General features: G+C 65.1%; 111 protein-coding genes (2 of these 111 running past the window's edge). 56 read left to right on the top strand and 55 right to left on the bottom strand.

The window, feature by feature from the left end; all coding sequences use genetic code 11:
• Positions 1-283, bottom strand: partial view of a DUF5666 domain-containing protein gene (locus ACVWYP_RS23840; protein ID WP_304500089.1) — the beginning only. 956 nt of this gene lie to the left of the window's left edge; the window shows 283 of its 1239 coding nt (coding positions 1-283); it begins with the start codon at positions 281-283; its stop codon lies beyond the left edge, outside the window.
• Positions 280-1155 (bottom strand): DUF6502 family protein, encoded by an 876-nt coding sequence (locus ACVWYP_RS23835; protein WP_304500088.1) that lies wholly within the window; start codon positions 1153-1155, stop codon positions 280-282. The genes ACVWYP_RS23840 and ACVWYP_RS23835 overlap by 4 nt, the downstream gene beginning before the upstream one ends.
• A gap of 162 nt (positions 1156-1317) precedes the next feature.
• Between ACVWYP_RS23835 and ACVWYP_RS23830 the strand changes: the two genes are divergently transcribed.
• From ACVWYP_RS23830 to ACVWYP_RS23805, 6 genes are all read left to right on the top strand, one after another.
• On the top strand, positions 1318-1752 hold the full coding sequence (locus ACVWYP_RS23830; RefSeq protein ID WP_304500087.1) for a hypothetical protein: 435 nt from the start codon (positions 1318-1320) through the stop codon (positions 1750-1752).
• 445 nt (positions 1753-2197) lie between these two features.
• A complete protein-coding gene (locus tag ACVWYP_RS23825) occupies positions 2198-2404 on the top strand; it encodes a hypothetical protein (protein WP_304500086.1) in 207 nt (68 codons plus the stop codon).
• Positions 2405-2421: 17 nt separating this feature from the next.
• Positions 2422-4362 carry a glycosyltransferase gene (locus tag ACVWYP_RS23820; RefSeq protein ID WP_304500085.1) on the top strand — a complete coding sequence of 647 codons (1941 nt, stop codon included), beginning with the start codon at positions 2422-2424 and terminating at the stop codon, positions 4360-4362.
• A gap of 3 nt (positions 4363-4365) precedes the next feature.
• On the top strand, positions 4366-5106 hold the full coding sequence (locus ACVWYP_RS23815) for an ABC transporter ATP-binding protein (protein WP_304500084.1): 741 nt from the start codon (positions 4366-4368) through the stop codon (positions 5104-5106).
• Positions 5103-6530: a glycosyltransferase family 4 protein gene (locus ACVWYP_RS23810; protein ID WP_304500083.1), complete on the top strand. Its 1428-nt coding sequence runs from the start codon at positions 5103-5105 to the stop codon at positions 6528-6530. The genes ACVWYP_RS23815 and ACVWYP_RS23810 overlap by 4 nt, the downstream gene beginning before the upstream one ends.
• Before the next feature lie 6 nt (positions 6531-6536).
• Positions 6537-7856 (top strand): O-antigen ligase family protein, encoded by a 1320-nt coding sequence (locus tag ACVWYP_RS23805; protein WP_304500082.1) that lies wholly within the window; start codon positions 6537-6539, stop codon positions 7854-7856.
• A 221-nt stretch (positions 7857-8077) separates the two neighbouring features.
• Here ACVWYP_RS23805 and ACVWYP_RS23800 read toward each other — a convergent pair whose 3' ends face one another.
• On the bottom strand, positions 8078-9313 hold the full coding sequence (locus tag ACVWYP_RS23800; protein ID WP_304500081.1) for an ABC transporter substrate-binding protein: 1236 nt from the start codon (positions 9311-9313) through the stop codon (positions 8078-8080).
• A 160-nt stretch (positions 9314-9473) separates the two neighbouring features.
• Here ACVWYP_RS23800 and ACVWYP_RS23795 point away from each other — a divergent pair, with 160 nt between their 5' ends.
• Positions 9474-11627, top strand: a complete 2154-nt coding sequence (locus ACVWYP_RS23795) for a carbamoyltransferase C-terminal domain-containing protein (RefSeq protein WP_304500080.1) — start codon at positions 9474-9476, stop codon at positions 11625-11627.
• On the opposite strand, the gene ACVWYP_RS23790 is transcribed toward ACVWYP_RS23795, so the two are convergent.
• From ACVWYP_RS23790 to ACVWYP_RS23765, 6 genes are all read right to left on the bottom strand, one after another.
• Entirely contained in the window at positions 11587-12522 is a 936-nt protein-coding gene (locus ACVWYP_RS23790; protein ID WP_028344947.1) for a DMT family transporter, read from the bottom strand. The genes ACVWYP_RS23795 and ACVWYP_RS23790 overlap by 41 nt on opposite strands.
• 84 nt (positions 12523-12606) lie before the next feature.
• Positions 12607-13476, bottom strand: coding sequence for an NAD(P)-dependent oxidoreductase (locus tag ACVWYP_RS23785; RefSeq protein ID WP_304500079.1), 870 nt, complete (start codon positions 13474-13476; stop codon positions 12607-12609).
• A 3-nt stretch (positions 13477-13479) separates the two neighbouring features.
• Positions 13480-14611 (bottom strand): peptide chain release factor 2 gene (prfB, locus tag ACVWYP_RS23780; protein ID WP_100213632.1). Its coding sequence is split into 2 segments (ribosomal slippage): positions 13480-14541 and positions 14543-14611, totalling 1131 coding nucleotides; the frame shifts between segments, so codons are not numbered across the junction.
• Between the two features lie 106 nt (positions 14612-14717).
• On the bottom strand, positions 14718-17219 hold the full coding sequence (locus tag ACVWYP_RS23775) for a penicillin-binding protein 1A (RefSeq protein ID WP_304500078.1): 2502 nt from the start codon (positions 17217-17219) through the stop codon (positions 14718-14720).
• 236 nt (positions 17220-17455) lie between these two features.
• The gene (locus ACVWYP_RS23770; protein ID WP_304500077.1) at positions 17456-18766 is read right to left on the bottom strand and encodes an N-acetylmuramoyl-L-alanine amidase; all 1311 of its coding nucleotides are present in this window, start codon (positions 18764-18766) and stop codon (positions 17456-17458) included.
• A gap of 615 nt (positions 18767-19381) precedes the next feature.
• On the bottom strand, positions 19382-20101 hold the full coding sequence (locus tag ACVWYP_RS23765; protein ID WP_304500076.1) for a hypothetical protein: 720 nt from the start codon (positions 20099-20101) through the stop codon (positions 19382-19384).
• Positions 20102-20122: 21 nt separating this feature from the next.
• On the opposite strand from ACVWYP_RS23765, the gene ACVWYP_RS23760 reads away from it, so the two are divergent.
• Together ACVWYP_RS23760 and ACVWYP_RS23755 are read left to right on the top strand one after the other, a co-directional pair.
• Complete coding sequence (locus ACVWYP_RS23760; RefSeq protein ID WP_439711180.1) at positions 20123-22663, top strand: Rne/Rng family ribonuclease; 2541 nt, start codon at positions 20123-20125, stop codon at positions 22661-22663.
• Positions 22664-22769: 106 nt separating this feature from the next.
• Positions 22770-24002 (top strand): NAD(P)/FAD-dependent oxidoreductase, encoded by a 1233-nt coding sequence (locus ACVWYP_RS23755; protein ID WP_304500075.1) that lies wholly within the window; start codon positions 22770-22772, stop codon positions 24000-24002.
• 10 nt (positions 24003-24012) lie between these two features.
• Here ACVWYP_RS23755 and ACVWYP_RS23750 read toward each other — a convergent pair whose 3' ends face one another.
• Positions 24013-25347, bottom strand: coding sequence for a dicarboxylate/amino acid:cation symporter (locus ACVWYP_RS23750; protein ID WP_304500074.1), 1335 nt, complete (start codon positions 25345-25347; stop codon positions 24013-24015).
• Positions 25348-25558: 211 nt separating this feature from the next.
• On the bottom strand, positions 25559-26746 hold the full coding sequence (locus ACVWYP_RS23745) for a pyridoxal phosphate-dependent aminotransferase (protein WP_453946025.1): 1188 nt from the start codon (positions 26744-26746) through the stop codon (positions 25559-25561).
• Positions 26747-26973: 227 nt separating this feature from the next.
• Between ACVWYP_RS23745 and ACVWYP_RS23740 the strand changes: the two genes are divergently transcribed.
• The 11 genes from ACVWYP_RS23740 (at position 26974) to ACVWYP_RS23690 (ending at position 37177) form a co-directional block, all read left to right on the top strand.
• Entirely contained in the window at positions 26974-28380 is a 1407-nt protein-coding gene (locus ACVWYP_RS23740; protein ID WP_304500073.1) for a M48 family metalloprotease, read from the top strand.
• A gap of 87 nt (positions 28381-28467) precedes the next feature.
• Entirely contained in the window at positions 28468-29235 is a 768-nt protein-coding gene (locus tag ACVWYP_RS23735) for a DsbA family protein (RefSeq protein WP_304500072.1), read from the top strand.
• Between the two features lie 40 nt (positions 29236-29275).
• Complete coding sequence (locus ACVWYP_RS23730; RefSeq protein ID WP_304500071.1) at positions 29276-29482, top strand: hypothetical protein; 207 nt, start codon at positions 29276-29278, stop codon at positions 29480-29482.
• A gap of 127 nt (positions 29483-29609) precedes the next feature.
• Positions 29610-30431 carry a DUF1236 domain-containing protein gene (locus tag ACVWYP_RS23725; RefSeq protein WP_453946027.1) on the top strand — a complete coding sequence of 274 codons (822 nt, stop codon included), beginning with the start codon at positions 29610-29612 and terminating at the stop codon, positions 30429-30431.
• A 352-nt stretch (positions 30432-30783) separates the two neighbouring features.
• On the top strand, positions 30784-31257 hold the full coding sequence (aroQ, locus tag ACVWYP_RS23720; protein WP_304500069.1) for a type II 3-dehydroquinate dehydratase: 474 nt from the start codon (positions 30784-30786) through the stop codon (positions 31255-31257).
• 52 nt (positions 31258-31309) lie between these two features.
• Positions 31310-31801, top strand: coding sequence for an acetyl-CoA carboxylase biotin carboxyl carrier protein (accB, locus tag ACVWYP_RS23715; RefSeq protein WP_304500068.1), 492 nt, complete (start codon positions 31310-31312; stop codon positions 31799-31801).
• Positions 31802-31825: 24 nt separating this feature from the next.
• Entirely contained in the window at positions 31826-33184 is a 1359-nt protein-coding gene (gene accC / locus ACVWYP_RS23710) for an acetyl-CoA carboxylase biotin carboxylase subunit (RefSeq protein WP_028344933.1), read from the top strand.
• Between the two features lie 99 nt (positions 33185-33283).
• Positions 33284-34813, top strand: coding sequence for a sensor histidine kinase (locus ACVWYP_RS23705; RefSeq protein ID WP_453946029.1), 1530 nt, complete (start codon positions 33284-33286; stop codon positions 34811-34813).
• The gene (locus ACVWYP_RS23700; protein WP_076860123.1) at positions 34810-35250 is read left to right on the top strand and encodes a response regulator; all 441 of its coding nucleotides are present in this window, start codon (positions 34810-34812) and stop codon (positions 35248-35250) included. The genes ACVWYP_RS23705 and ACVWYP_RS23700 overlap by 4 nt, the downstream gene beginning before the upstream one ends.
• Positions 35247-36338 (top strand): sensor histidine kinase, encoded by a 1092-nt coding sequence (locus ACVWYP_RS23695; protein ID WP_304500066.1) that lies wholly within the window; start codon positions 35247-35249, stop codon positions 36336-36338. Before ACVWYP_RS23700 ends, ACVWYP_RS23695 begins: the two co-directional genes overlap by 4 nt.
• 203 nt (positions 36339-36541) lie before the next feature.
• Positions 36542-37177 carry a hypothetical protein gene (locus ACVWYP_RS23690; RefSeq protein WP_259243730.1) on the top strand — a complete coding sequence of 212 codons (636 nt, stop codon included), beginning with the start codon at positions 36542-36544 and terminating at the stop codon, positions 37175-37177.
• A gap of 241 nt (positions 37178-37418) precedes the next feature.
• On the opposite strand, the gene ACVWYP_RS23685 is transcribed toward ACVWYP_RS23690, so the two are convergent.
• The 7 genes from ACVWYP_RS23685 to ACVWYP_RS23655 form a co-directional block, all read right to left on the bottom strand.
• On the bottom strand, positions 37419-37745 hold the full coding sequence (locus tag ACVWYP_RS23685) for a BA14K family protein (RefSeq protein ID WP_304500065.1): 327 nt from the start codon (positions 37743-37745) through the stop codon (positions 37419-37421).
• A gap of 11 nt (positions 37746-37756) precedes the next feature.
• On the bottom strand, positions 37757-38065 hold the full coding sequence (locus tag ACVWYP_RS23680; RefSeq protein WP_304500064.1) for a hypothetical protein: 309 nt from the start codon (positions 38063-38065) through the stop codon (positions 37757-37759).
• Between the two features lie 8 nt (positions 38066-38073).
• Positions 38074-39510, bottom strand: coding sequence for an efflux transporter outer membrane subunit (locus ACVWYP_RS23675; protein ID WP_304500063.1), 1437 nt, complete (start codon positions 39508-39510; stop codon positions 38074-38076).
• 36 nt (positions 39511-39546) lie between these two features.
• Entirely contained in the window at positions 39547-42828 is a 3282-nt protein-coding gene (locus tag ACVWYP_RS23670; protein ID WP_304500062.1) for an efflux RND transporter permease subunit, read from the bottom strand.
• A gap of 3 nt (positions 42829-42831) precedes the next feature.
• Positions 42832-45939: an MdtB/MuxB family multidrug efflux RND transporter permease subunit gene (locus ACVWYP_RS23665; protein WP_304500061.1), complete on the bottom strand. Its 3108-nt coding sequence runs from the start codon at positions 45937-45939 to the stop codon at positions 42832-42834.
• Positions 45936-47177 carry an MdtA/MuxA family multidrug efflux RND transporter periplasmic adaptor subunit gene (locus ACVWYP_RS23660; protein WP_304500060.1) on the bottom strand — a complete coding sequence of 414 codons (1242 nt, stop codon included), beginning with the start codon at positions 47175-47177 and terminating at the stop codon, positions 45936-45938. Before ACVWYP_RS23660 ends, ACVWYP_RS23665 begins: the two co-directional genes overlap by 4 nt.
• A 268-nt stretch (positions 47178-47445) precedes the next feature.
• Entirely contained in the window at positions 47446-48891 is a 1446-nt protein-coding gene (locus ACVWYP_RS23655; RefSeq protein WP_018271403.1) for a DASS family sodium-coupled anion symporter, read from the bottom strand.
• Between the two features lie 223 nt (positions 48892-49114).
• Here ACVWYP_RS23655 and aat point away from each other — a divergent pair, with 223 nt between their 5' ends.
• Positions 49115-49795, top strand: coding sequence for a leucyl/phenylalanyl-tRNA--protein transferase (aat, locus tag ACVWYP_RS23650; protein WP_304500059.1), 681 nt, complete (start codon positions 49115-49117; stop codon positions 49793-49795).
• A gap of 104 nt (positions 49796-49899) precedes the next feature.
• On the opposite strand, the gene ACVWYP_RS23645 is transcribed toward aat, so the two are convergent.
• Complete coding sequence (locus ACVWYP_RS23645) at positions 49900-50916, bottom strand: DUF2155 domain-containing protein (protein ID WP_304500058.1); 1017 nt, start codon at positions 50914-50916, stop codon at positions 49900-49902.
• Positions 50917-51173: 257 nt separating this feature from the next.
• Here ACVWYP_RS23645 and ACVWYP_RS23640 point away from each other — a divergent pair, with 257 nt between their 5' ends.
• The 4 genes from ACVWYP_RS23640 (at position 51174) to ACVWYP_RS23625 (ending at position 54990) form a co-directional block, all read left to right on the top strand.
• Positions 51174-51953, top strand: coding sequence for an SDR family NAD(P)-dependent oxidoreductase (locus tag ACVWYP_RS23640; RefSeq protein ID WP_304500057.1), 780 nt, complete (start codon positions 51174-51176; stop codon positions 51951-51953).
• 145 nt (positions 51954-52098) lie between these two features.
• Positions 52099-53040, top strand: coding sequence for an alpha/beta hydrolase (locus tag ACVWYP_RS23635; protein WP_304500056.1), 942 nt, complete (start codon positions 52099-52101; stop codon positions 53038-53040).
• Positions 53041-53217: 177 nt separating this feature from the next.
• Positions 53218-54441 carry an SLC13 family permease gene (locus tag ACVWYP_RS23630; RefSeq protein WP_304500055.1) on the top strand — a complete coding sequence of 408 codons (1224 nt, stop codon included), beginning with the start codon at positions 53218-53220 and terminating at the stop codon, positions 54439-54441.
• 9 nt (positions 54442-54450) lie between these two features.
• Positions 54451-54990 (top strand): hypothetical protein, encoded by a 540-nt coding sequence (locus tag ACVWYP_RS23625; protein ID WP_304500054.1) that lies wholly within the window; start codon positions 54451-54453, stop codon positions 54988-54990.
• Positions 54991-55265: 275 nt separating this feature from the next.
• Here the strand turns inward: ACVWYP_RS23625 and ACVWYP_RS23620 are convergent, their stop codons facing one another.
• Together ACVWYP_RS23620 and ACVWYP_RS23615 are read right to left on the bottom strand one after the other, a co-directional pair.
• Positions 55266-55484: a hypothetical protein gene (locus ACVWYP_RS23620; protein ID WP_304500053.1), complete on the bottom strand. Its 219-nt coding sequence runs from the start codon at positions 55482-55484 to the stop codon at positions 55266-55268.
• Positions 55485-55606: 122 nt separating this feature from the next.
• Positions 55607-56545, bottom strand: coding sequence for a GlxA family transcriptional regulator (locus ACVWYP_RS23615; RefSeq protein WP_304500052.1), 939 nt, complete (start codon positions 56543-56545; stop codon positions 55607-55609).
• 192 nt (positions 56546-56737) lie between these two features.
• Between ACVWYP_RS23615 and ACVWYP_RS23610 the strand changes: the two genes are divergently transcribed.
• Positions 56738-57424 carry a DJ-1/PfpI family protein gene (locus tag ACVWYP_RS23610; protein ID WP_304500051.1) on the top strand — a complete coding sequence of 229 codons (687 nt, stop codon included), beginning with the start codon at positions 56738-56740 and terminating at the stop codon, positions 57422-57424.
• A gap of 368 nt (positions 57425-57792) precedes the next feature.
• Here ACVWYP_RS23610 and ACVWYP_RS23605 read toward each other — a convergent pair whose 3' ends face one another.
• Complete coding sequence (locus ACVWYP_RS23605; RefSeq protein ID WP_028344916.1) at positions 57793-58203, bottom strand: NADH:ubiquinone oxidoreductase subunit NDUFA12; 411 nt, start codon at positions 58201-58203, stop codon at positions 57793-57795.
• Positions 58204-58472: 269 nt separating this feature from the next.
• Here ACVWYP_RS23605 and ACVWYP_RS23600 point away from each other — a divergent pair, with 269 nt between their 5' ends.
• Complete coding sequence (locus ACVWYP_RS23600; RefSeq protein ID WP_304500050.1) at positions 58473-59033, top strand: BA14K family protein; 561 nt, start codon at positions 58473-58475, stop codon at positions 59031-59033.
• A gap of 67 nt (positions 59034-59100) precedes the next feature.
• Here ACVWYP_RS23600 and ACVWYP_RS23595 read toward each other — a convergent pair whose 3' ends face one another.
• On the bottom strand, positions 59101-59997 hold the full coding sequence (locus ACVWYP_RS23595) for a DMT family transporter (protein ID WP_304500049.1): 897 nt from the start codon (positions 59995-59997) through the stop codon (positions 59101-59103).
• Positions 59998-60179: 182 nt separating this feature from the next.
• Between ACVWYP_RS23595 and ACVWYP_RS23590 the strand changes: the two genes are divergently transcribed.
• Complete coding sequence (locus ACVWYP_RS23590; RefSeq protein WP_304500048.1) at positions 60180-60584, top strand: response regulator; 405 nt, start codon at positions 60180-60182, stop codon at positions 60582-60584.
• 19 nt (positions 60585-60603) lie between these two features.
• Positions 60604-62841 (top strand): CHASE3 domain-containing protein, encoded by a 2238-nt coding sequence (locus ACVWYP_RS23585; protein ID WP_304500047.1) that lies wholly within the window; start codon positions 60604-60606, stop codon positions 62839-62841.
• A 6-nt stretch (positions 62842-62847) separates the two neighbouring features.
• Here ACVWYP_RS23585 and ACVWYP_RS23580 read toward each other — a convergent pair whose 3' ends face one another.
• Entirely contained in the window at positions 62848-63741 is an 894-nt protein-coding gene (locus tag ACVWYP_RS23580; RefSeq protein ID WP_304500046.1) for a DMT family transporter, read from the bottom strand.
• Between the two features lie 804 nt (positions 63742-64545).
• On the opposite strand from ACVWYP_RS23580, the gene ACVWYP_RS23575 reads away from it, so the two are divergent.
• Positions 64546-68319, top strand: a complete 3774-nt coding sequence (locus ACVWYP_RS23575; RefSeq protein ID WP_304500045.1) for a vitamin B12-dependent ribonucleotide reductase — start codon at positions 64546-64548, stop codon at positions 68317-68319.
• A gap of 86 nt (positions 68320-68405) precedes the next feature.
• On the opposite strand, the gene ACVWYP_RS23570 is transcribed toward ACVWYP_RS23575, so the two are convergent.
• From ACVWYP_RS23570 to ACVWYP_RS23560, 3 genes are all read right to left on the bottom strand, one after another.
• Positions 68406-69095: a hypothetical protein gene (locus ACVWYP_RS23570; RefSeq protein ID WP_304500044.1), complete on the bottom strand. Its 690-nt coding sequence runs from the start codon at positions 69093-69095 to the stop codon at positions 68406-68408.
• Positions 69085-69474, bottom strand: a complete 390-nt coding sequence (locus tag ACVWYP_RS23565; RefSeq protein ID WP_304500043.1) for a hypothetical protein — start codon at positions 69472-69474, stop codon at positions 69085-69087. Before ACVWYP_RS23565 ends, ACVWYP_RS23570 begins: the two co-directional genes overlap by 11 nt.
• 80 nt (positions 69475-69554) lie before the next feature.
• A complete protein-coding gene (locus tag ACVWYP_RS23560; RefSeq protein WP_304500042.1) occupies positions 69555-70181 on the bottom strand; it encodes a ClpX C4-type zinc finger protein in 627 nt (208 codons plus the stop codon).
• A 210-nt stretch (positions 70182-70391) separates the two neighbouring features.
• Between ACVWYP_RS23560 and ACVWYP_RS23555 the strand changes: the two genes are divergently transcribed.
• Positions 70392-70733 carry a DUF952 domain-containing protein gene (locus ACVWYP_RS23555; protein ID WP_304500041.1) on the top strand — a complete coding sequence of 114 codons (342 nt, stop codon included), beginning with the start codon at positions 70392-70394 and terminating at the stop codon, positions 70731-70733.
• On the opposite strand, the gene ACVWYP_RS23550 is transcribed toward ACVWYP_RS23555, so the two are convergent.
• The 3 genes from ACVWYP_RS23550 to ACVWYP_RS23540 form a co-directional block, all read right to left on the bottom strand.
• Entirely contained in the window at positions 70730-70951 is a 222-nt protein-coding gene (locus tag ACVWYP_RS23550) for a hypothetical protein (protein WP_304500040.1), read from the bottom strand. The genes ACVWYP_RS23555 and ACVWYP_RS23550 overlap by 4 nt on opposite strands.
• Before the next feature lie 210 nt (positions 70952-71161).
• Positions 71162-71551, bottom strand: a complete 390-nt coding sequence (locus ACVWYP_RS23545; protein WP_304500039.1) for a lysozyme inhibitor LprI family protein — start codon at positions 71549-71551, stop codon at positions 71162-71164.
• 342 nt (positions 71552-71893) lie between these two features.
• The gene (locus ACVWYP_RS23540) at positions 71894-73018 is read right to left on the bottom strand and encodes a metallophosphoesterase (protein WP_304500292.1); all 1125 of its coding nucleotides are present in this window, start codon (positions 73016-73018) and stop codon (positions 71894-71896) included.
• A 412-nt stretch (positions 73019-73430) separates the two neighbouring features.
• Here ACVWYP_RS23540 and ACVWYP_RS23535 point away from each other — a divergent pair, with 412 nt between their 5' ends.
• Together ACVWYP_RS23535 and ACVWYP_RS23530 are read left to right on the top strand one after the other, a co-directional pair.
• Positions 73431-73745, top strand: a complete 315-nt coding sequence (locus tag ACVWYP_RS23535) for a hypothetical protein (protein ID WP_304500038.1) — start codon at positions 73431-73433, stop codon at positions 73743-73745.
• Positions 73746-73819: 74 nt separating this feature from the next.
• Entirely contained in the window at positions 73820-74251 is a 432-nt protein-coding gene (locus ACVWYP_RS23530; protein ID WP_304500037.1) for a hypothetical protein, read from the top strand.
• 90 nt (positions 74252-74341) lie between these two features.
• On the opposite strand, the gene ACVWYP_RS23525 is transcribed toward ACVWYP_RS23530, so the two are convergent.
• From ACVWYP_RS23525 to ACVWYP_RS23510, 4 genes are all read right to left on the bottom strand, one after another.
• The gene (locus tag ACVWYP_RS23525; RefSeq protein WP_453946031.1) at positions 74342-76021 is read right to left on the bottom strand and encodes a hypothetical protein; all 1680 of its coding nucleotides are present in this window, start codon (positions 76019-76021) and stop codon (positions 74342-74344) included.
• A 61-nt stretch (positions 76022-76082) separates the two neighbouring features.
• Entirely contained in the window at positions 76083-76553 is a 471-nt protein-coding gene (locus ACVWYP_RS23520) for a hypothetical protein (protein WP_304500035.1), read from the bottom strand.
• A 47-nt stretch (positions 76554-76600) separates the two neighbouring features.
• Positions 76601-76891: a hypothetical protein gene (locus ACVWYP_RS23515; RefSeq protein WP_304500034.1), complete on the bottom strand. Its 291-nt coding sequence runs from the start codon at positions 76889-76891 to the stop codon at positions 76601-76603.
• A gap of 323 nt (positions 76892-77214) precedes the next feature.
• Positions 77215-77397, bottom strand: coding sequence for a hypothetical protein (locus tag ACVWYP_RS23510; RefSeq protein WP_304500033.1), 183 nt, complete (start codon positions 77395-77397; stop codon positions 77215-77217).
• 84 nt (positions 77398-77481) lie between these two features.
• Here ACVWYP_RS23510 and ACVWYP_RS23505 point away from each other — a divergent pair, with 84 nt between their 5' ends.
• Entirely contained in the window at positions 77482-78483 is a 1002-nt protein-coding gene (locus tag ACVWYP_RS23505; protein WP_304500032.1) for an LLM class flavin-dependent oxidoreductase, read from the top strand.
• Here the strand turns inward: ACVWYP_RS23505 and ACVWYP_RS23500 are convergent.
• Positions 78476-79573: a S1C family serine protease gene (locus tag ACVWYP_RS23500; protein WP_304500031.1), complete on the bottom strand. Its 1098-nt coding sequence runs from the start codon at positions 79571-79573 to the stop codon at positions 78476-78478. The two genes, ACVWYP_RS23505 and ACVWYP_RS23500, sit on opposite strands and share 8 nt — an antisense overlap.
• Before the next feature lie 424 nt (positions 79574-79997).
• Between ACVWYP_RS23500 and ACVWYP_RS23495 the strand changes: the two genes are divergently transcribed.
• Positions 79998-80348, top strand: coding sequence for a zinc ribbon domain-containing protein YjdM (locus ACVWYP_RS23495; RefSeq protein WP_304500030.1), 351 nt, complete (start codon positions 79998-80000; stop codon positions 80346-80348).
• 11 nt (positions 80349-80359) lie between these two features.
• Here the strand turns inward: ACVWYP_RS23495 and panD are convergent, their stop codons facing one another.
• From panD to ACVWYP_RS23465, 6 genes are all read right to left on the bottom strand, one after another.
• Positions 80360-80749 carry an aspartate 1-decarboxylase gene (gene panD, locus ACVWYP_RS23490; RefSeq protein WP_304500029.1) on the bottom strand — a complete coding sequence of 130 codons (390 nt, stop codon included), beginning with the start codon at positions 80747-80749 and terminating at the stop codon, positions 80360-80362.
• A gap of 242 nt (positions 80750-80991) precedes the next feature.
• Positions 80992-81294, bottom strand: a complete 303-nt coding sequence (locus tag ACVWYP_RS23485) for a putative quinol monooxygenase (protein WP_304500028.1) — start codon at positions 81292-81294, stop codon at positions 80992-80994.
• A 60-nt stretch (positions 81295-81354) separates the two neighbouring features.
• Positions 81355-82638, bottom strand: coding sequence for a cystathionine gamma-synthase family protein (locus tag ACVWYP_RS23480; protein ID WP_028344889.1), 1284 nt, complete (start codon positions 82636-82638; stop codon positions 81355-81357).
• A 182-nt stretch (positions 82639-82820) separates the two neighbouring features.
• Positions 82821-83081: a PepSY domain-containing protein gene (locus ACVWYP_RS23475; RefSeq protein ID WP_016842771.1), complete on the bottom strand. Its 261-nt coding sequence runs from the start codon at positions 83079-83081 to the stop codon at positions 82821-82823.
• A 130-nt stretch (positions 83082-83211) separates the two neighbouring features.
• The gene (locus ACVWYP_RS23470; RefSeq protein WP_028344887.1) at positions 83212-83913 is read right to left on the bottom strand and encodes an ROK family protein; all 702 of its coding nucleotides are present in this window, start codon (positions 83911-83913) and stop codon (positions 83212-83214) included.
• 495 nt (positions 83914-84408) lie between these two features.
• Positions 84409-85347 (bottom strand): LysR family transcriptional regulator, encoded by a 939-nt coding sequence (locus tag ACVWYP_RS23465; protein WP_304500027.1) that lies wholly within the window; start codon positions 85345-85347, stop codon positions 84409-84411.
• Between the two features lie 116 nt (positions 85348-85463).
• Here ACVWYP_RS23465 and ACVWYP_RS23460 point away from each other — a divergent pair, with 116 nt between their 5' ends.
• Positions 85464-86267, top strand: a complete 804-nt coding sequence (locus tag ACVWYP_RS23460) for an alpha/beta fold hydrolase (protein ID WP_304500026.1) — start codon at positions 85464-85466, stop codon at positions 86265-86267.
• Positions 86268-86548: 281 nt separating this feature from the next.
• Here the strand turns inward: ACVWYP_RS23460 and ACVWYP_RS23455 are convergent, their stop codons facing one another.
• Both ACVWYP_RS23455 and ACVWYP_RS23450 read right to left on the bottom strand, forming a co-directional pair.
• On the bottom strand, positions 86549-87202 hold the full coding sequence (locus ACVWYP_RS23455) for an FMN-binding negative transcriptional regulator (protein WP_304500291.1): 654 nt from the start codon (positions 87200-87202) through the stop codon (positions 86549-86551).
• 85 nt (positions 87203-87287) lie between these two features.
• On the bottom strand, positions 87288-87530 hold the full coding sequence (locus ACVWYP_RS23450) for a hypothetical protein (RefSeq protein ID WP_304500025.1): 243 nt from the start codon (positions 87528-87530) through the stop codon (positions 87288-87290).
• Positions 87531-88241: 711 nt separating this feature from the next.
• Between ACVWYP_RS23450 and ACVWYP_RS23445 the strand changes: the two genes are divergently transcribed.
• The 7 genes from ACVWYP_RS23445 to ACVWYP_RS23415 all read left to right on the top strand — a co-directional run bounded on the left by ACVWYP_RS23445 (position 88242) and on the right by ACVWYP_RS23415 (position 91397).
• Complete coding sequence (locus ACVWYP_RS23445; protein WP_016840760.1) at positions 88242-88415, top strand: hypothetical protein; 174 nt, start codon at positions 88242-88244, stop codon at positions 88413-88415.
• Between the two features lie 10 nt (positions 88416-88425).
• The gene (pdxY, locus tag ACVWYP_RS23440) at positions 88426-89298 is read left to right on the top strand and encodes a pyridoxal kinase PdxY (protein WP_304500024.1); all 873 of its coding nucleotides are present in this window, start codon (positions 88426-88428) and stop codon (positions 89296-89298) included.
• A 15-nt stretch (positions 89299-89313) separates the two neighbouring features.
• A complete protein-coding gene (locus tag ACVWYP_RS23435; RefSeq protein WP_304500023.1) occupies positions 89314-89940 on the top strand; it encodes a LysE family translocator in 627 nt (208 codons plus the stop codon).
• Positions 89940-90284: a tRNA-binding protein gene (locus tag ACVWYP_RS23430; protein WP_038383785.1), complete on the top strand. Its 345-nt coding sequence runs from the start codon at positions 89940-89942 to the stop codon at positions 90282-90284. The genes ACVWYP_RS23435 and ACVWYP_RS23430 overlap by 1 nt, the downstream gene beginning before the upstream one ends.
• A 139-nt stretch (positions 90285-90423) precedes the next feature.
• Positions 90424-90654 carry a DUF6894 family protein gene (locus tag ACVWYP_RS23425; protein WP_016840757.1) on the top strand — a complete coding sequence of 77 codons (231 nt, stop codon included), beginning with the start codon at positions 90424-90426 and terminating at the stop codon, positions 90652-90654.
• A 9-nt stretch (positions 90655-90663) separates the two neighbouring features.
• The gene (locus ACVWYP_RS23420) at positions 90664-90837 is read left to right on the top strand and encodes a hypothetical protein (protein ID WP_304500022.1); all 174 of its coding nucleotides are present in this window, start codon (positions 90664-90666) and stop codon (positions 90835-90837) included.
• Positions 90838-91160: 323 nt separating this feature from the next.
• Entirely contained in the window at positions 91161-91397 is a 237-nt protein-coding gene (locus ACVWYP_RS23415) for a hypothetical protein (RefSeq protein WP_016840755.1), read from the top strand.
• A gap of 86 nt (positions 91398-91483) precedes the next feature.
• Here the strand turns inward: ACVWYP_RS23415 and ACVWYP_RS23410 are convergent, their stop codons facing one another.
• Positions 91484-91669 (bottom strand): hypothetical protein, encoded by a 186-nt coding sequence (locus ACVWYP_RS23410; RefSeq protein WP_016840754.1) that lies wholly within the window; start codon positions 91667-91669, stop codon positions 91484-91486.
• A gap of 157 nt (positions 91670-91826) precedes the next feature.
• On the opposite strand from ACVWYP_RS23410, the gene ACVWYP_RS23405 reads away from it, so the two are divergent.
• Complete coding sequence (locus tag ACVWYP_RS23405; RefSeq protein WP_304500021.1) at positions 91827-92555, top strand: class I SAM-dependent methyltransferase; 729 nt, start codon at positions 91827-91829, stop codon at positions 92553-92555.
• Here the strand turns inward: ACVWYP_RS23405 and ACVWYP_RS23400 are convergent.
• From ACVWYP_RS23400 to ACVWYP_RS23390, 3 genes are all read right to left on the bottom strand, one after another.
• Positions 92552-92758, bottom strand: coding sequence for a hypothetical protein (locus tag ACVWYP_RS23400; RefSeq protein WP_304500020.1), 207 nt, complete (start codon positions 92756-92758; stop codon positions 92552-92554). The two genes, ACVWYP_RS23405 and ACVWYP_RS23400, sit on opposite strands and share 4 nt — an antisense overlap.
• Before the next feature lie 105 nt (positions 92759-92863).
• Complete coding sequence (locus ACVWYP_RS23395; RefSeq protein ID WP_304500019.1) at positions 92864-94429, bottom strand: serine hydrolase domain-containing protein; 1566 nt, start codon at positions 94427-94429, stop codon at positions 92864-92866.
• A gap of 286 nt (positions 94430-94715) precedes the next feature.
• Positions 94716-95297 (bottom strand): septal ring lytic transglycosylase RlpA family protein, encoded by a 582-nt coding sequence (locus ACVWYP_RS23390; protein WP_304500018.1) that lies wholly within the window; start codon positions 95295-95297, stop codon positions 94716-94718.
• Between the two features lie 380 nt (positions 95298-95677).
• On the opposite strand from ACVWYP_RS23390, the gene ACVWYP_RS23385 reads away from it, so the two are divergent.
• The gene (locus tag ACVWYP_RS23385; protein WP_304500017.1) at positions 95678-96772 is read left to right on the top strand and encodes a hypothetical protein; all 1095 of its coding nucleotides are present in this window, start codon (positions 95678-95680) and stop codon (positions 96770-96772) included.
• Positions 96773-96845: 73 nt separating this feature from the next.
• Here ACVWYP_RS23385 and ACVWYP_RS23380 read toward each other — a convergent pair whose 3' ends face one another.
• The gene (locus ACVWYP_RS23380; RefSeq protein WP_196238256.1) at positions 96846-97475 is read right to left on the bottom strand and encodes a L,D-transpeptidase; all 630 of its coding nucleotides are present in this window, start codon (positions 97473-97475) and stop codon (positions 96846-96848) included.
• Between the two features lie 175 nt (positions 97476-97650).
• Here ACVWYP_RS23380 and ACVWYP_RS23375 point away from each other — a divergent pair, with 175 nt between their 5' ends.
• Positions 97651-98034 carry a hypothetical protein gene (locus ACVWYP_RS23375; RefSeq protein ID WP_016843931.1) on the top strand — a complete coding sequence of 128 codons (384 nt, stop codon included), beginning with the start codon at positions 97651-97653 and terminating at the stop codon, positions 98032-98034.
• Positions 98035-98110: 76 nt separating this feature from the next.
• Here the strand turns inward: ACVWYP_RS23375 and ACVWYP_RS23370 are convergent, their stop codons facing one another.
• Positions 98111-98893, bottom strand: coding sequence for an SDR family NAD(P)-dependent oxidoreductase (locus tag ACVWYP_RS23370; protein ID WP_304500016.1), 783 nt, complete (start codon positions 98891-98893; stop codon positions 98111-98113).
• Positions 98894-98927: 34 nt separating this feature from the next.
• On the bottom strand, positions 98928-99518 hold the full coding sequence (locus ACVWYP_RS23365) for an NADPH-dependent FMN reductase (protein ID WP_304500015.1): 591 nt from the start codon (positions 99516-99518) through the stop codon (positions 98928-98930).
• Positions 99519-99651: 133 nt separating this feature from the next.
• On the opposite strand from ACVWYP_RS23365, the gene ACVWYP_RS23360 reads away from it, so the two are divergent.
• Entirely contained in the window at positions 99652-99966 is a 315-nt protein-coding gene (locus ACVWYP_RS23360; protein WP_244435747.1) for a hypothetical protein, read from the top strand.
• 166 nt (positions 99967-100132) lie between these two features.
• Positions 100133-102214, top strand: a complete 2082-nt coding sequence (locus ACVWYP_RS23355; protein WP_304500014.1) for a methyl-accepting chemotaxis protein — start codon at positions 100133-100135, stop codon at positions 102212-102214.
• 153 nt (positions 102215-102367) lie between these two features.
• On the opposite strand, the gene ACVWYP_RS23350 is transcribed toward ACVWYP_RS23355, so the two are convergent.
• Positions 102368-103531: an acyl-CoA dehydrogenase family protein gene (locus ACVWYP_RS23350; protein ID WP_304500013.1), complete on the bottom strand. Its 1164-nt coding sequence runs from the start codon at positions 103529-103531 to the stop codon at positions 102368-102370.
• Positions 103532-103766: 235 nt separating this feature from the next.
• Positions 103767-104444 carry a nitroreductase gene (locus tag ACVWYP_RS23345; protein WP_304500012.1) on the bottom strand — a complete coding sequence of 226 codons (678 nt, stop codon included), beginning with the start codon at positions 104442-104444 and terminating at the stop codon, positions 103767-103769.
• Positions 104445-104594: 150 nt separating this feature from the next.
• On the opposite strand from ACVWYP_RS23345, the gene ACVWYP_RS23340 reads away from it, so the two are divergent.
• A complete protein-coding gene (locus ACVWYP_RS23340) occupies positions 104595-104843 on the top strand; it encodes a hypothetical protein (protein WP_028344869.1) in 249 nt (82 codons plus the stop codon).
• Between the two features lie 126 nt (positions 104844-104969).
• On the opposite strand, the gene ACVWYP_RS23335 is transcribed toward ACVWYP_RS23340, so the two are convergent.
• The gene (locus ACVWYP_RS23335; RefSeq protein WP_028344868.1) at positions 104970-105215 is read right to left on the bottom strand and encodes a PilZ domain-containing protein; all 246 of its coding nucleotides are present in this window, start codon (positions 105213-105215) and stop codon (positions 104970-104972) included.
• 70 nt (positions 105216-105285) lie between these two features.
• Positions 105286-105903: a helix-turn-helix domain-containing protein gene (locus tag ACVWYP_RS23330; protein WP_369525576.1), complete on the bottom strand. Its 618-nt coding sequence runs from the start codon at positions 105901-105903 to the stop codon at positions 105286-105288.
• A gap of 12 nt (positions 105904-105915) precedes the next feature.
• Here ACVWYP_RS23330 and ACVWYP_RS23325 point away from each other — a divergent pair, with 12 nt between their 5' ends.
• The 4 genes from ACVWYP_RS23325 to ACVWYP_RS23310 all read left to right on the top strand — a co-directional run bounded on the left by ACVWYP_RS23325 (position 105916) and on the right by ACVWYP_RS23310 (position 108243).
• Positions 105916-106278, top strand: a complete 363-nt coding sequence (locus tag ACVWYP_RS23325) for a hypothetical protein (RefSeq protein WP_369525575.1) — start codon at positions 105916-105918, stop codon at positions 106276-106278.
• 285 nt (positions 106279-106563) lie between these two features.
• Positions 106564-107673: a DUF2336 domain-containing protein gene (locus tag ACVWYP_RS23320; RefSeq protein ID WP_304500011.1), complete on the top strand. Its 1110-nt coding sequence runs from the start codon at positions 106564-106566 to the stop codon at positions 107671-107673.
• Between the two features lie 8 nt (positions 107674-107681).
• Positions 107682-107984 carry a PilZ domain-containing protein gene (locus ACVWYP_RS23315; protein WP_038383769.1) on the top strand — a complete coding sequence of 101 codons (303 nt, stop codon included), beginning with the start codon at positions 107682-107684 and terminating at the stop codon, positions 107982-107984.
• A 67-nt stretch (positions 107985-108051) separates the two neighbouring features.
• Positions 108052-108243 carry a hypothetical protein gene (locus ACVWYP_RS23310; RefSeq protein WP_304500010.1) on the top strand — a complete coding sequence of 64 codons (192 nt, stop codon included), beginning with the start codon at positions 108052-108054 and terminating at the stop codon, positions 108241-108243.
• Positions 108244-108271: 28 nt separating this feature from the next.
• On the opposite strand, the gene ACVWYP_RS23305 is transcribed toward ACVWYP_RS23310, so the two are convergent.
• Complete coding sequence (locus ACVWYP_RS23305) at positions 108272-109147, bottom strand: MBL fold metallo-hydrolase (protein WP_304500009.1); 876 nt, start codon at positions 109145-109147, stop codon at positions 108272-108274.
• A gap of 310 nt (positions 109148-109457) precedes the next feature.
• Between ACVWYP_RS23305 and ACVWYP_RS23300 the strand changes: the two genes are divergently transcribed.
• The 3 genes from ACVWYP_RS23300 to ACVWYP_RS23290 form a co-directional block, all read left to right on the top strand.
• Entirely contained in the window at positions 109458-110168 is a 711-nt protein-coding gene (locus ACVWYP_RS23300) for a dienelactone hydrolase family protein (protein WP_304500008.1), read from the top strand.
• Positions 110169-110233: 65 nt separating this feature from the next.
• Positions 110234-111208 carry a glycerophosphodiester phosphodiesterase family protein gene (locus ACVWYP_RS23295; RefSeq protein ID WP_304500007.1) on the top strand — a complete coding sequence of 325 codons (975 nt, stop codon included), beginning with the start codon at positions 110234-110236 and terminating at the stop codon, positions 111206-111208.
• Positions 111209-111284: 76 nt separating this feature from the next.
• Positions 111285-111745, top strand: the 5' portion of a protein-coding gene (locus tag ACVWYP_RS23290) for a DapH/DapD/GlmU-related protein (RefSeq protein WP_304500006.1). 172 nt of this gene lie beyond the right edge of the window; 461 of the gene's 633 nt are visible here — the first part of the coding sequence; its start codon is at positions 111285-111287; its stop codon lies beyond the right edge, outside the window.

The raw sequence follows: 111745 nt of genomic DNA, 5'->3' as shown, positions 1-111745 counted from the left end.
GTCCGATCCGCAGCGCCTTGGCGCTCGCCGTCTCGCCGTCGATTCTAACCGGCACGTCGGGTGCATAGGCGACGCGCTCGCCATTGACATAGATCGAGCCGAACCGCTGGATCACGCCGACGATGCCGGTGCCACCGATGCCCTGATCGGAACCGGTGATACCGGTGCCGCCGATGCCCTGATCGTTGCCGCGCTTCTTGACCTGCGCGCCCGCGAGCGACGTTCCGGCAAGCCAGAAGCCGACAAGCAGCGCACGGCGCGAGATAACGGGCGGACCGTTCACGACGCACCGCCTTCGTCGGCATCGTCATCGACCGAGCCGTCCGGACCCTCGCGATAGATGTAGATGCCGAAATTCCAGCGATAGTCGCCGCCCTTGTCTTTTGCCAGCGCGCGATTGGCCTCGCGGTTGGCGACCTTGAGCGCCTCCATCGCGAGCTCGCGCGAACGGCCCTCGAGCCGTTTTGCCAGCTTCGCCGACAGGCCGTCGTAATGCACCGCGCGCTCGAGGAAGCGCGGCGCGGCCGAGGATACGTTGAGCTCGGCGGCCGCGACATGGTCGTGCAGGTTGCGGCCGAGATAGTGCCATTTGCGGTCGTCGTCGCCATGCGGCACGAAGGCCTCCTCGACCAGCACGATCTCGTCGTCGTCATTGATGTTGACGAGCTTGCGGTCGAGCCATTCGTCCAGCACCGCGCGCGGCCGCACATCCTTGGTGATCGATTCGACCAGCGTCTCGAACGACGGCGCGCCGCCTTCGGCGGTGCGCGGCAGTGGCAGCGGATCGCCCTTGGCATCGGTGAACTCGGGCGCGGCCAGCCAGCGCGCGATGATCGCGCTGGTGCGCGACAGCGTCGCCGGCACCGCATTGACCGGCGCGCCGGCGCCGCGCAGCCGCGCCACCTCCTTGCGGTGAATGCCGGTCAGCAGGCTGACGCGGCTGTCGGTCTGCTCCTTGCCCTCGAGCGCGAAGTCGTGCTCGGCGACGTTGACATAGAGCTCGCGCAGCAGCTGGGTCAGCGCCGGAAACGTCATGCCGCCGCGGATGCAGAGCCGCACCAGCGGGCGCAGCATCCGCGCCAGCGGCGCATGCAGCTTCGCTGCGGCGATCGGCGCGGACGATCCCACCTTCGACTTCGGGGCCTTGGCATTCATGCCCAACTTTTAGCCGTCCGCGCCGTGGGACACAATCCCACCTCACTTGACGTGTGACATTTTCCCACTTATGGGAAACAAAATCACCTCCGGACACAGTCCGCGCGCTCGCTAGCGGGTGCCACGGTGTCCGGCATTGCCGCCATCGCCACGGACCGCTCCATGACGTCTGCCCGATTCGACCTTGCGATCGCGGAAGCCTGCCGGATCGCCCAGGTTCCCTTTGAGGAGTTCGTGTCGACGGTGATGGCGGGCGGCTATCCCTGCCTGCCGGGCGTTGCGCCCGGATCGCCGCGCCGCTTCGACGAAACCGACCTGCTCGCGCTCTACATCTACGGCCGCCTGCTCGCCTTCGGTTTCGGCGGTCTGCGCGCCGGCGAATATGCCTGCCGCGCGCATGCGGGCCTCCGCGCCGAGCCTCGCGCGCAATCGATCTCGATTGCGCTGACGTCCGACGGCGGCAAGCGCGTCGTGATCGAGCAGGATCTGCAGCGCCCGGCAGCGGCGATGCCGCCCGAGCGGATTCACTTCGACATCGCAGCGATCAGGCGCCAGCTCCAGCGACCGGCCGAACGCAGCACCGCCGAGCCGGCCTGACGCTCCGCTAGAGCAAGATGAGATTCGGTCGAATGGCGAGCGCAATGGTGCTGCGCTCCCTCTCCCCGTTCTTACGGGGAGAGGGTTGGGGTGAGGGGCTGTCTCTGCATCTGCGGTGATAGCTGAGTTCGCGGAGACTCCCCCTCACCCGGAACGCATCTGACGATGCGTTCCGACCTCTCCCCGCGCGCGGGGAGAGGTGAAGCGGAGGCCGCCGCTCGATCCACAAGTAGGCTGATGGCGCTTTAGAACCTCCCGCCCTTGCTCGCCCGCCCCGCCATCGCGGCGCGATCGCACCGTCATGCGTTCCGATCCTTCCTCCCAGAAAAGTTGTCCACCGCCATACGTGGGACATAATCCCACATTTTAGTCCGACGCCATTGACGTGTGAAATTTATTTTATTTCCCACGTATCCAGAATCCGTTCAGCAGGGAATCCGACGCAATGTCTCTTCGTTCGGCCCGCGAATCCGGTTCGTTTCACGAATCCGATTCGTTTCACGAATCCGGTCGGTTCGCCGCCACCACATTCCGCTTCACGCCGCAGGACCCCTGCGGCCCGATCGAGCCGGTGTTTCCGGCGCTGCTGCGCTCGCTGGTGTTCGCCGCCGCGCTGGCGCTGCCGTTCATCGTCGCCCTGTTCGTCGCATGATCCGGATCGAGCCGCCCATGATCGTCGTCAACGAGCCGGCCCGGCGTCCGTCGGTGCTCCACATCTTCAAGGTCTACTATCCCGACCTGTTCGGCGGCACGCTGACGGTGATCCGCGATATCTGCGCCGGACTGAAGGACACCTTCAACGCCGCCGTGCTGGTCTGCTCGCGCTCCGGCGGCGAGCGGCAGATCGTGGTCAACGACGTTGCGGTCGAGCGCGTGCACTCGTTCGGCGACGTGCTGTCGCTGCCGGCGGCGCCGACCTATCCGTGGCGGCTGTGGCGCCGCATCGCCGAGCACGATCTGCTGGCGCTGCACGCCCCCTTCCCGCTCGCCGACCTCGTCTTCGCATTCGGGCTCGGCCGCACCCGCCCGCTGGTCGTGCACTGGCACGCCGACATCGTCTCGCACGCGGCCTTGCGCTTCCTCGTCGAGCCGATGATGCGGCGAACGCTGCGCCGGGCCGCCGCGATCATCGTCTCCGATCCGGTGCTAATCGAAACCACGCCGCTGCTGCAGGAATTTTCCGACAAGTGCCACGCCGTTCCGTTCGGCGTCGATGTCGCCAAATATGACCGGCCGGCCGCACAGGCCGACGACGTCAACGCCCGCGGCCGTCTCGTGCTCGCCTGCGGACGGCTGGTGCCCTACAAGGGTTTTGACGTGCTGGTGCGCGCCGCGCATGCCCGCAATTTCGAGGTCTGGATCGTCGGCGAGGGCCGCGAGCGCGACAACCTTGAGCAGCTGATCCGCGACTATGGCTTGCAGGACCGTGTCCGCCTGCTCGGCTCGGTGTCCGAGAGCGAACGCGTCAAGCTGATGCGCATCGCCGACGTCTTCGTGATGCCGTCGGTGACCAATGCAGAGACCTTCGGGCTGGCGCAGCTCGAGGCGATGGCCGCAAGCCGGCCCGTCGTCAACACCGCGCTCGACACCGGCGTTCCGCATGTCGCCCGCGACGGCCTCGAGGCCATCACGGTACCGCCCGGCGATCCCACCGCGCTTGCCGACGCCATCGAGACGCTGATCAACGATCCCGAGCGGCGCCGCCGCATGGGGCAGGCCGCGCGCCATCGCGCGATGACGAAATACTCAACCGCAGCCTTCAAGGAGGGAGTCGAGACGGTGTATCGCAAGGTCGTTACCGAGGAGGCCGCCGCAAGGGACGCGGGGTCGTCAGCCCCAGCCCCGCGTCCCCGAACGGCAGGGTTCGTCGGCGCGATCCAGATCGCGGCAACACTGGCCTGGTCCGACGTGCGTCATCGCTACGTCCGCTCCCTCCTTGGACCCTTCTGGATGTCGATCCAGACGGCGATCATGGTGGCCGTGCTCGGCTCGGTCATCGGCCATCTCTCCAACGCCAGCGCGGTGGCGCGGCTGCCGATGCTGGCGGCGAGCCTCACCGCTTGGACCTTTCTCAACAGCGTGGTGCTCGACGCCACCACTGCGCTGCAGGGCTCGGCCAGCCTGATCAAGGATCGCGCGCTGCCGCCGGTGATCTTCCTGCTGCAATGTACCTTCCGGCAGGCGCTGTTCGCCGCCCATAACGCGATCGTGCCGCTGCTGCTCTGGCTCGTGCTGACGCCGCGCGATGTCGGCGGCGCCATCGCCGCTCTTCCCGGCCTCGCTCTGTTCGTGGTCTGCACGCTGGGTCTGAGCCTCGTGCTCGGCGCGCTGGCGACGCGTTACCGCGACATCAAGCCGATCATCGAGTCCTCGCTGACGCTGGCCTTCCTGGCCTCGCCGATCATCTGGACATCCGAAATGATCGATCGCGGCTCGACCGTGATGCGGCTCAATCCGCTGACGCATCTGTTCGCGATCTGGCGCGACCCGCTGGCGACCGGTCATGTCGCAACGGCAAGCGTGATCTACGTGCTGGCCTGCCTCGCCGCGCTCGCGGTCGCCGCGATCGTCACCATCACCCACCTGCGCAAAGCAGCATTCTGGATCTAGGGCATGGCAAGCATCCACCTCCGCGACGTCTGCCTCGATTATCCGCTGTACGGCGCCTACGACTTCTCGCTGAAGCGCCGCCTGCTCGGCCGCCTGTTCCGCCAGGCCAGCGAGATGCGTACCATCCGCGCGGTCGACAACATCTCGATCGAGGCGAAGGCCGGCGCGCGCATCGGCCTCGCCGGTCCGAACGGCTCCGGCAAGTCTACGCTGCTGCGGCTCATTGCCGGCGTATTCCCGGCGAGCAGCGGCCGCGTCGAGATTTCCGGCAACATCGTGCCGCTGCTCGGCCTCGGTGCCGGCGTCAATCTCGATTTCGTCGCCGCCGACAATATCAGCCTGCTGCTGCGGATCTCGGGACGCAAGCCGACGCCGGCGGTCCTGGACGAGATCTGGGCGTTCACGGAACTGGAGGAGCGCATGCGGCGGCTGCCGCTACGCATGTTCTCGTCGGGCATGCTGATGCGCGTGCTGTTCGCGACCGCGACCGCGTTTCCCGCCGACATCCTGCTGCTCGACGAATGGCTCAGCGTGGTCGACGAGAATTTCTCGGCCAAGGCCGAGCAGCGGCTGCGCAAGATGGTCGAGACCGCGGCGATCGTGATCATCGCCTCGCACGACCATGCCCTGCTGCGCCGGACCTGCAACAGCATCATCAATCTCGATCACGGCCGCATCGCCAGCACCGCCCCGCTGGATGCGCCCGTCCCGCATCACCTCGAGCTCAGAGAAATCAGCGCATGACAAAGATCCTGGTCGTCAGCGAGGCGCTTGGCGAGCCCAACCACAAGCGCGGCATCTTCCATTTCACCCGTGAATTGATCCGCTCGCTGGCCGGCGACGGACATGCCCTGACCCTCGTCGTGGAGACCACGCGCCGCTACCGGAAGCTGCGCCGCAGGCAGCAGCGGACGCGCCTGCTGCCCGAGGACTCACGGCTGATCGAACTGCTCGCGCTCTATCGTTACCTCGATGAAACCGACATGAACTCGCCGATCATGCGCGGCGGCCTGCGCCGCACCGTCGACTGGTTCAAGCACAAGCTCAACGCGGCGACCTCGCTCGAATTCATCATCGCCTTCCTGCGTTCGATTCATCTGCTGCCGACCAGCGTCAAGCTGATCGAGAACCGGACCGAGGGCCTCGAATACATTCCGACCGATTTGCGCCATCTCGAGTTGTTCGGCGATTTCCTGCTCGAGCCCGGCTTCTACAGCTATCAGGACACGTCGGCGCTGACCCGGTTGCCGCCGCCGCGGGTCGATGCGCGCGACTACGACGTCATTCTCGTCGACACCCCGACCCGGGTTGCGATCCAGCGCCGCCCGGGCGCAAAGGTGATTTGCGTCGTGCATGACCTGCTGCCGATCACCGATCTCAAGCTGGATGACATTGCAACACGCCTGTTCCTGTCGCGCCTTTTCACCAGCGTGAACCAGGCTGACGAGCTCGCCTTCGTCTCGAACTACAGCATGAACCGCTTCCGCGCCCTGCTCCCGCAATATGCGCACATTCCGGCGCGAGTGGTCTATCCGCGGACCCGTTTCGACGTCGCGGAAGCGCCGCTTGCGCCGGTGCCAACCGCGGTCCCGGCACGGCCGGACTTCGTCGTCATCGTCTCGAACGAGCCCCGCAAGAACCTCGCGGCCGTCATCCGCGCCTTCCGCAAGCTGCCGGAGGCCGATCTCGTCGTGATCGGCTATGCCGGCGGCGCCAACCAGGCGCGCAATTTGCCGAAAAACGTCCGCTTCTCCGGCTATGTCGACGAGCACGAGAAGGCGGCACTGATCGCGGGCGCGCACGGCCTGATCATGCCGAGCCTCGCCGAAGGCTTTGGCGTCCCGATCATCGAGGCATTCGCGGCCAATACTCCCGTGCTGTGCTCCGATATTGCCGTGTTCCGCGAGGTCGCCGGCAAGCTTGCCGACTATTTCGATCCGTTCTCGACCGACTCGATCTGCGCCTCGGTGCGGCGCGTGCTGGCGCAGCAGGAGCAATGGCGCGACCGGATCCGCGAGCGGCGGGCCGAGCTCGCCGAGCGCTTCGGCCACCACACCCAGGCGCGCGACCTGCTGTCCCATCGGGCTGCCCCGGACGTCGCGGCCGCCGCCGCGGCGCTCAGCGCCGCGATGGCGACCTTCAACGGTGCAACCGCGCACGGCGTGTGACCGGTCATGAGCACCGATTTCGACGCCATTGGTCTCGCAACCGAACCGCCAGCACGATGGCGCGATCGCGTCCGCGCCTGGTCCGGCTCGGTCGCCTATCTCCGCGCCACCGATACCCTGATCGCCCTGGCCGCGGCGTCGCTACCCTGGTCGACCACGGCACTCGCCGTCTTCATGCTGCTGTGGCTTGTCGCCGTGATCCCGACCATCGACGGGGAGCAGTTCATGCTCGACCTCGCGCAACCGGCCTTTGCATTGCCGATCGCGCTGGTCGCACTTGCCGTGATCGGCGTGGCGTGGTCGGAGACAAGCTGGCCCGAACGGCTGCAGGGCATCAAGCCGCTCAGCAAGCTGCTGCTGCTGCCGTTCCTGCTCGGCTACTTCCAGCGCTCGCAGCGCGGGCTCTCCGTGTTCCTGGCCTTCCTGGTATCGTGCACGGTGCTGATGATCCTGTCCTGGATCGTGCTGGCGCTGCCGCAGCTCAAGCTCGCGCACACCGCCTCCGACGGCGTGCCGGTCAAGAACTACCTCGACCAGAGCCAGGAGTTCGCGCTCTGCGCGTTCGCGCTGGCGCTGCCGGCATTGACGGCGCTGCGGGCCCGGCAATGGCGCATCGCAGCCGGCGCCATCGCGCTGATGCTGCTGTTCGTCGCCAACATGCTCTACGTCGTCTCGGCGCGGACCGCGCTGGTCTACATGCCGGTGCTGTTGATCCTGTTCGCCTCGCTGCATCTGTCGCGGCGCGCCACGCGGCTGCTGTTCGCCGGCGTCGCTGTCACCAGCCTCGTGGTCTGGACCACGTCCCCCTACCTCCGCCAACGCATCGCCGATGTCGGCATCGAGTATCGCGCCCACGACACCTCGGGCATCGCCTCGACCGCGCAGCGCCTGACCTATTGGCGGAAGTCGGTGAAATTCATCGCCGGGGCGCCCTGGCTCGGCCACGGCACCGGCTCGATCAGGCACATGTTCACGCAGGATGCCGTCGGGCAAGCCGGCCTTGAGGCCGAGGTGATCAACAACCCGCACAACCAGACCCTCAATGTCGGGGTCCAGTGGGGGCTGATCGGCATCCTGCTGCTCTACGCGATATGGACCAGCCACGTCAGGCTGTTCGCCGGCCGCGATCTCGCGACCTGGATCGGACTCGCCGTGGTCGTGCAGAACATCACGAGCTCGCTGCTCAATTCGCATCTCGCCGATTTTCACGAAGGCTGGATGTACGTGATCGGCGTCGGCGTCGCCAGCGGCATGGCGCTTCGCGCCCGGCCGGAGAGGATTTTGGCGGACAATGCCGCGGCAGGCGGGTTGAAGCGGCTTGTATAATCCGGAGCTGCATCTGCTCGCGCCGTGTGTGACTCACCGGTGGCGCAACAAATTCAGCGTCGTCCCGGCGTAGGCCGGGACCCATTACCACCGAAGGCGATTGTTGCGCGACGCTAGGGCCACAGCTTCCTCACCAACCCAATCCTGTGGTTATGGGTCCCGGCCTACGCCGGGACGACGGTGGTGTTTGCCGAGCGAGCACCGGCTTCATCACGCCCCGCCTACCGCGACGCCTCGTGCCCGACCTCGCCGGTGATGACGTCGCCGAACAGCTCCCACGCCTCACCGTTGAAGCGCATCAGCTGCATCTGCTCGATCGGGAAGTAGTCGTCGGCGGAGGTGTTGACCATGACGCCCGGCAGCATCAGGTCGGAGTGGAAGTTCTTCAGGTTGGCGGCCTGCTTCATCACGTTCTCGCGCGTGAGATTGTCGCCGCATTGCTTCAGCACCTGCATCATCGCCTCGGCCTGGACATAGCCATAGAGGTTGTTGGCGTTGGCCTTGTCGCCGTCGGGGTAATATTTGTCCATGAAGGCGCGCCAGCTTTGCACCGCCGGATCCTTGTCCCAGGTCGGATCGGTCGGGTCCTTCAGATAGGCGGTCGAGATGATGCCCTTGGAGAATTCGAGCCCGGCCGGTTTCAGCACCGAGGCGACCGAGGTCGCGGTGTTGGCGAGGAAGAATTTCGGCTTCCAGCCGAGCTCGCCCACTTTCCGGATCGCCTGCGCCGAGCCCTTCGGCGCCGCCCAGGAGAAGAAGATGTCGGCGCCGGAATCGTGCAGCGCGACGATCTGCGAATCGATCGAGGGATCGGAGACCTCGTACGACTTGTCGGCGATGATCATGCCGACCTTGTCGCCGAGCCCGTCCTTCAGGCCCTTGAACTGATCCTTGCCGGCATCGTCATTCTGCCAGAACACCGCGATCTTGCTGTCAGGGAATTTATCGCGAATGTACTTGGCGTAGATGCGTCCCTCGCTCTGGTAGTTGGGCTGAAAGCCCATCGTCCAGGGGAAGTTCTTGGGGTCGCCGAACTTGGTGCCGCCGGAGGCGACGAACAATTGCGGCACCTTCTTGGCATTCATGTATTTCATGATTGCCGAATTGGACGGCGTGCCGAGCGGCTGGAAGATCAGCAGCACCTCGTCGCTCTCGACCAGCTTGCGCGCCTGCTCGATCGCCTTCGGCGGCGAATAGGCGTCGTCGTAGCTGAGGAAGTTGATCTTGCGGCCGTTGATGCCGCCCTGCTCGTTGATCATCTTGAAGAATGCGGCCTCGGTCTTGCCGATCACCCCATAGGACGACGCCGGGCCGCTGTATGGCATGATGTTGCCGATCTTGATTTCGCCATCACTCGCGCCGGGATCGTATTTCTTCTGCGCAGTAGCCGAGGTCGCGATCAGCGCCGCACTTGCGAACGCCGCGATTGCGCCAATATATCCGAAACGAGCCGGCATCGTTTTCTCCCGATTTTTGTCGTTGGTTTTGGCGGCAAGTCTCGCAAGAGACGCATGTGCTGGCAAGCGCTGGGTTTTTCCGTTGGGCGAAACGGCATTGTTGCCTGGCGCTATTTATGATTGAAGGTCGATCTGGGGATCACGAGTCGAGGCGTTCTGATTGCGTAAACCGGACATCCGTACCGGTCCGCGGCATCCGCATCTTGCGGCCGCGGGCTATGAGATCACGCGCCGCCTCAGCGAGTCTGCGTTGGCGAAGCGTGGCCTGCACAAGGCCAATGGCGAGTTCGCGCAGCGCACGATCGCGTCGATCCGCGAAAAGCTGCAGCGCGGCGAGACCGTCTACATCGCCGGCCTCGCCTGCCCCGGCACGCACAATACCGGCGTCGCGCTGGTCGAGATCACCCAGAAGGACGGACCGCGCCTGATCGTCAACAACGAGGAAGAGCGCTTCTCCGGCAACAAGCACACCAACGAGTTCCCGCAATACGCGCTCGACGACATGCGCAAGGTGTTGCAGCGGATGGGCCGCGACATCGGCGATATCGCCGCCTTCGTCACGACGTGGGACTATCCGGCGCTGCTGGCGATGCTGATCCGCACCTCGCTCGAGGAAGCGCCGGCCAGCCTCAAATTGCTGCGCGCCCCGATCGCACCGGCAATCAATCTGCGTCAGCTGGATCAGGTGCGGCGGCTGTCGCGCCGGCTCGGCAGGATGTACGGGCTCGACAAGCAATTGCCGCTGATCTGCATGCCGCATCACGACAATCACGCCTGGTACTCGTTCACCGCCTCGCCGTTCGCCGATACGCGCGAGCGCGTTGCGATCGCGGTGCTCGACGGCACCGGCGACGTCGGCTCGATCTCGCTCTATGTCGCCGAGAACGGCGAGATGAAGCAGCTCTATTGCAATGAGAGCCTGTTCGACTCGCTCGGTGCTTTCTACACGGTGATCTCATCCAGCCAGGGCGGCTGGACCTGGCTCTCCAGCGAGGGCCGCTACATGGGCGCCGCCGCCTGGGGCGACATGAACCGCGCCACCAATCCGTATTATCAGCGCCTGAAGGCGGTGCTGCAGCTCGGGCCCAATGGCAGCGTTCAGCTCAATCGCGCGATGGCCAATTGGTACGCCGATCCTGCCGACAATCCCTATCATCAGCCGCTGATCGACATTCTCGGCCCGCCGCTGCGCCCCGACCAGCTCTGGAATCCCGACGCCGTGCTGCGCGTCGAGGACATCAATCACCGCCCCGACACCAAGGACCGCGTCGACAAGGCGGCCGCGACGCAATTGGTGTTCGAGGACGCGATGATCCATGTCATCGACCATCTCCTGCGCGCCACCGGCACCGACCGCCTGGTGCTGACCGGGGGCGTCGCGCTGAACGCGCTCGGCAACATGCGCCTGCTCGAGCATTTCGACGAAGCGTGGTTCGAACGGGCGCAGCAGCGCAAGACGCGGCTGCATATGTGGGTGCCGCCGGTGCCCGGCGATCCCGGCGTGCCGATTGGCGCGGCCTGGCTGTTCGCGCATATGGCGGGCGCGCCGCGCGGCGCGCCGCTATCGCACGCATTCTATTGCGGCCTGCCGTCGTCGAACGCCGACATCACGACGGCGCTGCAAGCCGACGACGTTGCCTCGACAGAGATCGGCAATCTGGCGACGTCAGAGGGCCGCGACGCGGTTGCCGACCTGATGGCGTCCATGGTCGCGCAAGGCGGTGTGATCGCGATCTATCAGGGCGCCGCCGAAACCGGCCCGCGCGCGCTCGGCCACCGCTCGATCCTCGCCAATCCCTGCGACCCCGAGGTGCGCGAGCGGCTCAACGAGCGCGTCAAGTATCGCGAGGCGATCCGGCCGCTGGCGCCGATGGCGACGCTAGAGGCCGCGCGCGCCTATTTCGAGCTCGAAGACGGCGCGTCCGACGCCGACTACAACGCCTACAACTACATGGTCCTCACGGCGCATTCGAAGCCGGAGGCGCGGGCGAAGATTCCGGCGGTGGTGCATGCCGACGGCACCGGCCGCATCCAGATCGTGCGCGAGGCCGACGATCCCCTCACCCATGCCTATCTGAAGGCGCTCGGCCGTCATATCGGCGTCGAGATGTCGGTCAACACCTCGTTCAACGTCGCAGGTCCGATCGCGCAGACGCCGGCGCAGGCGATGGACACGCTGCGCCGCTCCAAGGGACTCGATGCCGTGGTGCTGGTGGCCGACGACGGCACCGCCTATGCCGCCTGGCACGGCGGCGAGCGCGACAGCGGACGCTTCAGCGGATGGTATGCGGCGTGGAAGCAGGCGCGCGGCTGAACCAGGCCAGCACGCGGCCGTCGATCAGCAGCAGCGCGCTCGCGATCACCAGCGCGCCGATCACCTCGCGCAGCGCGATCGGCTCGCCGAGCACGAGATATCCGAGCAGCATCGCGGTGACCGGAATCAGCAGCGTCACCAGCATCACATTGGTCGCGCCGGAACGCCGCAGGATCTGAAAGAACACGATATAGGCCAGCGCCGTCGACAACGCCGCGAGCCCGAGCACGGCGAGCCATGTCGTTGCTTGGGGCATCGGCAGCAGCCACGGCCGATCGACGACGGCGGCGATGGGCGCCATCGGCACCGCCGAGGCGATCATCTGGAACGTCGCCGTCCCCAGCGGCGGCACCCGCTGCGGCAGCCGCCGCCCGACCAGCGCCGCGATGCCGTAGCTGAAGGCGCCGGCGAGGCACAGCAGGATGCCGATGCCTTGCCGGCTCTCGAAGCCGAGCGCATCGCCGTGCAGGATCGCAACCCCGATCAGCCCGGCCAGGACGCCCGCCACGCGGCGCGCCTGCAGCCGCTCCTCGCCGGCCGCCGCCATCACGACCACCGCGAACAGCGGCGTCGTCGCGTTGAGGATCGAGGCCAGCCCGCTCGGAATATAGGTCTGCCCGAACACGATCAGCGCGAACGGCAGCACATTGTTGAACAGCCCCATCGCAACGAACGGCGCCCAGCCGGACAGGCCGCGCGGGAATTCGATTCTGGCGGCCCGCAGCAGCGGCAGCAGGATGATCGTGCCGAGCACGACGCGCAGCAGTACCAGGGTCAGCGGCGGCAGTTCGCGCAAGATCACGCCGTTGAAGAAGAACGAGCCGCCCCACAGCACCGACAGCAGGACGAGCAGCCCCCAGTCGCGACGATCGATGCGGTTGTCGGCGGAAGGCATGTCGGGCGCTCACCTGCGGTCGGACAGGTGACTAGCGCAGGCTTGTGAATATTCCCACCCGATTTCCGTGAATGGCGGCCCCGCCTATTTCGGCCGCGACACGATCTCGATCATCTGGCCCTCGTCGGCGTCGGGCGCATGGGCCTTCGCCTTGTCGTAGGCGGCGAGCGCGGCGCGGCTGACAGGCACACCGGGCAGCAGGGTCTCGGCGAGCCGCACGGCGTAGTCGGCATCCTTGTGGCGCAGCGCCGCGGTAAACGATGCGCCGGAGAAGTTGCGGTCGATCATTCGCTTGCTGTGGCGGATCACCTGTGGGCTTGCCACCGCGCCGGTCGCCAGCGCCTCGGCCACCAATTGCATGTCGAGGCCGGCCTGCTCGGCGATCGCCACGCCTTCGGCGAGGCTTGCGATCTGCACCGCGCCGATCAGGTTGTTGATCAGCTTGAACACGGTGCCGGTGCCGACCGGGCCGAAATGCCGGATCGTGCTGCCGATCGGCGCAAGATAAGGCTGCGCGCGTTCGAGATCGGCGGGATCAGCGCCCACCAGCAGCGTCAGCTTGCCGGCGGCCGCCGCCTCCGGCAGTCCGGTGACCGGACAATCGATGTAGATCAGGCCGCGGCTGTTGAGCTCGCGCGCCATCTCGAGCGTGTGCTGGTAGGAGACCGTGGAGCATTCGATCGCGAGCGTACCGGCCTTCATGTTGGCGGCAGCGCCGTCCTTGGTCAGCCAGACCGCGCGCGAAGCCTCGTCGTCGGCGACCATGGTCACGACAGCATCGGCATCGATCGCGGCATCCTCCGGCGAGGTTGCCCAGAGCGCGCCGCGAGCGATCAGGTCCGCGGCCTTGGCCTTGCTGCGATTCCACACCGCGACCGTGAAGCCGGCATCGAGGTAACGGCCGGCCATGCCCTGGCCCATGCGTCCCAATCCGATGAAAGCGACGCGCGGCATGGGCTAATCCACATCCTCGACGGAGCCGGGCCCGGTGCCGAAGGCACGCTGCGCCAAGGTCGCCGCCATGAATTCATCGAGGTCGCCATCGAGCACCCCCGACGTGTCGGAGGTCTGCACACCGGTGCGCAGGTCCTTCACCATCTGATAGGGCTGCAACACGTAGGAGCGGATCTGGTGACCCCAGCCGATGTCGGTCTTGGCGGCCTGATCGGCGGCGGCCTGCTCCTCGCGCTTCTTCAGCTCGATCTCGTAGAGCCGCGCGCGCAGCATGTCCCAGGCCTGCGCCCGGTTCTTGTGCTGGGAGCGGCCGGCCTGGCAGACCACCGCGATGCCGGTCGGGATGTGCGTCAGGCGCACCGCCGACTCGGTCTTGTTGACGTGCTGACCGCCGGCGCCGCCCGACCGCATGGTGTCGGTGCGAACATCGGACTCCTTGATCTCGATCTTGATGCTGTCGTCGATCACGGGGAAGATCTGCACCGACGAGAACGACGTGTGCCGCCGCGCGTTGGAATCGAACGGCGAGATGCGCACCAGGCGATGCACGCCGGCCTCGGTCTTCAACCAGCCATAGGCATTGTGGCCGGAAATCTGGATGGTGGCTGACTTGATGCCGGCCTCTTCGCCCTGGGACTCTTCGAGGAACTCGATCTTGAAGCCGTGCTTCTCCGCCCAGCGCGTGTACATGCGCAGCAGCATCTGCGCCCAGTCCTGGCTCTCGGTGCCGCCGGCGCCGGCATGGACTTCGAGGTAGGAATCGAACTTGTCGGCCTCGCCCGACAGCAGCGCCTCCAGCTCGCGCCGGGCGACCTCCTTCTTGAGGTCCTTGAGCGCCTTCTCGGCCTCAGTGACCACGCCCTCATCGTTCTCGGCCTCGCCGAGCTCGATCATGCCGATATTGTCCTCGAGCTCGCGCTCGACCTTGCCGATGCCCGAGAGCGCATCCTCCAGTGAGGTGCGCTCCTGCATCAGCCGCTGGGCCTTCTGGGGATCGTTCCAGAGATTGGAGTCTTCTGCGAGCTTGTTCAGCTCAGCGAGGCGTGCCGTCGATTGTTCGACGTCAAAGATGCCTCCTCAGCAGCCCGACTGACTGCTTGATCTCTTCAACAAGGCGTTCGATTTCCGCGCGCATGGTCTTTCAGGTGTTGGCTAAAAAGGTTCCGGGGGATGTAGCGACCGGCGCGGCAAAGCGCAATCGGCTTGGCCGCACTATCCCGGCGATTTGGCCGGACAGGCCGCTAGTAGAGCCCCCCGGTTCCCGGGCGCATGAAGAAGCCGCCATCCGGCTGGGCCCCATTCTGCGACGGCTGCTGGCCAGGCGCCGGGCCGCGTCCATCGGCATCGGCGACGCCGATGACCGAATAGTTCTCCGGCGGCGCGGTGCCCGGCTTGAAGGCTTCGAGGATGGTGTTGCCACCGTCACCGGGACCGGCGCGCATGCCGGTCTTGGCGTCGACGCGGATCAGCTTGATGCCGGCCGGAACCTTGAACGGCGTCGGCGGTTTGTCGGCGAGCGCAAGCTTGAGGAAGTCGCGGGCGATCGGCGCTGCGACATGGCCGCCGGTGGCGGCGCGGCCGAGATTGCGCGGCTTGTCGTAGCCCATGTAGACGCCGACTGCGAGATCGGGCGAGAAGCCGACGAACCAGACGTCCTTCTCGTCGTTGGTGGTGCCGGTCTTGCCGGCGATCGGCTTACCGACCTCCTTCACGACGGTCGCGGTGCCGCGCTGGACCACGCCTTCCATCATCTCGGTGATCTGGTAGGCAGTCATCGGATCGAGCACCTGCTCGCGGCGGTCGACGAGCTGCGGCTCCGGCTGGCTCTTCCAGCCCCCGGGCGCGTCGCAGCCGCGGCATTCGCGGGTGTCGTGTTTGAAGATGGTATGGCCGTAGCGATCCTGGATGCGATCGATCAGCGTCGGCTTCACCCGGCGGCCGCCATTGGCGAACATCGAATAGGCCGTGACCATGCGCATCACGGTCGTTTCGCCGGCACCGAGCGCATACGACAGATAGTTCGGCAATTCGTCATAGACGCCGAAGCGCTTGGCGTATTCGCCGACCAACGGCATGCCGATATCCTGCGCGAGCCGCACCGTCACGGTGTTGAGCGAGCGCTGCAACGCGTTGCGCAGCGTGGTCGGGCCGTAATATTTGCCGGTCGAGTAGTTTTCCGGACGCCACACGCCGGCGCCCTGCCCCTGATCGATCTCGATCGGCGCGTCGATCACGGTGGTCGACGGCGTATAGCCGTTGTCCAGCGCCGACGAGTACACGATCGGCTTGAACGACGAGCCGGGCTGCCGGTAAGCCTGCGTCGCGCGATTGAACTGGCTCTGGTCGAACGAGAAGCCGCCGACCATCGCGAGCACGCGGCCGGTCCACGGATCCATCGCCACCATGGCGCCGGACACTTCAGGCAATTGCCGCAAGCGATACTGGCCCTCGACCGCGTTGCCGTCCTTGGTCACCAGCGGATCGGCATAGATCACGTCGCCGGGCTGCAGCACCTGCGAAACCGCACTCGGCGCCTTGCCCTTGGTCTTGGCCCAGCGCACGCCGTCCATCGTGATGATACCGGTCTGCCGTTCCTTGCTGACCGCGCCGCCGAGCTCGCGGCCCGGCTGGAAGCCGATCCGCGCCGACTGATCGCTGGTCTCGAGCACGACGGCCATCCGCCACGGCGAGATGTCGGACAGCGATTTCACGTCGGCAAGCTTGACGCCCCAGTCACCGGAAATGTCGAGCTTGTGCAGCGCCCCGCGCCAACCCTGCGCCTCGTCGTAATTGACGAGACCCGCGACCATGGTCTTGCGCGCCATCACCTGGATCTTGGGATCGAGCGTGGTGCGAACCGACAGGCCGCCCTCGTAGAGCTTCTTTTCGCCGTAGCGCTCGAAGATGTCGCGGCGGACCTCCTCGGCGAAATATTCGCCGGCGAAGATGTGCGCGCCGTTCGAGCGGCTGGTGACGTTGAGCGGGTCCTTGCGCGCCTTGTCGGCGTCGGCCTGCTTGATCCAGCCGTTCTCCAGCAGACGATCGATCACATAGTTGCGGCGCTCGATCGCGCGGTCGCGGTTGCGCACCGGATGCAGCGCGGCCGGCGCCTTCGGCAGCGCGGCGAGATAGGACGCCTCCGCAATCGTCAGCTCGTTGACCGACTTGTCGAAATAGACCAGCGACGCCGCCGCGATGCCGTAGGCGCCGAGCCCGAGATAGATTTCGTTCAGATAGAGCTCGAGGATGCGGTCCTTGGAATAGGCGCGCTCGATGCGCATCGCCAGCAACGCTTCCTTGATCTTGCGGCTGAACGAGACCTCGTTGGTGAGCAGGAAGTTTTTCGCGACCTGCTGGGTGATGGTCGAGGCGCCCTGCGGGCGACGGTTCGAGCCGTAGTTCTGCGCATAAAGGATCGCAGCGCGTGCCATGCCCTGATAGTCGATGCCGCCGTGCTCGTAGAAGTTCTTGTCTTCGGCGGCGAGGAAGGCGTTGATCACGAGCTTCGGCACCGCCTGGATCGGCAGATAGAGCCGGCGCTCCTTGGAGTATTCGCCAAGCAGCGCGCCGTCGGCGGCATGCACGCGGGTCATCACCGGCGGCTCATAGTCCTGCAGCTGCGAGTAGTCGGGCAGATCCTTGGAGAAATGCCAGATGGCGCCAGCGACGGCGGCGACACCGACCAGGAACACGACGGTTCCGGCGGCGAACAAGAAACCCATAAACCGCACGAGCAGGCGCATTATCGACGTTCCGTTCCTACCCTCCGGCGCTCAGTCGTCAGAAGCGCCTGTCCAAAAGTGCGAAAGCCTCACACAACGAAGCTTTGGCCCAGCGAGCCACTTGCGCACACGAATATACAAGAGCCGCCGGACAATATGGTCGATTCTGCGGACCTGCGGTCCATTGTCTATACCGTCGCCGCTGTGGCCAAACTAGGGCTTCGGCGCAACGGCCCCGGCTTTTCAGCGGGCCGATTTCACTTTGCCGACCCGGCGGTTGCCAACCGTTTGGCGAAGAACGTGTCGATCGCCTGGACCATCGAGCCGACCGCCTTGTTCCGCCAGCTCTCCGAGACCAGGTGCTCGAGGTCCCCCTTGTTGGAGACGTAGCCGATCTCGACCAGCACGGACGGCACGTCGGGCGCCTTCAGCACCCGGAAGCCGGCCGATTTGAGCGGATGCTTGTGCATCCGCACCGTGGTCTTCATCTCGTCCATCAGAAGACGGGCGAAGCGATTGGAGAACGTCTTGGTTTCGCGCTGCGCGAGGTCGATCAGGATGTCGGCGACCTCGGTCGGCTCGTCGGTCAGGTTCACGCCGGCGATGGCGTCGGCCTTGTTTTCCGCCTCCGCCAGCCGTTCGGCCTCGGCGTCGGAGGCCTTGTCCGACACCGTGTAGATCGTGGCGCCCTGGGCATCGCCCTCGCGGCGCGGCAGGGCGTCGGCGTGGATCGAGACGAACAGCGCCGCGGACTGGGAGCGCGCGATCTTCACCCGGTCGTTGAGCGCAATGAAGGTGTCGTCGGACCTCGTCATGACCACCCGATACTTGCCCGACTTCTCGATCCGGTCGCGCAGGGCAAGGCCAAAGCCCAGCACCAGGTTCTTCTCGGTCTGGTCGCCGGATTGCGTGCCGTTGTCGATGCCGCCGTGACCGGGATCGATCACGATCAGCGGGCGCGCATCGGTGGCCGCGACCGGCGGCAGCGCCGCCGAGGTGAGGGCCGGAATGGTCGCCGTGGTGGATTCGGAAATCGCCGGTTTCGATTCGGGCCGGCTCGCGGGCGCCAGCGACTGCACGAAGCTGGTGCGGTCGACCTCCTCGAAATCCAGCACCAGCCGGGGCGGCTGGCCGTTGGCAGCGTCGAGCACGTAGGAATTGGCGATCTTCACCGGTCCGGTCAGGTCGAACACGATCCGCGAGCCGCCGGGCATCACGAGACCATAGCGGAATGCCTTCACCAGGCCCCGCCCCGCCGAGCCGGTGCCGGCCGCGAGCTGGAAATCGACCTGCGGGATATCGACCACGACGCGGTAAGGGTCGGCCAGCGGAAAGGCGCGAAACTCGATCTTGCGGTCGAGGTCGAGGATGAATCGGGTCTGCTTGGCGTCGCCGGCGAGCCTGGCGCCGGATGCGACCGGGAAATTCGGGGCGCTCGCGGCCGGCGCAGGCGGGCCGTTCTGCGGTCCCTCGGCGGCGCTCGGGGCGCCGGCAACGGCAAACACCGATGTTGCGGCGCACAACAGCCCGCATCCCAGAAAAACAAGGTGTTTTGCGCGGTTCGCCACCCGATTCGTAGCCTCCCAGCTGCTTCTTACCGCATTAGAACCACACGGTTAATCGCCCCCTAATGACGCGCCAGCGAAAAGAACCGAGTGTTGCGGCGGCGTGACGCTTCCCTTGCACGCGGCGGTCAATCCACGTATGTACGGGGTGCTGACGGCTAGTACTCCCGGTTGTGTCGCGTTCAGCCTCCCGGTGCAGCGGTGGAACCTTCCAGATCGAAGATCCCGCCGTGTTTTTCCGGTCCCTCCCCAGCCAGCGCCGCGCGCGGCTGACACGGAGTGGCGGATTCAAGCCCGAGCGGCGTCCGGTCCCAGGCACACTCCCTCGCCAGAGGGACGGTTTGAGACATGGCATAACCGATTATCCGGTCCCTTGGGGCCTCGATATGCGATGGCCGGCGGGCGCTTCGGCGCCAGGCGGGGCTTTCAGCAAAAGATACGGCGGTATTTTTCGCCGCCAACATGTTTAGACGGGCCGACGCTTAATGCGCCAGACTGTATTGCCGACCAGGATCCCCCGAATGATCGCGCTGACGCGAGGTGAAAACTTCGCCCGTCGCATCATCCCGGTGAGTTCCCGTCCGGCGCTGCGCCGCGAGATGCGTTTCGGCCTTCCCCTCACCCCCGAATCAGGTGGACCGTCGCGTCACCGGGCGGCGCAGTTTGCGCGCGCCATGATCCGCGCCCGCCGCCGTCAAGAGCTCCAAAATGCCCAACAAGATGTTGATCGATGCCACCCACCCGGAAGAGACCCGGGTCGTTGTGGTCCGTGGCAATCGCGTCGAAGAGTTTGATTTCGAGACCGCCCAGCGCAAACAGCTGCGCGGCAACATTTATCTCGCCAAGGTTACGCGCGTAGAGCCGTCGCTGCAGGCCGCCTTCATCGAGTATGGCGGCAACCGGCACGGCTTCCTGGCCTTCAGCGAAATCCATCCCGACTATTACCAGATCCCGGTCGCCGACCGTCAGGCGCTGATCGAAGCCGACGAGCGCGCCCATCGCGAGGCCGAGGAAGAGCACGAGAACCGCGGCCATCGCCGCCGGTCGCGCCATCGCAATGCCCGTCGCCGCGGCCATGGCGAGCGCGTCCAGAGCGAGGTGATCGAGGGTGCGAGCGACACGCAGGCGCTGCCCACCATCGAGGGTCACGAACATCCCGTCGATGCCGAGCATCATGAACATGATGCCGAGCACCACGATCACGGCGTGGTCGCCCACGAAGGCCACGAGCATGAGTCGCATGATCATGCGCATCACGAGGACCATGATCATGGCCACGACGATCATGGCCACCACGATCATGGTCACGACGACCACCACGACCACGATCATGCGCATGATCACGACCACGCCGCCGAAGTGAGCGAGCCGGCGGCTGCCGACGCCCCGTCCGACCCCGTCGTTGCGGTGGTCGAAGCCTCCGCCGCGTCAGCCGCGCCCGAGACCGTCGAGGCGGTCGAGGTCAATCATGAGCCCGAGCGGGTCCATGAGGAGCAGATCGAGGAAAACGCCGCGCATGCCGACGACGCGCCGCATGTGGTTTCCGACGACGTTCACGCCACCGCCGATGAACACGCGGTCGCCGAATACGGCGCGCTCGCCGAGGTGGTTGCGCCCGAGACCGGGCCTGGCGACGAGGCCGGCGAAGATGACGAAGAGGATGACGGCGAGGAAGGCGAGGAAGAGGACGTCGTCGAGTCGGTCGGCGGCGACGACGTGCTCGAGGAGGTTCCGGAACGCCCGTTCCGTCCGCGCCGCCAGTACAAGATCCAGGAAGTGATCAAGCGCCGGCAGGTGATGCTGGTGCAGGTCGTCAAAGAAGAGCGCGGCAACAAGGGCGCCGCGCTGACCACCTATCTGTCGCTCGCCGGCCGCTACGCCGTGCTGATGCCCAACACCGCGCGCGGCGGCGGCATCAGCCGCAAGATCACCTCCGCCCAGGACCGTTCGCGGCTGAAGGAAGTGGTGCAGGATCTCGACGTGCCCGAGGGCATGGGGATCATCCTGCGCACCGCCGGCGCCTCCCGCAGCAAGCCGGAGATCAAGCGCGACTTCGAATACCTGATCCGGATGTGGGAAACGGTGCGCGACCTGACGCTGAAGTCGCAGGCGCCGACGCTGGTCTACGAGGAAGGCTCGCTGATCAAGCGCTCGCTGCGCGACCTCTACAACAAGGAGATCGACGAGATCCAGGTGGCGGGCGAAGCCGGCTACCGTGAAGCGCGCGACTTCATGAAGATGCTGATGCCGGCCAATGTGCGCGCGGTGAAGCAGTATCGCGACGGCCAGCCGCTGTTCTCGCGCATGGGCGTCGAAAGCCAGCTCGACGCCATGTTCTCGCCGACCGTGCAGTTGCGCTCCGGCGGCTACATCGTGATCAACCAGACCGAGGCGCTGGTCTCGATCGACGTCAACTCCGGCCGCGCCACGCGCGAGCACCATATCGAGGACACCGCGCTCAAGACCAATCTGGAAGCGGCGGAAGAAGTCGCGCGCCAATTGCGCCTGCGTGACCTCGCCGGCCTGATCGTCATCGACTTCATCGACATGGACGAGAAGCGCAACAACCGCGCGGTCGAGCGCAAGCTGTCCGACTGCCTGCGCCAGGACCGTGCGCGGATCCAGGTCGGCCGCATCTCGCATTTCGGCCTCTTGGAAATGTCGCGCCAGCGCATCCGCGCCAGCGTGCTCGAAAGCTCGACGGAGCCCTGCCCGCAATGCGGCGGAAGCGGTCACGTCCGTTCGGTCTCGTCGGTGGCGCTGCAACTGCTGCGCGGCATCGAGGAAATCCTGATGAAGGGCGCGACCCACAATCTGGTGGTCCGCACCCGTACCGACGTCGCGCTGTACGTGCTCAACCACAAGCGCGGCCATCTGCGCGATCTCGAAGACTCCTTCCGGGTTTCGCTGTCGATCGTCGCGGACGCCACGGTGCACGGCCAGCAGTCCTACATCATCGACCGCGGCGAGCAGGTGCATACGCTCGAAGCCGCCAAGGCGCTGCTCGCTGCGCAGGCCGCCGCTGCGCCGGCCCAGGCCGAAGAGGCCGATGACGAGGAAGAGCTGTTCGAATACGAGGCCGAGATCGAGACCGATGAGACCGAGGGCCTCGCCGACGAGCGGGCGGCCGGTGATGAATCAGGCTCCGCCGAGGGCGAAGGCGACGGTCAGCGCCGCAAGCGGCGCCGCCGGCGTCGCGGCCGCGGCGGCAGCGAGGCGCGTGAAGGCGCCCAGCAGCCGCGCGAGGACGGCGATCTCATGCATGTCCTGCCCGAAGGCACCGAGGCAATTGCCGCCGCCGATGCCGAAGGCGATGAGGACGAAGGCGACGAGCAGCAGGGCGCTGCCCGCGACGACCAGGCCGGCAATGGCGATCGCCGTCCGCGGCGCCGCGGACGTCGTGGCGGCCGCCGCCGGCGCGGCAGTGGCGGACCGGACGACGGTCTCGCCGGATCGATCTCCGATGAGTTGAGCCCGGCGGCGACGTCGGAGGCCTCCGACGCAGTCGCCGATTTCGATAGCCATGATGCGGAGCCGGCTCCCTCGCTGGCGCAGCCCGAGCTGGTCGCCGAGCCGCCGGAGTGGCGGCCGACCGAAGTCGCACCCGTTGAGCCTGTTGAGCCGGTCGCGGCACTCGAGCCCGAAACTGCCGCGGCGACTGCTGCCGAGGACACGGCGGCCGAAGGCGACCGTGCGCAGCGCCGCCGCTCGACGGTGCGCGAAAAGGTCAACTTCGCGTCGAGCCCACTGCCCGAGGCATCAGCGGCGCTGGTTCAGAGCCCGGCGGAGGAAGCTGCCCCTGAGCCGGCCGCGGCTGCTCCAGAGCCGGCACCGGCCGGTGCGGCCGAGGCTCCGGCCCGCAAGGGCTGGTGGTCGCGCCGCTTCGGCGGCGGCAACTAGCACCACCTGTAAGTCAAAACGCCCGGTTCACGCCGGGCGTTTTTATTGAACAGGCAATCCGTTCGTCAGACGCCGGCGTAACGGAGCCTGACGGAGACGGATCCCAATGCAAAGCGCGATCGTTCTTGGCGGCGGCATGGTGGGCGTCAGCACGGCGCTGCATCTGCAGCGTCGCGGCTGGTCGGTGACGCTCGTCGACCGCAAGGAACCGGGCCGCGAAACCAGCTACGGCAATGCCGGCATCATTCAGAGCGAGGCGGTGCGGCCCTACCCGATGCCGCGCGATCCCGCCACGCTCGCCAGGATCGCGATGGGGCGCACCAACGATGTGCGCTATCGCCTGGCGTCGCTGCCGCAGCACGCCGGCCCGCTGCTGCGCTATTGGTGGAACTCGACGCCCGAGCGGCACCGCGAAGCCACCCTCGCCTGGGCGCGCCTGATCGCCTACGCCACCGCCGAGCACGACACGCTGATCCGCGACGCCCATGCCGACAATCTGATCCGCCGTGCCGGCTATCGCCTGCTGCATCGCGACCCGGCCGCGCTGGAGCAGGCGATTGCTGTCGCAGAGGAGAACCAGCGCGATTTCGGCGTGACGTTTCGCGTGCTCGATGGCCGCGAGCTCGCCAAGGCGGAGCCGCTGCTGCGCGACGACCTGCCCGGCGCCATCCACTGGCTTGGGCCCTGGACCGTGTCGGACCCCGGCGGGCTGGTTTCCGCCTATGCCGGATTGTTCGAGCGTCTCGGCGGCACGCTGCTGCGCGGTGATGCGCAGACGCTGACGGAAACGACGTCCGGCTGGTCGGTCGACACCAGTGGCGGCCGGATCGATGCCGCCCATGTCGTGGTCACGCTCGGGCCGTGGTCACCGCAATTGCTCCGCAAGTTCGGCTACCGGATCCCGCTGGTGCGCAAGCGCGGCTACCACATGCACTACCAGGGCGGCCGCTCGCTCGACCTGCCGCTGGTCGACACCGCGAACGGCTACGCGATGGCGCCGATGGCCAAGGGCATCCGCATCACCACCGGCGCGGAGCTGACCAGTCCCGACGCACCGGCGACGCCGATCCAGCTCGGCTACGCCGAAGCGGCCGCGCGCGAGCTGATCGAGATCGGCAGCCGCGTCGAGCCCGAGCCGTGGTTCGGCACCCGCCCCTGCACGACCGACATGCTGCCGGTGCTCGGGCCGGTGCCGCGCCATCGCGGGCTGTGGGTCAATTTCGGTCACGGCCATCAGGGCTTCACGCTCGGCCCCGCGACCGCGCGCGTGCTGGCCGAAACGATGAACGGCGAGGCATCCTCCGTGGACACCTCGCCGTATCGGCTGGACCGGTTCTGACGAAGGAGAATTAGTCCGTCGTCAGCGCGGTCTCCATGTCGGTCGGGTCGATCTGCCGGGCGAGATTAGCGTTGAGCTTGTCGCGATCGAGCTCGCCCTCCCACCAGGCGACGATCACGCAGGCGACGCCGTTGCCGCACAGATTCGTCAGCGCGCGGCACTCGCTCATGAACTTGTCGATGCCGAGCACGATCGCCATGCCCGGCACCAGCCGCGGATCGACCACCGCAAGCGTCGCCGCCAGCGTGATGAAGCCGGCACCGGTGATGCCGGAGGCGCCCTTCGAGGTTAGCATCGCCACGATCAGGATGGTGATCTGCTGGCTGAAAGTGAGATCGAAGCCCAGCGCCTGCGCGATGAACAGGGTCGCCAGCGTCATGTAGATGTTGGTGCCGTCGAGGTTGAACGAATAGCCCGTGGGCACCACGAGGCCGACCACGGATTTCGAGCAGCCGAGCCGTTCGAGCTTCTCCATCAATGACGGCAGCGCGCTCTCGGAGGACGAGGTGCCGAGCACGATCAGGAGCTCGTCCTTGATGTAGGCCAGGAACTTGAAGATCGAGAACCCGGCGACCCGCGCAATGATGCCGAGCACCACGAACACGAACAGCGCGGCGGTCAGATAGAACGTCGCGATCAGCCCCATCAGGTTGAGGATGGCGCCGGTGCCGAACTTGCCGATGGTGAAGGCCATCGCGCCGAACGCACCGATCGGCGCCGCGCGCATCACGATCGAGATGACGCCGAACACCGCGTGCGCGGCGTCGTCGATGAACGAGCGGATGGTGTGGCCGCGCTCACCGAGGCCCATGATCGCGAAGCCGAACAGCACCGAGAACAGCAGCACCTGCAGGATCTCGCCCTGCGCGAATGCGCCGACCACGGTGTCGGGAATGATGTGCAGCACGAAGTCGACGCTCTTCTGCGCCTCCGCCTGCTTGGCGTAGCCGGCAACCGCCTGCGCATTCGCCGCCGCGTTGCCGAAGCCGGCGCCGGGCCTGACCAGATTGCCGACGAGCAATCCGATCACCAGCGCGAAGGTCGAGACGACCTCGAAATACACCAGCGCCTTGACGCCGATGCGGCCGACCTTCTTGGCATCTTGTATATGGGCGATGCCCGACACCACGGTGCAGAAGATGATCGGCGCGATCACCATCTTGATCAGCTTGATGAAGCCGTCGCCGAGCGCCTTGATCCACTCGTTGGTGGCAAGGCCGGGCCACAACCAGCCGACCAATGCGCCGAGCACGATCGCGATCAGGACCTGGACATAGAGAACTTTATACCACGGCTTGCTGCCGGTGCTCGCCGGTGCAGTCGTGGCAACGGTTGTCGTCGCCATGTGTCACTCCCCCTCAGAAATGGCGGAAATAGCCAAGATCAACTTGGCCGCTCAAGTCAAATGGAACTGTGTGGGCCCTGCCGCTTATCCGCGATGATCCGCCCGCCACAGCGCCGGTGAAACCACGACGCTGCGCTGCGAAACCGATCCGAAAGGCAAAGCGAACTCCGGACGGCTCTTGAAGGCTCTTAAAGCGCTTGGAGTTCGCGGGCTATTTAAGCCAATGCGCGATCCGCGCAACTGCTTCCTGCATCTCCGCGGCCGAGCGTGCATAGGAAAAACGGATGAAGGCGCGGCCGTGGATCGGATCGAAATCGACGCCGGGGGTCGCCGCGACATGCGCCCTCTCGAGCATCTCGCTGGCGAAGGCGAAGCTGTCGGAGGTGAAGTCGGAGACGTCGGCATACAGGTAGAACGCGCCGTCAGCGGGGAGGAATTTGGTCAGGCCGGCCTTCGGCAGCCCCTCGATCAGGATGCGGCGGTTCTCCTGATAGCCGCGCTTGATCGCCTCCATCTCCTCGCGGCCTTCGAACGCCGCTTCGGCCGCGATCTGCGACAGGGTCGGCACCGAGATCGAAAGGTTCTGCTGCAGCCGCTCGATCGGCCGCACCAGCACGTCGGGAACCACCATCCAGCCGACACGCCAACCGGTCATGCAGAAGTACTTCGAGAACGAGTTGATCACGAGCGCGTTCGGCGACAGCTCGGCGGCCGTCACCGCAGGAAACGCGTAGTCGAGGCCGTGATAAATCTCGTCAGAGATGAAGCGGATGCCCGCGCTGTCGGCAGCCGCCATCAGGCTCGACAGCGCCTCGCGCGACATCATGGTGCCGGTCGGGTTGGCAGGGCTGCCGACCAGCACGCCCTTCAGCGGCGCCTTGCGATGGGCGGCGAGCAGCGCTTCGCCGGTCAGGGCATGGCGGGTGTCGCCGGAGGTCTCGATCAGCACCGGCTCGCAGCCCAGCGCGGTCAGGATATGCCGGTACGGCGGATAGCCCGGCACGGTCACGGCGACCCGGTCGCCCGGCTCGAACATCGCAAGAAACGCCAGGATGAACCCACCCGACGAGCCGGTGGTGACGATGATGCGCTCCGCGTCAACCGCGCAACCATACGTGTCGCGATAGTGCCGGGCGATGCGCGCGCGCAGCGAGGGAATGCCGAGCGCCGAGGTGTAGTCGATCCGACCGTCCGCAAGCGCGGCCTGCGCGGCCGCGATCGCCGGCTTCGGTGCGCCTGCGGCAGGCTGCCCCACCTCCATATGGATGACATGGCCGCCGGCGGCCTCGATTCGCGCGGCGGCCGCCATCACGTCCATCACCATGAACGGCGGAACATCGCTCCGTCCGGACGCCGTCAACAGGCTGTTTACGCGGTCTCTCGGTGTCGCTTCACGCATGGATTTCTGCTATTGCACGGCCGCTGCCGAATTCGGGTTCCCGTTACCGGCTGCCGCCCCAGACTGGCCGCATTCGGTGGCTCCTTATAACGCTTTCAGGCCAAGTGAATACCCGGTTCGCGTGAAGAAGAACTGCAAAAACAACAGACTGCGCCACGCGCCAAATCCGGTCGGCCCCGGACCCCGGACGTGTGCCGGCGCGGCCAGTCATCGCCGATAGATCGCCCATGCTGTTCCGCCTCGCGCTTCGCACCAGGACCTTCAAGCTGACCGCATTCATGACTGCGGTTGCGCTCGCGGTCGGGCCCGTCGTCCCTGCGCGAGCCCAGCAAAAAGGCCCGCCGGTGCTGCGCGACACCGAGTCCGAGCAGCTGCTGCGCGAATACACAAGGCCGATCCTGCGCGCCGCCGGTCTGGAGAAGCAGAACATCCAGATCGTGATCATCAACGACGGCTCGTTCAACGCCTTCGTCGCCGACGGCCGGCGCATCTTCGTCAATTACGGTGCGCTGCTGCAATCGGAGACGCCGAACCAGATCATCGGCGTGCTGGCGCACGAGACCGGCCACCTCGCCGGCGGCCATCTCGCCAAGATGCGCGAGCAGCTGGCGCAGGCCCAGACCCAGATGATCATCGCGATGCTGCTCGGCGTCGGCGCGCTTGCCGCGGGTGCGGGCGGCCGCGGTGGCGGAAACGGTCTCTCCAGCGCCGGCGCCGCGGCGATCTCGGCGCCGCAAGCGGTCATTCAGCGCACGCTGTTGTCCTATCAGCGCCAGCAGGAAGAGAACGCCGACCGCGCCGGCGTCAAGTTCCTGAACGCGACCGGACAGTCGGCCCGCGGCATGTACGAGACGTTCAAGCGCTTCACCGACGAGAGCCTGTTTGCCTCGCGCGGGGCCGACCCCTATTTGCAGTCGCACCCGATGCCGGTCGATCGCGTCTCCGCGCTGCAGGAATTGGCGCGCTCCAGCCCCTATTGGGACAAGAAGGACGATCCGGCGCTGCAGCTGCGCCACGACATGATGCGCGCCAAGATCTCGGGCTTCATGGAGCGGCAGGACACGGTCTACCGCCGCTATCCGCTGTCCAACACCAGCCTGCCGGCGCGCTATGCACGCGCGATCACGACCTATCTGCACGGCGACCTGCGCTCGGCGATCGCGCAGATCGACGGCTTGATCCAGGTGCAGCCCAACAATCCCTATTTCTACGAGTTGCGCGGCCAGGCGCTGCTCGAAGGCGGCCGGCCCGCCGAAGCCATCGCGCCGCTGCGCCGCGCGGTGCAGCTCTCCAGCAATTCCCCGCTGATCGAGATGCTGCTCGGCCAGGCGCTGGTCGCCTCCGACAACAAGGCCTACACCGACGAGGCGGTCAACATGCTGCGCGCCGCGGTGGCGCGCGAGCCCGAGGCGCCGCTCGGCTATACCCAGCTCGCGATGGCCTATGGCCGCAAGGGCGACTATGCCCAGGCCGACCTCGCCTCGGCGCAGGCGGCCTATCTCCGCGGCGACACCAAGACCGCCCGCGACCTTGCGTCACGCGCCAAGACGCGGTTCGCGATCGGCACGCCCGGCTGGGTCAAAGCTGACGACATTGTGAGCGCCAAGCCCATGCCGGGTCAGAAAAACAACTAGAAATAAACCGTAGTTCCATACAACGATCACCGAAACCGGCTCACGGCCACGCCGCTTTTTTGAGCCACCGCGAACAAGGATTTTGTCATGCCAGCGCTTCGTTTTCTTGCCCCCGCCCTGCTCGCGCTCGGCGTTTGCGCCGCGCCGCTTTCGGCGTCCGCGCAGAGCTTCACCGACACCCAGCGCGGCGACATCGAGACCATCGTGCGCAACTATCTGATCGCGCATCCGGAGGTGCTCGAGGAGGCGATGAACGAGCTGAGCAAGCGGCAGGCCGCCGCCGAAGCCGAGAAGCATGAGCAGAGCGTCGCCAAGAACGCCGACACCATCTTCAATTCGCCGCGCGGCGTCATGCTCGGCAACAAGGACGGCGACGTCACCTTCGTCGAGTTCTTCGATTACAATTGCGGCTACTGCAAGCGCGCGATGTCCGACATGCTCGATTTGATGAAGGCGGATCCGAAGCTGAAGGTCGTGCTGAAGGAATTCCCGGTGCTGAGCCAGGGCTCGGTCGAGGCCGCGCAGGTCGCGGTCGCCGTGCGCATGCAGGATCCGACCGGCAAGAAATATCTCGATTTCCACCAGAAGCTGCTCGGCGGCCGCGGCGCCGCCGACAAGGCGCGCGCGCTGGCGGTCGCCAAGGAAGTCGGTCTCGACATAACGAAGATCGAGAAGGATATGGCGAGCCCCGAAGTGAAGGCGACCATCGAGGAGAACTTCCGCCTCGCCGAATCCATGGGCATGAACGGCACGCCGAGCTACGTGATCGGCAAGCAGGTCGTGATCGGCGCCGTCGGCGTCGACAATCTCAAGGAAAAGATCGGCATTGCCCGCTGCGGCAAGGCGACCTGCTGATCGCCGCTCCGACAGCTCATCGCGTACAAATCCGGCTGGCATGCAGCCGGATTTTTTATTGCCGTCGCCGAACCGATTCCGCGCGGATCGCAACCGGGGGCCGTCGCCAACAACGGAAGTCGCGGGAAGCCAAAATACAGCGCGACCTAATCTCGAGATCGAAGAGCATTTCGGCGGCTTCAATTTCGGCGGCGGCAACGGCCAGCTCGATCTTGCGAGCATAGAGTTCGACTGGGCGTGCGGTTGAAGCATCCGCGTATTCATCGCGCATTCACCTAACAAACAAACCGCAAGGAACCGCAAATCAACAGGAACATCGCACATGCTCTCTCGTTGTCGGCGCGGGCAATGCTGAAAAACGAGGAGGAATTACGATGTCTAACCGCTTTCTGATTTCGGTCGCGGCGGCGGCTCTGATCGCCGGCACCGGCCTTGCGAATGCGCAGGGCGCGGGCGGCGCCAACAAGGAGTCCGGGGCCGGCGGTGGCGCAACCACGCAGCAGTCTGCACCGTCCGGTGGCGCGTCATCGGGCACCATGCAGCATGACAAGAGCGGCATGAAGGGTTCCGAGCATTCCACCACCGGTGAGTCCCCGAGCACGAAGGGTGCAGAGTCCGACAAGTCCGGCGCGGCCACCAAGGGTGCGCAGGACAGTACCCAAAAGTCGAAGGGCATGAGCTCGGAGAACGATGCGGCCAAGGGCTCCAAGGAGGGCTCGAAGGACATGAAGGCCGAGGGTCGCGACAAGAGCGGCAACATGAAAGCCGAGGAGCGTGACAAGAGTGGCAAGATGAACGCCGAGAGCCGTGACAAGAGCGGTAGCGGTGCCACGACCAACCAGAACGCTCAGACCAAGAGCCCGGCCGACACCAACCGCGCACAGACCAACGACACGAGCCGCACGCAGACAACGACCGGTAACGCGGCAACGTCGGCGACCGCGGCTCCGCCGGCCGAGAAGCGCACCCAGATCACGACCGCGATCAAGTCGGAGCACGTGACCGAAGCCACCAACGTGAACTTCAACGTGGCGGTCGGCACCCGCGTTCCGGCCGACATTCACTTCTACCCGGTGCCGGAGCGGGTCGTGACGATCTACCCGCAGTGGCGCGGCTATCAGTTCATCCTGGTCAAGGGCCGCTACGTGATCGTGCAGCCTGAGACCCATGAGATCGTCTACATCATCGAGGGCTAAACCGACCTCGGTGCGAGGGCGCCAAGACGAGCCCTCGAAGACGGGCCCTCGCCTTCATCTCGACCCCGCCCCTTTTGGGGCGGGGTCTTGCTTTCGGCCGCAACCCGCATCGCGCCAGTGGATGGCAGGCCGGAGCGCCCGCCGAAGGCAGCTTCCGCAAGATTTGGTTAATCAGCATTTTCCGTAGGTTAGGGCAGCCATCTAACAGGGCGGAGGAAGTTGTTGAAGACGTTCCGATTTCACCTAAAGACTTCCCCTTAGGCCGGTTGTTACCTATAACCCGGCCCACTCCACCCCTTGTCGGATCCCCTCTCGGAACCTTTGGCCGGAACCCTTGGCAGGAAACTCTGGAATGGCTGCTGCCGGAACGATCTATGTGCTGAACGGCCCGAACCTCAATCTGCTGGGGACGCGCGAGCCGGAGACCTACGGCCATGCCACCCTCGCCGATGTCGAGAAGCTGTGCGCGGACACCGCGCGCCAGTTCGGGCTGATCGCCGACTGCCGGCAGTCCAACCGCGAGGGTGAGTTGATCGACTTCATCCATGAGGCCCACGTCAAGAAGGCGGCCGGCATCATCATCAACGCCGGTGGCTACTCTCATACCTCGATCGCGCTGCATGACGCGCTGGTCGCGGTCAAGATTCCCGCGGTCGAAGTTCATGTCAGCAACATCCACGCCCGCGAAAGCTTCCGGCACCACTCGTTCACTGCTAAAGCCGCCTTCGCGTCACTTTGCGGCTTCGGCATCGACGGCTACCGGCTTGCCATCATCGGCCTCGCCACCAGGATCGGCGTCAAGATCGACGCCAAGCCAAAGACTTAATCGTCAATCCTGACGTTCCCCGTCACCAGACAGAGATTTTGGATCACAGAGCATGGCGCGCCAGCCAGACGACAAATCAGCCGCAAGAAAGAACGACTCCAAGAGCGACGACAGCGCCCTCATTCGCGAGCTCGCGCTGCTGCTCGCGGAAACCAATCTGACCGAGATCGAGATCGAGCGCGCCGGCCTGCGTGTCCGTGTCGCGCGCAACATCAGCATCGCGGCGTCGGTGCCCACCGTGGCAAGCGTTGCCGCACCGTCCGCAATGGCCGTCCCGGTGGCTACGGCTGCGACCGATCTCGCCAAGCACCCGGGCGCCGTGCCCTCGCCGATGGTCGGCACCGCTTATTGGGCGCCCGAGCCGGGCGCCAAGCCGTTCATTGAGATCGGCACCAAGGTCTCCGCCGGCCAGACGCTTCTGATCATCGAGGCGATGAAGACGATGAACCAGATCCCGTCGCCGCGCGCCGGCACCGTGACGCAGATTCTCGTCGAGGACGGCCAGCCGGTCGAATTCGGCGAGCCGCTCGTCATCATTGAATAGCTTCCGTCAACACCAGGCGCTGCGATGTTCGACAAGATCCTCATAGCCAATCGCGGCGAGATCGCGCTTCGCGTGCTGCGCGCCTGCAAGGAGCTCGGCATCTCGACGGTTGCGGTGCATTCCACCGCCGACGCCGACGCCATGCATGTGCGGCTCGCCGACGAGAGCGTGTGCATCGGCCCGCCGCCGTCGAAGGATTCCTATCTCAACGTGCCGGCGCTGCTCGCGGCCTGCGAGATCACCGGCGCCGACGCCGTGCATCCGGGTTACGGCTTCCTGTCCGAGAACGCGCGCTTCGCCGAGATCCTCGCCGACCACAATCTGGGCTTCATCGGACCGAAGGCCGAGCACATCCGCCTGATGGGCGACAAGATCGAAGCCAAGAAGACCGCCAAGCGCCTCGGCATTCCCGTGGTGCCCGGCTCGGACGGCGCGGTGACCTCGGAGGCCGACGCGCTCGCGATCGGCAGGGACATCGGGTTCCCGGTGCTGGTGAAGGCGGCGGCCGGCGGCGGCGGCCGCGGCATGAAAGTCGCCCATACCGAGGCTGACCTCGCGCTGGCGCTCTCGACCGCGGCCAACGAGGCCAAGTCGGCATTCGGCGACGCCTCGGTCTACCTGGAAAAATACCTGCAGAAGCCGCGCCACATCGAGATCCAGATTCTCGGCGACGGCCGCGGCGGCGCCATCCATCTCGGTGAGCGCGACTGCTCGCTGCAGCGCCGTCACCAGAAGGTCTGGGAGGAGGGCCCCTCGCCCGTGCTCGCGGCGGCGGCGCGCGCCAGGATCGGCGAGACCTGCGCCAAGGCGATGCGGGACATGAAATATCTCGGCGTCGGCACCATCGAATTCCTCTACGAAGACGGCGAGTTCTATTTCATCGAAATGAACACGCGCATCCAGGTCGAGCATCCCGTCACCGAAAGCATCACCGATATCGATCTCGTGCTGGAGCAGATCCGGATCGCCGCCGGCGGCGACCTTCCGGCCAAGCAGGACGACATCGCGATCATCGGCCACGCCATCGAGTGCCGCATCAATGCGGAGAACCCGCAGACCTTCCGTCCCTCGCCCGGACGGATCACGCAATTCCATCCGCCTGGCGGCCTCGGCGTGCGGATCGATTCCGCCGTCTATCAGGGCTATGTGATCCCGCCCTATTACGACTCGCTGGTCGGCAAGCTGATCGTGCACGGCAAGACCCGCGGCGAATGCCTGATGCGGCTGCGCCGGGCGCTGGACGAGATGGTGGTCGACGGGATCGAGACGACGCTGCCGCTGTTCCGCGCGCTGGTGCGCGAGCCCGACATCATCGAGGGCGACTACCACATTCACTGGCTGGAGCAGTACCTCGCCGGTCAGCCGTCCGACGCCGCAAAATAGTTCGGAACTCCGTGGAACCCAGCCCTTCCTCAGACGTACTATAGGGTTATTGGCTTTCCACGGGGACGCGTTGAATCCCACTCCCATAGCGAGATCGTCGTGACGCTCGTTTCACGACGCCGGTCGACGCTACAGATCCTGCTGCTGTCGGCGGGATTTTTCGTGCTGGTCGCGGTCAGCGTGGCGTCGGTCGTGCTGGTCAACAAGGCGCGCGAGGACAACGCCTGGGTGATCCACACCGTCGAGACCGAGAGCCAGGTTGCCAACCTGCTGCTCGACATCAGGCGCGCCGAAAGCGCGACCAGGGCGTATCTGCTGACATCAGCACCACAATACCTGTCCGAGTACCAGGCCGCTGCAGCGGGACTCCCGGCCGCGCTCGGTCATCTCCAGATGATGACCGTCGACAATCCGGCGCAGGTCGCCAATGCCGCGAAGCTCAAGGCTGCGGTCGAGCAGCGCCTCGCCGAGTTCGCCCTCAGCATCGAGCGCGTCAAGAACAACGACGCGGCGACCAGCATCGACATCTTGCGCAAGGGCACGTCGACCGATGCGTTGGAGGCGATCGCCCGGATCGGCCGCGACATGCGCGCCGAGGAAGATCGGCTGCTCGCGATGCGCAGCGCGACTGCGGACAGGACCCAGGTGCTGGCCTCCTCCGTCACCATCGCCGGCTCCTGCATGGTGCTGGCGCTTGCCGCTCTCTCGGTGGTGCTGCTGCGGCGATCATCGCGGGCGCGCGACGACGCCGAGGCGAGGCTGCGCGACAGCAACCTCAATCTCGAGACCATCGTCGACGAACGCACCTCCGACCTGCGCGAGGCCAACGAGGAAATCCAGCGCTTCGCCTATATCGTCAGCCACGATCTGCGCTCGCCGCTGGTCAACATCATGGGCTTCACCAGCGAGCTCGAGGAACTGCGCGGCGACATCTTCAAGCGGATCGCCACGCTCAATCGCGCCGCGTCGCTGGCGCCGGCGATGCCGGAAGACGCGACCGATGTGGCCGAGCCCGAGCTCGAAGGCTCCGACAAGCAGCTATCCGACGATTTCAACGAATCGCTCGGCTTCATCAAATCGTCGATCGCCAAGATGGACCGCCTGATCAGTGCGATCCTCAATCTCACCCGCGAGGGCCGCCGCGAGTTCAAGCCCGAACGCGTCGATCTGCGCGAGCTGATCGACGGCATCGTCAAGACGGTGGCTCACCAGGCCGTCGAGGCCAATGCGACCGTTGAGGTCGGCGCGTTGCCCAATATCGTCAGCGACCGCCTCGCGCTGGAGCAGATCTTCTCCAATCTGATCGACAACGCACTCAAGTACCTCAGGAACGGCGTTCCCGGCGAGATTTCGATCGAGGGCCGCACCAAGCTCGGCTTCGCGATCTTCGAGATCACCGACAACGGCCGCGGCATCGATCCGAAGGACCATCAGCGCATCTTCGATTTGTTCCGTCGCGCCGGAACCCAGGACAAACCCGGTCAGGGCATCGGGCTTGCCCATGTCCGCGCACTTGTGCGCAGACTGGGCGGCACCATGTCGGTAGCATCGGAACTTCACAACGGCAGCACCTTCACGATCACGCTGCCTATCAATTGGTCAGGCAAGAATCGGGACAAAGTGACATGAGTGATCCAGTCACCATCATCATGATCGAGGACGACGAGGGCCATGCCCGCCTGATTGAGCGGAATATCCGGCGCTCAGGTGTCAACAATGAGATCATCCCGTTCACCAACGGTACAGAGGCCGTCAACTACCTGTTCGGCAAGGACGGCAGCGCCGTCGAGCGCAAGGGCCAGGCCCTGCTGATCCTGCTCGATCTCAATCTGCCCGACATGACCGGCATCGATATTCTGAAGCGGGTCAAGGAGAACAAGTATCTCAAGTCGACGCCGGTGGTCGTGCTGACCACGACCGACGACTCCCAGGAGATCAAGCGTTGCTACGAGCTCGGTTGCAACGTCTACATCACCAAGCCGGTGAACTACGAAAGCTTTGCCAACGCCATTCGCCAGCTTGGCCTGTTCTTTTCCGTGATTCAGGTGCCGCCGGCTTCCGTATGACCAGCGCAACGCCGACACTGCTCTACATCGACGACGACGCGGCGCTGGCGCGCCTGGTCGAACGCGGGCTGACGCGCGCGGGCTACAAGGTCGTGCACGCCGCAAGCGGCCAGGAAGGCCTCGACCGGCTCGCCCAGGGCGGCATCGACGTCGTCGCGCTCGATCAGTACATGCCCGGCCTCGACGGGCTGGAGACGCTGGAGCAGATCCTCAAGATACCGGACGCTCCGCCGGTGGTGTTCGTCACGGCGTCGCAGGATTCGGCGATCGCCGTCACCGCACTGAAGGCCGGCGCGGCGGACTATCTGGTCAAGGACGTCAGGGGCGAGTTCATCCCCCTGCTCCAGGTCGCGGTGAACGGCGCGATCCGGCAGGCCGCGCTCCAGAAGGCGCGCGACGAGGCCGAGGCCGAGGTGCACGCCTCGCGCGACCGCTATGCCGCGCTCGCCGCGGAGCGTGAGGTTCTGCTCCGCGAGGTCAATCATCGCGTCGGCAATTCGCTGCAGATCATCGCCTCGCTGCTGCATCTGCAGGCCAACTCCGCGGCCCAGCGGGATGTGAAGGCCGCGCTCACCAACGCGATGGGGCGCGTCGCGGCCGTCGCACAGGTGCACCGCCGCCTCTACACCTCGCACGACTTCAAGACGGTGATGCTCAACCAGTATCTCGAGGCGCTGCTCGAGGATCTCCGGCGATCGGCCGAAGGCAACAAGATGTCGCGGCTGACCCTGAAGGCCGACCCGATCGAGATCGACCCCGACCGCGCGGTCGCGATCGGCATCATCGTCAACGAGCTGGTGATGAATGCCGTGAAGTACGCCTATCCCGACGGCGCCGGCCCGATCCATGTCGAGCTGAAGCCGCAAGGCGACGATCTGCAGCTCGCGATTGGCGACGACGGGGTCGGCTTTTCCGACACGGCCGATCCGCGCGGCACCGGCATGGGCCAGCGCATCGTCAGCGCGATGGCAGCCAAGCTCGATGCCAGCGTCGAGCGCGACCCCGGCCACAAGGGCACCCGCTTCGTGGTGCGGTTCGCCCGCGTCAGCCCGGCGCTCGACAAATCGACAAGCGCCGCCGCCAGCTAATGCCGCAAATTTCGGCAAATTCGATTGATTTGTCTGGTTCGCTTTAACGACTGCGTCATGCTGTTATTGGATCGCGGCCGGCCACGCCTGACCGGTTAAGAAAGTTCTGGGCGTCCTTTGCGATGCTTGTGCCGACTGCTTGGCAGGAGCGGCACGCGATGTTCGGGCGCAGGCCAGTTTTTGGAAAGAAGCAAGAGACGACCTTGGGCGAGCTCAAGGAGACCGTGCGTCCGGCGCCGGGCGCCGACGCCGCGACGCCCGCTTTTCACAAGCAGCAGTGGGATCACCCACTGATCGGGTCGATGCTGCGCGATGCGGGCTTCGCGCCTGATGACGAAGCCGGCATCGTGCCGACGGCCGACAATCGCCTCGCCGTGTTCGCTGCGGCCAGCAAGCGATTGCAGGATCGTACCGAGACCTTCAACCGCGACATGACTGCGCGCCACGGCCACTGCCACGCGGTGCCGTTCCTGGTCATCGACCAGAAGATCTGGGATGGACCGCATGGCGCGTTTCTCTACGCGCAGATGGGGCTGATCGGCTACGACGAGTGGAACGTGATCATGCTGGCGGGAGACCCGCAGACCACCGTGTCATGCGGCCTGGAAAGCCATCCCGGCTTCCTTCCATCCGTGACGCAAGTCATGACCGAGCATGTGATCGCGTGGAAGGCGCGGCACAACGCGCTGCTCGAGACGTACGGGATCACCGCGACCGGTGGCCGGGAAATCTCGCATGAACAATACGAGATGGAAAAGGACACCCTGCGCAACGAAATCATCGACAAGGCCGGCTGGATGAAGCCGCGCATCATCGACGAGCTCTTGCGCAAGGCCTAGAGCAGGAAGAATTTTGGTTTGAATCGGCTTGGCGCGGTCTCGGTTCACCTCTCCCCGCCGGGGAGAGGTCGGATTGCGAAGCAATCCGGGTGAGGGCTCTTGTTCTCTCGATAGACCGTAATCCCTCACCCGATTTGCTGCGCAAATCGACCTCTCCCAAGGGAGAGGTGAACCTTCGACGCCGCTCCAGCTGAACCTAATCTCATCACGCTTTAGAGGCATCAAGCCTCTCCGAAGCGCCTCACTCGTGCCTGCCGCGGTGCCGGCGTGCGCGCTGCGGACGGCAGTCCTGACACGGTGCGCCAAACACAACCTGCGACGGATAGGGCCGCGCCGAGTGCCACGGCGTCGAGCCGAACAGGCCGGCCGCACCGAAACCTGCGCTGAAGGGATCGGCCGCGAAATTGCCGGGGAAATAGCCGTTGGTTCGAAAATCGCGATCGTCGTCCCTGCCGTCGAAATACGCGCCGCCGGTGCTGCCGTAGCGCAACGGCCGCTGCTGGGCCGACGCCGCGGCTACGCTCAGCGCGATGGCGGCGCACGCGATCAGTCCTCTCATGGCGATCATGGCCGAAACCCTCATTGCGGAAGGGTGCCCCAATCGCCCTTCCAGGCGATCAGGCGTCCCTTGCCGAATTGCAGATAGAGCCCGTCGCTGCGCCTCGACAGCACGCTGCCCCTGACATTGGGCAGCGCGACGAACAATTCATTGCCCGGCGTGCCGCGCACGTAATTCAGGGGAACGCCGAGCGACTGGCTGGCCTTCGCGGCGCTCATGCCGAAGGCGAGCGGAACGCTGTTGGGTGGCCGTTGCTGCGCGCGGGACGCGCCGGTCAATGCGCCAAACCCGATGACGAGGGCAACGAGGAGTGTCGCGAAACGTTGCATGGCTGACCTCATGGCACCGCCGCCGCCAGCGTACCGGCGGGCGTCCAGCCGCCGCCGAGCGCCTGGAACAGGCTGCTCGCCGCCAGCAGCTTGTTGAGCCGGACCGTGACCAGATTGTTTTCGGCGGTGAACAGCGTCTGCTGCGCCTGCAGCACCGTGATCAGGTTGACCGTGCCGCCGCGCAACTGCGTCTCGGCGACCTCGAACGCCTTGCGCGAGGCGGCGACGACGTCGGACTGCAGGCGCTCCTGCAATGTGTACTTCTGCAACGCGATCAGCGCCTTCTCGACATCGGCGAAGGCCGACAGCACCGCCTTGCGATAGGCCTGCAGGTTCTGCAGCTGCTGGCCCTTGGCGAGCTTGAGCTGGCTCTCCAGCAGGAAGCCGTCGAACAGCGGCTGGGTCAGCCCGGCGGCGAGCGTGTAGTACCAGGCGCCCGGCGCAAACAGCGAGGCGAGCGCCGCGCTCTGGAAGCCGGTGGTGCCGGTCAGCTGGATCTGTGGAAAGAACGCCGCGCGCGCCGCGTCGACGCTGAAATTGGACGACGCCAGTTGCGCCTCGGCCTCGCGGACGTCAGGCCGCTGGTAGAGCAGTTCCGACGGCAGTCCCGGCGTCACGCGCGGCACCGCGATCTGCGTGGTGGACCCGCCGCGCACCTTGAAATCGGCCGGCGCGCGCGCCACCAGCACGGCGAGCGCCGCGGTGTTCTGCCCGACCGTCACCTCGAGCGGCGGGATCGCCGCGCGCTGCGTCGCGACCAGCGCCTCCTGCTGCGACAAATCGAGCTGCGAGGCGGTGCCGCCGGCGAATTGCGACTTGATCAGCGCAAGGATGCGCTCGGCCGCCGCGAGGTTGCGGCGGGTGACCTTGATCTGGTCCTGCGCCGCCAGCAGCTGGAAATAGGTGTTGGCGACCGTCGCCATCGTGGTCAGCGCCACCACCTCGCGATTGTAGCGCGCGACGGTCGCGCTCTCCTCCGAAGCCGACAGCGTCGCGCGGTTCTTGCCCCAGAAATCGACGATGTAGCTTGCGCTCAGCCCGAGGCTGTATTGCGAGAAAGTGCCGCTGGTGCCGAGCGACGAACTGGATCCCGTTGCCACGCGCTGACGCTCGGCATTCGCCGATCCGGAGATGGACGGCAGCAGCGCGGCGCCGGACACGCCGACCTGGGCGTCGGCCTGCACGATCTGGGCGATCGCCACCGCGATGTCGAGATTGTAGAGCTGCGCCGATTCCATCAGCCCGGTCAGCTCGGGCGAGCGGAAGCCGCGCCACCAGGCGAGCGCCGGAACGGCCGCGTCGGCATCGCCCTTGGCCGCAGTCTTGTAGCTCGCCGGCACTTCCAAGCTGAGCTCGGGCTTCTCCGCTCCGGGAATGCAGCCGGACAGACCGAGGCTGAGGCCGCCGAACGCCGCCACGCGCAGAAACCGGATCGGCTTGCGCATCAACTGAAGATTTCGCAACGCTGCACCTGTCGGCATTTACTCGCCCGGTTGAAGTGAGGAGCCCGGCATCCGCGGCGCGCCGCGGCGGAGGCGCTGGGCCCACAGGCGGAACCGGTCGAGATAGAGGTAGATGACCGGCGTCGTGTAGAGCGTGAGGACCTGGCTCAGGATCAGGCCCCCGACGATGGCGATGCCGAGCGGCTGCCGCAACTCGCCGCCGTCGCCCATGCCGATCGCCAGCGGCACCGCCCCGAGCAGCGCGGCCATCGTCGTCATCATGATCGGGCGGAAGCGCAGCAGGCAGGCCTCCCGGATCGCCTCGAGCGGCTCCAGCCCGCGCCTGCGTTCCGCCTCCAGCGCAAAGTCGATCATCATGATGGCGTTCTTCTTCACAATGCCGATCAGCAAGATGACGCCGATCAGCGCCATGATACTGAACTCGGTCTTGAATGCCATCAGCGCCAGCAAGGCGCCCACACCCGCCGAGGGCAATGTGGACAAGATGGTCAGCGGATGGATGTAGCTTTCGTAGAGCACGCCCAGCACGATGTAGATCGCAACCAGCGCGGCCAGGATCAGGAACGGCTGGTTGCTCAGCGAGTCCTGGAACGCCTTGGCGGTACCCTGGAAGGTGCCGCGGATCGTGGCCGGGACCCCGATCCGGTTCATGGTCGCCTCGATGCTGCCGACCGCCGTGCTCAGCGACACGTTCGGCGGCAGGTTGAACGAGATGGTGTTGGCGACCAACAGGCCCTGGTGATTGACCGCAAGCGGCGTCGCGCCCTGCTTGAACGCTGCAACTTCCGACAGCGGGATCATGGTCTCGCTGCTGGTGGAGACGGCCGATCCGGTCGAGGCCACGCCCTTCCCGGTCGAACCGATCGAGTTGGTGGCCTGGTTGCGCGCGGCCTGGGCGTTGGCCGCACTGGCCGCGCTGGAGTTGCCCGGGGCGACGACCGTGCCTGCCACCGCGTTGGTCGATTGCGAGCCGCCGACCGATCCGCCGGACGTGCTGATATAGACGTCCTTCAGCGTCTCCGGATTCTGCCAGTAGCGCGGCGCGACCTCCATGATGACGTGATACTGGTTGCGCGCGACATAGATTGTCGACACCTGCCGCTGGCCGAAGGCATCGTAGAGGGTGTTGTCGATCTGGCTCACCGTGATGCCGAGCCGGGCCGCGGCGTCGCGGTCGATCACGAGATCGGATTCCAGGCCCTTGTTCTGCTGGTCGCTGTTGACGTCGGCGAGATCAGGATCGCGCTGCAGGGCCGCGGCGATCTTCGGCGTCCATTCGTTGAGCTCCTCCAGCGTCGATCCCTGCAGCGTGTACTGATACTGCGCGTTCGAGGCCCTGCCCCCGACCCGGATGTCCTGCACCGCCTGCAGGAACAGGCTCGCGCCCGGCACCACCGACATCTCGCGGCGCAGCCGCGCGATCACGCCGTCGGCGCCGATCTTGCGCTCATCGAGCGGACGCAGCGAGACGAACACGAAGCCGGAATTGGTCTGCCCGCCGCCGGTGAAGCCGACCGCCGTCTCCACCGCCGGATCGCGCTTGATGATGCCGACGAACTGCGCGAGCTTCTGCTGCATCAGCTGGAACGACACGCTCTGGTCGGCCTGGATCGAGCCGACCAGCCGGCCGGTGTCCTGCTGCGGGAAAAAGCCTTTCGGGATCACGTCGTAAAGATAGAAGTTGAGGCCGAATACCGCCGCCAGGATCAGCATCACCGACAGCGGATGCGCCAGCGCCGCGGTCAGCGTCCTGCGGTAGAAATTCAGCATCGCCTCGAAGAAGCGCTCGCTCGCCCAATAGAGCCGGCCATGGCCGCCGGCGTCCGGCTTCAGCAGCACGGCGCACATCATCGGCGTGGTCGCCAGCGAGACCGCGAGCGAGATCAGGATCGAGATCGAGATCACCATCGCGAACTCACGGAACAGCCGTCCGACGATGCCGGCCATCAGCAGGATCGGGATGAACACCGCGATCAGCGAGATGCTCATCGACAGCACGGTGAAGCCGACCTCGTTGGCGCCCTTCAGCGCGGCCTCGAGCGGGCTCAGGCCGTCCTCGATGTAGCGGGTGACGTTCTCCAGCACCACGATGGCGTCGTCGACCACGAAGCCGGTCGCGACCGTCAGCGCCATCAGGGAGAGATTGTCGAGGCTGTAGCCGAACAGGTACATCGCCCCGAAGGTCGCGACCAGCGACACCGAGACCGCCACCACCGGAATGAAGGTGGCGCGCACATTGCGCAGGAACGCGAACACCACGATGATGACCAGCAGCACCGCCAGAACCAGGGTTCGTTCGACGTCCCGAAGCGAGGTGCGGATGGTGGTCGAGCGGTCGACCGCAAAGCCGATGTCGATCGCCGGCGAGACCGATGCCTGCAGCTGCGGCATCAGCCCCCTCACGAGGTCGACGGTACTGATGATATTGGCGTTCGGCTGCCGGTAGAGGATGATCAGTACCGCCGGCTTGCCGTTGGCGAGACCGGCATTGCGCAAATTCTCGACGCCGTCGGCCACCTCGCCGACATCGGAGAGATGAACCGGCGCGCCATTGCGGTAGGCCACGATCAGCGATTTGTAGTCGTCGGCCTTGTTGGCCTGGTCGTTGGCGTAGACCTGGTAGCGCTGGTCGCCGACGTCGATGCCACCCTTGGGGCTGTGGGCGTTGGCGCTCGACAGCGCCGCGCGGACGTCTTCCAGGCCGATGCCGTATTTGTAGAGCGCCTGCGGGATCAGATCGACGCGCACGGCCGGCAGCGAGCTGCCGCCGACCACGACCTCGCCGATGCCCTCGACCTGCGACAGCTTCTGCGCCAGCACCGTGGAGGCGGCGTCGTAGAGATCGCCGCGCGTCAGCGTATCCGACGTCAGCGTCAGGATCAGGATCGGCGCGTCGGCAGGATTGACCTTGCGGTAGGTTGGATTGCTGCGCAGGCTGGTCGGCAGGTCGGCCCGCGCCGCATTGATCGCGGCCTGCACGTCGCGCGCCGCGCCGTTGATGTCGCGATTCAGCCCGAACTGCAGCGTGATGCGGGTTGAGCCCACCGAGCTCGACGACGTCATCTCGGTGACATCGGCGATCTGGCCGAGATGGCGCTCGAGGGGACTGGCGACCGTGGTCGCGACATCCTGCGGGCTGGCGCCGGGCAGCGTCGCCTGCACCGAGATGGTCGGGAAATCCACCTGCGGCAGCGGCGACACCGGCAGCTTGAAGAACGCGACGATGCCGGCCGCCGCGAGCCCGAACGTCAACAGCGTCGTTGCGACCGGCCTACGGATGAAGGGCGTTGACGGATCCATGACTCAACGCGACCCGCTCGCCTCGCCGATCTCGTCCGCCCGCCCGGCAAACCGCAGCGCGAGGCGATCGAACCAGAGGTAGATCACCGGTGTCGTGAACAAGGTCAGCAGCTGGCTCACCAGCAGGCCGCCGACGATCGAGATACCGAGCGGATTCCGCAGCTCGGACCCCGCGCCGCTGCCGAGCATCAACGGCAGTGCGCCGAGCACCGCAGCCATCGTCGTCATGATGATCGGCCGGAACCGCAGCAGGCAGGCCTGGTAGATCGCCTCCCGCGGCGGTTTGCCCTCGTTGCGCTCGGCATCGAGCGCGAAGTCGATCATCATGATCGCGTTCTTCTTCACGATGCCGATCAGGAGGATGATGCCGATGATCGCGATGATGGTGAGATCCTGGCCGGCCATCATCAGCGCCAGCAGCGCGCCGATGCCCGCGGAAGGCAGCGTCGAGAGGATCGTCAGGGGATGGATGAAGCTCTCATAGAGCACGCCGAGCACGATATAGACCGTGATGATCGCGGCGAGGATCAGGAACAGCTGGTTGGAGAGCGAGGACTGGAACGCCAGCGCCGCACCCTGGAAGCTCGTGATCATGCCGAGCGGCTGGTTGATGTCGGCCTGCGCCTGCTTGATCGCCGTCACGGCCCCTCCAAGGGAAGCGCCGGGCGCCAGGTTGAACGAGACCGTTGCCGACGGGAACTGGCCGAGATGCGAGATCTGCAGCGGCGCGGTCTCCACCCGCATCTTGGCCATCACCGACAGCGGCACCGGCGTCGAGCCCACCGATGACGGCAGATAGATCGACGACAGCGAATCCAGCGAAGTCTGCAGCGACGGATCGGCTTCCAGTATCACGCGGTACTGGTTCGAATTGGTGAAGACGGTCGAGACGATGCGCTGGCCGTAGGAATCGTACAGCGCGTTGTCGATCGTTGCCGGCGTGATGCCGAACCGCGCCGCCTGGTCGCGGTCGATGTCGACGAACACCGAAAGCCCCTGCGCCGAGATATCGCTGGTGACGTCGCTGAGCTCGGGCAATTCCCGGAGCTTGTCGACCAGCTTCGGCGTCCATTCCGCGAGCTCGTTCGGATCGGCATCCTGCAGGATGAACTGGTACTGCGTCCGGCTCACCGTGCCTTCGATGGTGAGGTCCTGCACCGGCTGCATGTAGAGCGTGATCCCGGTCAGCGCCGCCGTGCTCGCCTTGATCCGGTCCATGATCGTCGAGACATTGGCCTTGCGCTGCTCATGCGGCTTCAGATTGATCAGGATGCGGCCGCTGTTCAGCGTGGTGTTGGTGCCGTCGACGCCGATGAACGACGACAGGCTCTGCACGTCCGGATCCTTCAGGATCGCGCTGGCGAGCCGCTGCTGCCGCTCGGCCATCGCCGCATAGGACACCGATTGCGGCGCCTCGGAGATCGCCTGGATCACGCCGGTGTCCTGCACCGGAAAGAAGCCCTTGGGGATGACGACATAGAGCAGCGCCGTCAGGCCAAAGGTGGCAAGCGCGATCAGCAGCACGAAGGTCTGGCGATCCAGCACCCAGTTGAGCATCCGGGCGTAGATCGCGATCACGGCATCGAAGCCTTCGCGGCTGAGCCGCTGGAAGGTGTTTTCCCGCGCCATGGCCTCCGGCTTCAGCAGCTTTGCGCAGGCCATCGGCACCAGGGTCAGCGACACCACAGCCGAGATCAGGATCGTGACTGACAGCGTGATGGCGAATTCGCGGAACAGGCGGCCGACGACATCACCCATGAACAGCAGCGGGATCAGCACCGCGATCAGCGACACCGTCAGCGAGATGATGGTGAAGCCGATCTGCTCGGACCCTCGCAGCGCCGCCTCGAGCGGCGACTCGCCCTCCTCGATGTAGCGCGAGATGTTCTCGATCACGACGATGGCGTCGTCGACCACGAAGCCGGTCGCGATCGTCAGCGCCATCAGCGACAGATTGTTCAGGCTGAAGCCGAACAGATACATCGCGCCGAGCGTGCCGACCAGCGAGAGCGGTACCGACAGGCTCGGGATCAGCGTGGCGCGGGTCGAGCGCAGGAACACGAAGATCACAAGCACGACCAGGATCACGGCGAGCGACAGCTCGTATTCGACGTCGCGCACCGAGGCCCGGATCGTGACGGTGCGGTCGGTCAGGATATTGAGGTCGATCGCGGCCGGCAGCGTGGCCTGCAGCTGCGGCAGCAGGTCCTTGATGCCCTGCACCACCGAGATCACGTTGGCGCCGGGCTGGCGCTGGATGTTGAGGATGATCGCCGGCGTCTCGTTCATCCAGGCGCCGAGCTTGTCGTTCTGCGCGCCGTCGACGACGTTGCCGACGTCGCTGAGGCGGACCGGCGAGCCGTTCTTGTAGGCGATGATCAGCGAGCGGTAGTCGCTGGCATTGCGGATCTGGTCGTTGGCATTGATGGTGTAGGCGCGCATCGCGCCGTCGAAATTGCCCTTCGGCGTGTTGACGTTGGCATTGCCGAGCGTGGTGCGGAGATCGTCGATGTTGAGGCCATAGGCCGCGAGCTTGCGGATGTCGGCCTGGATGCGCACCGCCGGCCGCTGGCCGCCGCTGATGCTGACGAGGCCGACGCCGGGCAGCTGCGAGATCTTCTGCGCCAGCCGCGTGTCGACGAAATCCTGCACCTGGGTCAGCGGCATGGTCTTCGAGGTCAGGCCGAGGGTGAGGATCGGCGCGTCAGCCGGATTGACCTTGGCGTAGATCGGCGGCGCCGGCAGGTCCGACGGCAACAGATTGCCCGCGGCATTGATCGCGGCCTGCACCTCCTGCTCGGCGACGTCGAGCGAGATCGACAGGCCGAACTGCAGCGTGATCACGGACGAGCCCGCCGAGCTCACCGAGCTCATCTGGGTCAGATTCGGCATCTGGCCGAACTGCACCTCGAGCGGCGCCGTCACCGACGAGGTCATCACGTCGGGGCTCGCGCCCGGATAGAAGGTCTGCACCTGGATGGTCGGATAGTCGACCTCCGGCAGCGCCGCGACCGGGAGAAATCTGAACGCCAGCATGCCCGACAGCATGATGGCGATCATCATCAGGGTCGTCGCCACCGGCCGCAGGATGAATGGCCGCGACGGGTTCATTTCTTCTGCCCGTCCTCGGACCGCTTGTGGTGGCCGCCTCCGGGATCGGCGCCGTCCTTGCTATCTCCCTTGCCGTCGCCCTTCGTGGCCCCGTTCGCCGCACCACTCGCCGTCCCCTTGGCCGCAGCGGCCGGGTTCGCGGCGTCAGTGGCGGAGCGCACGACCACCTTGGCGCCCTCGCGCAGCTTGTCGGCGCCGTCGATCACGATGCGATCGCCAGGCACAAGCCCGGACAGCACCTCGACCCGGTCGCCATCGGTGACGCCGAGCTTGACCGGCCGCACCGAGACCGTGCTGTCGGCATTGACGAGATAGACGAAGGTGCCGGGGACACCGCGCTGGATGCCGGCGGTCGACATCGTCGTCGCATCCTTGTGGGTATCGAGCAGCAGGCGGACGTTGACGAACTGGTTCGGAAACAGTGTGCGCTTGTCGTTCTCGAACTGCGCGCGCAGCTTGATGGTGCCGGTGGTCGCATCGATCTGGCTGTCGAAGGTCTGCAACGATCCCTCGGCGAGCTTGTTGGCACCGCTGCGGTCATAGGCCGCTGCCGGCAGCACCGCGCCCTCCTTCAACCGCCTCGCGACCGCCTGCAGATTGTCCTCCGGCAGCGTGAACAGCACGCTGATCGGCTCGAGCTGCGTGATCACGACGAGGCCGTTGGTGTCGCCGGGCGTCACATAGTTGCCGAGATCGACCTGGCGCAGTCCGACGCGCCCGTTGATCGGCGACACGATGTGACAATATTGCAAATTCACCTCGGCCGACTTCACCGAGGCGCGATCGGCTTCCACCGTGCCCTGATACTGTGCGACCAGCGCGACCTGGGTGTCGAGCGTCTGATGCGGCACGGCGTTCTGCGCGGCGAGGTTCTGGTAACGGGTGAGATCGACCTGGGCGCCCTTCAGCTGCGCCTCGTCGCGGGCGAGCTGTCCCTTGGCCTGCGCCAGCGTCGCTTCATAGGGACGCGAATCGATCGCGGCGATCAGGTCGCCCTTCTTGACCTCATCGCCCTCCTTGAAATCGATCTTCATCAGATAGCCGCTGATCTGGCTCCTGATCGTCACGGTCGCGAGCGACGTCACGGTGCCGAGCGCATTCAGGCTGACGCCGATATCGCCGTTGCCGATCGTCTCCGGCACGATCGACATCGGCCCGGCGTTGCGCCCGCCACCGGCCTGCGGCGGCGCGGCCTGCTGCCGCGTCCACCAGACGATGCCTGCAAGCACCGCCAGCACGAGACATCCGGTCAGAAACCCTCGCCAACGCGACCCTCGCCTGGTTCGCTCGGGCGCCACAATCGACGGGTCTTTGATCTGCTGGTCCATAACCTGCCCACGAAGGAACACGAATGAGCTCGCGCGGCTCTATGTGTCCCCTGAACTCCGCGCGCGCCACATCCGACGAAGGATTTTGAAGGCTTCTGCCGGACAAAGCGCGTTAAGAATCGGAAAGGAAAGTGCTCCTTCCCGGTCGGCGGCTGTTTCTCGCTGGATTGTGGCTATTTTACCCGATCATTTGTAACCAGGGCAACACGATCAGCAACAATCCGGCAAAGTAGATCAAGCCGAAGATCAGCCCGAATTTCCAGAAGTCGCCTTTGCCGATATAGCCGCTGCCGTAATACATCGGCGCCGGTCCCGTGGCATAGGGCGAGATCACTCCCATCAGGCCCAGCGAATAGACGCAGAGCAGCATCAGGGTCTGCACCGACAGGCCGGGAATGCTGGAGCCGACGGCGAGCACCACCGGCAGCACGGCGGCGGTATGCGAGGTGATGCTCGAGAAGAAATAGTGGATCCAGAAGAAGAAGGTGACGAGCAGGATCATCCCGACCAGCGGCGACGTGCCGGAGAGCGGCTTGGCATAACCCTCGGCCACCCATTTGATGAAGCCGATCTCATTGAGGCCCGACGATAGCGTGAGCAGCGAGGTGAAATAGAAAAACACCTCCCACGCGCTTTTCTCCGCGACGATGTCCTCGAACGCGATCACGCCGGTCAGCAGCATCAGCGAGATCACGACGAACACGACCGTGGTCGCGTTGATGAAGTTCGAGCCGAGCAGCGGCACGCTGATATTGGGGTTGGAGCCGCAGATCCACAGGAACATCGCGAGCACCACCAGCACCGCCATGATCCATTCGTGCCGCGACGGCGGCCCCATCTTGGCGAGCTCGCCCTCGCTCCAGGTCACGATCTCCGGGCTCTCCTTGATCTCGGGCCGGCAGACCAGATAGCTGAGCAGCGGCACCAGCAGCAGCAAGAGGATGCCGAGCGGCGCGAAGCCGATGAACCATTGCGACCAGCCGACCTCGATGTTGACGAGCTTCTTGGCGATCGAGAGCGCGGCGGCGTTCGGCGCCAGCGCGGTCAGGAACAGCGAGCTGGTGACGGCCGTGGTCGCGAACGCGGTCCACATCACGAAGGTGCCGATCTTGCCCGCGGTCGGGCCGGGCTCGGAACCGTAGATGCGCGGGATGTTGCTGACGATCGGATAGATGGTGCCGCCCGAGCGCGCGGTGTTGGACGGCGTCGCCGGCGCCAGCACGAGATCGGAGAACGCCACCGCGTAGCCGAGCCCGATGGTGCGGCGGCCGAGGCCGCGCACCAAGAGCAGCGCCAGCCGGCGGCCGAGCCCGCTCTTGCGATAGCCGATCGAGAACACGAAGGCGCCGACGATCAGCCACACCGTGCTCTCGGAAAAGCCGCCGAGCATCCAGCGCAGCGATTTGTTCGGATCGTGCTCGACATAGCCGCCGATGCCGGCGACCGTCAGGCCGATCAGACCGACCGCGCCGACCGGCATCGATTCAAGGATCAGCCCGGTGATCACGGCGGCGAACACCGCGAAATAGTGCCACTGATTGGCGTTCAGCCCCGACGGCACCGGGACCAGATAGATCACCAGCCAGACCAGCAACGGCGCAAACGTTCGCCATGACCATTTCATGCAGCGTCCCCCTCACCTGTGTCGATTGTCGGGCGCGCAAGCCACCGTGTCCCGCCAGCGCCGCCATCTTTTTGTTGCAATCTAGCACGACCGCGCAGTCCGTCTCGGGAAACTGCGGCGGAACGGCGCGGCTTGTGGAGGAACCGGCGCGTTTCGTCAACACGTAGCGTCCCGGTGGCAGCCCCCATCGCAAGACCGCCCGCGCTTTGCTATCCTTGGCGTTATGACCTCACGCGACTCCGCCTCCTCCGAGATCACGCCCGAGGTGCTGCTGCGCGCCTATGCCTGCGGCATCTTCCCGATGGCGGAGAGCGCCGACGATCCGACCCTGTTCTGGGTCGAGCCGGAATTGCGCGGCGTGATTCCGTTCGACGGCTTCCGCGTCGCCTCCCGCCTGGCGCGCACCGTGCGCACGGATGCCTTCACCGTCACCGTCGATACCGCGTTCAAGGCCGTGATCGCCGGCTGCGCGGCGCCGCAGCCCGGCCGCGACGACACCTGGATCAACAAGCGCATCCGCGATCTCTATGTCGGGCTGTACGCGTCGGGCCATTGCCACAGCGTCGAGGTCTGGCAGGACGACAATCTGGTCGGCGGGCTCTACGGCGTCAGCCTCGGCCGCGCCTTCTTCGGCGAAAGCATGTTTCACACCACGCGCGACGCATCGAAGGTCGCGCTGGTGCATCTGGTGGCGCGGCTGATCGCGGGCGGGTTCGAACTGCTCGACACGCAATATGTGACGGAGCACCTGAGGACGTTCGGCGCGATCGAGATCTCGCGGCGCCGCTATCGCACGCTGCTCGACAAGGCGATATCGGGCGCACCGGCGGATTTCCGCAAGCTCGACGCCACCCAGCCGGTCAAGGGTGCCGACGCGCTGGCGATCATCGCCGAGCGCAATTGATCGGTTGATCGCGTAGCCCGGATGCAGCGAAGCGCAATCCGGGACAAGTCTCTCCGCGGGAAACCCGGATTTCGCTGCGCTTCATCCGGGCTACGAAGTGCCAATCAGTTTCCGAACAATCCGCCGAACAGCCCGCCCGGCCGCTGCTGTTGCTGGGGCGGCGGAGGTGGCGGCTGCTGCTGATATTGCGGCAACGGCTGCGGCGGCGGACGCGGCGCGGCCTGCTTCTGCGGCACGCGCTTCTGGGCCGGCGGCGATGGGGGCGTCGGCGCCTTCGGCGGATCGGGCGCGGCGGTCACGATGGTCTGGTCCGGTCCTTTGCAGTCGGTCAGCCAGATGTCGTAGATTGGATGCTCGACGCCGTGCAGGCCGGGGCTCGCCGCGAACATCCAGCCAGAGAAGATCCGCTTCACCTCGCCCTGCAGCGTGATCTCGTCGACCTCGACAAAGGCGTCGGTGTTGGCAGCTTCCGTGGACGGCCTCGTGTAACAGGCATCGGTCTTCACCCGCAGCGCGCCGAACTGCACGGTCTCGCCGATATCCTCGTCGAAATTGATGATGCGTCCGGTGATCTTGTCGAGACCGGAGAAGCTCGCCTTCTTGTTGGTGATCTTGGTCGACGGCGGCTCCTGCACGACCTCGTCGCCCGGCTGCAACGCGGCAGGCGTCTGCGGCGCGGTGCCTTGCGGCGCGCCCTGGGGCGTCCCCTTGGGACGCTGCCCCGGCGGCAGCGGGTTGGCACCGGGCGGCGTGTTGGCAACGGCGGGACCGCCGGGTTGCGGCGGCTGCACGGCGACCCCGGGCTGGGTGCCCTGCGGAGCCACCGTCGAGCCGGGCGGCGGCGCCAGCGGCTGCGACTGCACGCTGCCGGGCGGCGGTACCGCCTGGCCTGGCGGCAGGGCCCGCGGCTGTGTCGGCAGCAGGCGGCCGCGCGGCAATTCCGGCACTTCCTCGTCGTCGTCGCTGGGAGGAGCCGGCTGACCACGCGGGATCGAGCCGGGCGGACGCGGCGCGGGATCGGAGAAAATCGTTCCGATCTGCGCGCGCGCGGGCGGCGCAAGCGAGATGGTTGAGGCGGCAACCAGGGCCGCAAAGCCAGTCAGGGCAACGGTTCGAAGCATCTCGCGCGGCTTTAAAGGGCGAATCGGGCTCGCGACAGTCTACCTTGATATCGGCCGCTCGCAGGTCACCGGTTAACACGCCGAATACGGCGGGGAAAGGGCACCCGGCCACCTCTCCCCGGTCCGCTGGGCAGCCTTTGGTCAGCCTCTGGTCACTCCTGGGAACACGTGTGATAGTCCTCACGCTGAAGGCACGCGGCCACGCGTGAAAACCAGGAAAATCCGGATCGAACCGGACCAGCCAGAGGAAACCCACCATGCCAGATCGCATCAGGCTCGACGGCAGGGTCGCCGTCGTCACCGGGGCTGCCGGCGTCATCGGAACCGCCACGCTCCAACTGCTCGGCGAACGGGGTGCGCGGATTGTCGCAGTCGACCGCAAGGGGGCCGACCTCAAGGCCGCCACCAAGGACCTGCCGGCCTCGGCCGAGGCCTTCGCGATCGAAGCCGACGTCACCGACGAGGACGAGGTCACGGACTATGTCCGCGCCGCCGTCGACCGCTTCGGCACCATCGACGCCTTCTACAACAACGCCGGCATCGAGGGCGACATCAAGCCGATCCCTGAATATTCGCTGGAGAGCTTTCGCCGGGTGCTCGACGTCAATGTGGTCGGCGTCTTCCTCGGCATGAAGCATGTGCTGCCTGTCATGCTGAAGCAGAACAAGGGCAGCATCATCAACACCGCCTCGATCGCCGGCCTCGTGGGATCACCGATGATCGCGGTCTACAGCGCCAGCAAGCACGCGGTGATCGGGCTGACCAAGAGCGCGGCCTGGGAATGCACCGGCACTGGCGTGCGGGTCAATTGCGTCTGCCCCGGCATGATCGAGAGCCGGATGCTGAGCACGATCCTGCAGGGCCGCTCCGGCGGCAACGCGCCGCCGCCGATCGAGAAGATCGTCGACCGCATCCCGGCGCGCCGGCTTGGCCTCGCAAGCGAGGTCGCCTCCATCGTCGCTTTTCTTGCCTCCGACGAGGCGAGCTACGTCTCCGGCTCCGCCTACACCGTCGACGGCGGCCGTACCGCCGCCTGACACGACCGTCATTCCGGGGCGGTCCGCAGGACCGAACCCTCAGGTGCGCAATTGCGCACCGAGAATCTCGAGATTCCGGGTTCGGTCCTGCGGACCGCCCCGGAATGACATCAATGAAAACCGAACATCATAGGTCACAAACAATATGCCCGTCGTACTCGATCCCGATGCCGCTGCCGTCTACAAGGCGTTCCAGGAGGCCGGCCGTCCAGCCTATGAGACGCTGACCGCACCGGAAGCACGCGACTATTATCGGGCCGCCCGCGTCGTCTCCAATCCCGAGCCGCCCGCGCTGGAATCCAGCAAGCCGCTCGCGATCCCCGCGCCGCACGGCGCCATCCCTGCCCGCATCTACACGCCGAACACGCTGCGCAAGAAAGACGGGCTCGCGCCATGCCTGGTGTTCTTCCACGGCGGCGGCTGGGTGATCGGCGATCTCGATACCCATGAGGTGGTTTGCCAGAAGCTTGCCCATGAGGGCGAGTTGATCGTGATCTCGATCGATTATCGCCTCGCGCCTGAGCATCGTTTCCCTGCCGCGGTCGACGACGCCGTCACCGCGACCCGATGGGTCGCCGCCAATGCCAGGGATCTCGGCATCGACGCCGCGCGCCTGATCGTCGGCGGCGATAGCGCCGGCGGCAACCTCGCGGCCGTGGTTGCCCTCACCGCCCGCGACGGCGGACCGAAGCTCGCCGCCCAGTTGCTGATCTATCCCGCGACCGATTTCTCGCGGAAGCATCCCTCGCATCGCGAGCCCGAGACCAGCATCCTCTTGACGCATTCGGTGATCGGCTGGTTCGCCAACCATTATCTCGGTGACGCCGACAACAGCGACTGGCGCGCCTCGCCGGCGCGCGCAAAGGACTTTGCCGGATTGCCGCCGGCCTATGTGCTGACCGCCGGCGCCGATCCGTTGCGCGACGAAGGCGACGAATATGCGAAATTCCTCAAGGACGCCGGCGTGCCGGTAACCTATCGGCATTTCCCCGGCCAGTTCCACGGCTTCTTCACCATGGGCAAGCTGCTCAATCAGGCCAATATCGCGGTGACCGAGATCAGCGCCTGGCTGAAGACGCTGGGCTGAGCAATCGGATCAGCGGCGACGTGCCCGGCGTCGTCCCCGATCGGGCTCGCGAGCGCATCGCGAGCCCGTTGCAGCGTTCCTGTTGCGGCGTTAGCGCGCCTTGAAGTTCCCGACGCCGCGCTATAGTGCCGCCGTCAGCGCCTCACGCCGCCGGGCACTCCAGCCATCGAGATCGTCTTGCTCACGCCACTCCTCGTCTACGGTATCCCGCTCGATTTCATCCTGTTCGCGCTGACGCTGCTCGGCGTCGCGATCTTCCATCACCACACGCTCGCGGTTGCGCTGACGGGCCTTGCCGCGATCGTCGCCTACAAGCTGCTGTTCGCGGGCTTTGCGAAATTCGGCGCGGGCCTGCCCGGTCTCGCGCATCACATGGAGCATGAGTGGGTCACGCTCGCCAACCTGTTCCTGCTCCTGATGGGCTTTGCGCTGCTGTCGCGCCACTTCGAGGAAAGCCGCATTCCCGACGAGATGCCGGCGCTGCTGCCCGATGACTGGAAGGGCGGACTGATCCTGCTGGTCATCGTGTTCGTGCTGTCGGCCTTCCTCGACAATATCGCGGCCGCGCTGATCGGCGGCACCGTGGCCCGCCACGTGTTCCGTGGCCGCGTCCATATCGGCTATCTCGCGGCCATCGTCGCCGCGTCGAATGCCGGCGGCGCCGGCAGCGTCGTCGGCGACACCACGACGACGATGATGTGGATCGACGGCATCAGCCCGCTCACGGTCGTGGAGGCCTATGTCGCAGCGATCGTTGCGATGCTGGTGTTTGCGGTGCCGGCCTCGCTGCAACAGCACCGCTTTTCCCCGATCGTGAAGGATGCACCGTCCGGCCTCAGAATCGACTGGGCGCGGGTTGCGATCGTGGCCGTGATCCTGCTGGCCGCGCTGACGGCCAATGTGACGGCCAATCTGAAGTTCCCCGCGCTGCTCGATGCGCTGCCCGTGCTCGGGCTCGCGGTCTGGGCCGCGATCCTGGTCACCTCATTGCTGCGGCGGCCGGACTGGTCGGTGATGCCCGAGACGCTGAAGGGCACCGTGTTCCTGCTCGCGCTGGTGACGGCGGCCTCGATGATGCCGGTGGAGAAATTGCCCGCCGCATCGTGGCAGACCGCGCTCGGGCTCGGCTTCGTCTCGGCGGTGTTCGACAATATTCCCCTGACCGCGCTGGCGCTGAAGCAAGGCGGCTATGATTGGGGCTTTCTCGCCTACGCGGTCGGATTTGGAGGGTCGATGGTCTGGTTCGGCTCGTCGGCGGGCGTTGCGGTGTCCAACATGTATCCGGAAGCCAAATCGGTGGTCCGCTGGATCACCCAGGGCTGGCCGATCATGGCGGCCTATGTCGTCGGCTTCTTTGTGATGCTCGCCCTGCTTGGCTGGCACCCCGACGCGCCACATTGACGCAACACAATGCTGCAGCGCACAATTGCGCTTAGCTCAAAACTGTGGAAAATCGAGACAAATCCGTTGACATTGCTAAACTCCATTCGCCGTAACAAGTTATGGAGAGTCCGCATGAGTGTTAGTGCAGAGGTCCTCGCCCGCGCTCCGTCGGAGCAGATGGAGGATGAAATCAACACGGTGACTTCGCATCGACCACGCAGCAACATCCGCCCCCTCTCACCGATGCCGGACTATGTCGAGCATCGCAACGGCGTCAACGAGGTAGGCAAGCTGTCGGCCGAGGCGGTCGTGCGCGAATATGAAGCGGCGGTGAAAGAGATCGAGGCCCTTGGATCGGAACTGCAATTGGCCGCCAAGAACTGCGAGGTCATGGTCGCAGGCGTCCATGAGATGATCGCGGAGATCAAGGAGTTCGCTGCCGGTTACCGCGATCAGGGCAAGCGTTTCTTCCTGCAGATCGAAGCCGTCTCGTTGATGACCGCCGAGGTCAGGGACACCTGCGAAGCACTCAAGAAGAAGATCGCGACCGATACATTGGGCCAGTGATTTTTCGGTTGAAGCACGTTTCGTGATCAGCGCATCCGTGGATCTCTGCGATCGTGGGCTGATCCTGTATTGGTGAATGACTGCGCTATTCCGGCGCGACAGAATCGTTAGTTCTATTCAAGACCAAATCGCTCAAGACTAAGTCGCTCAAGACTAAGTCGCTCAAAACTAAGTCGTTCAACATCTTGCCCCGCTTCGGCGGGGCTTTTTGTTGCGAGACGAGTGATCTCTGCGCGGGTCGCGCCCTCGAACGGGCCGGACCTCGGTCCATGACCTTAACGCGCGTCAGCTGCACGCCCGGCCGCGTCCGTTGCCGGAGGCAAATCGGATATCGCGGACCAGCGGTCGCTGAAATCCTTGGCCGGGAGCGCGTCCGCGCCGGCGACGGCAATGCCGTCGGTCCGGGGCGCGTGCGACTTGATGGTCGCGGCGGTTGCGGTGACAGCCAGCAGGGCGACAGCCACGAACCCGGTAATCGTTCGATGCTTTGTCATTAGAACCTCCTCGGGTCCCCAATGCCCACTTAACGTGGGTCACGGGAACCCTCGCCAGGTTCATCACTGCAAAGACGACATCGATCGCGTGAAATCGGACAACGAGCTTGTCCCAAACGCGCCTACCCTGCCCGCGCGGCACGCCGCAGCGATTGCGGCGGCTGGCCGAAGGCGCGGATGAAGGCGCGGCGCATCCGCTCGGGATCGCGGAAGCCGGTGATCTCGGCGACGCGCTCGATCGCCTCGCCCGACGACTGCACGCGCTGCCGCGCGACTTCGATCCTCAGCCGCTCGACCGCTTTCGACGGCGTGGTGCCGGTCTCCGCGATGAAGGCGCGGGTGAAATGCCGCGAACTCATCCCGGCCTTGTCGGCGAGGTCCTCGACCGTCAGCGGCGCATCGAGATGCTCGCGCGCCCAGGCGAGCAGCGGCCCGAACCGGCCATTCGGCGTCTTCAATTCCAGCAGCGAGGAAAACTGCGACTGCCCGCCGCTGCGCCGATGGTACAGCACGAGTTGCCGCGCGGTGCTCTGCGCGATTTCGTCGCCATAGTCCTCGGTGATCATCGCGAGCGCGAGGTCGATGCCGGCGGTGATGCCGGCCGAACTCCAGATATTGCCGTCGCGGACGAAGATCTGGTCCGGCTCGAGCTTGATCTTCGGATAGGTCTTCACGAAATGCGGCGTGCGCTGCCAATGCGTGGTGGCGCGGCGGCCGTCGAGCAGGCCTGCCTCGGCCAGCACATAGGCGCCCGAGCAGACGCTGGCGACGCGAATGCCGCGGCCCGCCATCCGCCGCACGAATGACAGCGTGGCTGGACAGCTCGCCGGTGTGCGTACGCCGTTGCCGCCCGCAATGATCAGCGTCGTGATCGCCGCCGACGGCTTGAGACCGCGCGCAAGCATCTCGACACCGGACGAAGAGCGCACCGGTCCCGCCTTCGCCGCAATCGTCCTGATCGCCGGCGCGTTGTTGGCGAAGCGCGCCGCGATCTCAAAGGCCGCGATCGGGCCGGCCGCGTCGAGCAGCTGGAAGTCGGGAAAGATCAGGATGCCGATCATCGCCAAATCCTCGCGGGTGACGTTGCTTTCCTGGCGGCCCTCTCTCAGGAGACTTGTCTCAGGAGACTTGCTTCTCTTAAGGAGACTTGCTCCTCTCAGGAGGCTTGCGTCCGAAAATAAGGGAAATACGCCATTTTGGACGAGAGGCCATCATGCCATCGTGGTTCCGTCAAGCGCTATTTGGAGGCCCCGATGACTGAACCCCTGCAGATTGGATTGCTCGTCTTCCCGAAGGTGACCCAGCTCGACCTGACCGGTCCGCTGCAGGTGTTCTCCTCGGTCCCCGGCGCCAAGGTGCATCTGATCTGGAAACGCATCGAACCCGTTCCGACCGATTCCGTCATGGTCCTGACGCCGACCACGACCTTTGCCGATTGCCCGCAGCTCGACGTGATCTGCGTGCCCGGCGGCTTCGGCACCGACGACATGGTCGGCGACCAGGACATGCTGGCCTTCCTGCGCAAGCAGGCCGAGCGAGCGAAATACGTCACGTCGGTCTGCACGGGATCGCTGGTGCTCGGCGCGGCCGGCCTGCTCAAGGGCTATCGCGCCACCACGCATTGGAGCGCGATTGATTTCCTGTCGAGCTTCGGGGCCATTCCGACCAGGACGCGCGTCTGCGTCGACCGCAACCGCTTCACCGGCGGCGGCGTCACCGCAGGCATCGACTTCGCGCTGACGCTGGTGTCGGAGCTCGTCGACCGCAAGACCGCGGAAGCGATTCAGCTCAGACTCGAATACAACCCGGCCCCGCCGTTCAACGCGGGCTCGCCGGATACCGCACCGGCCGAGATCCTCGCCTTCATGAAGGAGCGGATCGCGCCATCGCAGGCGCGCCGCGCCGACTTGATGGGCCGTGCCGCGGCACGCCTGCCCTGATCTGATCGCCGCAAAGAAAAAGGCCGCTCGGTTTCCCGAGCGGCCCTTCCTGTCTCACGGTAGCCTCACATTTGCGGGCGATTTCAGGACGTCTGTACCGGGGGCCTATCTCCCGGCCGCATCCAACTCGGAGGCCGCTGCATATCGGGACAGTCGCGATCTGGAGCCCGATCCGACGCGATGGTTTCCCATCTCCGTAAGATGACCCTATTGAGCCGCGAACCCACGCTCGGCGCAAGCGGACAGCGTCGGCTGCGGCCCATCTGTCCCCGCTGTTACCGTTGTTCACAGGCGCGCGCTTGCGCTGCCGGGCGCGTGCGATGCACGCGCGGCGTCGCCCGCGTGCACAGAACAACAATGCGTGAAAGTCAGCTTCCCGGCGTCCAGGCGTGATAGTCGCCGGTCGCCTTGGGGCGGCGGCCGCTCGCCAGCGTCGAGCCGGACGGACGGTAGGCCTGCGCGGTGCCGGTCAGGTTCGGCAGATGCGGCTTTTCCCATTCCCGCGCCTGGTAGTTCTGCTCGGTCGGGGGCACATCGACCGTGTGATGCAGCCAACCGTGCCAGCCGGCCGGAATGCGCGAGGCTTCGGCGTAGCCGTTGTAGACCACCCAGCGGCGCTCGAAATGCAGCGTCGGATCGATCTCACCGCCCTTGGTGCGGTAATAGCGGTTGCCCTGCTCGTCCTCGCCGACCAGTTCGCCGAATCGCGAGGTCCACAATTGCGTGCCAAAGGTCTGGCCATTCCACCAGGTGAAGAATTTCAGCAGGAATTGTTTCATGCGTGGCCGGTCGTCGGTTCGAGGCTATGCGGCTCTGATGCCACCTCATTCCCCAAATGTCCAGCCGCCGCCAAGGTAGCCCCGCACCCCTCGGACAGCCCCCGGTTTATGCGCCCGTTTGGCGACCAAATGACGCGCTCACGAGGAGTTTTGTTCAGCTGCCATACATGAGCCGCCGGCTACGCGAAGATGACCCACAATCAATGTGGAGCACGGGAACGTCCGACCGCAGAGATGGTTAGACATTCACCGTTTTGATGGAGTCCAAAATGATCAATATGAAGGTTCTGAGCACCGCCGCGGCTCTGGCGCTTGCGCTGCCGTTGGCCGTGGCGCCGACCGTTTCGTTCGCCCAGTCTGCCGCACAGATGGGCGCGATGGGCGGCGGCGGCGGCCACGTTGGCGGCGGCGGCGGCGGCGGTGGTGGTGGCTTTGGCGGCGGCGGCCGCGGAGGTGGCATGGGCGGCGGCGGTGGTGGCGGCTGGCACGGCGGCGGTGGCGGCGGTCACTGGGCTGGTGGTGGCGGCGGCGGTTGGCGCGGCGGTGGCGGCTGGCACGGCGGTTACCATCGTGGCGGCGGGTTCTGGCCCGGCGCGGTGGCCGGTGCGGTCGTCGGCGGCGCCCTCGCCTCGGGCGCGTATTACGGCTCCGGCTATGGCTACGGCCCCGGCTATTATGACGACAGCTACGGCTATTACGATGAACCGTCTGTTGCCGTTGAGGTGCCGAGTGGCGGCGGCGCCAGCTACTGCGCGCAGCGCTACAGGTCCTACGATCCTGCCTCGGGCACCTATCTCGGCTATGATGGCCGGCGGCATCCCTGCCCGTAGGAGAGCCTGAATTCCTAGTTGCAAAGGGCGGCGCCAGCGCCGCCCTTTTTCTTGTGCGCAAGTCGTCTCATGTACGCAAGGCGACCGCGACGGCCGCGAAGGTCACCACGAGCGCTGCGATATCGCTCGCGCTGAGCGGCTCGCGCAGCATCGCCGCCGCCGCGAGCACGCCGACGACGGGGACCAGCAGCGTGCCGATCGACGCGGTCGCCGCCGGCAATCGCTCGAGCGCCGCAAACCAGCAGACATAGCAAAGGCAGAACTGGATCAGCGTCATGTAGATCATCGACGCCCAGCCGAACTGCGACAGCGCGGCGAGCTGCGGCTGCTCGATCAAGACGCCGATGATCGCGATCGGCACGCAGCCGATCGCAAGCTGCCAGGCCGCGAGCGACAGCGGCGGCATCGCGAGCTTGAAGGATTTGGTCAGCACCGTGCCGAGCCCGACGCAGATCGCACCGGCGAGCGCGAACAGAATCCCCGGCAGCTTGTCGAGGCTCGCGTCGACACCGCCGCCGCCGATCAGCGCCGCGATCCCGGCGAGCGCCACCGCAAGCGCAAGCGCACGCGGCAGCGACACGCGCTCGCCGAGCACCGGCCAGGCCACCAGCGCGACCCACACGGGAATCGTTATCCCGAGCACGGCTGCCTCGCTGGCCCGCAGCCAGATCAGCGCGAGGCCCATGGACGCGACCCAGCCGCCGATCGACAGCGTCGACACCAAGGCAAGCCGCAACCACATGCCGTCGGGCACGCGCAGCGTCTGTCCCCGCACCAGCGCGACCAGGCCGAGCGCAACCGCGCCGACCACGCCACACAGCCCGCGCGACGACAGCGGCGGCCACTCCGTGAGCAGGAACTTCATGATGGGGAAGTTGAGTCCCCAGCCGGTCGAAGCGACCACCAGGAATGCGAGGCCGAGCGGTGACAGCGGGGCGCGGCCGGCGATGGGAACTGCGGTCATGGACCTGTCGTAAAGGGGATGGACAAATACAGGTGATGTGTCACGGCTAGCTGGAAATCCGCTTGTCAGCAAACAGCATATGCATTCTATGATACAGACTTTCCGTCTAGGTTCCGCCTTAATCGACGAACAGGCCAAGCGAGTCGCCGGCACGCGAGGCCGTTAGAAAAAGAGGATGCATCGTGCCGAGCGTTCTCGTGGTTGATGACGACCCGATGGTGTGCGTTGCCATCGAGGTGTGCCTGCAACGCCAGGGCTTCGAGGTCAGCGTCGCCGATGGCGGTGAAGCCGGCATGCGCGCGCTGGAGCAGGCCACCTTCGACGTCATGCTGGTCGATGTCTTCATGCCGCATATGCGCGGGTTCGAGGCGATCCGCGTCTTCCACGAGCGCGCGCCCGATATTCCCGTGATCGCGATGTCCGGCTATGCCTTCGCCAATGCCGACCGCGCGCCGGACTTCCTGCGGATGACGATCGAGCTCGGCGCCTCCGCCTGCCTGCGCAAGCCGTTCACCCCGCAGGCGCTGATTGCCGCCGTTAACGAATGTCTTGCGAAGTATGCACCTTCCGCTCGTCTTTCTAAGTAATTGCCCGTACTAATCGTTGATGGCTTCCCAGCGTCTCATTCTCGGCAGCGGCCTTGCGATCCTCCTCGTCATCAGCGCGGCGTCGATCGGATTGGACGTCAAGTCGCGCAACGAGATTGATTCGGCGGATCGCACGCTCGGGATCCTCAAGCGGATTTCCGACACCCGGCCGTTGCCGCGGGGTGTCGAAAGCGCGGCGCGCGCATTCGCGCTGACAGGCGACGCCTCCTTCGCCGACGAATTCCGTGAGCAGAGCGCCGCCCTCACCGCCGCTTTCGACAGCCTGATGGCGGCGGTGAAGACGGCGCCCGAGGAGGCGCAGCTGCTCGCGGGCGCCAAGACTCAGGTCGACCGCGGCATTGCGCTCGGCGCCGAGCTGATCAGATTGCGCAGCGCGGGCGACACCGCCGGCGCCGCGACGCTGATGTCCGCAGGCGAGAGCCGCGCGCTGATGGACAAGGTCGGCGCGGCGCTCGAGCGGCTCGTCACCGAAGAGCGCCGCGTGCTCGGGCTTCGCACCGGACAGTCGAAGACCTACGGACGCCTGCTGCTGGCGATCGACCTCGCCGGCGTCGCGATGATCCTGCTGCTCGCGATCGCGCTGACGCTGGCGGCCCGGCGCGCCAGCCGCGAACTGCAGGGCGCGCTCAGCGCGACCAAGGCGACCAATCTGTCGCTCGAGGGCAAGGTCGCCGAACGCACCAAGGATCTCGGCGCCGCGCTCGAGGAGCTCCGCCGTTCCACCTCGGTGATGGAAACCACCTTCCGCACCATGGCGGAGGCGGTGCTGGTGATCGACGGCGCCGGCACCGTGCTGCTGTCGAACCCGGCCGCCGAGAAGATGCTGCGCTACAAGCCGGGCATGACGGTCCGGCAGCTGCGCGCCATGAGCAACGTGTTCCAGTCGGACGGCGTCACGCCGATGCAGGCCGACGACATGCCGTCGGCCAAGGCGCTGCGCGGCGAGGAATTCGACGGGCTGGAATTCGTCGCCAAGCCGGTGCGCGGCGCGCCGGAGATTCACCTCGTGGTGTCGGGCCGGCCGCTGCGCGACGGCGACGACGCGATCACCGGCGCTGCGCTGATCTATCACGACATCACCGCCTCGCGCGAAACCGAGCACAAGCTGCAGCAGGCGCAGAAGCTCGACGCCATCGGCAAGCTGACCGGCGGCGTCGCGCACGACTTCAACAACATGCTGACGGTGATCACCGGCACCACCGAGACGCTGGTCGACAGCCTGCGCGCCCAGCCGCAGCTCGCGAAAACCGCCGAGCTGATCGACCGCGCCGCCGAGCGCTGCCGCGAGCTGATCCAGCATCTGCTCGCCTTCGCGCGCCGCCAGCCGCTGGAGCCGCGCACCGTCGACATCAACGGCACCGTGGTCGACATCGCCAAGCTGCTGCGGCCGACGCTCGGCGAGCAGATCGAGATCAATTCGGTGCTGGCGTCCGATGTCGCCAGCGTTCATATCGATCCGTCGCAGCTTGCCAACTCGCTGCTCAACATGGCGATCAACGCCCGCGACGCGATGCCGAATGGCGGCAAGCTGCTGTTCGAGACCAGCAACATCGTGCTCGACGACGCCTATGCCGCTGTTAATCCCGACATCACGCCGGGCCGCTATGTGCTGCTCGCGGTCAGCGACACCGGCACCGGCATGTCGCATGCGGTGCAGGACAAGGTGTTCGAGCCGTTCTTCACCACCAAGGACGTCGGCAAGGGCTCCGGCCTCGGCATGAGCATGGTCTACGGCTTCGTCAAGCAGTCCGGCGGCCACATCAAGATCTACAGCGAGGAAGGCCACGGCACCACGATCAAGCTCTATCTGCCGCCTGCCCGCGGCCAGGTCGAGGTGGAGGCGCCTCCGCCGGAGCCGGTGCGGCGCGGCAGTGAAATCATCCTGGTGGTGGAAGACGACCAGCTGGTGCGCAACTACGTCGTCACGCAGCTGACGAACCTCGGCTACAAGACCATCGCCGTGCCCGACGCCCGCGCGGCGCTGGCGCTGGTCGACAAGGGCGAGAAGTTCGACCTCTTGTTCACCGACGTGATCATGCCCGGCGGCATGAACGGCCGCCAGCTCGCCGACGAGGTGCAAAAACGCCGCCCCGGCATCAAGGTGCTCTACACCTCGGGCTATACCGAGAACGCGATCGTGCATCACGGCCGCCTCGACGAAGGCGTGCTGCTGCTGGCAAAACCCTACCGCAAGGCGCAGCTCGCCGGCATGCTGCAGCAGGCGCTCGGCGAGTGATGTGAGCTACCGCGTCGCCAGTGCGACGCCGGCGAGGGTGAACAGCAGCGCGACGATCTGGCTTGGCCCCAGCGGCTCGTGCAGCGCGATTGCGGAGGCCACCACGCCGATCACAGGCACCGCCATGGTGCCGATCGCCGCCACCGAGGCCGGCAGGCGCGCAAGCGCGGCAAACCACGCGACATAGGCGACGCAGAACTGGATCAGCGTCGAATAGACCAAGAGCCACCAGCCGATCGTCGTGATGCGGTCGACATGCGTGGTCTCGATCAGCATGCCGACGATCGCGATCGGCACGCAGCCGAGGCCGATCTGCCAGGCCGCGGCCGGGATCGGCGGCATCACCAGCGGATATTTCTTCGCCAGCACGGTGCCGAGCGCAAAGCCGAAGGCGCCGCCGAGCGCCATGATGATTCCCGGCAGCTTCTCCTTGCTCGCGGTGATGCCGCTGCCGCCCATGATCGCGGCGAGGCCTGCAAAGGCCATCACCAGCGCGATGGTCCGCAGCAGCGTCGGCCGTTCGCCGAGCACCGGCCAGGCCAGCAGCGAAGCCCATACCGGCATAGTGTAGGCGATCAGCGCGGCCTCGCTCGCCGGCAGCCAGAGCAGCGCCAGTCCCATCAGCACCATCCAGCCGGTGACATTGAGCGCCGCATACAGCACGAGCCGCGGCCACAGCCGTTTCTCGACATGCAGACTCTGGGCGCGGATCAGCGCCAGCACCGCCAGCAGCACGGCGCCGATCACCCCGGTGGTGCCGCGCAAGGTCAGCGGCGGGAGCTCGCTGAGCAGGAACTTGGTGGATGGCCAGTTGAACCCCCAGCCCACCGAGGTGATGGCGAGGAACATCAGGCCGGCGGGCGCAAGGCGCGGCCGCGCGGAAGGCTTCTGGACTGTCATGGAACCCGGCGGGGATGTGAGTCGGCCTCACCTTGCCCGCGATTTTGTCGCCCGACCATCACGGCTCTGACATGCCTGATCCGTACTTTGCCCGTAGGCCTACGTGAGTCCCCAAAATTCAATCCGGGACCGCGAATAAAAACTTCGCCTGTGAACAGCGGGGCGAAGCTCCGATCCACAGGCGATAGGAATATTTTTGGCTTGGGAATCCCTGAGGACTCACCGATAGTTGGCCCGATCACAGGCGCGGCACCGACCCCTGTTATCCCCCTCTTTCCACCATATTTAGTGTTTGATTCAGAAACTCGTACTAGTCCTTGACGGGCGTGACGGACATGGCCTAGCTTTCAACCTGTTCGGCGCGAGTGTGTTTGGGTCCCCGCCGGTCGCTCCCACAAGGGTTCCAAAATGACCACTCCGCCAGGCCTACGGGCCGCGGGTGAAGGGCTTCTCTGCCCTGATTTTGGGCCGCTTGGGACGACAGAACGGGCCGCGAAGGACCCGGAAACAGAGGCCGTAACGGCCCGCGAAGAAGCGTACGCGTGACGTGTCGCGTGAAGCGTTTTGGGGCGTTGAATGCATGACCCGGAGCACCCGACCAGTCGGGCGCCGCGCCGGGACGATGCCGCCGCAGGGCCGGTCATACCGGCGCCCAGCGGATGAGAGAAAACAGGCCGGATCCACCGGCTGAGCTGCGGATGACGGGAGGCGTGCTGACGCGTGTTCCGAAGTCCGCGAACAGACAACATTCCGGCACCTGCGGACAAACGTGGGGCCGGGCAGAAGAAGAGACGGGGCTCGACCATGCGAATCGAACGACGCAACACCACCAGCGGACAATCTCCCTATGCCGGGATCAATTTCCGCCTGACCACATCAGAGATCCGCAATCCGGACGGCTCGGTCGTGTTCCGCGCCGAGAACGTCGAGGTTCCGGAGTTCTGGTCGCAGGTCGCCTCCGACGTGCTGGCGCAGAAGTATTTCCGCAAAGCGGGCGTTGCCGCGCGCCTGAAGAAGGTCGAGGAAGAGACCGTGCCGTCCTGGCTGTGGCGTTCGGTACCGGACACCGAGGCGCTTGGCCTCCTGCCGGAGAACGAGCGCATCGTCGGCGAGACCTCGGCCAAGCAGGTGTTCGATCGCCTCGCCGGCTGCTGGACCTATTGGGGCTGGAAGGGCGGCTACTTCTCCACGGAAGAAGACGCCCTCGCCTTCTTCGACGAGCTGCGTTTCCAGCTCGCCAAGCAGATGGTCGCGCCGAACTCGCCGCAGTGGTTCAACACCGGGCTGCACTGGGCCTATGGAGTCGATGGTCCCGGCCAGGGCCACTATTACGTCGACTGGAAGACCGGCAAGCTCACCAAGTCGAAGTCGGCCTATGAGCATCCGCAGCCGCATGCCTGCTTCATCCAGGGCGTCGGCGACGACCTCGTCAACGAGGGCGGCATCATGGATCTCTGGGTGCGCGAGGCGCGCCTGTTCAAGTATGGCTCCGGCACCGGCTCCAACTTCTCGAGCCTGCGCGGCGAAGGCGAAAAGCTGTCCGGCGGCGGCCGCTCAAGCGGCCTGATGAGCTTCCTCAAGATCGGCGACCGCGCCGCGGGCGCGATCAAGTCCGGCGGCACCACGCGCCGCGCCGCCAAGATGGTCGTGGTCGATGCCGATCACCCCGACATCGAGACCTATATCGACTGGAAGGTGAAGGAGGAGCAGAAGGTCGCGGCGCTGGTCACCGGCTCCAAGATCAACCAGAAGCACCTCAAGGCCGTGATGAAGGCCTGCGTCAACTGCGAAGGCAGCGGCGACGACTGCTTCGATCCCGAGAAGAACCCGGCGCTGCGCCGCGAGATCAAGCTCGCCCGCCGCAACCTCGTGCCCGACAACTACATCAAGCGCGTCATCCAGTTCGCCAGGCAGGGCTACAAGGACATCTCGTTCGACACCTACGACACCGACTGGGATTCCGAGGCCTACCTCACCGTCTCCGGCCAGAACTCCAACAACTCGGTGTCGCTGAAGGACGATTTCCTGCGCGCGGTGGAAACCGACGGTGACTGGAATCTCGTCGGCCGCACCACCAAGAAAGTGACGAAGACGCTGAAGGCCCGCGACCTCTGGGAGAAGATCGGCTACGCCGCCTGGGCGAGCGCCGATCCCGGCCTGCACTTCAACACCACGATGAACGACTGGCACACCTGCAAGGCGTCCGGCGACATCCGCGCGTCCAATCCGTGCTCGGAATACATGTTCCTGGACGACACGGCGTGCAACCTCGCCTCCGCCAACCTGCTGACGTTCTACAGCACGACCACCAAGCGGTTCGACATCGAGTCCTACGAGCACCTCTGCCGGCTCTGGACCATCGTGCTCGAAATCTCGGTCATGATGGCCCAGTTCCCGTCGAAGGCGATCGCCGAACTGTCCTACGAATTCCGCACGCTCGGCCTCGGTTTTGCGAATATCGGCGGCCTGCTGATGACCATGGGCTTGCCTTACGACAGCAAGGAAGGCCGTTCGCTCTGCGGCGCGCTGACCGCTGTGATGACCGGCATCTCTTACAAGACCTCGGCCGAGATGGCGGCCGAGCTCGGCACCTTCCCGGGCTACAAGAAGAATGCCGCGCACATGCTGCGCGTGATCCGCAACCACCGCCGCGCCGCCCACGGCAACGCGGCCGGTTACGAGGCGCTGTCGGTCAACCCGGTGCCGCTCGATCACGCCTCCTGCCCGCAGGAGGACATCGTCACCCATGCCAGGCTGGCCTGGGACGACGCGCTGGCGCTCGGCGAAGTCAACGGCTATCGCAACGCCCAGACCACGGTGGTGGCGCCGACCGGCACCATCGGCCTCGTGATGGACTGCGACACCACCGGCATCGAGCCCGACTTCGCGCTGGTGAAGTTCAAGAAGCTCGCCGGCGGCGGCTACTTCAAGATCATCAACCAGGCGGTGCCGTCAGCGCTGCGCGCGCTCGGCTATCGCGAGAGCGAGATCGCGGAGATCGAGGCCTACGCCGTCGGCCACGGCTCGCTATCGAATGCGCCTGGAATCAACGCCTCCACCCTGAAGGCAAAAGGCTTCACCGATGAAGCCATTGCCAAGGTGGAAAAGGCGCTGCCGACCGCGTTCGACATCAAGTTCGCCTTCAACAAGTGGACCTTTGGCGAAGACTTCATCCGCGACCAGCTCGGCATCGGCGCCGAGGCGATCGCAGCCCCCGGCTTCGACCTGCTCTCGGCGGTCGGATTCAGCAAGCGCGAGATCGAGGCCGCCAACGTGCACATCTGCGGCGCGATGACGGTGGAAGGCGCCCCGCACCTGAAGGCCGAGCACTACCCTGTCTTCGACTGCGCCAATCCCTGCGGCAAAATTGGAAAACGCTACCTCTCGGTCGAGAGCCACATCAGGATGATGGCGGCCTCGCAGCCGTTCATCTCGGGCGCGATCTCCAAGACCATCAACATGCCGAACGACGCCACGGTGGAGGACTGCAAGTCCGCCTACCTGCTGTCGTGGAAGCTGGCGCTGAAGGCCAACGCGCTGTATCGCGACGGCTCGAAGCTGTCGCAGCCGCTGAACTCGCAACTCATCTCCGACGATGAGGACGAGGACGATGCGGTGGAGGCGCTGTACGAGAAGCCGATGGCCGCGCGTGCCGCCCAGGTCTCGGAGAAGATCGTCGAGAAGCTGGTCGAGCGCATCGTCGTGATGCGCGAGCGCGAGAAGATGCCGGATCGACGCAAGGGCTACACCCAGAAGGCGGTTGTCGGCGGCCACAAGGTGTACCTGCGCACCGGCGAATATGACGACGGAAGGCTCGGCGAGATCTTCATCGACATGCACAAGGAAGGCGCGGCGCTGCGCTCCTTCATCAACAATTTTGCGATCGCAGTGTCCCTGGGTCTGCAATACGGCGTGCCGCTGGAGGAGTATGTCGACGCCTTCACCTTCACCCGCTTCGAGCCCGCGGGTCCCGTGCAGGGCAACGACTCCATCAAGTACGCGACCTCGATCCTCGACTATGTCTTCCGCGAGCTCGCGGTGAGCTACATGGCGCGCTTCGACCTCGCCCATGTCGATCCGAACGAGTCTGGCTTCGACGCGCTCGGCAAGGGCGTCGAGGAGGGCAAGGAGCCGGATGAGGCCCCCGCCCAGCACCAGGCCACCAAGTACCTGTCGAAGGGCCTGACCCGGTCGCGCACCGACAATCTCGTCGTCATGCGCGGCGGCTCGGCCGCGGTGAGCCAGGGCGCCGACAACGCGCCCGCCGGCAGCCGCGTCACCGCGCTCGCCTCCCACGGCGCAACCTCGCGCGGTGCCTCCGACACCGTCGAAGGCGCGGTCGCCCTGAAGCAGGAAGTCAGCCACGACCTCTCCCCGACCGAGAAGCTCGAGGCCTTGAACTGGAGCAAGCCCGGCACCGCCGCAGCCGCCGCCCCGTCGAAAGCGGAGCGTCGCGCCGAAGCCAAGGCCAAGGGCTATGAGGGCGAGATGTGCTCGGAGTGCGGCAACTTCACGCTGGTGCGGAATGGGACCTGCATGAAGTGCGATACTTGCGGAAGCACGACGGGATGTTCGTGAGCTAGACTAGGATTGTCATACCGGCGTTGATCCGGGCATCCACAAGGGCGGCCGAAAGGCCGCCCTTTCTTATTTTGCCAGCAACCTTATTTTGCCAGCAACTTCTCTTGTCCGATCTTCTTCAGTTCTTGAGCAAGCCAAGCACGATACTCGTCATCGGCACCTTCAAGCTCTTCGAAAAGACTAATCTCCCCAACACGAAAGTCGCTTGGCACCGAGAATCTCAGTCTATGCCGGACAACACATCCGACCACGTAGTCGTAACCAACACTGTGATCTTCGTGATATTGTATCGCGTAAAGACCAAAATTCTTCCGTATCAAGGGATCAATAATCGTATAGATAAACTCTAACGACAGCGCGCGAAAATCTTCATCTTCCGGCGCACAAAAATGCTGAATCGAATTTCTTGCACAGCGAAGACGGTCGAAACAGTCCGGGTTGGGCAAACGCTGTCCGGTTGTCACCCACAACACCTGCGGAAGCTTCTCGAAGTCGTGCGTCCTTCCTCTCTTAATGAGGCTCAGCAGATCGAGAGCGTCTGCTCGATTATCATCGAGGCTGAACAAATCCTTGAATATCAGGAGCGGATGCTCCTTTGCGATAATTGCCTTTAAGAATAGCTCTCCTGCGTGAGCCGTGTTTGTCACCGAGATAAAGTCCCAATGCTCGTTTCCCGGATCAGCGAAAACGGCATGCATGTTCGCCTGCGCGAGAGCGCCAATAGCAAGCGTCAATATCCTATCTGGAATTTGCCTAAGGAGCTTATTCTTCATTCCCCGCTCGCGGCCCCCCTTCAGTTCCGAAGAACAGCTCATCAACCCGGCACACCGCCTTACAGACTGCTCCAAGGGCGTTCTTGTCACCTGTCTTCTCGGCCAGTTCTCGTCCTACCTGCAGCGCATTGAGAACGTCCCGGAGGGGCACTTTGATCGAAGTTACCGCCGTCAAGCCATAGGCAAACGGCGTGACGTCCTCTCGCGCCTTCGGAAGACGCAACTCTCCTGCGGAAATTTCCTTACTGACCGCACGCGCAGCTTGCGTCACAGCTTTGGCGAAAGCTGTTTTCTTGCCCGTAAGCCTCTCGAACAGAATTCTTTTCCGCCCCTCTTGCGCAATCTTTTGAGCCTTTAGCCCGGATGAGCGAAGCGACATCCGGGACCGACACGCAACTCGCAAGATCAATCCCGTATATCGCTTCGCTCACGCGGGCTACTGCCAACCGGCCCTGCGCACTATTGCGCCCGCTCGTTGATGATGGGCGTCGCCGTCCGTTGCACCCGCTCATAGCGGCTGATTTGATCTTGCGAGATTTTCTTCATGGCCAGCAATTCATCTGAGGTCTTGGCCTTGAGCTGAGCGAGGACGGCCGACTGTGGCACCTCCTCGTCCGTCGGCGATGGGCTCGATCGAAGCGCGATCATCCGGTCAATGCGCGGCAACATCGAACGATGGCGCTCCACGACCTTGCGCGCGAGTTCCACATAGTGCAGCAATCGATCGGTCGACAAGACGCGCGCGCCCTCCTCGTTTCCTGCAATCAGCTGGTTTAGGTTCTCGTCGACGATATCGGTGCACAGGTCGATGCATTCGTCGCAAATGAAGACGGCAGGACCCGCCACCAGTTTGCTCACGTCATGCTGGTTCTTGCCGCAAAATGAGCAGTGGAGCAGACCGCTCTGGACGGCCTGCTTCTGAGCGCCGGCCGCATCGATCCTGGCAGACAGGATATTCCAGGTCTCGCAGCCGAACGCCTTCGCGATCAACTCCAGGGATTCGCTGTGAGTGGTTTGTATCGACCTGGCATTCAAGGCGTTGCGCAGAGACCGCGCCATGGCCTTCGCATCGCGAAAATCGCGCATGGGTGCACCCCTATCGGCGAACGGAGGAGATCGGTGCTTGCCTTGCCGACCCGCTCGCCAATAGCGAGGGTGTGGCGGATTTTGATACGTTCACTATCCACAAAGGGCGCAAGCAGCGGGTGTATCAACCCGACACCATCATTGGGCGCGACCGGCCTGTTGTCAATCCCGACAGGCACGCCGCTCCCTCGACATAAGGCAGATATCGAAATGAACGTGCAGCCTTCAGTGATTTATCACATCTGTTCGTCTGCGGCGTGGGCAGCAGCGAACAACGGCGAATACCGCCCTGCTTTGTTCGACAGCGAGGGGTTCATTCATTGCTCGACGCCCGGGCAACTCGTTGAAGTCGCGAATTACCTGTTCCGGGGACAACGAGGCCTGATCTTGCTCGCCATCGATCCGGCTCGCGTGATCCCGCACATTCGGTACGAAGACGCGGGCAACGGCAAACTGTACCCGCATATTTATGGTCCTCTCAACGCAAGTGCCGTTGTAGCCGTCCAACCGTTCGAACCGGACGCCGACGGCACGTTTGATCTGCAAACTTAGGTTCTCGGCTCCAGTTGCTCGCCATTGAAAATATGGAGCATCCCCGCAAATCCGGGATGATCGGCCTCCACGACGTAACGCACTGCACCGGCGCGCGTCGTGAAAACTGAAACGATGATGCCAGGATACTCATAACCGGCACGCTTCCTGACGAGATCGCCGACCTTGAAAGACTGGGACATCATTCCTCGTAAAGTTGCGAGCGACTGCTGAATCACTGAGGTGAGCTGCCATAATAGCAGGTCACAACGGCATGTCGCCGAGCATCAAAGGTCGGCGGAGGGTCATTTCGACGGGTTCAGCGGGGACGGCAAACTTCAGCAAGCGTAGCCCGGATGAGCCGACGGATCGCACGAACGCGCCCGATGACAGGCTCCGCGATATCCGGGACGCAACATCAGTCCCGCATATCGCTTCGCTCATGCGGGCTACTGGCCGGCTCGCTTTTCAAGAAGCAGCGTGCGGTCGGCGATGTCTTTCAATTCGAACGCCTGGGAGTCGAGGAACGCGACGGATCCGTTGTCGGGGTCCGCGGCGAGGCGATGGGTTTCACCCAGATGATGCTTCAGCCAGGCCCGCTGCTCGGTCTGCAATTGCGCGTGCGCCTCGCCCTTCGACCTTGCGAGAAGCGCTTGATAAGCGGTGTTGAGCCTGACGTCCCACTTCTCGATTGCGGCCTTGCCGCACGCGAGCATCTTCGTTGACGTCCCTTCGGCCTTGTCCATGCACGCATCATACTCGGTGCTTTGCTGCGCGCGCACCGACAAAGTTCCGAGCACGAGCGTAGCTGCAACAAATGCAAGCGTTCGCGAAAGCATGACCACGTCCAAATCACTCCACGCGCATCTCCGGACAACCATCGTCGCACAGGAGTGCTCGAAACGAAAGCCGGCAAGCGTAGCGAGGTATTGGTGTGAAGCTCGCGTAGGATGGGTAGAGCCAATGGGTCCGCGCAACGCGCGGCCCGATGATAAACTCCGCGAAACCCATCGATTTTTTACCTGCGGCGCCAATGATGGGTTTCGCTTCGCTCTACCCATCCTACGAAGCTGCTGCCACCCGGGCAGAGAATCAAACCGCAAACGTGCGCCGCGCGTATTCGGGCTCCCGCGCCAATGCGATAACACCGCGCTCGCATCATCGCATGCGCAACAAATCACTCAAGCATCACCCGCCACACGCAACGTGATCCGCGTCAATTCCGACGGGCGGCCGAGCCGCAAGGCAAAGCCGGGCCAGAGCGCGGTGCCGTTGTTGACGTAGAGCGTCATGCCGTCGACGTCGTAGCGGCCGGAGACGAAGCCGGCATTGGCGCGCGCGGCCAGGCGATCGATCCCCAGGATCAATCCGCCATGGGTGTGTCCGGAGAGCTGCAGGGCGACGCCGAGCCGGGCTGCCTTTCGTGCGTCGCTCGGCTGGTGGTCGAGCAGGACGACGGGCGCGCCCTTGGGGGCTCCGTCGAGAACCGCGGCAAGGTCGCGGATGGAATGCCCCCGGTGGCGCGAGGCGCGGTCGGTAATCCCTGCGATCACCAGGCGGCCGCCGCCGCGCTCGAGCACGATGTGCCTGTTCTCGAGCGAGCGCAGGCCCAGCGCTTCGTAATGCGCCATCCACCCGTCATAGCCGAAGATATATTCGTGATTGCCCGAGATCACGTAGACGCCGTCGGCGGCCACAAGGTCCCGCAACGGCTCGATGTCCTTGCGCCGCGCATCAATGGTGCCGTCGATCAGATCGCCGGTGATCGCGATCAGGTCCGCGCCGAGCTTGTTCGACCGCTCGACCACGGCGCGCGCCCAGGGCGCGGGAAACAGCCGGCTGATGTGCAGATCTGTCAGTTGCAGGATGGTGTAGCCGTCGAACTGAAGCGGAAGTCCGCGGATGCCGACCTCGACATCCCTGAGCGGCGGAATGCGCATCGCCTGATGCACGCCGATCGCGGCGGCTGCTGCAGCGAGCGCAGCAAGTGCGTAGCGGACGCCGTCAGGCGCGCCGACGAAGCCGCCGTGGATCAGCGCGGCCACCAATAGTCCGGCATCGAGCGCCAGTTGCAGCAGCGCCAGCAGCATGATCGCGCCGAACGCCCAGTTGAACAGGACGACCACCGGACGCGGAAACTCCGGCGAGAATTCCGATCCCGACGACAGCCTGTTCCAGCGGTGAAACTGCAAGGCGACCAGCACCAGCAACGCGGCGACGATCTTTGCCGGAAGCGGCCAGTCGAGCGGCCAGATGAAGCGAGCCAGGATCAAGAGGCTGGTCAGGCCGAAGATGAGTTGGGGAATGGTCTCGCTCCGGATCGGATCGGTTGAGGCTGCGGGCTCGGCGCTCAGCGAAGGTAGGGTGGATCGGGCGCAGGCGTAAGCCGCCATCATCAGCACATTTTCGGCAAGTCGCGCGTCGCTGAAACGCCTTGCGCTTTTGTCCCAGTTGCCCGGATGAGCGAAGCGACATCCGGGATCCGCCTCGCAAGAACACACCACCGGCCCCCGCATATCGCGGAGCCTGTCATCGGGCGCGCCTTCGCGCGACCCGTTGGCTCATGCGGGCTACGGGCTGCGCGTTGCTGTGGAGCGCAAGCCGTAGGCAGTGTTGGCGCCTCGGCGGAGATCTCCTGGCACCTTCCCCATCAGCACTATCGGTCCCTCCCGAAAAATAAACTTGAACGATGCTCATTTTCATGCCAAACATTGAACATTGTTCATTTTTGTCAGAGCCGACGATGCAAACGACCTTCCGGATGGACGGATTGACCGGGCCCGAACGGCCGGTGAAACCGTGGATGAAAGTCTCGGCATCATTGCGGCATTCGCGGCGCACGGGCGCATCGCGCAGCCGGTCCACTACAATGATTTCGCCGACCACTCGGTCCTCTCAGGCATCCCCCACGCAGGCGATGTCTTGTCGAACATCGGCTTCGCCCTGGTCGCGATCTGGGCTGGCTGGCGCTGCGCCCTCACCGCAACAGCGACCAGCTGCGCGCCGGCTGGCCGGGCTATCGCCTGTTCCTGATCGGCCTGTTCCTGACCGCGTTCGGGTCCGCCTTCTTTCACCTTGCCCCCGGCAACGGCCGGCTGACCTGGGACATGCTGCCGATCGCGCTCGCCGGCGCGGGCCTGCTGGTCGGCGTCCGCGGCGACACCCAGCGGGGATCGAAAACGAACGTCGAGGCGATCGTTTTCGGGCTTTACGCCGCCGCCAGCGTCGCGTGGTGGGTTTATACCGATCGGCATGGCGCGGGCGACCTGCGGCCGTATCTGCTGCTGCAGGTGCTCCCGCTCATCCTGATCCCGCTGTGGCAATCGATCTATCGCGCGCCGCGCGCCGACCGCGCAGCTTTCGCCGCCGCGATGGCGCTGTACGTTCTGGCCAAGATCGCCGAGGTGCTCGACCATCAGATCGCAGACACGCTCGGGTTCGTCAGCGGACACACCTTGAAGCATCTGCTCGCGACTTCAGCCACGGCCGCAATCGTCTGGGGGCTGACGCGACGCGTCTCCGGCGGCCGTCGAACCTAAGGCGCGGAGTGGCAGAACACAGGAAAGCGCCGCGACATCCGAACCGATGCATTCGCTCGCCACGCCGCACCCGCATTTGATGCGGCTCTCTCAGGAACGAAACGCAAAGTGAGGTCGGTCCCGGGGACTGAGCGGCACATGGCCGCCGACGCCCGGCTTGATCTTGCCGCCGTCCATGCCGCCCCGGAACCAGGTGGTGACCGCACCACCGCACAGCGCGCCGGTCGTCAGGTCCATGGCCTGGGCGCCAACTCCGCCCTCGAAGTCGGAGGGGCTGTAGACATCCCACCATCTCGGCAGCCGGTATTGCGACACAGTGCTGACTTCGGTGGTCGAATTCGGTGGCACCTCGAGCTCGAGGACCTTCAGTCCGAGATTGATCCATGCCACGGCCGGCTTCGGATCAGATCCATGCTGGGGATCGTTTGGATCCGCGGCGAGCGCCGATATGATCTGTAACCGGACCCGAAGCGGATGACTGCTTTTGTTGCGGACCATCACGGGCCGAAACACCGGCTCAATGCCGACCACGCCGAAATCGGCCGTTGCGGGCAGCAATTCCAACATGTCGCGGACGTCGCCATGCACCGGCTGCTGCGGCGGCGCGGGCGCGATCTGCGACCAGGTCATGTGAACGATCGCGCCACCATCTCCCGTGAAGCAGACCATGTTGGTGTCCGGATCAGCATGAATTTTCGTCACCGTGCTGATGCCGTTGAGAATCCACTGGTTTACGATTGCGCCCGCCTTGTCGAAGATCGTCACATTGATCGCGTTGCGGTGATCGCTGAAGCTGAACGGCCACACCGTCAGATCACCCTTTCGGATACTGGGATAACGTTCGGTCGGCGGCGTCCAGACCCCGGGAACGGAGGGGCAAAGGATCAAGCCGCCCGGCATCAGGGGCGGCGTCGGCCGCACCAGGGCCACGGCGAAAGTCGGCTTGGAATTTGGCGGCGATGGTGCAACCGGCGCCACTGGCAAGGTGTCCTCATTGGTCCAAGCCCCGCGCTCGCGATCCAACCCGCTCAATTCGGCCTGGGCATCGGCCATCGACATGCCCTCGACCTCAGCGACGACCGGCAGAACATCGCGTTGAATGGCGTTCTCAATCGCTGCGGGGGTCAGCAGGCCCTGCTGCGCGAGGTTCAACAAGCTGTTCCGCACCGACTGCATGCCATCCACCAGTTTCTTCGCGCGCAGCCAGTTCAGGCAGATGTCGGCACGGATCTGGCAAAGCTTGGCGATGCCGTGGCGCAATTCGTCCCGCAGCGACGCGCCTTCGAAGAGGTCGAATGCAAGCCCGATCGCCGTGATGATCAAGCCGGCCACCACCGCGGTCGCGATCCCCGTAATCAGGACTCCGACGGTCAATTCGCCGCCCCATGCGGTCACGAACGTCGCAGCAACGGCCTCCTCGGAAAGCGCGCCGGTAGCGACGATCCGCGACAGCACGCCGGGGGCAAGATAGCGCGTCGTGACGCTGAACGCCGTCACGCCCAGGATCGACTCACTCACCTTGATCACCGCCGTGCCTGCCGCGCCTGGAACGGCGATATCGGCGGCGGCCAGAATATCCAGATTGGATTCCGCCGGTGCGGCGACGCCGGCCTGCCGATAGAGCGCGGCGATCTGCGCATTAAGTTCGGCGATCACCGTGGTGAAAGTGGTGTACTCCTGTTGCGCCAGCTGCAGGTAATGCCCGGCATCCGTTGCCAATTCCGACATGCGGACCTGCCGCTTGCCGTTGTCCGGAAAGAAAACCGACATCGTTCGCCTCCCTCGGGCGCGCCCGGAGACCGTTGCAGGACCGGATCGTTCGGAGAATCGACTACGTGTCCTCGTTAGTCCACGAGTTGCTGTCGCGGTCGAGCTTGGCGAGTTCGGCCGCCACCGTCTCTGGTGTGATCTGTTGCTCGCTCAGGATCGCAGGCTGGACGTCCTTGGTAATGAGGTTCTGCAGGATTTTGTCGGTGAGCGGCAGGCCGGCATCGGTGATTGCATCCATCGTCGTCTGGACGCTCTGGATCGACAGCACCAGCTTGGAGGCGCGCTCGCGCACGACGCGGGTGGAAAGCCGGATCGGGAACAGTTGATGGATCGCCGATTGCATCTTGTCGCGGGCGATCCGGCCTTCGATGCCGTCGATGCCGATGTCGATGTCGATGCCGGCGATCGCGATGCCGCCGACGATCCCGCCGAGTATGCCGCCCGCGATGTCGCCGGCGGTGATGCTGACCTCGCGGCCAATCACCGGGATGGTGAATTCGACCAGCACGCGCGCAGCTGTTTCAGCGGACATCGCGCCCGCGGAGACCAGAAACCGGGTGGCGCCGGGCGCCAGATATTTCAGGTGCCGGCGAAGCCCGCGATATCGACAAGGATCTTGACGATTTCCACCGGCGCGGAGGCGCCATCGACGGCCTGGTTCTGCAGCTTCAGAATATCGATGCTGGTGGTGGCCGGCGCCGTCAGGCCGGCTCCCTGATACACGGCGGCGATCTTGGGGTTGGTCGCCTTCACCATCGCCTGGAACGTCTTGTAGTCGCTTTCGGCGTCGTGGAGATCATCTTGCGTCTGTACCGCCAATTCGCGGATTCGCGCGGCGCGATTGTCATTGTCAGGAAAGGTAAGCGACATTCTCTGCCCTCGATCGTGCTTAACCAGAGCGGTGTATCGGTGGCATCGAAAAGAGTCAATTGGAAGTAGAGTGTTTATTTTTGCACTACCTTTGATTTTTGGCTCGGCGTCGTCAGCGGACACCCTTGAAACATCTGCTCGCGACGGCCGCCACGGCCGCAATCGTCTGGGGACTGACGCGTCGGTTCTCCGATAGCGATCGAGCGTACGGATCAGGTCTGTAGTCTGTAGGATGGGTAGAGCGAAGCGAAACCCATCAACCTTCTATCCGCACGGAGACATGATGGGTTTCGCTTCGCTCTACCCATCCTACGCCATCTTCACTATTTCGGAATAATGGAAAAGTACCGCTGATTTGCCCGACGCGTCAAGGCGCTTTTCCGGGTCCCGCGGCCATTGCACCTGTGCATGGGGTTGTTTTCGGTATTTTGGACGCGCAGCCCTGCTTCGTCGGTCGCATCAGGCGGATTGACCGGCATGGCGACCGCATCCATATGCATCTGCATGAACCGGCTGCTCCCCGCCGTTTCGCATCCACCTGGACACAGCCAAATACCATCGGCTCCCGTCCCTAACGTTCCGGAGTCGCCGTGGCCGCCCTCTCCATTCTCGATCTCGTCCGCGTCACCGAGGAAACCGACGCGCGCGGCGCGCTCTATAACGCGCGCGATGTCGCGCGCCATGCGGAGGCTCTCGGCTATCGCCGCATCTGGGTGGCGGAGCATCACAACATGGCGGGGATCGCCAGCGCCGCGACGTCGGTCGTGATCGGGCACATCGCCGCGGGCACCAAGACCATCCGCGTCGGCGCCGGCGGCATCATGCTGCCCAACCATGCGCCCTATGTCATTGCTGAGCAGTTCGGCACGCTGGCGCGGCTGTTTCCTGACCGTATCGACCTCGGCCTCGGCCGCGCGCCGGGCACCGACCAGCTCACGCTGCGCGCGCTGCGCCGCACGCCGGAATCCGCCGAGAACTTTCCGCAGGACGTGCTCGAGGTGCAGGCCTTCCTCGCGGCGGCCGGTCCCAACCAGCGCATCCAGGCGGTGCCGGCCGTGGGCACCGACGTGCCGCTGTGGATTCTCGGCTCGAGCAATTTCGGCGCGATGCTGGCCGGCGAGCTCGGCCTGCCCTACGCCTTCGCCTCGCACTTTGCCCCCGAGCTGCTGATCCAGGCGCTGCAGATCTATCGCGCCCGCTTCAAGCCGTCGGAGCAGCTCGCGCATCCCTACACCATGGTCGGCGTCAACATCATCGCCGCCGACACCGACGAGGAGGCGCGGCGGTTGGCGACCACGCAGCAGATGTCGTTCACCAACATCTTCCGCGGCGCGCGCGGCCTCAGCCAGCCGCCGATCGACGACATCGAGAGCTACTGGTCGCCGTCGGAGAAGGTGCAGGCGATGCGGATGCTCGCGCGCTCCATCATCGGCTCACCCGCGACGGTGCGCGCCGGCATCGACGCGCTGGTCGCGGAGACCGGCGCCGACGAGCTGATGATCGTGTCCGACGTCTATGATCACCAGCAGCGGCTGCGATCGTTCGAGCTGATCGCCGAGGCCGGCGGTATCAAGGCCGGCGGGATCACTTGAGCAGGCCGGCAGGCGCCTGCGACTGCGCGAGCTGGCTGAGCGTCACGCTCAGCGAATTCGGCGCATTGTCCCGCAGCATCGAAAGCTTGACCGAACTACCCGGCGCTCCCGCATAGACCTTCTTGGTCAGCTCGTTGGCGCTCTTGATCGGCTCGTCATTGACCGAGGTGATCACGTCGCCTCGCCTCAATCCGGCCTTCGCGGCCGGACCGCCGGTCTGCACGCCGACCACCACGGCGCCGTGCAGATTGTTCGCACCTAGGCTTTCGGCAATGCCGGGGGTGATCGATTGAATCTGCGCGCCCATCCAGCCGCGCGTGACCGTGCCCTTGTCCTTGAGCTGCGGGATCACCGTCTTCACGGTATCCGCGGGTATCGCAAACGCGACACCGACCGAGCCGCCGGAGGGCGAGAAGATCAGGCTGTTCACGCCGATCACATCGCCATGCGTGTTGAAGCTCGGCCCGCCGGAATCGCCGCGGTTGATCCGCGCGTCGATCTGGACGAAATCTTCCGAAGATCCGGTCTCCAGGTCGCGCGCACGCGCCGAGACGATCCCCGCGGTGACGGTGTTTCCGAGGCCGAACGAATTGCCGGCCGCGAGCACCCAATCGCCGGTGCGCGGCGGTTGCTCCGCGAGCTTGACATAGCTGAAGTCGGTCCGCCCATCGACCTTGAGCAGGGCCAGGTCGCTGACCGGATCCTTGCCCAGGACCTTCGCCTTGTAGACCTTGTTGTCACTGGTGCGAACATCGGCGCGGTCGCTGCCTCCGAGGACGTGATTGTTCGTCACCGCATAGCCGTCCGCCGAGATGAAGAAGCCCGAACCGATCGAGGTCATCTCACCCGACTTCGGCAGATTGCCAGGTCCGCGCCTGCCGGGATTCGGAACAGCCCTCCCCGGCGTGTCCTGATCGGGCAGGCCGTCCGGCCCGGAAGAGTCGCCGGGAGACTGGCCGGGAGAAGCGTCGTCGTCATCCGCCGCTGCCGCCACTTTGGCGTTGACGCCAATCACGGCCGGCCCGACCTTCTCGGCAAGATCGGCGAACTCGCCAGGACCACCATTGCCATGATCCGCGCCCGAATTCACCGGCTCTGCGTGGGCAAGACTTACGCTTACAGGACTTCCGCTTACAAGACTTGCGCTTACAAGGCTTGCGCTCACCAGCAACGCCGACGTGAAGGCGGCGGTGACGAGCGACGTGCGAAGGCTGACGAAAGCCGGGTTTCTGTGATTCATCTTCCGCGTCCATGTTTGGGATCAGCCGATTGCTTTTCGATGAGTTGCCGGCCCGGACGCGACGATCAGTGAACCGTTCCCCGCAAGCACAGGGGCGCAATGCCGAGCGACGAACGGCAACGGATGGAGGGGCAGACCGTTCCATCGGCGTCCGCGGGTGGACGGGCGGCTCGCCACCTTTGCGCCCTTTTGCGCATCAAATCGCCGGGTTTTCGCTTGCTTTGGCTGCCTGTGCCCCTACGGTGCGCCCGCAACGACGGAGACGATCTCGACCATGGACGCCGCAATGAACTGCCCGAAATGCAATTCCGAGCATGCCTATCAGGACGGCGTTCTCTGGGTTTGCCCGGAATGTGCCCATGAGTGGAGCAGCGATGCGGCCGCGGCCGCCGAGACCGCGCAGCAAGCGGGCGTGCGCGATGCGCACGGCAACCCGCTGATGGACGGCGACAGCGTCATCGTGATCAAGGACCTCAAGGTCAAGGGCTCGTCGTCGGTCGTCAAGGGCGGCACCAAGGTCAGGAACATCCGCCTCACCGAGGGCAGCGACGGACACAACATCGCCTGCAAGATCGACGGCATCGGCGCGATGAATCTGAAATCGGAGTTCGTCAAGAAGGCCTAGCGTAGCCTGGCCTACGCGTCCGCCAGGGCTTTCGCCGTTGAGGCGGCAGCCTTCGCGACGTGCCGGTTTTTGTCGTCGACCAGCACGACCCGCGGATGAAACTTGCGCGCCTCGTCGGCGTCGAAGCTGGCATAGGCGACGATGATGACCTTGTCGCCGGCCATGGCGAGCCGCGCGGCCGCGCCGTTGAGGCCGATGGTGCCCGATCCCGCCGGCGCCTCGATCACATAGGTCGAGAAGCGCGCGCCGGTGTCGATGTTGTAGATGTCGACGCGTTCATTGATGAGGAAACCGGCGGCCTCGATCAAATTGCGGTCGATCGAAATCGACCCCTCGTAATGCAAGTCCGCTTCGGTGACGTGCGCGCGATGAATCTTGCCCTTCATCAAAGTCACTTGCATCGAGACCATCCCGTATCGTTGTGTCGGAATTTTCCGCGCCGCCAATAACGGCGCGCCGCTTCCGCGTCAACGTTGTCCGGGTGTACGCTCGCTTCAAGCGCAGTTCCGCCGCGATGGGTTTGTCCTGAAATCGCCGACCGCGCCGGTCTGCAATGCTCCGCACCGTCAAAATCGGAGAATGAATGCGCTGCGGCGGAGCCTTTCCGGAGCAGGCTATTATTTGTGACGCGGCGGCGAACGCCCTACTCCCGCTTGCTCGCAATCTCGTTCGCCAAGACCACGATCACCTCGCCGTCGAGGATCGGCTTTGCGACCTCAAAGAAGCGCGCCACGGCCGGCGAATTGTTGTGCCGGTCCATGGCTGCCTGATCCAGGTATCGCTCATACGTTGAAAATATCCGGGGACTGTCGACATCCTGCGAGACGTAGTAGCCGACGGTGGACGGCTCGTTGGCGCGGACATGCTCGACGACGTCGAGCAACGCCCGACGCATCGCCGCCTCGTGGCCCTTCTTGGTCCTGATGATCGCCGTAATCGCTAGCATGCACTCTCTCCGGAATTGGTAGCCCGTTCGCTCGACCCATCCTACACGGTTTTGACTCGCTCACACCCTGCTCAATGCCTGTGCGATGTCGGCCACCAGGTCGGACGGATGCTCGATCCCGATCGAGAGCCGGATCGTCGAATCCAGCACGCCGATCCGCTTGCGGATATCGGCCGGCACGCCGGAATGCGTCATGGTGGCCGGCAGGCTCGCGAGCGACTCGGTGCCGCCGAGACTGACCGCGAGCTTGAAGATCTGCAGCGCGTTGAGGAATTTCTCCGCCGCTTGCTGCCCGCCGACGATGTCGAACGAGAAGGTCGAACCGGCGCCGCTGCTCTGGCTCGCGAACACGCGCCCCGCGGGAGATGCCGGATCGTGATGGCCGAGATAATGCACCTGCGCCACCTTGGGGTGATCGCGCAGATAATCGGCGACGATCCGCGCGTTGCGGTCGGCCTTTTCCATGCGCAGGCTGAGCGTTTCCAGCGAACGGCTGATCATCCAGCAGGAATGCGGATCGAGCTGGGTGCCGATCGCGCCGCGCAACGCCTTGATGTCCTTCATCAGCTTCTTGGAGCCGAGCGCCGCGCCCGCGATCAGGTCGGAATGGCCGCCGACATATTTCGTCAGCGAGTACAGCGAAAGATCGGCGCCGTGCTCGATCGGCCGCTGAAACACCGGCCCGAGCAGCGTGTTGTCGCAGGCGATGATCGGCGTATGGCCCTGTGCCTTGCCGATCGCGTCGGCGATGCGCCGCGTCAGCGCGATATCGACCAGGCCGTTGGTCGGATTGGCCGGCGTCTCGATGAAGATCATCGCGACGCGGCCCTTCTTCATCGCCTCGTCGGCAGCGGCGCGGATGACACTCTCGTCGAGGCCGTCGGCAAAGCCCACGGCGTGAATCGAGAAGCCCGCCAGCGTCCTGGTGAACAGCGTCTCGGTGCCGCCATAGAGCGGCTGCGAATGCAGGATCACGTCGCCGGGCCGCGCGAAGGCCAGCACCGTGGTCGAGATCGCCGACATGCCGGAGGAGAACAGCGCGCAGCTCTCGGTGCGCTCATAGATCGCAAGCCGGTCCTCGACGATCTCGCTGTTCGGATGATTGAAGCGCGAATAGACCAGCCCGGCCCCCATGCCTTCCGGAGGCTCGCGCCGGCCTGCGACAAAGTCGAAAAAGTCCTTGCCGTCCTCGGCGGTGCGGAACACGAAGGTCGAGGTCAGGAACACGGGCGGCTTGACGGCGCCCTCCGACAGCTGCGGATCGTAGCCGTAGTTCAGCATCTGGGTTTCCGGATGCAGCAGGTGATTGCCGATATGGGTTTTGGACGGAAACGGTTTTGTCATGGCCGGTCTCCTGTTCACGGGCCGCCGCGCTGGCGGCGATTCCCGGAATGATGGGACCAGCATACCCCAGCTTTATGCCATTCAGCCAAAGCACGGCATCAGACAGTTCTGGATAACGAACGGCCGGCGTGCGCCCTGCTCCGCCGGCCGTTCCGAATGTCACGCAGTGGTGAAGACGCGGGCTACCAGCCGCGATCCACGTTGCGCACCTCGCCGGTCCGCGCATCGACATCGACCTGCATCCAGCGGCCGAGGCGGTCACGCCCCTCGACCTCCCACTCGTCGCCGAGGAACTGGGTGTTCGACACCGTCACGATGCCGAGATTGGTCGCGACGTCGAGCGCGGCCTCCATCGAGATCTGGCTGCCGGAATCGTAGGCCATCGCCGGCGTCGCTGCACCGATCGCCAGGGCCGCGATCGCGGGAATAATGAAACTTCGCATGGCTCACTCCTCATGGAACGGGATGTTATGCCGCATAAAACGAGCGGCGCACCCAATCAGTTCCGACAACAGGGGTGACGAAGCAGCGCGAAACTTCGGCAGTTGCGGCAATTTGGTGGCGGTTCCGGTTTCATCGACGCGCGCTGCTCGCCTTGCGCGCTCTCTTCTTCCACATTCGAAATCCGCCCTCGAACGCGTTGGCGTTGTCGCCGAACCTCACCTTGGGCGGCGGGTTGTCGACCTTGTCGGCATTGCCGCCGCCGAGCACGATGTACTCGGGCTCCAGCGCGGCGGACAGCCGCGCGATGACGTCGTCGACGCTCTTGCGCCATTTCTTCCGGCCGCGGCGCTCGAGACCGGCGGCGCCGACATAATCCTCGAACGTCGCGCCCTTGCGGTACGGCAAATGACCAAGCTCCATCGGCTCGTAAACACCGTCCACGATCATCGCGGAGCCGAGGCCGGTGCCGAGGCCGAGAAACAGCATCCGGCCACCCTGATAGCTGCCGATCGCCTGCATCAGCGCATCATTGACGACCCTGGTCGGGCGGCCGAACGCGTGGTGAAAATCGAAGCCGGCCCAGCCACGGCCGAGATTGTGCGGCTCGGTCAGCGGACGGTTGTGAACGACGGGTCCGGGATAGCCGACCGAGATCACATCATAGGACCAGTCCTTGGTCAGCAACTTGACCTGCCGCACCATCTCGGTCGCGGACAGAGTTGGACCCGACTCGAATTCGCGCTTGACGCGCTCCTTGTCGGTCATGACCTTCACATGCGTGCCGCCGACGTCGATCGCCAGCACGGTGCGGTGCGACGCGGGCCGTTTCATTTTCTTGCTGGTCTTCTTGCCTGCCTTGTTGGCCATCGATCCGCTCTCTGGTGCGCAGCGAGTGGAGCAGAGAAACGCATCGCGCGCCACAGCGACGTTCTGCATCTGACTCCAATTTGTTCGCGAAGAACGAATCGGAATCAGGAAAATCGGCGCGACCCAGATGTTAACAACACATATACACCGGCCGCATCCGAACAATCGATGTTGTATCATGATGGGATTATTGCTCTCGGCGCGGAACATCGCGGCGCATTTCAGGCGCACTGCGTTCTCCTGCGTCACTGGTCGAGCGATGAGTCGCACCACGGCCACGTTCCCGATCCGACTCCAGTTTGTTCGCGAGGAACGAATCGGAATCGAAAAATCGGCGCGAAGCGATTCTTAACAAGACGTTCGCGTGACTTCGATGCCGCGGCACTTTGTACGGCGGATGAGCGCAAGCGTAATCGGCATCCATCGACGACATCACTGCGGCGGATTACGCCGCACCAATTATCGGCCGCGCCTTGCGCGGACCGGCTGGCCACCCCGCCCTGCACGCTGAGTGAGCCGCCAGCCTTTGAGGTGAAGCCAGAGCGCTTCGGCGACCGGTCCGTGCGAGTGTTGACGATGGCGGATAGCCGCCAGATTTTCCTCGCGGCCCGGAAAATTCGGTCCGGCGATGCTGATCAGCCTGCCGTCCCGCAGCTCGTCCTCGATCAGCCATGCGGGCAGATGGCCCCAGGCGAGACGATGCAGGATCAGCTCCTTCTTCATCATCTGGTCCGGCACGCTGCACTGATGCGCACCATCGATCAGGAAGAAGTTTTCAGACGACGATCGCCGCGCCGTGTCGCGGATCACGCACTGCGTGAAGGGGCGCATCTGCTCCGGCGTGACCTTCTTCGTCCACGCAAATGGCAGAAAGCCGGGAGCGACAACCGGCACCATGGCCGTGCTCCAGAGCTTGATCTGTTCGAAGCGCGGATCGGACGGGTCCGCGCGATGAAACGCCAGATCGGCGTTATCATCGATCAGGCGCTCGAGCGGTCCGCCGACCGCCTCATATTCCAGGTGCAGGCGCGTGTTGGGATAGCGGGCAAAGAACGCCGACAGCATCTGCAGCACCGGCGGCCGCGGGCACAGGTCGCCGATGACGATGCGCAGGACGACCTCTTCTCCGCCGGCAAGCTGCTCCGCATAGCCCTGCAGCAGTTCGAGCTCGCGCAGCGTCACCTGCGCGCGTGAGTGAAACGTCCGGCCGGCATCCGTCAGCCCGATGCGGTATCCGCTGCGATCGAACAGCGTGAGGCCGAGCTGCTGCTCGAGCCGGGCGACCGCCGCAAACACCGACGGGTGCGACCGGTTCAGCGCCGTGCCGGCGGCCTGAAAGCTTCCCTTGGTCGCGACGGCGTCGAAGCAGCGCAAATCGTGGAGCTTGATCCGATCCATTATTCATAAAACCTACAGAGATTGATCAATCTTAGTAATTTTTCTTCGAGGGCGCGAGTCCTAGCCTGGCTCGACGCGAAGCCTGCCGGCTTCCACCAGCACAAGGGACTGACGGGATGAGCGCCGATCGATACTTCACCACGGCGGACGGCTGCCGGATTGCGTACCGTATCGACGGTCCCGACGATCGGCCGATGCTCGCGCTGTCGAACTCGATCGCCACCAACCTGCACATGTGGGATCGTTCGATGCCGGCCCTCAGCCGGTCGTTTCGGGTGCTCCGCTACGACACCCGCGGTCACGGCGGGTCGGACGCGCCGGTGGGCGCCTACTCGATGGACCGGCTCGGCCGCGACGTGGTCGAGCTGCTCGACCACCTCGCGATCGATCGCGCGCATTTCCTCGGTCTGTCGCTCGGCGGCTTTGTCGGGCAATGGCTCGGCGTCTTCGCGCCCGAACGCATCGATCGCCTGATCCTCTCGAACACCTCGTCCTATCTGGCGTCGGAGCTACCGTTCGACGAGCAGATCCGCGCGGTGCTCGCGGCCACGGACATGAATGGAATCGCGGACGGCTTCATGCGCAACTGGTTTCCGGCGGCGATGCTGGCTGCACCGAACGACATTGTCGACGAATTCCGCAACATGGTGCTGACCACGCCGCCGCGCGGTCTCGCCGGATGTTACGCGGCACTGCGCGACGTCGATCTCCGCCGCGTCATCTCGCTGATTGCGGCGCCGACGCTCGTCATCGGCGGCGAGAGCGACACCGTCACGCGGGCCAGCCACAGCGCTGATATCGCCGCGACAATCACCGATGCCAAGCTTGTTCTGCTGCCCGGCGTTCACATCCTCAATATCGAGCAGCCGGATCGATTCAACAGCGAGGTCGTGAGCTTCCTTGCGCTCTCCGCCAGATGACTGCGTAGCCCGGATGAGCGAAGCGACATCCGGGACCGCTCCAAGAGTACGCGATCGAGCCCCGCATATCGCTTCACTCATGCGGGCTACAGGGATCATGCACCACACGTTCCCCATCCGACTCCATTTTGTTCGCAAAGAACGAATCGGAATCGAACAAATCGGCGCGAATCGAATCTTAACAACACGTTGCAGATTTGATTCCGATCGGCTCTGTAGGCGGATTAGCGCAAGCATAATCCGCCCTCTGCCGCGTTCAGACAACGCCGGGTTACGCGGAGCTAACCCGCCCTCGCGATTCCCTCATATTCAAGCTCCGGCCGCAGCGCGCGCATCTTCTCCGCAAGCCTGTGGCTTGACGTCTCCTCCGCATGCGCCAGCCGGTTGACCAGCGCGACATAGTCCGCATCGCTCTTGTGCTGGTTCAGCTTTGACTGGCCCTCGATCTCGTCGACGACGATGTCGATCACCCTGATCCCCGCCAGCATCGCTTCGCGCTTGCCGGGCTCCATCTGCGTCAGGCCCCAAGGCTGCTTCGGCAGCCGCGCCTCGGACGCCGCGAGCAGCGCGTCGCCGTGGCCGCGGTTCACGTCGTGCTGGCGCAGATGCGCGATGCCGGACAAATGCACCGCCTCGTAGAGCCAGGTCGAGACGTTGTCGGGTGAGACATACCAGTCGTTCGAGATGTAGGCGTCGTCGCCGGAAACGATCAAGAGGAAGCGCCGCGTGCCGTCGGCGAGCTCGACCAGCGGATTCTTCGCGGTGAGATGGATCTGCACGATCACGCGCTCGTCGCGGCGCTCGATCACGAACGGCACATGGGACGCGCGCGGGCCGCGCGCATCGGCGGCGACGATGGCGCCGAAGCCGCGCGCCGCCGCAAAGGCGAGCGCGCGGTCTTGCTCGATGCGAAACTGGGGACGGAGGATGTGCATGGCGGCGGCGCTCGCGAGCTGGAGGGAGACGACCAGCAAGGCTAGCGCAACTTTCGCCGGAGATCACCGCCATGCACGATCCGGCTCAGCAGATCATGGCATTGTCGCCGTGATCGCAGACGCCGCCGGGCTGGTCCCGCGGCAGTGCCTCGGACTCGCCGAAACGCGGGACTGCCATGCGCGGCGGACCACCGCTCCAGCGGCCGGCGGCGACATGGCTCTTCACGAGCGCGGATGGGCCCGCCGCCGGCACTTCGTGTGCCATGGCCGACGCCGTCAGCATGGCGAGCGCGGTCAGCGCGGCCGCAACCTGTTTGATCCTGGACATCAGTTGCTCCTGTTGGATTCAGCACGCGGCGCACTGTTCGCCGCCGGCCGATCAGTTCGCGCTCACATCATGATCGATCGCTCTGCCGTCTTATTCCGACGCCATGAGGCGAGCGTTTGGATGCAGGACAGTCCACCCGCGCATCTTCTTCCACGTCGATCCGACACGTTCGGTTGATCGCGGCGTGACAGACGAGGTTGCGACGCACCCCGCAAACCAAATCCGGCTGCGCTGCCTGCGACAAAACAGCCCGACGGGCAACTCAGCAAAACCTGTCAATCCTAGAACAAGAAAATGTTCCGCTTGCTGCCCATTGGGGCCCATGGGTGCGATCGGCACCCGGCTTTCCCTGCGCCCTCTGTTCGAAAGAGGGCGGAACGAAGAGCAAAGCTCGGGCAAAACATGTCACGAGAATGCGGATGTAGGACTCACTGGCCGCGCCACACATTCAGTGTCGTCCCGGCGCAGGCCGGGACCCATAACCACCGAAGGCGATTGTTGCGCGCCGCTGCGGCCACAACTTTCCTCACCAACCCAATCCTGGGGTTATGGGTCCCGGCCTTCGCCGGGACGACGATGTGGAAAACGCGGGCTCGGACTGTCACCGTCACGCTGAGGAAGCCGCGCAGCAGCCGTGTCCACCGTTGAACTGACGGCAACTAGCAGGTTACGCTGCCTCCAACCTCACGCCCTCCCGCTGGAAGGATCCCCATGAACGGCAATCGATATTATGGCGTCCGCGTCGAGGGCGCGAAATATGGCGTGGGGTTCGGCTCGGCGCTGGCGATCGCGATCTCCTACACCAAGAACCATTCGATCCTGTGGGCGATCATTCACGGTATCCTGGGCTGGCTCTACGTCATCTACGCCGCGCTGTTCGGGTGAAGCGGAACACATGACCGTCATCTCGATTCAGTCACAGGTCGCCTGGGGCCATGTCGGCAACAGCGCCGCCACCTTTCCGATCCAGCTGCACGGCATCGACGTCGTCGCCGTGCCGACCACGCTGCTCAGCAACCGGCCCGGCTATCCGACGATCCGCGGCCGGGTGCTCGACGTGCAGCTGGTCGCCGACCTGCTGCGCGGCATCGAGGAGCGCGGCGCGGTCGAGAACGCGCGGATGATCCTCTCAGGCTATCTCGGCTCGGCCGACATCGCGATGGATGTCGCCGACTTCGTCGCCCGCGCGAAGGCGGAAAACCCGGCCCTGCTCTATTGCTGCGATCCCGTGCTCGGCGACCGCGACCGCGGCATGTTCGTGCGATCGGACATTCCGCCGCTGGTGCGCGACGAGCTCTGCCCGCTCGCCGACATCATCACGCCCAATCATTTCGAGTTCGAATTCCTCTGCGGCGCACGCGTGACGACGATCGATGACGTCATCGCGCAGGCGAGCACGCTGATGGCGCGGGGACCTGCGACCGTCGTCATCACCAGCGCCGAGCTGGCCGGCACCCCGCAGAGTGAGATCGAGACGCTGGCGATCGAGCGCACTCAATCCGACAAGACCTATGCCTGGCGCGTGCGCACGCCGCGGATTCCGATCAGCCCGTCCGGCACCGGAGACCTGTTCGCCGCGCTGTTCGTCGCCGCCCGCGCGCGCGGCCTGGCGACGCCGGATGCGCTCAGCCACGCCGCGTCAGGCATCCACGGCGTGCTGGAACGCACGGCGCAGAGAGGAACCGAGGAAATGCGCATTGTCGAAAGCGCCGGCCTGATGCTTGATCCGAAGCCGCGCTTCGCGGCGGTCGCCATCGCCGCATCCTGACATCCGGGACACCTCATGATCGACATCACCACCCTCCTCACCTACGCCGCCGTCGTGCTCGGCCTGTTCCTGATCCCCGGGCCGGCGGTGCTGCTGGTGCTCGCGCGTTCGGTCACCGGCGGCGCGCGCGTCGGCGTCGCGACCGGGTTCGGTATCGCGCTCGGCGATCTCGTCCACACCGCGATGGCGACGTTCGGCCTGTCGGCCGTGCTGATGACCTCGGCGCTGGCGTTCTCGGTCGTGAAATATGCCGGTGTGATCTACCTGATCGTGCTCGGCGTCCGCGCCCTGTTCGAGAAGAACGACGACCTGGATTTGCCGGCGGCGCAGCCGGTCGATCCGCGCCGTGCGTTCCGGCAGGCGATCTGGGCGGAAATGCTCAATCCGAAGACCGCGCTGTTCTTCCTCGCCTTCCTCCCGCAGTTCGTGCACCCCGGCCACGGCTCGGCGGTCGCGCAGTTCGCGACCCTCGGCCTGATCTTCGTCGTGATGAGCGCGGTCTACACCTCGCTGCTGGCGTTCGCCGCCGGCCAGATCAGCCCGTGGATCCGGCGGCATCGCCGCATCGGGCAGTGGCAGGGCCGCGTGGTCGGCACGATCTACATCGCGCTCGGCGTTCGTCTGGCGTTTCAGGAGCGCTGATGTCCCCGCTCAAGCCGCAAGCCACGTATGACGACTTCGCCCGCCTCGATATCCGGATCGGCAAGGTCGTCGAGGTGCAGCCGTTTCCCCGCGCCCGCAATCCGTCTTACAAGGTCGGCGTCGATGTCGGCGCCGGGCGGATCATGTGGTCGAGCGCACAGATCACGAATTACGAGCCGGTGGCGCTGGTCGGCTCACTGGTGGTGTGCATCTGCAATCTCGGGCCGAAGAACATCGCGGGTTTCACCTCGGAACTGCTGATCCTGGGCGCCAAGGACGCCGGCGGCCAGGTGATCGTGCTCGGTCCGCGCAGCGAGGTTGCGCTCGGCGAGCCGATCTTCTGAGGCCGCCTCGATCACGGCCGCGTGATTCAAATCGTCTGGATTCCCCGTAGTTTACCGATGGGGGATCACCCGGATTCTCAGTGCCCGCGCGCGCTGCTATTTCAGCGCACGAGAATCGCTTCGGCATGGGAATCGGAAGATGTCTGCAGTTTTCTTTCACTGCTCCGACGACAAGCACGTCATCCTGGATCGCACCGGCGCCGCGATGGATCTGGCGGAGGCGCGCTTGTATGCGGAGCAGCTGGCGCGCAGCTACGTGATGACACCGAGCGTGGAAGACTGGCGCAACTGGGCGGTCCACGTCACCGACGACATCGGAACCGAGATCTTCGAGCTGCCGTTCACCGCCATCCTCGGCGAGCTGCACTGAGGGCATGCCATGAATTCGATGGAACTTGCCCTGCGGCCGTTGCGGCGCCACCTCGCCCACCTCATCGCGCGCTGCGTCGCGCTGATCGATGGCGTCATCAATCCCTATCGCCCCGAACTGTACTACATGCGCGGACCAGGCCCGAAATGCCGCGCCCGGCGGCAAGCTGCACTGCGCGACTAGCTCCGCGGCATCCACAACGAGAAAAGGCCGGCGGGCGTTACGCCACCGGCCTTCTCCTGCAGCTGCCGGTTCCCGGAGTCCGGTTCCGCTGCGATTCCACTTGGTCTTGAGCTTGCGACGACTGTTTTAATCAAATCTTAACGGCATAGCGGTGAGCTAGATCCTAGGATTCCTTCGTCGTGCGGCGTGGCTTGTTCGTTCATCGTGCTTGATGCGCTGCACATCGTTTTTGCGCCGATCGCACGCCGATTGTGCGCCACGCATCTTAGGGAACGCGCGACTCAGTGTTACCCTGTGATGCAAACCGAAACGGAGACTTCGGAATGCCGTACTACACCTTCGATCTCGTGGTGGGGGACGAGTTCCGTAATCAAGGAACCATCATCCTCGAAGACATCAGCCTCGCCTCCGACCGCGCCGACCAGCTCGCCAACGAGCTGTCGCAGGTCAAGCCGGAGCTGAAGGCGCGCGGCTGCGCGGTGCGCGTCACCGACATCGACCGGCGCGAGCTCTACCGCACGCCGCTCGATCCCGTGCCGCGGTGGCGCAGGGCGGGCTAGCGTACGTTGGTTAGATCTGCGGCGATCGCGCTTGCGCGATCCCAGTGTCCTGTGCGCGACGGCGGGGACGTCTGCTCTGCCCGCCGTCAGCTTTGATGCGGTCCGCGCATCATCTTCAGCGCGTCCTCGATATGGCGCCAGTCGCGCGCGTCGTCGGTCTCGCCCTTGCTCTCGCAGGCCACGGCGTTCTGCGCGGCCTGGGCGATCGCCTCGGGGCCGTGCTTCAGCAGCATCTGCCGCGCGATGGTGTGGATCTGCATCTCGGCTAACATGGCGCTCTCCTCGGCTGTCGACTGCTGACATCAGAAACCACTGAGCGCCGCGTCTGGTTCCAGCAGCGCGCCGGGCGCGCCACAATCAGCGGTTCCCACGCGGCGCGGCGGCGGTTACAGAGAGACGGATTCCGTTGCTACCCGGGTTGCCGCAGCCATGGCGCAGAACATCTACGACGATCCCGGCTTCTTCGCCGGCTACAGCCAGTTGCCGCGGCAGGTCCGCGGACTGCTCGGCGCGCCCGAATGGCCGGCGATCCGCGCCATGCTGCCCGATGTCGCGGGCAAGCGCGTGGTCGATCTCGGCTGCGGCTTCGGCTGGATGTCGCGCTGGATGCGCGAGCAAGGCGCATCCGACGTGCTCGGCATCGACCTCTCGCAGAACATGATCGCCCGCGCCGCGGCCATGACGCAGGATGCGGCGATCACCTACGAGATCGCCGACCTCGAAACGCTGGAGCTGCCGAAATCGACCTTCGATCTCGCCTACTCCGCCCTCACCTTCCATTACATCAGGGACTTCGATCGCCTGGCGCGCATGCTGTATCGCGCGCTGGTCCCGGAGGGCCATCTGGTCTTCACCATCGAGCATCCGATCTACATGGCGGCCGCCCATCCGGACTGGGGGCGGGACGAAGACGGCCGCAAAACATGGCCGGTCAACCGCTACTTCATCGAAGGCGAACGCCGGACGGACTGGTATGTGAAGGGCGTGCTGAAATATCACCGCACCATCGGCACCACGCTCGACGCGTTGATCGGCGCCGGCTTCACGCTTCGCCATGTCGAGGAATTCTCCCCGACACGTGAGCAGATCAAGGCGATGCCCGAGCTGGCCGACGAGCTCGAACGGCCGATGATGCTGCTGGTGTCAGCGCAACGCTAGGCCGCGAGCAGCTTGTCGAACTCCTCGGGCGGGTATGATTTCCCGTCCTTGTCGGTGATCACCACCTGCCATCCCTCGCTCGCCCAGACCTTGGCCTTGGCGATGATGATGAAGGTGCTCTCGCGCTCGATCCTGACCGTTTCGTTCTCGCGTTCTGCGATCATCTTGTAGGTCAACGCTTGTCCCTCGCCGACTTGGTCCATCCGGCGGTTTGTTGGCAGCGGCTTTGGGCCGGATTTCGCTGGGACTGTGACAATTTGGTGGAAGCGCCGGCGCCGGATATGGCAGCGCGCAATTTGCGGTCGCGCCTATGCGAGTTTTCCCATCAAGGTCGGCATATCCAGCGCCAATGAGTTGACGTTGACGCTGCGCGCGAACCGCATCTGCGGTCCCTCGAAGGTGCAGGTCACGGTATCGCGAAACGCCGATTCCACGAAGGTCCAGGTCATCACGAAGGTGCGCAGGTCGCGCCAGGTGCCGCTCGCGACCACGCGCATCACGTCCGGCTGGTACTCGTGATGCAGCTTGTTGCCGGTCATCGTCGTGGTGCCCTCGCGCGGCGCATCGAGGCCGACCTCGATCCGGTGCGTGCCTCTGCCGTCCTCGAGCGTGAAGGTGCAGGTCTTGTCGGCGAAGCCGAGATTGATCGCTTTGATCGCGTCGGCATTGTCAGGCATGTGCCAGGTCTTGCCGGAAACCTGCGCTGCGACCGGCGACGAGGCCGGCACCAGCACCGGCAGCAACTGCAGGGCCGCCGTCCGCGCCTTCAGCTTGTCGGCGTCGGCATCGTTGTTCGCCGCGGCACCGGCGAACATCGCCGGGAAATGACGGAATACCAGCTTGTTGAAACCGCTGCGTTGCGGAATGCCGGCGGTGATCGCCAGCACCGCATTGTGCCTGGGAAACACGAAGCTGAGCTGGTCGAACAGGCCGTCGGCATAGAACGTCTCCGGGCCAATCCACCATTGATAGCCATAGGTGTCCTTGACGTGGGGCTGCTGCACCGCCGCCACCCATTCGGCCGGCAGCACCTGCTTGCCGTCCCATAGGCCGTTCTGCGCATGCAGGATGCCGAGCTTGAGGCAATCGACCGTCTTCCAGCTGAAGCCATTGGCACCTGGCGAAATCCCCTCCGGCCCGACCGGCCATTCATAGCCTGAAATTCCAAGCGGATCGAAAAGCCGCGGCTTCAGATAGTCGGCCACGGCCTCCCCGGTCGTCTTCGTGACGATCGCGGACAGCAGATACGTCGCGGCCGAGGTGTACACCCATTTGGTGCCGGGCTGGTAGACGACCGGGATCTTGAAGAACTCCGCGACCCAGCTGGTCTTGATCGGCCGCCACGCCGAGCCCGAGGTCATCGACGCGTGGCCGGTGCGCATGGTCAGGAGATCTTCGACCGTCATCGCCGCGAGCTTGTCGTCGACGACAGGCGGCAGCTTGTCCTTGAAGAACGAGACCGCCTTGTCCTGAAGGCCGAAGCGCTTGTCGGCGATCGCAAGCCCGACGGCGCAGGCGGTGACGCTCTTGGTCAGCGAATGCATCATGTGGTTGCGATCGGCGCGGTACGGCGACCACCAGCCCTCCGCGACCACCTTGCCGTTGCGCCAGAGCATGAAGCTGTGCAGCTCGTAGCCCTGGCGGTCGACCTCGTCGAGGAAATCCAGGATCGCCGGTGGCGCGATGCCCTGCTCGTCCGGCCGGCCGCGCGACAGTCCGTCGGCAAACGCGGCCGCTGCCTGCGCCTTCGTCATGCCGAGCCGCCCGTCAGGCGCCAGCATGACGGCGGCGCCGCCCAGGAACAGCTGCAATGCCCCACGCCGTGACGGCCGACCCAATGCGAAGCCGTCAGTTTCTTGATTGTTGCTTGGCATGGCCGCCCTCCAAAAGCAGAACGGAGGTTATGGCGACGGCTCGCCCTGTCAACGCATGCGGCGCGCATGGCGGCCACAAGAAAAACCCCGCCTTGGAGGGACGCCAAGGCGGGGAAGGTTCATTGGGTAGAAATCCACGCGCCTGGAAATGGAGAGCGCGGGGAAGTAGCGGCAACAATTCTATTTGCCGCCGTCGTTCGGACAACAGGATTAAAGCGCGCGCAACGCCGGGACTTTTTCCCGATCGAGCTGGCAAAAATCCCGAACCTGGCTTGCGCCACGCTGTTCACTGCACCACGTCGAGCCTGACATTCGTGATGCCCTTGCCGATCATGCCGAGCGATTGCGCGGCAGAATGCGAGACGTCGACGATGCGCCCGGGAACATAGGGTCCGCGGTCATTGACGCGCACCGTGACCGAACGGCCGCTCTTGACGTCGGTGACGCGCAGCCTGGTGCCGAACGGCAATGTCGGATGCGCGGCGGTCAGTTCGCGCCCGTCGAACTTCTCGCCGCTCGCGGTCGGCTGCTCCTCGCTGTAGAAGCTCGCAACGCCATGCGAGGCGATCTTGCTGTCGCCGGTCCTGCGCGAGGCATAAGGCGTATGCTTGCGCGCCGTGGCGATGCGCGTGCGCGTGGCAGATGACGCGGCCCGTGCCGGCTCGATCGATACGGGCCGGCTCGCGAGCGCCTGCGAGCGCTGGCTGACAACGGAGGATTGCGCACACGCCGCGAGCGACGCCGCGCCGATCATCACGGCAAGCAGCCGGAGCGGCTTTCGGGCATGCGCAAACGGGATCGGGGCCGCAGCACCATGCGCGCTGCGTTTGACGCCGACGTACGAGATGACTGCATCGTCGCGTGACATTGTTGCACCCCCAACTTGCGCCCCAGCCCAAGCCGAAAATCCAACGCCCTATCAGCCGAATCCAATCGGGGCGGAACGGTGGCGGAGCGCGGTCAGACGTGCCGGACGCCATGCGATTTGCCCTCGGCTGTGGTGGATGCGCCACACAACCCAGGGAGCTTTCATCCGGAATGCAGTAGGGGGCGCTGCGCGAGAGGCTGCGGACGCTCGTGCCCTTTGTCCCCGGCTTGGGTTCCCCAAACACCCCAACCTCTCCACCCTCTCGCCTTGCTTTGGTCAAACCGGACTGGAGTCGTGGGGACCGGGTCAGGGGTCAATACAGAGCGTAAATTTGCCGGCCGCCCATTTGCGGTTGACCTTGGAATGAAACGGGGACCGCCATGCAATCGACACTGAAAGACGCAGATCCACACGATATTTTCGCGATCGAACCCAGCTTCGCTCCGGTACGCCCGGACAACGCCGCTGCGCCTGCCGGAAGGGCAGCGCCGGGGCAGCGCGAGCCCTATTTCGGCCCGAGCCTCGCGCCTTCGTCGGCGCCCCCGGCCGCGGCCGTCACCTCGGTGCCGCCGGTCACGCCCATGTCAGTGGCGCCGGAGCCGCCGGCCGAGCCGGCCTATAGCGCGCCAAGCCACAACGGCCGACTCGACGACATCAGATTGGACCGCGCGCCGCGCCCCACCAGCAAATGGGCGATCCGCGCCTTCTGGTTCTGCTTCGCGATCGCCGGCGCCATGGGCACCGCGGCGTGGCAGCACTACGGCGATCGCGCCAAGCAGATCGCCGCCGAGTGGGCACCCCAGATCGCTGCACTGACTTCGCTGATCCCGGGCAAGGCAGCCTCCGCCTCGGATCAGGCGAGTGCGCCCCCAGCGCAGGCGGCGACCACCGATCAGGCGGCAGCTGAAGCTGCACCGGCCACTCCGCCACAGGACGTCGCCACGGCCGCGCCCGCCGCAGCTGCGCCCGCCCCCGCCGCAGCACCAGCCGCCGCGGCAGCTCCGGTCGCAGCGGCTGCGCCGGTCGCACCTAGTGTCCCGGCGGCGCCTGCAGCGGCACCCGACCAGACGCAGTTGCTGCAATCGATGGCGCGCGATCTCACGTCGATGGGACAACAGATCGAGCAGCTGAAGACCAGCATCGATCAGCTCAAGGCCAGCCAGGATCAGTTGGCACAGCGCGTCGCGAAGACGACCGAGACCAGGGCCGTCGAGCCGCGGCCGGTCGCTCCGCCGCGCCCGCGCGCCGCGGTCACGCCACCGGCGGCGCCGCATGCCGCCGTTGCGCCGCCGCCGGTGCGCCGGCCGGCGCAGGCCTATATCCCGCCGCCTCCGCCGCCGGCATCAGCAGCGCCGATGCCGGCGCCCGCCGCCGCCCCGCAGGCGGTTGCACCGCGGCCGGTGCAGCAGCAGTCCTCGGTTGTTGACGCGGACGATGGCGGCCCGGTGGTTCGGCCGCCGATGCCGCTGCGCTGAAGCCTGACGGACCGGTAAAAAAGCGTGCGGCCGATCGCGATGACGCGATCGGCCGCAATACGTTCGTATTCGATTACGCGCTCTGTCCGGGCGGCAGCACGACCACGGTCGCGCCCGGCTTGACCCGCTGATAGAGGTCGATCACGTCGCCATTGGTCATGCGAATGCAGCCCGACGAGATCGCCTGCCCTATATATTCGGGCTGGTTGGTGCCGTGGATGCGATACAGCGTGTCCTTGTTGCCCTGGTAGAGGTAGATGCCGCGGGCGCCGAGCGGATTGGCCGGCCCACCGGCGACACGCTTCGGATACGGCCCGAGCCGCTCCTGGATATCCTGGGTCGGAACCCAATCCGGCCATTCGGCCAGGCGGCCGACGGTGGCGACGCCGGAGAAGGCCATCGCCTCCTCGCCGACGGCGACGCCGTAACGGATCGCCTTGCCGCCGGGCAGCACGTAATAGAGGTAGCGCGCGTCGGTATCGACCAGGATCGAACCCGGCTGCTCCCGACGGGTGTACTCGACTATGTGCCGTTGGAACTGCTGCGGGATCTTGGCATCCGCATAAGGCGGATGCGCCAGCAATTGCCGATCGCGCGACGTCATCGCGACATCCGTCGCCGGCGATAGCGTCGCCTGCATGCAGCCGCCAAGCGCCAGCGATCCCAACAGCACCGCGGCAAGCCCCAACTTTGACACGATCATTCTCCCCTGCGTCAACTTGTGCCACATGCTGCCGAAATCGTGCTTAAATCGTGGCAGCGCAGGTTGGAACACGTCTGTTTGATCGGTTCTTTCCGTGAGTGTGTCCTAGCGGTTGCACTCGGTTCCCCTGGACGCTAGCCTCACAAAAAACGTCCAAAACCTCCGGAGGAAATTCATGCGTTACGCTCTGCTGATCGGCGGCCTGATTGTCGCAGCAACCCCTGCCCATGCCGATCCGCGCGCGGCCTATGTCACGATGGTGCTGCAGGCCTTTGCCGCCAAGGTCGAGTGCCCCGGCACCGATCTGGTCTATCAGGACCTCGTGCAGCGGGCGCAGGACATGCATCTGCCCGACGGCACCACCGAGAAGGTGCGCAAGGCGATCGCCTTCATGCATACGGGCGGCAAGATGGGCGAGAAGCAGGCCGACGACCTGATGACGGAAGTCGCGATCGCGACCCAGACCACCGACCTCGATCAGCGCCGCGCCGGCAGCATGACGACCTGGTGCCAAGACCAGAAGACGCGCCTTGCGGGCTACATCAGGACGAAGGAATAGAAAGCGTTTCGAGCGAAGCCTGTCCCGCACTTGATGCGGGATGGGCACCGGTTCGCGTCGCGTCAGACAAGAATCCTCAATCGAGCTCCGGCGGCGCGAACCAGTTGGTCAGCGACAGGCCGCCATCGACCACGATCGACGCCCCGGTGACGTAACCGGAGAGCTTGTGCGAGAGCACGGCAAGCGCGATCGGTGCGAGATCGTCCGCCTGGCCAAGCCGTCCGAGCGGAATGTGCTTTGCCAGCGCTGGATCGGCGACGAAGCCGCCGGCCGCGATCGCGCCGGGCACCAGCGCATTGACGCGGATGCCATAGCGGCCCCAGCTCTTGGCAAGCTCCTTCACCAGCATCGCCATGCCGGCCTTCGCGGTCGAGTAGTGCGGCAGGTTGCGCGGCGTGCCGGCATGCAGCGAGGTGAGCAGCAGGAACGAGCCCGGCGTCTTCGATGCTATCAGCCTGCGCGCCAGTTCGCGCGACAAATGAAAGCCGGCATCGAGATTGACCGCATGCATCTGCCGCCAGGTCTCTTCATCGACGGCCATCGCATGATCGGCTTCGCGGCGCGGCGGCGAAGCGCTGTGGACGAAATGGGTCACCTGCCCGACTGTGGCTTGCGCATGCGCCAGCAGGGCGTCGCACGCCGCGCGCTGCGCGAGATCGCCGGCCCACGCGACCGCGAGTTCGGGACGCGGCGCGGCCTTGATCGCCGCCAGAACCTTGTCCTCATGCAGATCGGCAAACACCGTCCGCACTCCTTCGCCAACCAGGGCCTGCGCAATGGCGCGGCCGATGCCGTTGCCCGCGCCGGTCACCAGGGCTGTCTCGCGCGCGGGATCGAACGGCGAGGTGAAGAGGCTCATGATCGCGAAACTCCCGGGATTGGCAGACCTGCGCTCAGTATGGCGGCGCCTTGCGCGCCCGCTGTGCCTTGGCGGCTTCGATCCACCAGGAAAAGTCGTCAGCAAAACGCGGAAAGGCGCGTTCGAGCGACTTGCCGGCCTCGCCGATCGGCTTGCCCTCGGCCGACAGCGTCTGCGCAATCGGTCCCGCACCGATCGTGCTCGATATCACCACCATGCCCATCTCGGACAGCGTGCCGTGCCAGGCGGTCGCGGCGCGGACGCCGGCGAACCGCCCGGCCGAATAGCTTGCGATCGCCGCGGGCCGCCAGAACCATTCCTCGAGGAAATGGTCGGTCAGGTTCTTCAGCCCGGGCTGGATACCCCAATTGTATTCGCCGGTGACGAACAGGAAGCCGTCGGCGTCACGGATTTTTCCGGCGAGCGTTTCGAGCACGGCCGGTGCCTGCCCCTTGGGATGTTCCTTGTACATCCGGTCGAGCATCGGCAGGCCGACCTCCTTGGCATCGATCAACTCGACATCGTTGCCGCGCGCACGAAGGCCGTCGACGACGAAATGTGCCAGCCGGATGCCCATGCGATCCGAGCGATAGGAGCCGTAGAACACGAGAATGCGGTGGGTCATGACAAGCCGATCCTAGCACGGTGCGGCAACAGCGTCCTGCGGTGCGGCGCGCGGCGAGCCGGCGCGCACAAGCGTTAACCGGCCTTCCGGCTCGCTTCGCCGGCATTAAGCAATTCGTCGCAGGCCCCTCGCCATGGCCAAAAATCGCCAGATTTCTTTTCTGGATATGTTTTCGCTTCGAGAAGGAGAACCCGACATGCGGATCGCAAAGCTGGTGTTCGCAGGCTCGCTGGCAGCCATCGCTGCTGTTGCCACGCCTGCGCTGGGCAAGAGCACCGAGCGGCAGAAGGCCGACGAAAAATCCACCACCACCACGTCGTCCGGCTGCCAGGCCTATCAGCAGGCCGCCGATGGCACCTGGAACCAGCTCCCCTGCGGCGAAGCGGGCTCGAACGGCGCCACCCAACACCGCCCCGCGGCCAAGGGCGCTGACGACGACGAGCACTGACGTGTCACGCCCTGCCGCCACGCGCGGCCGGGCGACGTGGCACCTTCGACTTTCGGACCAAACGGCCGGGACCGCTGCGGCGGCTCCCGCATCATAAACCCAAGCTTAATGCACGCCCGCTACGGTTGCGGCCTCCCCTCCCTCGTCAAGAAATGGCGCGCATCCCATGAAAATCGGTACTCTCCTGACGGCCGCGATCGTCTCATTGTCCGCGGTCGGCGGCGGACTGGCGGCCTATGTCGCGGTGACCAAGTACCAGACCATGGACAAGGTCTCGATCGCGCAGAGCCGGCTCGAAATCGTCCGCGCCGTCGGCGACATCCCGCGCTACATGAACTCCGAGCGCGGCATGTCCACCAACCTCTTGTTCAGCACCGGCGCGATCGACCAGAAGCAGGTCGCCGATCTCGACAAGCTGCGCAAGCTGACCGACGGCGCGCTCGCCAAGGTCAATCAGGTCCGCACCATGCTGCCCGGCTCGCTCGACGACGGCGAAGCGGTTGCGAGCGCGATCGATGCGCTGAAGGCCAAGTTCGCCGCGCTCCGCGACGCCATCGAGAAGGCGATCGCAGGTCCGGTCGACGCCCGCCGCCCGGCGGCAACCAAGATCGTCGCCGACAACTCTGTCTTCAACGCCGGCGTCACCGTGCTGCTCGACGAGCAGGTGCGCCGCCTCGCCGGCCTTGACGGCAACGCCTACCGCCAGGCCAGCTACGCCAATGTCGCCTGGACGCTGCGCGACACCGGCGGCCTCAATGCCAGCCTGCACAAGGCGCTGGTCGGCGCCAAGCGCGTCGCGACCGAACAGGAGAAGCTGGAGCTGTTCCGCAGCACCGGCCGCACCGAGCAGATCCTCTCGACGCTGCAGGAGTTGCGCAACAATCCGGCGACATCGGTCAATGTCCTGACGGCGCTGGGCAAGATGCAGGCCGACTATGTCGAGCGTTTCGGCAAGGCCCTGAAGCTCGCCAAGGAAGGCGCGATCTCCGGCAAGTATGAGCAGGACGTCGAGACCTACTATGCCGAATCCCAGATCGGCCTCGCCTCCATCATCACCGTGCGCGACGCGTTCTACGAGAATGCCGAGCAAGGCCTTGCGAGCGCCTATTCGTCGGCGCGCTTCAGCTTCGTGGTGGCGCTGATCGGACTGCTCGCGGTCGTTGCCGTCAGCGCCGGCCTGATCGTCATGGTCCGCCGCCGCATCCTCAACCCGATCGCGGCCCTCACCGGCCGGATGTCGCGCCTTGCCCCGGGTGAAGTCGCCGAGACGATCCCGGGCGCCGCGCGCAAGGACGAGATCGGCGCGATGGCCGCCGCCGTGCAGGTGTTCAAGGACAACAAGATCGAAGCCGATCGCCTCGCTGCCGAGAAGGAAGCCGAGAACGACGTCAAGATGCGCCGTGCCCGCGTGCTCGACGACCTGACCCGCACCTTCGAAGCCAAGGTCACCGAACTGGTCGGCGGATTGTCCGCGGCATCCTCGGTGATGGAGGAGACGGCGCAATCGATGTCGGACACCGCCGCCGCCACCAACCGCCAGGCCGCCGTCGTGGCTGCGGCATCCGATCAGACCTCGACCAACGTGCAGACGGTGGCGAGCGCGACCGAGGAGCTGACCTCCTCGATCTCGGAGATCGCCCGTCAGGTCGCGACCTCGACCGAGATCGCCGCGCGGGCGGTCGACCATGCGCGGCGCACCGGCGACACCGCGCGCTCGCTGGCCGAGGGCGCGCAGAAGATCGGCGACGTCGTGACGCTGATCCAGAGCATCGCGGCACAGACCAACCTGCTCGCGCTCAACGCCACCATCGAGGCGGCCCGCGCCGGCGAGGCCGGCCGCGGCTTTGCCGTGGTCGCGTCCGAGGTGAAGTCGCTGGCTGGCCAGACCGCGAAAGCGACCACGGAGATCTCCGAGCAGATCACCGCGATCCAGACCGCGAGCGACGAGACCGTGACGGCGATCCGGAGCGTCATCGACGTCATCACCGAGATCGACCAGATCGGCACCGCGATCGCCGCCGCGATCGAGGAACAGGGCTCGGCGACCAAGGAGATCTCGCGCAGCGTTCAGGAAGCCGCGCGCGGCACGCAGGAGGTCAATTCCAACATCTCCGGCGTGCAGCGCGCCGCCGATGACACCGGCGGCGCCGCGAACCAGGTGCTGGGCGCGGCCGAACAGCTCTCGACGCAGTCCAAGGACCTCGCCGGGCAGGTCAACCGCTTCCTATCCGACGTGCGGGCTGCGTAGCCGAGGGCACGCCGCGATCGCAACGGCCACGGTACTGTCTACGTCATTGCGAGCGAAGCGAAGCAATCCATCATGCCGCATGTGGAGGCATGGATTGCTTCGTCGCTGTCGCTCCTCGCAATGACGGTGTTGGTTTGAGACCTGACGAACCGTCTAGCCGCCGCGCAACCCGAGCACGCGGCGGGCAATCGCCTGGCGATGGACCTCGCTCGGCCCTTCGTACACCCGCATCAGGCGCGCCTTCTGCCATAGCGCGTTGAGCGGCAATTCCAGCGTCACGCCGAGCGCGCCGAGCGTCTGCATGGCGTGGTCGCAGGCGTCATAAGCCATCTCAGTCGCGAACACCTTGATCATCGAGGCCTCGTGGCGGATGTCCTCGCCGCGGTCGGTCTTGTCGGCAGCCTCGCGCACCATCAGCCGGCACGCATGCATGCGCGTGGAGATGTCGGCGATCCACCACTGGATCGCCTGGCGCTCGGCAAGCTTGACGCCGAACGTCTCGCGCTGTTTGGCGTGCTCGCACATCATGTCGAGCGCACGCTTGGTGATGCCGACGCAGGTCGACCCCATCTCGAGCCGCCGCGTGCGCAGCCGCAGCTGCATCGGCGCGTAGCCCTTGCCGACTTCACCCAGCACGGAATCCTTCGGGATGCGGCAGTCCTCGAACACGATCTCGTAGGTCGAGCCGCCGCCGACCATCGGGATCTCGCGCTCGATGATGAAGCCCGCCGTGCCCTTCTCGACGATGAAGGAGGTGATGCCGCCCTGACGCTGATCGTTGCCGACCCGCGCCATCACGATGATGAAGTCGGCGGCGCGTGCGTTGCTGATCCAGATCTTGCGGCCGTTGAGCACCCACTCTTCGCCTTCGAGCACCGCGCGCGTCTTCATGCCCGCGGGATCGCCGCCGGCGCCGGGCTCGGAGATCGCAATCGCCGATGCCATCCGGCCCTCGATATAGGGCTGCAGATATTTCTTCTTCTGCGCTTCGGTACCGACCGCCTGCAGCATGCGCAGGTTCGGCGAGTCCGGCGGCAGCACGAATGGCACGCAGCTGCGGCCGAGTTCTTCGTGGACCGCAGCCATCGTGCGCGTCGGCAGGTCGTGGCCACCAAGATCCTCGGGCGCATCGAGGCCCCAGAGGCCGAGCTCCTTCGAGACGTCGCGCAGCCGCTTGCGCTGTTCCGACGTGAGTTCGGGGTGATCGCTGCCGGGCAGCTTCGATTTCAGATAGTGCGGCTCGAGCGGGATCAGTTCGCGATCGACGAATCTCGCGACGGTCTCGCGGATCATGGCTGTCTGTTCATCATCGCTCATCTGAGATTCCTCGCCTGCGCTGTTGTGCTTCAAAAAACCAGTAGCGCATTTTTTATCGGCGGGAATAGCGGAAACGCCCAGCCGTGCTCACGCTCGCGCGATGGTTTCACGGCGCGGAATTCAATATCCCGCGGCGTGGTCGGCGCGTACGCAAATGCGCCGGACACGCCCATGGATCGAGCAGCCGATCGCGCCGCACGAGGTTGTTGCCCCTGAACAAGCGATCGACGCGGCGCTAATCGGCGAAGCCGACGTAGCGGACAAAATCGTTGTTGGCCTCGCGGTCGGAGCGCACTGCGTTGGCGGCAAAGCCGTCGTCGGGATAGCCCATCGCGACGCAGGTCATGATCACCTCGTCTTCCGGGATGTCGGCGACCTCGCGCACGATGTCGGAGCGCATGATGCCCTGGCCGTTGATGACGCTGCCGAGGCCGCGATCCCAGGCCGCCAGCACGATGCCGTAGCAGAGCGCGCCGAGATCGAAATGGCAGACCGCGCCGGGATCGAGGATCCGGTCGTAAGTCAGGACCAGCGACACCGGAGCATCGAACTGACGGAAGCCGCGCAGCACCCAATCCTGCCGCATCGGCTTGTCGTCGCGGGCGATCCCCATCGCGCCGAACAGCTTCTTGGCGATGTCGACCTGGCGGCCGCGGTGCACGCCCTGGTACTCGCCATGGCTGACGATGTCGCGCTTCACCTTGGCGCCGGCGACCATCTCGTCCATGTTGCGGCGGCGCACTTCCTCCAGCGGCGCCCCGGTCAGGACGTGGACATGCCAGGGCTGGGTGTTCATCGAGGACGGCGCGCGCTTGGCCACCTCGATGATCTCCTCGACGGTCGCCCGCGACACCGGCTGCTTCTTGAACCCGCGCACGCTTTTGCGTGCCTGTACCAGCGTCTCGAATTCCATTCCGCGCTTCCCCGATTTTGTTCCGCGCTGCACGCGGAATTTCCTTGATCTGATCGGGGTATTTTATCGACAAAATCGGCCATGGGAACTTGATCGGGCCAAGAATCCCGTATCCAATCCGGCCACTGGTTTGGTTTAGGGAGAACCCAGATGAAGCGGATTTTCTTGGCGGCCGTGATCGCGACCTTTGCCGCCGGTTCGGCATTTGCACAGGACGCCTCCTGCGAGACGAAGGCGGTCGGCAAGGACGGCAAGCCGCTGGCCGGCGCGGCCAAGACCTCGTTCATGAAGAAGTGCACGACGGATGCCTGCGCGAGCAAGGCGGTCGGCTCCGACGGCAAGAAGCTCGCCGGCGCGGCCAAAACCTCGTTCATGAAGAAGTGCCAGAGCGGCGCCTGAGCCCCTCGCCGACGCCTTTTCACCCCTCATCGGGAACAGACTTCAATCGGGACAAACCATCGGGTCGCGCAGGGCGCGGCCCGAACGGCTATTGGCCAGTGGATCGCCCCTGATCGGCGGGCGCCCTCAGAACGAGACGCCGACCCGCACGCCCCTGCGCCAGACCCGCCGGCAACGCTTCCTGGTGTTGCCGTGAAACATTTCGAAACGTTCGGGCAGATCGACCGGCTTCGAGAATTCCAGGCAGGCCCCGCCGGCGGAATAGTCCACCAGCCGGCACTCGATCAGCGGGGCCTTCGGTTCAAGCTGGAGCTTGACCACGCTGGATACGCATCCGCTCGGACGAACACGCGCAAATCTCCGGGGATGCATCAGGCCGCCTCTGGTGAAATCGTACCCACAGGCTCGTCGGCGGTCGTTAAGATTCCGTTCAGATCGATGGTTACGAACCGTGTCTGCGGGACGTATCGGCGGTGACGCCCGGACGGCGCGAGGCGGCCAGCGTCTCCGACGGCGCTTCCCCGAACTGCGACCGATAGCTGCGCGAAAAATCGCTCAGGTGCCAAAATCCGTAGGCCAGCGCGCACGTCTTGACGCTCGGCGCACCGGCAAGCAGTTGTTGGCGCACCAGCCAGAGCCGGCGCAACCGCAAATAGCGATGCAGGCTGATGCCCCGGTAGCGCTGGATGGCATCATGCAGCGTGCGCACCGACACCCCGATCTGCCTGGCGAGTTCGCCGCTGTAGATCGGGTGCGCCACGTCGCCTGCCAGAATTGCGCGCGCGTCGTTGAAGACCTTGAACTGGCGCGTCGTGTTGGCCCGCGTCGTCCATTTGGCCGGCACGATCTCGGCGAAGGCGTTGTCGATCGCCGCAAGCAGCGTCTCCTTGATCGACTCGCCGCTGGCGAACGGGGCATCATCGGTCGGCTGCGAGGTCACGAGCAGGATGTGCCTTACCACTTCACGCAGCCGATCCTGCGCGCGTTGAGAAATTTCGTGAATGCTGAAATGAAGACCCGCCTGCGGCCAGCCGCGGTCGACAATCTCCGGCGTAAACATCACCGAAGCATATTGCCGGGGCGTCTCCTCCACCGACGAGTAGAACGCGCCGCCGCCACCGAGCACAATGACCGCGCGATCGCGCTCGACGCCGTTGAAGCGGATCGGGACCCCGTCATCCATCGTGAAGCCGACCGCGGTGGTGTGCGGCGCAAGCTGCGCGTCGACGATCCGCGGAAAGGACTGCGTGTAGTTGAGCTCGCATCCTGGCAAACTCAGGATGACCTGCTCGGCCGAAATCTTCCGCGCAAGTGGCGTGAAATCAACATCCAGATTTCGGATCGAACTCCGGAATGCATCAACATCGTCAAAACGAAAGACTCTCGGCACCGGCAATGGCGCCGTCAAATGACCGCTCCTGTGAAATGCTCTTGAAAAATTGCGCGCGACGCGGCGCCTTGCGCGCCGGCCTCATCAATAACTTCCATGCACAAAATGCGAATCGTCCAATAGGTTCAATCAGGAAAAATGCGGTCCGTTGGTCGAACCGGACAATCCGGCAATGTAACGCGGCTGCCGAATTTCGATAGTCTTTAGCGGGATATCCACCGCCGAGATCGATCCTCCCCATCAATTTCTATACCCCTATTAAAGATTCGGGGAGCAGATTGGCACTGGGAACGATGATGTTCCTCGTCGCGGACCATTTTAGAGACCGCAATGACAGTCATTGCCTCGCCCGATCTTATTGCCAAGCTCGACCATGTCTTGAGAGCCGGTTCCCCAGACCTCCGCACGCGCATGCTGCAGGAGGTGGCCGGGATGTTTCTCGACGACGCTCACCGTCTCAGCGCGCACCACGTCGAGATGTTCGACGGCATCCTGGTCCGACTGACCGAGAGCGTCGAACTGCGGACCCTAACCACGCTCAGCCGCTCGCTTGCCGATTTGCGCCTGGTGCCGCTGGAACTCGCGCGCCGTCTGGCCAACCATGACGACGCTGATGTCGCCGCTCCGATCCTGCGCAAATGCGAATGCCTCCCCGATGCCGACCTGATCGACATCGCCTGGATGCGGGCCGAGGGACACCTCTGCGCGATCGCAGGACGCAAGGCCGTCAATGCGGAGCTCACGGACATTCTCTTGCTGCGAGGCGACAGCAGCGTGCTTCGAGTGCTCGCGCGCAATCCCGGCGCTGATCTGACCAGCGCGGGCCTCGCCATGATGGTCGATGCCGCCGAGCGCGACGACGACATCGCCGACGCGCTGATATCGCGCAGCGACCTGCCCCACCGCGTTCTTGTCGACCTCGTGATGCGATCCACGCCGCGCCAACAGGCCCGACTGCTCAAACGCGCACGCCCCGACATTCAGGACGCGATCCGCGCTGCGATCGACGCAAGCGCAGCCCGCGCCTCCGCAACCCCACCAGCCACAATCGACTATGCGGAGGCGCGGGCCACCGTGCTGGCCTTGAACAGAACCGGGCAGTTGAACGATTCCAGCGTCAACCGTTTCGCGATCAGGCGAGAGGTCCGCAACGTCGTTGCGGCGCTGGCGCAGCTTGCAACCGTTCCGATCGAGACGATCACACCGCTGATAGAAGCCGCCGACATCAGCGGACTCGTGATCGCCTGCCGCGCATCGCGACTGAACTGGAACACGACGGCTGCCATCGTCAGCTACCGGAAGGCCGGGCTGACGGTTGCACCGGATGAGCTGCAGCGCGCACGGGACATGTTTGAAGGACTGGCGCTATCCAACGCGCAGCGCACGATCCGGTTTGGTTCGCTTAGCGAGCTGACCGCGAAGCGCTCTCAGGTCGTGTGAGTGATGCAATGACATATGGTGACCGCAGGGCGGAACGCGTCAGGCTCGAGACGCGCTATCCCGTCAATCTCATGGGTGTCGACGGCACGTGGCGGCGGAGTTGCATCCTGCTCGACGTCTCGCAGAGCGGCGCCCGGCTCGAGGTCGACGGAACGCTCGATGTGCTGAAGGCGCAGGAGTTCTTCCTGGTGTTGTCCTCGCGCGGATTGGCCTTCCGCCGCTGCGAGCTGGTTCGCGTCGACGGCGCCGAGATCGGCGTGCGATTCATCGAAGAGCGAAGGCGAAAGGGACGTCCCGTCATTCCGAAATAGGAATTGCCGAAATAGGCATTGCCGAAATGAGGATAGGCGGCGTCAGGCCTGAAGGAAAGTTGACGACATGAGCGTGCAGAGAGCGACCAACATCGCGGTATCGACCGCCTCCGCCGCACCATTGCGCGGGACCATCGAGATCGACTGCGCCGGCACCGTCGCGACGTTTGCGATCGACGAGGAAATGGCGCATCGCCTGTGCGCCGATCTGGAACGGTTCCTGACCCAGGCTCGGCACAAGACCCGCGCAGCACGCTGACCTTGACCTGCTGACGACCGCGCCGCGCCTACTCCCGCTTGAAGCGATAGTCGAAGCGATCGCCATCCGGCTTGATCAGGCCGACCGTCGGGGCCGGAAAATGGATCGGCAGGATCAGCGTGTCGGTCCCGGCAACCGAGGCAAAGAACTTCCGCCGCGATAGTGCCGACTGCTTCGGATCCCAATCGGGCTTGGCCGACCACTCCGGTTCGCGGCACTGGATCGCATGGTGCATCAGGTCGCCTGCGACCACCGCGCGCTGGCCCTTCGAGAAGATGTTGACGCAGCAATGGCAGGGCGAATGGCCCGGCGTCGGCGTCAGCGTCACGGTGTCGTCGAGCGCATAGTCGTCGTCGACCAACAGCGCCTGCCCGGCCTCGACGATCGGCAGGCAATTGTCGCGGAACACCGTGCCGGGCGGATTGGCGCCTTTGGCGTTCTCGGCCTCCCAGGCCGCATACTCGCCCTTGTGGAAGACGTATTTCGCGTTCGGGAAGGTCGGCACCCAGCGCCCGTCGCGCAGCGTCGTATTCCAGCCGGTGTGGTCGATATGCAGATGCGTGCAGAACACATAGTCGATCTGCTCATAGGAAATGCCGAGCGCAAACAGCTCGTTGCGCCAGCGCTCCTTGCCCGGAAAGTCGAACGGCGGCGGGTGCCCCTTGTCCTCGCCGGTGCAGGTATCGACCAGGATGGTGTAGCGCGGCGTCCGCACCACGAAGGTCTGATAGGTGATCACCATCATGCCGCGCGCGGCGTCGAAGACCTCCGGCTCCATCGTCTTCAGGTGATGCTTGAACACGTCGTCGTTATAGGTCGGGAAGAAATCCTGCGGCCGCCGCCACGGTCCTTCGCGCTCGATCACCGCGTCGATCGTGATGTCACCGATCCTGATCCGCCTCATGGCTGTTTCGCTCCCACTTTTTTGCGAAGCGTAGCGGGCGGTGCCTAACCCCACAAGCCGAGCGCCGTGCAGCACGCCATGCGGCTTTGCATTGCTGGCGGGACACAGCCATGCCGCAATTCATCCGAAATCCTGCTCATGCTGCGGGAATGACCCATCGCGCGATTCCGATCGTCCTCCTGATGCTCACGACATTGCCGACAGCGGCGGCGGCCGCGCCCGACACCGTTTTCTTTCCGAGCGCCGACGGCAAGACCGAGATCGTCGGCTACCTGTTCAGGCCGCAACGCCGGGCCCGCACCCCGCCATCGTGCTGCTGCACGGCCGCGGCGGGCCCTATTCGATCAATGTCAACAGGGGCTGCACGCTGGTGTCGCGGACCAATCCGTCGGCGGCCTGCAACGCCGGCAGCCTGTCGAAGCGCCACGCGATGTGGGGACAGTATTGGGCCGACCACGGCTATGTCGCGCTGCTGCCGGACAGTTTTGGCTCGCGCGGCAAGGCGCACGGCTTCGGGCGCTTCACGCATGACGATCCTGATCGCACCGACGTCAATGAAAAGACCGTGCGGCCGCTCGACGCCGCGGGCGCGCTGAGCTGGCTGCGCAGCCAGAAGGAGATCAACGGCGATCGCATCTTCCTGCAGGGATGGTCGAACGGCGGCAGCACGGCGCTGAACGTGATGCAGCGGCAGGGCGCGGCAACGTCGGGCTATCGCGCCGCGCTCGTGTTCTATCCGGGCTGCGGGCCGGCGGCCCTGCTGGCGCAGACAATCAAGTCCGACGCACCGATCACGATGCTGCTCGGGTCGGACGATGAGGAAGTATCGCCCGACCGCTGCCGGGACGTCGCCAGCCGCTCCGTTGCTGCCGGCAGCAAGATCGACGTTGTGGTTTATCCGGGTGCCACCCACGATTTCGACGATCCCGGCCGCGGCCGTCAGTCGAATCCCGCCAACAGCGCAGCACTCCAGGACGCGATGGTGCGGGCGATTGCCGCAATCGACGGCTTGAAGGATTAGGCCGCCGCAAATCGACCCCAAACGCCCCCTAGGCGGAGCGACGATCCAGCAAGGAACCGAGTCGCTTGGGCAGGAAACTGAAATACGCGGCAGCGGCGATCGTTGCCGTCGCCGCCGGAATCTACCTCAACAACACCACCCTTCTCGCAACGCATGCCGCCGGCAAGCCGGTGCTGCTCGCCCATCGCGGCATGGCGCAGCGTTTCGACGAGCGCGATCTCAGGAACGACACCTGCACCGCGGCGCGCATGCTGCCGCCGACCCATGACTATCTCGAGAACACGATCCGCTCGATGCGGGCGAGCTTCGAGCGCGGCGCCGATATCGTCGAGCTCGACGTCCATCCGACGACCGACGGCGAGTTCGCCGTGTTTCACGACTGGACCGTCGATTGCCGCACCGACGTCCAGGGCGTCACCCGCGAACAGCCGATGGCGCGGCTGAAGATGCTCGATATCGGCTATGGCTACACCGCCGACGGCGGCAAGACCTTCCCGTTCCGCGGCAAGGGCATCGGCCTGATGCCGTCGCTGGACGAGGTGCTCAAGACCTTTCCGGATCGCCGGCTCCTGATCAACGTCAAGAGCCGCGATCCCGCCGAGGGCGAGAAGCTCGCAACGGTCTTGAACCGGCTCCCCGCCGAACGGCGCAAGCTGATCATGGTCTATGGCGGCGACGAGCCGATCGAGACGATCCGGCGGCTTTCGCCGGAGACCCGGACCATTTCGCGCGCGGCGCTCAAGAGCTGCCTCGTCCGCTATATCGGCTATGGCTGGACCGGCATGGTGCCTGATGCCTGCCGCAACGCCATCGTGCTGGTGCCGATCAACTACGCGCCCTGGCTCTGGGGATGGCCGGACCGCCTCCTCAACCGCATGGCCACGGCCAACAGCGCGGTCTTCGTGCTCGGGCCTTATCAGGGCGGCGAATTCTCGACCGGGGTCGACGATGCCGATCTGTTCCGGCGCCTGCCCGAAAGCTATTCCGGTGGCATCTGGACCAACGAGATCGAGACCATCGCCCGCCTCACCGGGCGCTAGCTGCGGCCTCCTCCTGTCATCTCTCCGTCATAGAAATTGTGCGACTGAAGCGGCTCGTCGCATCGAGGACAACGCTATGAACGCACCGAGCCTGACCCGCCCCAAGATTGCCGAAACCGTCATCGAGCCGACGGTCAAGCTGCGGGAGGTCAAGATCGGCCGTTGCTGCGAAGTGCTCGGCGACACCGCGATCGAATACACCGAGCTTGGCGACTACTCCTATCTCGGCAGCGGCTGCATGGTCGCCGACGCCGTGATCGGCCGGTTCTGCGCGATCGCGGCTCAGGTCCGGATCGGCGCGCCCAATCATCCGCTCGAGCGCCCCTCCCAGCATCGCTTCACCTACTGCCCGGAATACTACACGGCCTCCGCCGAGCGCGATCATGGCTTCTTCAGGAACCGACGTGCGGATCGCGTCGTGATCGGAAACGACGTCTGGATCGGCCACGGCGTGATCGTGCTGCCCGGCGTCACCGTCGGAGACGGCGCGGTGCTGGCGGCCGGCGCGGTGGTCTCGCGCGATGTCGCGCCCTACAC

This window comes from Bradyrhizobium sp. USDA 3262 (genome assembly GCF_054060035.1).
Note: the sequence above shows the minus strand (reverse complement) of the source record. Positions and strands in the feature narration are given on the sequence as shown.

Excerpts from the sequence above, each read along its gene's own strand:
- ACVWYP_RS23835 (WP_304500088.1), bottom strand. The coding sequence starts at position 1,155 with ATGAATGCCAAGGCCCCGAAGTCGAAGGTGGGATCGTCCGCGCCGATC.
- ACVWYP_RS23830 (WP_304500087.1), top strand. The coding sequence starts at position 1,318 with ATGACGTCTGCCCGATTCGACCTTGCGATCGCGGAAGCCTGCCGGATC.
- ACVWYP_RS23825 (WP_304500086.1), top strand. The coding sequence starts at position 2,198 with ATGTCTCTTCGTTCGGCCCGCGAATCCGGTTCGTTTCACGAATCCGAT.
- ACVWYP_RS23820 (WP_304500085.1), top strand. The coding sequence starts at position 2,422 with ATGATCGTCGTCAACGAGCCGGCCCGGCGTCCGTCGGTGCTCCACATC.
- ACVWYP_RS23815 (WP_304500084.1), top strand. The coding sequence starts at position 4,366 with ATGGCAAGCATCCACCTCCGCGACGTCTGCCTCGATTATCCGCTGTAC.
- ACVWYP_RS23810 (WP_304500083.1), top strand. The coding sequence starts at position 5,103 with ATGACAAAGATCCTGGTCGTCAGCGAGGCGCTTGGCGAGCCCAACCAC.
- ACVWYP_RS23805 (WP_304500082.1), top strand. The coding sequence starts at position 6,537 with ATGAGCACCGATTTCGACGCCATTGGTCTCGCAACCGAACCGCCAGCA.
- ACVWYP_RS23800 (WP_304500081.1), bottom strand. The coding sequence starts at position 9,313 with ATGCCGGCTCGTTTCGGATATATTGGCGCAATCGCGGCGTTCGCAAGT.
- ACVWYP_RS23790 (WP_028344947.1), bottom strand. The coding sequence starts at position 12,522 with ATGCCTTCCGCCGACAACCGCATCGATCGTCGCGACTGGGGGCTGCTC.
- ACVWYP_RS23785 (WP_304500079.1), bottom strand. The coding sequence starts at position 13,476 with ATGCCGCGCGTCGCTTTCATCGGATTGGGACGCATGGGCCAGGGCATG.
- ACVWYP_RS23775 (WP_304500078.1), bottom strand. The coding sequence starts at position 17,219 with ATGCGCCTGCTCGTGCGGTTTATGGGTTTCTTGTTCGCCGCCGGAACC.
- ACVWYP_RS23765 (WP_304500076.1), bottom strand. The coding sequence starts at position 20,101 with ATGCGCATGATCGTGGTCGTGGTGGTCGTCGTGACCATGATCGTGGTG.
- ACVWYP_RS23755 (WP_304500075.1), top strand. The coding sequence starts at position 22,770 with ATGCAAAGCGCGATCGTTCTTGGCGGCGGCATGGTGGGCGTCAGCACG.
- ACVWYP_RS23750 (WP_304500074.1), bottom strand. The coding sequence starts at position 25,347 with ATGGCGACGACAACCGTTGCCACGACTGCACCGGCGAGCACCGGCAGC.
- ACVWYP_RS23745 (WP_453946025.1), bottom strand. The coding sequence starts at position 26,746 with ATGCGTGAAGCGACACCGAGAGACCGCGTAAACAGCCTGTTGACGGCG.
- ACVWYP_RS23740 (WP_304500073.1), top strand. The coding sequence starts at position 26,974 with ATGCTGTTCCGCCTCGCGCTTCGCACCAGGACCTTCAAGCTGACCGCA.
- ACVWYP_RS23735 (WP_304500072.1), top strand. The coding sequence starts at position 28,468 with ATGCCAGCGCTTCGTTTTCTTGCCCCCGCCCTGCTCGCGCTCGGCGTT.
- ACVWYP_RS23730 (WP_304500071.1), top strand. The coding sequence starts at position 29,276 with ATGCAGCCGGATTTTTTATTGCCGTCGCCGAACCGATTCCGCGCGGAT.
- ACVWYP_RS23725 (WP_453946027.1), top strand. The coding sequence starts at position 29,610 with ATGTCTAACCGCTTTCTGATTTCGGTCGCGGCGGCGGCTCTGATCGCC.
- aroQ (WP_304500069.1), top strand. The coding sequence starts at position 30,784 with ATGGCTGCTGCCGGAACGATCTATGTGCTGAACGGCCCGAACCTCAAT.
- accB (WP_304500068.1), top strand. The coding sequence starts at position 31,310 with ATGGCGCGCCAGCCAGACGACAAATCAGCCGCAAGAAAGAACGACTCC.
- accC (WP_028344933.1), top strand. The coding sequence starts at position 31,826 with ATGTTCGACAAGATCCTCATAGCCAATCGCGGCGAGATCGCGCTTCGC.
- ACVWYP_RS23700 (WP_076860123.1), top strand. The coding sequence starts at position 34,810 with ATGAGTGATCCAGTCACCATCATCATGATCGAGGACGACGAGGGCCAT.
- ACVWYP_RS23695 (WP_304500066.1), top strand. The coding sequence starts at position 35,247 with ATGACCAGCGCAACGCCGACACTGCTCTACATCGACGACGACGCGGCG.
- ACVWYP_RS23685 (WP_304500065.1), bottom strand. The coding sequence starts at position 37,745 with ATGATCGCCATGAGAGGACTGATCGCGTGCGCCGCCATCGCGCTGAGC.
- ACVWYP_RS23680 (WP_304500064.1), bottom strand. The coding sequence starts at position 38,065 with ATGCAACGTTTCGCGACACTCCTCGTTGCCCTCGTCATCGGGTTTGGC.
- ACVWYP_RS23675 (WP_304500063.1), bottom strand. The coding sequence starts at position 39,510 with ATGCGCAAGCCGATCCGGTTTCTGCGCGTGGCGGCGTTCGGCGGCCTC.
- ACVWYP_RS23670 (WP_304500062.1), bottom strand. The coding sequence starts at position 42,828 with ATGGATCCGTCAACGCCCTTCATCCGTAGGCCGGTCGCAACGACGCTG.
- ACVWYP_RS23665 (WP_304500061.1), bottom strand. The coding sequence starts at position 45,939 with ATGAACCCGTCGCGGCCATTCATCCTGCGGCCGGTGGCGACGACCCTG.
- ACVWYP_RS23655 (WP_018271403.1), bottom strand. The coding sequence starts at position 48,891 with ATGAAATGGTCATGGCGAACGTTTGCGCCGTTGCTGGTCTGGCTGGTG.
- aat (WP_304500059.1), top strand. The coding sequence starts at position 49,115 with ATGACCTCACGCGACTCCGCCTCCTCCGAGATCACGCCCGAGGTGCTG.
- ACVWYP_RS23645 (WP_304500058.1), bottom strand. The coding sequence starts at position 50,916 with ATGCTTCGAACCGTTGCCCTGACTGGCTTTGCGGCCCTGGTTGCCGCC.
- ACVWYP_RS23640 (WP_304500057.1), top strand. The coding sequence starts at position 51,174 with ATGCCAGATCGCATCAGGCTCGACGGCAGGGTCGCCGTCGTCACCGGG.
- ACVWYP_RS23635 (WP_304500056.1), top strand. The coding sequence starts at position 52,099 with ATGCCCGTCGTACTCGATCCCGATGCCGCTGCCGTCTACAAGGCGTTC.
- ACVWYP_RS23625 (WP_304500054.1), top strand. The coding sequence starts at position 54,451 with ATGCTGCAGCGCACAATTGCGCTTAGCTCAAAACTGTGGAAAATCGAG.
- ACVWYP_RS23620 (WP_304500053.1), bottom strand. The coding sequence starts at position 55,484 with ATGACAAAGCATCGAACGATTACCGGGTTCGTGGCTGTCGCCCTGCTG.
- ACVWYP_RS23615 (WP_304500052.1), bottom strand. The coding sequence starts at position 56,545 with ATGATCGGCATCCTGATCTTTCCCGACTTCCAGCTGCTCGACGCGGCC.
- ACVWYP_RS23610 (WP_304500051.1), top strand. The coding sequence starts at position 56,738 with ATGACTGAACCCCTGCAGATTGGATTGCTCGTCTTCCCGAAGGTGACC.
- ACVWYP_RS23605 (WP_028344916.1), bottom strand. The coding sequence starts at position 58,203 with ATGAAACAATTCCTGCTGAAATTCTTCACCTGGTGGAATGGCCAGACC.
- ACVWYP_RS23600 (WP_304500050.1), top strand. The coding sequence starts at position 58,473 with ATGATCAATATGAAGGTTCTGAGCACCGCCGCGGCTCTGGCGCTTGCG.
- ACVWYP_RS23595 (WP_304500049.1), bottom strand. The coding sequence starts at position 59,997 with ATGACCGCAGTTCCCATCGCCGGCCGCGCCCCGCTGTCACCGCTCGGC.
- ACVWYP_RS23585 (WP_304500047.1), top strand. The coding sequence starts at position 60,604 with ATGGCTTCCCAGCGTCTCATTCTCGGCAGCGGCCTTGCGATCCTCCTC.
- ACVWYP_RS23580 (WP_304500046.1), bottom strand. The coding sequence starts at position 63,741 with ATGACAGTCCAGAAGCCTTCCGCGCGGCCGCGCCTTGCGCCCGCCGGC.
- ACVWYP_RS23575 (WP_304500045.1), top strand. The coding sequence starts at position 64,546 with ATGCGAATCGAACGACGCAACACCACCAGCGGACAATCTCCCTATGCC.
- ACVWYP_RS23570 (WP_304500044.1), bottom strand. The coding sequence starts at position 69,095 with ATGAAGAATAAGCTCCTTAGGCAAATTCCAGATAGGATATTGACGCTT.
- ACVWYP_RS23565 (WP_304500043.1), bottom strand. The coding sequence starts at position 69,474 with ATGTCGCTTCGCTCATCCGGGCTAAAGGCTCAAAAGATTGCGCAAGAG.
- ACVWYP_RS23560 (WP_304500042.1), bottom strand. The coding sequence starts at position 70,181 with ATGCGCGATTTTCGCGATGCGAAGGCCATGGCGCGGTCTCTGCGCAAC.
- ACVWYP_RS23555 (WP_304500041.1), top strand. The coding sequence starts at position 70,392 with ATGAACGTGCAGCCTTCAGTGATTTATCACATCTGTTCGTCTGCGGCG.
- ACVWYP_RS23545 (WP_304500039.1), bottom strand. The coding sequence starts at position 71,551 with ATGCTTTCGCGAACGCTTGCATTTGTTGCAGCTACGCTCGTGCTCGGA.
- ACVWYP_RS23530 (WP_304500037.1), top strand. The coding sequence starts at position 73,820 with ATGCTGCCGATCGCGCTCGCCGGCGCGGGCCTGCTGGTCGGCGTCCGC.
- ACVWYP_RS23525 (WP_453946031.1), bottom strand. The coding sequence starts at position 76,021 with ATGTCGGTTTTCTTTCCGGACAACGGCAAGCGGCAGGTCCGCATGTCG.
- ACVWYP_RS23520 (WP_304500035.1), bottom strand. The coding sequence starts at position 76,553 with ATGTCCGCTGAAACAGCTGCGCGCGTGCTGGTCGAATTCACCATCCCG.
- ACVWYP_RS23515 (WP_304500034.1), bottom strand. The coding sequence starts at position 76,891 with ATGTCGCTTACCTTTCCTGACAATGACAATCGCGCCGCGCGAATCCGC.
- ACVWYP_RS23510 (WP_304500033.1), bottom strand. The coding sequence starts at position 77,397 with ATGCAGATGCATATGGATGCGGTCGCCATGCCGGTCAATCCGCCTGAT.
- ACVWYP_RS23495 (WP_304500030.1), top strand. The coding sequence starts at position 79,998 with ATGGACGCCGCAATGAACTGCCCGAAATGCAATTCCGAGCATGCCTAT.
- panD (WP_304500029.1), bottom strand. The coding sequence starts at position 80,749 with ATGCAAGTGACTTTGATGAAGGGCAAGATTCATCGCGCGCACGTCACC.
- ACVWYP_RS23485 (WP_304500028.1), bottom strand. The coding sequence starts at position 81,294 with ATGCTAGCGATTACGGCGATCATCAGGACCAAGAAGGGCCACGAGGCG.
- ACVWYP_RS23480 (WP_028344889.1), bottom strand. The coding sequence starts at position 82,638 with ATGACAAAACCGTTTCCGTCCAAAACCCATATCGGCAATCACCTGCTG.
- ACVWYP_RS23475 (WP_016842771.1), bottom strand. The coding sequence starts at position 83,081 with ATGCGAAGTTTCATTATTCCCGCGATCGCGGCCCTGGCGATCGGTGCA.
- ACVWYP_RS23470 (WP_028344887.1), bottom strand. The coding sequence starts at position 83,913 with ATGAAACGGCCCGCGTCGCACCGCACCGTGCTGGCGATCGACGTCGGC.
- ACVWYP_RS23465 (WP_304500027.1), bottom strand. The coding sequence starts at position 85,347 with ATGGATCGGATCAAGCTCCACGATTTGCGCTGCTTCGACGCCGTCGCG.
- ACVWYP_RS23460 (WP_304500026.1), top strand. The coding sequence starts at position 85,464 with ATGAGCGCCGATCGATACTTCACCACGGCGGACGGCTGCCGGATTGCG.
- ACVWYP_RS23455 (WP_304500291.1), bottom strand. The coding sequence starts at position 87,202 with ATGCACATCCTCCGTCCCCAGTTTCGCATCGAGCAAGACCGCGCGCTC.
- ACVWYP_RS23450 (WP_304500025.1), bottom strand. The coding sequence starts at position 87,530 with ATGTCCAGGATCAAACAGGTTGCGGCCGCGCTGACCGCGCTCGCCATG.
- ACVWYP_RS23445 (WP_016840760.1), top strand. The coding sequence starts at position 88,242 with ATGAACGGCAATCGATATTATGGCGTCCGCGTCGAGGGCGCGAAATAT.
- pdxY (WP_304500024.1), top strand. The coding sequence starts at position 88,426 with ATGACCGTCATCTCGATTCAGTCACAGGTCGCCTGGGGCCATGTCGGC.
- ACVWYP_RS23435 (WP_304500023.1), top strand. The coding sequence starts at position 89,314 with ATGATCGACATCACCACCCTCCTCACCTACGCCGCCGTCGTGCTCGGC.
- ACVWYP_RS23430 (WP_038383785.1), top strand. The coding sequence starts at position 89,940 with ATGTCCCCGCTCAAGCCGCAAGCCACGTATGACGACTTCGCCCGCCTC.
- ACVWYP_RS23425 (WP_016840757.1), top strand. The coding sequence starts at position 90,424 with ATGTCTGCAGTTTTCTTTCACTGCTCCGACGACAAGCACGTCATCCTG.
- ACVWYP_RS23420 (WP_304500022.1), top strand. The coding sequence starts at position 90,664 with ATGAATTCGATGGAACTTGCCCTGCGGCCGTTGCGGCGCCACCTCGCC.
- ACVWYP_RS23415 (WP_016840755.1), top strand. The coding sequence starts at position 91,161 with ATGCCGTACTACACCTTCGATCTCGTGGTGGGGGACGAGTTCCGTAAT.
- ACVWYP_RS23410 (WP_016840754.1), bottom strand. The coding sequence starts at position 91,669 with ATGTTAGCCGAGATGCAGATCCACACCATCGCGCGGCAGATGCTGCTG.
- ACVWYP_RS23405 (WP_304500021.1), top strand. The coding sequence starts at position 91,827 with ATGGCGCAGAACATCTACGACGATCCCGGCTTCTTCGCCGGCTACAGC.
- ACVWYP_RS23400 (WP_304500020.1), bottom strand. The coding sequence starts at position 92,758 with ATGGACCAAGTCGGCGAGGGACAAGCGTTGACCTACAAGATGATCGCA.
- ACVWYP_RS23395 (WP_304500019.1), bottom strand. The coding sequence starts at position 94,429 with ATGCCAAGCAACAATCAAGAAACTGACGGCTTCGCATTGGGTCGGCCG.
- ACVWYP_RS23390 (WP_304500018.1), bottom strand. The coding sequence starts at position 95,297 with ATGTCACGCGACGATGCAGTCATCTCGTACGTCGGCGTCAAACGCAGC.
- ACVWYP_RS23385 (WP_304500017.1), top strand. The coding sequence starts at position 95,678 with ATGCAATCGACACTGAAAGACGCAGATCCACACGATATTTTCGCGATC.
- ACVWYP_RS23380 (WP_196238256.1), bottom strand. The coding sequence starts at position 97,475 with ATGATCGTGTCAAAGTTGGGGCTTGCCGCGGTGCTGTTGGGATCGCTG.
- ACVWYP_RS23375 (WP_016843931.1), top strand. The coding sequence starts at position 97,651 with ATGCGTTACGCTCTGCTGATCGGCGGCCTGATTGTCGCAGCAACCCCT.
- ACVWYP_RS23370 (WP_304500016.1), bottom strand. The coding sequence starts at position 98,893 with ATGAGCCTCTTCACCTCGCCGTTCGATCCCGCGCGCGAGACAGCCCTG.
- ACVWYP_RS23365 (WP_304500015.1), bottom strand. The coding sequence starts at position 99,518 with ATGACCCACCGCATTCTCGTGTTCTACGGCTCCTATCGCTCGGATCGC.
- ACVWYP_RS23360 (WP_244435747.1), top strand. The coding sequence starts at position 99,652 with ATGGCCAAAAATCGCCAGATTTCTTTTCTGGATATGTTTTCGCTTCGA.
- ACVWYP_RS23355 (WP_304500014.1), top strand. The coding sequence starts at position 100,133 with ATGAAAATCGGTACTCTCCTGACGGCCGCGATCGTCTCATTGTCCGCG.
- ACVWYP_RS23350 (WP_304500013.1), bottom strand. The coding sequence starts at position 103,531 with ATGAGCGATGATGAACAGACAGCCATGATCCGCGAGACCGTCGCGAGA.
- ACVWYP_RS23345 (WP_304500012.1), bottom strand. The coding sequence starts at position 104,444 with ATGGAATTCGAGACGCTGGTACAGGCACGCAAAAGCGTGCGCGGGTTC.
- ACVWYP_RS23340 (WP_028344869.1), top strand. The coding sequence starts at position 104,595 with ATGAAGCGGATTTTCTTGGCGGCCGTGATCGCGACCTTTGCCGCCGGT.
- ACVWYP_RS23335 (WP_028344868.1), bottom strand. The coding sequence starts at position 105,215 with ATGCATCCCCGGAGATTTGCGCGTGTTCGTCCGAGCGGATGCGTATCC.
- ACVWYP_RS23330 (WP_369525576.1), bottom strand. The coding sequence starts at position 105,903 with ATGTTTACGCCGGAGATTGTCGACCGCGGCTGGCCGCAGGCGGGTCTT.
- ACVWYP_RS23320 (WP_304500011.1), top strand. The coding sequence starts at position 106,564 with ATGACAGTCATTGCCTCGCCCGATCTTATTGCCAAGCTCGACCATGTC.
- ACVWYP_RS23315 (WP_038383769.1), top strand. The coding sequence starts at position 107,682 with ATGACATATGGTGACCGCAGGGCGGAACGCGTCAGGCTCGAGACGCGC.
- ACVWYP_RS23310 (WP_304500010.1), top strand. The coding sequence starts at position 108,052 with ATGAGCGTGCAGAGAGCGACCAACATCGCGGTATCGACCGCCTCCGCC.
- ACVWYP_RS23305 (WP_304500009.1), bottom strand. The coding sequence starts at position 109,147 with ATGAGGCGGATCAGGATCGGTGACATCACGATCGACGCGGTGATCGAG.